103 protein-coding genes and 1 pseudogene (1 of these 104 only partly in view) are annotated in these 112,701 nt (G+C 70.5%); 50 read left to right on the plus strand and 54 right to left on the minus strand.

Annotated elements, in window-relative coordinates; all coding sequences use genetic code 11:
• Window positions 1-81: 81 nt before the first annotated feature.
• Window positions 82-1,197 carry a S1 family peptidase gene (locus FXO23_RS19565; protein WP_158886808.1) on the minus strand — a complete coding sequence of 372 codons (1,116 nt, stop codon included), beginning with the start codon at window positions 1,195-1,197 and terminating at the stop codon, window positions 82-84.
• Between the two features lie 96 nt (window positions 1,198-1,293).
• Window positions 1,294-1,950 carry a DUF998 domain-containing protein gene (locus FXO23_RS19570; RefSeq protein ID WP_158886809.1) on the minus strand — a complete coding sequence of 219 codons (657 nt, stop codon included), beginning with the start codon at window positions 1,948-1,950 and terminating at the stop codon, window positions 1,294-1,296.
• Between the two features lie 157 nt (window positions 1,951-2,107).
• Between FXO23_RS19570 and FXO23_RS19575 the strand changes: the two genes are divergently transcribed.
• Complete coding sequence (locus tag FXO23_RS19575) at window positions 2,108-3,337, plus strand: sensor histidine kinase (RefSeq protein ID WP_158886810.1); 1,230 nt, start codon at window positions 2,108-2,110, stop codon at window positions 3,335-3,337.
• Complete coding sequence (locus FXO23_RS19580) at window positions 3,334-4,017, plus strand: response regulator (protein WP_158886811.1); 684 nt, start codon at window positions 3,334-3,336, stop codon at window positions 4,015-4,017. The genes FXO23_RS19575 and FXO23_RS19580 overlap by 4 nt, the downstream gene beginning before the upstream one ends.
• On the opposite strand, the gene FXO23_RS19585 is transcribed toward FXO23_RS19580, so the two are convergent.
• The gene (locus FXO23_RS19585; protein ID WP_158886812.1) at window positions 3,984-4,985 is read right to left on the minus strand and encodes a helix-turn-helix transcriptional regulator; all 1,002 of its coding nucleotides are present in this window, start codon (window positions 4,983-4,985) and stop codon (window positions 3,984-3,986) included. The two genes, FXO23_RS19580 and FXO23_RS19585, sit on opposite strands and share 34 nt — an antisense overlap.
• A 259-nt stretch (window positions 4,986-5,244) precedes the next feature.
• Window positions 5,245-6,156: a M28 family peptidase gene (locus tag FXO23_RS19590; protein WP_158886813.1), complete on the minus strand. Its 912-nt coding sequence runs from the start codon at window positions 6,154-6,156 to the stop codon at window positions 5,245-5,247.
• A 226-nt stretch (window positions 6,157-6,382) separates the two neighbouring features.
• Between FXO23_RS19590 and FXO23_RS19595 the strand changes: the two genes are divergently transcribed.
• Window positions 6,383-7,300 (plus strand): proteasome assembly chaperone family protein, encoded by a 918-nt coding sequence (locus tag FXO23_RS19595; RefSeq protein WP_246257567.1) that lies wholly within the window; start codon window positions 6,383-6,385, stop codon window positions 7,298-7,300.
• Between the two features lie 13 nt (window positions 7,301-7,313).
• Window positions 7,314-8,015: a dienelactone hydrolase family protein gene (locus FXO23_RS19600; RefSeq protein WP_246257568.1), complete on the plus strand. Its 702-nt coding sequence runs from the start codon at window positions 7,314-7,316 to the stop codon at window positions 8,013-8,015.
• A 9-nt stretch (window positions 8,016-8,024) separates the two neighbouring features.
• On the opposite strand, the gene FXO23_RS19605 is transcribed toward FXO23_RS19600, so the two are convergent.
• Window positions 8,025-8,675 carry a TetR/AcrR family transcriptional regulator gene (locus FXO23_RS19605; protein WP_158886815.1) on the minus strand — a complete coding sequence of 217 codons (651 nt, stop codon included), beginning with the start codon at window positions 8,673-8,675 and terminating at the stop codon, window positions 8,025-8,027.
• Between the two features lie 105 nt (window positions 8,676-8,780).
• Here FXO23_RS19605 and FXO23_RS19610 point away from each other — a divergent pair, with 105 nt between their 5' ends.
• The 3 genes from FXO23_RS19610 to FXO23_RS19620 are packed head-to-tail and all read left to right on the plus strand — an operon-like array spanning window position 8,781 to window position 11,764.
• On the plus strand, window positions 8,781-10,274 hold the full coding sequence (locus FXO23_RS19610) for an MFS transporter (protein WP_158886816.1): 1,494 nt from the start codon (window positions 8,781-8,783) through the stop codon (window positions 10,272-10,274).
• A complete protein-coding gene (locus tag FXO23_RS19615; RefSeq protein ID WP_158886817.1) occupies window positions 10,271-11,305 on the plus strand; it encodes a methyltransferase in 1,035 nt (344 codons plus the stop codon). The genes FXO23_RS19610 and FXO23_RS19615 overlap by 4 nt, the downstream gene beginning before the upstream one ends.
• A 30-nt stretch (window positions 11,306-11,335) precedes the next feature.
• Window positions 11,336-11,764: a MerR family transcriptional regulator gene (locus FXO23_RS19620; protein ID WP_158886818.1), complete on the plus strand. Its 429-nt coding sequence runs from the start codon at window positions 11,336-11,338 to the stop codon at window positions 11,762-11,764.
• On the opposite strand, the gene FXO23_RS19625 is transcribed toward FXO23_RS19620, so the two are convergent.
• Window positions 11,748-12,350, minus strand: coding sequence for a TetR/AcrR family transcriptional regulator (locus FXO23_RS19625; RefSeq protein ID WP_158886819.1), 603 nt, complete (start codon window positions 12,348-12,350; stop codon window positions 11,748-11,750). The two genes, FXO23_RS19620 and FXO23_RS19625, sit on opposite strands and share 17 nt — an antisense overlap.
• 111 nt (window positions 12,351-12,461) lie before the next feature.
• On the opposite strand from FXO23_RS19625, the gene FXO23_RS19630 reads away from it, so the two are divergent.
• Both FXO23_RS19630 and FXO23_RS19635 read left to right on the plus strand, forming a co-directional pair.
• Window positions 12,462-13,196 (plus strand): class I SAM-dependent methyltransferase, encoded by a 735-nt coding sequence (locus FXO23_RS19630; RefSeq protein WP_158886820.1) that lies wholly within the window; start codon window positions 12,462-12,464, stop codon window positions 13,194-13,196.
• A gap of 1,064 nt (window positions 13,197-14,260) precedes the next feature.
• Entirely contained in the window at window positions 14,261-15,559 is a 1,299-nt protein-coding gene (locus FXO23_RS19635) for a M14 family zinc carboxypeptidase (RefSeq protein ID WP_158886821.1), read from the plus strand.
• 5 nt (window positions 15,560-15,564) lie between these two features.
• Here FXO23_RS19635 and FXO23_RS19640 read toward each other — a convergent pair whose 3' ends face one another.
• Together FXO23_RS19640 and FXO23_RS19645 are read right to left on the minus strand one after the other, a co-directional pair.
• Window positions 15,565-17,094, minus strand: coding sequence for an MDR family MFS transporter (locus FXO23_RS19640; protein WP_158886978.1), 1,530 nt, complete (start codon window positions 17,092-17,094; stop codon window positions 15,565-15,567).
• Between the two features lie 98 nt (window positions 17,095-17,192).
• Entirely contained in the window at window positions 17,193-17,819 is a 627-nt protein-coding gene (locus FXO23_RS19645) for a TetR/AcrR family transcriptional regulator (protein ID WP_246257569.1), read from the minus strand.
• Between the two features lie 351 nt (window positions 17,820-18,170).
• Between FXO23_RS19645 and FXO23_RS19650 the strand changes: the two genes are divergently transcribed.
• A complete protein-coding gene (locus tag FXO23_RS19650; protein WP_158886822.1) occupies window positions 18,171-18,818 on the plus strand; it encodes a hypothetical protein in 648 nt (215 codons plus the stop codon).
• On the opposite strand, the gene FXO23_RS19655 is transcribed toward FXO23_RS19650, so the two are convergent.
• The 3 genes from FXO23_RS19655 to FXO23_RS19665 form a co-directional block, all read right to left on the minus strand.
• Window positions 18,815-20,851 (minus strand): serine protease, encoded by a 2,037-nt coding sequence (locus FXO23_RS19655; RefSeq protein ID WP_158886823.1) that lies wholly within the window; start codon window positions 20,849-20,851, stop codon window positions 18,815-18,817. The two genes, FXO23_RS19650 and FXO23_RS19655, sit on opposite strands and share 4 nt — an antisense overlap.
• 225 nt (window positions 20,852-21,076) lie before the next feature.
• Window positions 21,077-21,769: an RNA polymerase sigma factor gene (locus FXO23_RS19660; protein WP_158886824.1), complete on the minus strand. Its 693-nt coding sequence runs from the start codon at window positions 21,767-21,769 to the stop codon at window positions 21,077-21,079.
• Between the two features lie 108 nt (window positions 21,770-21,877).
• Window positions 21,878-22,474, minus strand: coding sequence for a TetR/AcrR family transcriptional regulator (locus FXO23_RS19665; RefSeq protein WP_158886825.1), 597 nt, complete (start codon window positions 22,472-22,474; stop codon window positions 21,878-21,880).
• A gap of 92 nt (window positions 22,475-22,566) precedes the next feature.
• Here FXO23_RS19665 and FXO23_RS19670 point away from each other — a divergent pair, with 92 nt between their 5' ends.
• The 6 genes from FXO23_RS19670 (at window position 22,567) to FXO23_RS19695 (ending at window position 27,498) form a co-directional block, all read left to right on the plus strand.
• Entirely contained in the window at window positions 22,567-23,430 is an 864-nt protein-coding gene (locus tag FXO23_RS19670) for an alpha/beta fold hydrolase (protein WP_158886826.1), read from the plus strand.
• Window positions 23,431-23,472: 42 nt separating this feature from the next.
• Window positions 23,473-23,820, plus strand: coding sequence for an ArsR/SmtB family transcription factor (locus FXO23_RS19675; protein WP_158886827.1), 348 nt, complete (start codon window positions 23,473-23,475; stop codon window positions 23,818-23,820).
• A 12-nt stretch (window positions 23,821-23,832) separates the two neighbouring features.
• On the plus strand, window positions 23,833-25,299 hold the full coding sequence (locus FXO23_RS19680; protein ID WP_246257583.1) for a substrate-binding protein: 1,467 nt from the start codon (window positions 23,833-23,835) through the stop codon (window positions 25,297-25,299).
• A 74-nt stretch (window positions 25,300-25,373) separates the two neighbouring features.
• Complete coding sequence (locus FXO23_RS19685; protein WP_158886829.1) at window positions 25,374-26,921, plus strand: amidase; 1,548 nt, start codon at window positions 25,374-25,376, stop codon at window positions 26,919-26,921.
• Window positions 26,918-27,262 (plus strand): hypothetical protein, encoded by a 345-nt coding sequence (locus tag FXO23_RS19690; protein ID WP_158886830.1) that lies wholly within the window; start codon window positions 26,918-26,920, stop codon window positions 27,260-27,262. Before FXO23_RS19685 ends, FXO23_RS19690 begins: the two co-directional genes overlap by 4 nt.
• Window positions 27,259-27,498: a hypothetical protein gene (locus FXO23_RS19695; protein ID WP_158886831.1), complete on the plus strand. Its 240-nt coding sequence runs from the start codon at window positions 27,259-27,261 to the stop codon at window positions 27,496-27,498. Before FXO23_RS19690 ends, FXO23_RS19695 begins: the two co-directional genes overlap by 4 nt.
• Here FXO23_RS19695 and FXO23_RS19700 read toward each other — a convergent pair.
• Both FXO23_RS19700 and FXO23_RS19705 read right to left on the minus strand, forming a co-directional pair.
• The gene (locus FXO23_RS19700) at window positions 27,495-27,977 is read right to left on the minus strand and encodes an Lrp/AsnC family transcriptional regulator (protein WP_158886832.1); all 483 of its coding nucleotides are present in this window, start codon (window positions 27,975-27,977) and stop codon (window positions 27,495-27,497) included. The genes FXO23_RS19695 and FXO23_RS19700 overlap by 4 nt on opposite strands.
• Before the next feature lie 50 nt (window positions 27,978-28,027).
• Window positions 28,028-28,789, minus strand: a complete 762-nt coding sequence (locus FXO23_RS19705) for an IclR family transcriptional regulator (protein ID WP_158886833.1) — start codon at window positions 28,787-28,789, stop codon at window positions 28,028-28,030.
• A 142-nt stretch (window positions 28,790-28,931) separates the two neighbouring features.
• Here FXO23_RS19705 and FXO23_RS19710 point away from each other — a divergent pair, with 142 nt between their 5' ends.
• Entirely contained in the window at window positions 28,932-29,873 is a 942-nt protein-coding gene (locus FXO23_RS19710; RefSeq protein WP_218952095.1) for an alpha/beta hydrolase, read from the plus strand.
• On the opposite strand, the gene FXO23_RS19715 is transcribed toward FXO23_RS19710, so the two are convergent.
• Window positions 29,805-30,428 carry a TetR/AcrR family transcriptional regulator gene (locus FXO23_RS19715; RefSeq protein WP_158886835.1) on the minus strand — a complete coding sequence of 208 codons (624 nt, stop codon included), beginning with the start codon at window positions 30,426-30,428 and terminating at the stop codon, window positions 29,805-29,807. The two genes, FXO23_RS19710 and FXO23_RS19715, sit on opposite strands and share 69 nt — an antisense overlap.
• 67 nt (window positions 30,429-30,495) lie before the next feature.
• Entirely contained in the window at window positions 30,496-31,611 is a 1,116-nt protein-coding gene (locus tag FXO23_RS19720; protein WP_158886836.1) for an alpha/beta hydrolase family protein, read from the minus strand.
• Window positions 31,612-32,143: 532 nt separating this feature from the next.
• Here FXO23_RS19720 and FXO23_RS19725 point away from each other — a divergent pair.
• On the plus strand, window positions 32,144-32,380 hold the full coding sequence (locus FXO23_RS19725; protein ID WP_158886837.1) for a hypothetical protein: 237 nt from the start codon (window positions 32,144-32,146) through the stop codon (window positions 32,378-32,380).
• A 27-nt stretch (window positions 32,381-32,407) separates the two neighbouring features.
• Here FXO23_RS19725 and FXO23_RS19730 read toward each other — a convergent pair whose 3' ends face one another.
• Window positions 32,408-33,838: a gamma-aminobutyraldehyde dehydrogenase gene (locus tag FXO23_RS19730; protein WP_158886980.1), complete on the minus strand. Its 1,431-nt coding sequence runs from the start codon at window positions 33,836-33,838 to the stop codon at window positions 32,408-32,410.
• Between the two features lie 229 nt (window positions 33,839-34,067).
• Here FXO23_RS19730 and FXO23_RS19735 point away from each other — a divergent pair, with 229 nt between their 5' ends.
• A complete protein-coding gene (locus FXO23_RS19735; protein WP_158886838.1) occupies window positions 34,068-34,613 on the plus strand; it encodes a DUF4760 domain-containing protein in 546 nt (181 codons plus the stop codon).
• On the opposite strand, the gene FXO23_RS19740 is transcribed toward FXO23_RS19735, so the two are convergent.
• Window positions 34,614-35,486, minus strand: coding sequence for a helix-turn-helix domain-containing protein (locus tag FXO23_RS19740; protein ID WP_158886839.1), 873 nt, complete (start codon window positions 35,484-35,486; stop codon window positions 34,614-34,616).
• A gap of 388 nt (window positions 35,487-35,874) precedes the next feature.
• Here FXO23_RS19740 and FXO23_RS19745 point away from each other — a divergent pair, with 388 nt between their 5' ends.
• On the plus strand, window positions 35,875-36,300 hold the full coding sequence (locus tag FXO23_RS19745; RefSeq protein WP_158886840.1) for a hypothetical protein: 426 nt from the start codon (window positions 35,875-35,877) through the stop codon (window positions 36,298-36,300).
• Here the strand turns inward: FXO23_RS19745 and FXO23_RS19750 are convergent.
• From FXO23_RS19750 to FXO23_RS19780, 7 genes are all read right to left on the minus strand, one after another.
• The gene (locus tag FXO23_RS19750; protein ID WP_158886841.1) at window positions 36,297-36,872 is read right to left on the minus strand and encodes a TetR/AcrR family transcriptional regulator; all 576 of its coding nucleotides are present in this window, start codon (window positions 36,870-36,872) and stop codon (window positions 36,297-36,299) included. The two genes, FXO23_RS19745 and FXO23_RS19750, sit on opposite strands and share 4 nt — an antisense overlap.
• A gap of 149 nt (window positions 36,873-37,021) precedes the next feature.
• Window positions 37,022-37,822, minus strand: coding sequence for a crotonase/enoyl-CoA hydratase family protein (locus tag FXO23_RS19755; protein ID WP_158886842.1), 801 nt, complete (start codon window positions 37,820-37,822; stop codon window positions 37,022-37,024).
• 46 nt (window positions 37,823-37,868) lie between these two features.
• Window positions 37,869-38,087 carry a DUF5988 family protein gene (locus FXO23_RS19760; RefSeq protein WP_158886843.1) on the minus strand — a complete coding sequence of 73 codons (219 nt, stop codon included), beginning with the start codon at window positions 38,085-38,087 and terminating at the stop codon, window positions 37,869-37,871.
• A gap of 116 nt (window positions 38,088-38,203) precedes the next feature.
• Window positions 38,204-40,219 carry a beta-galactosidase gene (locus FXO23_RS19765; RefSeq protein WP_158886844.1) on the minus strand — a complete coding sequence of 672 codons (2,016 nt, stop codon included), beginning with the start codon at window positions 40,217-40,219 and terminating at the stop codon, window positions 38,204-38,206.
• The gene (locus tag FXO23_RS19770; protein ID WP_158886845.1) at window positions 40,216-41,061 is read right to left on the minus strand and encodes a carbohydrate ABC transporter permease; all 846 of its coding nucleotides are present in this window, start codon (window positions 41,059-41,061) and stop codon (window positions 40,216-40,218) included. Before FXO23_RS19770 ends, FXO23_RS19765 begins: the two co-directional genes overlap by 4 nt.
• On the minus strand, window positions 41,058-41,954 hold the full coding sequence (locus FXO23_RS19775) for a carbohydrate ABC transporter permease (protein WP_158886846.1): 897 nt from the start codon (window positions 41,952-41,954) through the stop codon (window positions 41,058-41,060). Before FXO23_RS19775 ends, FXO23_RS19770 begins: the two co-directional genes overlap by 4 nt.
• 2 nt (window positions 41,955-41,956) lie before the next feature.
• The gene (locus tag FXO23_RS19780; protein ID WP_179956814.1) at window positions 41,957-43,294 is read right to left on the minus strand and encodes an ABC transporter substrate-binding protein; all 1,338 of its coding nucleotides are present in this window, start codon (window positions 43,292-43,294) and stop codon (window positions 41,957-41,959) included.
• A gap of 99 nt (window positions 43,295-43,393) precedes the next feature.
• Here FXO23_RS19780 and FXO23_RS19785 point away from each other — a divergent pair, with 99 nt between their 5' ends.
• The 6 genes from FXO23_RS19785 to FXO23_RS19810 all read left to right on the plus strand — a co-directional run bounded on the left by FXO23_RS19785 (window position 43,394) and on the right by FXO23_RS19810 (window position 50,615).
• Window positions 43,394-44,119, plus strand: coding sequence for an SDR family NAD(P)-dependent oxidoreductase (locus FXO23_RS19785; RefSeq protein WP_158886847.1), 726 nt, complete (start codon window positions 43,394-43,396; stop codon window positions 44,117-44,119).
• Window positions 44,116-45,261, plus strand: a complete 1,146-nt coding sequence (dgoD, locus tag FXO23_RS19790) for a galactonate dehydratase (RefSeq protein WP_158886848.1) — start codon at window positions 44,116-44,118, stop codon at window positions 45,259-45,261. Before FXO23_RS19785 ends, dgoD begins: the two co-directional genes overlap by 4 nt.
• 82 nt (window positions 45,262-45,343) lie before the next feature.
• Window positions 45,344-46,081 (plus strand): FadR/GntR family transcriptional regulator, encoded by a 738-nt coding sequence (locus FXO23_RS19795; RefSeq protein WP_218952096.1) that lies wholly within the window; start codon window positions 45,344-45,346, stop codon window positions 46,079-46,081.
• A gap of 109 nt (window positions 46,082-46,190) precedes the next feature.
• The gene (locus FXO23_RS19800) at window positions 46,191-47,033 is read left to right on the plus strand and encodes a zinc-binding dehydrogenase (RefSeq protein WP_246257571.1); all 843 of its coding nucleotides are present in this window, start codon (window positions 46,191-46,193) and stop codon (window positions 47,031-47,033) included.
• A 79-nt stretch (window positions 47,034-47,112) separates the two neighbouring features.
• A complete protein-coding gene (locus tag FXO23_RS19805; RefSeq protein WP_246257587.1) occupies window positions 47,113-49,080 on the plus strand; it encodes a hypothetical protein in 1,968 nt (655 codons plus the stop codon).
• Entirely contained in the window at window positions 49,077-50,615 is a 1,539-nt protein-coding gene (locus FXO23_RS19810) for a hypothetical protein (protein WP_158886851.1), read from the plus strand. The genes FXO23_RS19805 and FXO23_RS19810 overlap by 4 nt, the downstream gene beginning before the upstream one ends.
• 480 nt (window positions 50,616-51,095) lie before the next feature.
• On the opposite strand, the gene FXO23_RS19815 is transcribed toward FXO23_RS19810, so the two are convergent.
• Window positions 51,096-52,481, minus strand: a complete 1,386-nt coding sequence (locus FXO23_RS19815) for a hypothetical protein (protein ID WP_158886852.1) — start codon at window positions 52,479-52,481, stop codon at window positions 51,096-51,098.
• 151 nt (window positions 52,482-52,632) lie between these two features.
• Between FXO23_RS19815 and FXO23_RS19820 the strand changes: the two genes are divergently transcribed.
• From FXO23_RS19820 to FXO23_RS19850, 7 genes are all read left to right on the plus strand, one after another.
• The gene (locus FXO23_RS19820; protein WP_158886853.1) at window positions 52,633-53,625 is read left to right on the plus strand and encodes an ArsR/SmtB family transcription factor; all 993 of its coding nucleotides are present in this window, start codon (window positions 52,633-52,635) and stop codon (window positions 53,623-53,625) included.
• Window positions 53,626-53,679: 54 nt separating this feature from the next.
• Window positions 53,680-54,168 carry a hypothetical protein gene (locus tag FXO23_RS19825; RefSeq protein WP_158886854.1) on the plus strand — a complete coding sequence of 163 codons (489 nt, stop codon included), beginning with the start codon at window positions 53,680-53,682 and terminating at the stop codon, window positions 54,166-54,168.
• A complete protein-coding gene (locus FXO23_RS19830) occupies window positions 54,159-54,548 on the plus strand; it encodes a PLL family lectin (protein WP_158886855.1) in 390 nt (129 codons plus the stop codon). Before FXO23_RS19825 ends, FXO23_RS19830 begins: the two co-directional genes overlap by 10 nt.
• 149 nt (window positions 54,549-54,697) lie before the next feature.
• Entirely contained in the window at window positions 54,698-55,705 is a 1,008-nt protein-coding gene (locus tag FXO23_RS19835) for a LysR family transcriptional regulator (RefSeq protein ID WP_158886856.1), read from the plus strand.
• A gap of 73 nt (window positions 55,706-55,778) precedes the next feature.
• Window positions 55,779-58,556 carry an AAA family ATPase gene (locus FXO23_RS19840; RefSeq protein ID WP_158886857.1) on the plus strand — a complete coding sequence of 926 codons (2,778 nt, stop codon included), beginning with the start codon at window positions 55,779-55,781 and terminating at the stop codon, window positions 58,554-58,556.
• A 123-nt stretch (window positions 58,557-58,679) separates the two neighbouring features.
• Window positions 58,680-61,058, plus strand: coding sequence for a chitinase C-terminal domain-containing protein (locus tag FXO23_RS19845; protein ID WP_158886858.1), 2,379 nt, complete (start codon window positions 58,680-58,682; stop codon window positions 61,056-61,058).
• 342 nt (window positions 61,059-61,400) lie between these two features.
• Window positions 61,401-62,411: a 1-aminocyclopropane-1-carboxylate deaminase gene (locus tag FXO23_RS19850; RefSeq protein ID WP_158886859.1), complete on the plus strand. Its 1,011-nt coding sequence runs from the start codon at window positions 61,401-61,403 to the stop codon at window positions 62,409-62,411.
• On the opposite strand, the gene FXO23_RS19855 is transcribed toward FXO23_RS19850, so the two are convergent.
• Genes FXO23_RS19855 through FXO23_RS19865 form a run of 3 tightly spaced genes read right to left on the minus strand, consistent with a single transcriptional unit; the run spans window position 62,393 to window position 65,548 of the window.
• The gene (locus tag FXO23_RS19855) at window positions 62,393-63,604 is read right to left on the minus strand and encodes a DUF418 domain-containing protein (protein ID WP_158886860.1); all 1,212 of its coding nucleotides are present in this window, start codon (window positions 63,602-63,604) and stop codon (window positions 62,393-62,395) included. The two genes, FXO23_RS19850 and FXO23_RS19855, sit on opposite strands and share 19 nt — an antisense overlap.
• A complete protein-coding gene (locus FXO23_RS19860) occupies window positions 63,594-64,772 on the minus strand; it encodes an LCP family protein (protein WP_158886861.1) in 1,179 nt (392 codons plus the stop codon). Before FXO23_RS19860 ends, FXO23_RS19855 begins: the two co-directional genes overlap by 11 nt.
• Before the next feature lie 14 nt (window positions 64,773-64,786).
• Window positions 64,787-65,548, minus strand: a complete 762-nt coding sequence (locus tag FXO23_RS19865; protein WP_158886862.1) for a polysaccharide deacetylase family protein — start codon at window positions 65,546-65,548, stop codon at window positions 64,787-64,789.
• 182 nt (window positions 65,549-65,730) lie between these two features.
• On the opposite strand from FXO23_RS19865, the gene FXO23_RS19870 reads away from it, so the two are divergent.
• Genes FXO23_RS19870 through FXO23_RS19885 form a run of 4 tightly spaced genes read left to right on the plus strand, consistent with a single transcriptional unit; the run spans window position 65,731 to window position 68,744 of the window.
• A complete protein-coding gene (locus tag FXO23_RS19870) occupies window positions 65,731-66,327 on the plus strand; it encodes a hypothetical protein (RefSeq protein WP_158886863.1) in 597 nt (198 codons plus the stop codon).
• Window positions 66,324-67,013 carry a two-component system response regulator CseB gene (gene cseB / locus FXO23_RS19875; RefSeq protein WP_158886864.1) on the plus strand — a complete coding sequence of 230 codons (690 nt, stop codon included), beginning with the start codon at window positions 66,324-66,326 and terminating at the stop codon, window positions 67,011-67,013. Before FXO23_RS19870 ends, cseB begins: the two co-directional genes overlap by 4 nt.
• Complete coding sequence (locus tag FXO23_RS19880; protein WP_158886865.1) at window positions 67,010-68,230, plus strand: sensor histidine kinase; 1,221 nt, start codon at window positions 67,010-67,012, stop codon at window positions 68,228-68,230. The genes cseB and FXO23_RS19880 overlap by 4 nt, the downstream gene beginning before the upstream one ends.
• A gap of 46 nt (window positions 68,231-68,276) precedes the next feature.
• Window positions 68,277-68,744: a CYTH domain-containing protein gene (locus FXO23_RS19885; protein ID WP_246257573.1), complete on the plus strand. Its 468-nt coding sequence runs from the start codon at window positions 68,277-68,279 to the stop codon at window positions 68,742-68,744.
• Between the two features lie 48 nt (window positions 68,745-68,792).
• Here the strand turns inward: FXO23_RS19885 and FXO23_RS19890 are convergent, their stop codons facing one another.
• The 11 genes from FXO23_RS19890 to FXO23_RS19940 all read right to left on the minus strand — a co-directional run bounded on the left by FXO23_RS19890 (window position 68,793) and on the right by FXO23_RS19940 (window position 82,441).
• Complete coding sequence (locus FXO23_RS19890; RefSeq protein WP_158886866.1) at window positions 68,793-69,956, minus strand: methyltransferase domain-containing protein; 1,164 nt, start codon at window positions 69,954-69,956, stop codon at window positions 68,793-68,795.
• A 171-nt stretch (window positions 69,957-70,127) separates the two neighbouring features.
• A complete protein-coding gene (locus FXO23_RS19895) occupies window positions 70,128-70,829 on the minus strand; it encodes an ankyrin repeat domain-containing protein (RefSeq protein WP_158886867.1) in 702 nt (233 codons plus the stop codon).
• Window positions 70,830-71,063: 234 nt separating this feature from the next.
• Complete coding sequence (locus FXO23_RS19900; protein WP_158886868.1) at window positions 71,064-71,858, minus strand: bestrophin-like domain; 795 nt, start codon at window positions 71,856-71,858, stop codon at window positions 71,064-71,066.
• 18 nt (window positions 71,859-71,876) lie between these two features.
• Complete coding sequence (locus tag FXO23_RS19905) at window positions 71,877-72,425, minus strand: EF-hand domain-containing protein (RefSeq protein WP_158886869.1); 549 nt, start codon at window positions 72,423-72,425, stop codon at window positions 71,877-71,879.
• Entirely contained in the window at window positions 72,419-73,516 is a 1,098-nt protein-coding gene (ispG, locus tag FXO23_RS19910; protein ID WP_158886870.1) for a flavodoxin-dependent (E)-4-hydroxy-3-methylbut-2-enyl-diphosphate synthase, read from the minus strand. The genes FXO23_RS19905 and ispG overlap by 7 nt, the downstream gene beginning before the upstream one ends.
• Window positions 73,513-75,264, minus strand: a complete 1,752-nt coding sequence (locus tag FXO23_RS19915; protein ID WP_158886984.1) for a 1-deoxy-D-xylulose-5-phosphate synthase — start codon at window positions 75,262-75,264, stop codon at window positions 73,513-73,515. Before FXO23_RS19915 ends, ispG begins: the two co-directional genes overlap by 4 nt.
• Before the next feature lie 2 nt (window positions 75,265-75,266).
• Window positions 75,267-76,238 carry a 4-hydroxy-3-methylbut-2-enyl diphosphate reductase gene (locus tag FXO23_RS19920; RefSeq protein ID WP_218952097.1) on the minus strand — a complete coding sequence of 324 codons (972 nt, stop codon included), beginning with the start codon at window positions 76,236-76,238 and terminating at the stop codon, window positions 75,267-75,269.
• Between the two features lie 176 nt (window positions 76,239-76,414).
• The gene (locus FXO23_RS19925; protein ID WP_158886871.1) at window positions 76,415-77,458 is read right to left on the minus strand and encodes a family 2 encapsulin nanocompartment cargo protein polyprenyl transferase; all 1,044 of its coding nucleotides are present in this window, start codon (window positions 77,456-77,458) and stop codon (window positions 76,415-76,417) included.
• 12 nt (window positions 77,459-77,470) lie between these two features.
• Window positions 77,471-78,874 carry a family 2B encapsulin nanocompartment shell protein gene (locus FXO23_RS19930; RefSeq protein WP_218952098.1) on the minus strand — a complete coding sequence of 468 codons (1,404 nt, stop codon included), beginning with the start codon at window positions 78,872-78,874 and terminating at the stop codon, window positions 77,471-77,473.
• Window positions 78,871-81,021 (minus strand): terpene synthase family protein, encoded by a 2,151-nt coding sequence (locus FXO23_RS19935; RefSeq protein WP_158886872.1) that lies wholly within the window; start codon window positions 81,019-81,021, stop codon window positions 78,871-78,873. The genes FXO23_RS19930 and FXO23_RS19935 overlap by 4 nt, the downstream gene beginning before the upstream one ends.
• Window positions 81,022-81,028: 7 nt before the next feature.
• The gene (locus FXO23_RS19940) at window positions 81,029-82,441 is read right to left on the minus strand and encodes a family 2B encapsulin nanocompartment shell protein (protein WP_158886873.1); all 1,413 of its coding nucleotides are present in this window, start codon (window positions 82,439-82,441) and stop codon (window positions 81,029-81,031) included.
• Between the two features lie 932 nt (window positions 82,442-83,373).
• On the opposite strand from FXO23_RS19940, the gene FXO23_RS19945 reads away from it, so the two are divergent.
• The 3 genes from FXO23_RS19945 to FXO23_RS19955 are packed head-to-tail and all read left to right on the plus strand — an operon-like array spanning window position 83,374 to window position 86,470.
• Complete coding sequence (locus FXO23_RS19945; RefSeq protein ID WP_158886874.1) at window positions 83,374-84,144, plus strand: bestrophin-like domain; 771 nt, start codon at window positions 83,374-83,376, stop codon at window positions 84,142-84,144.
• A gap of 5 nt (window positions 84,145-84,149) precedes the next feature.
• The gene (locus FXO23_RS19950; protein ID WP_158886875.1) at window positions 84,150-85,319 is read left to right on the plus strand and encodes a DUF6923 family protein; all 1,170 of its coding nucleotides are present in this window, start codon (window positions 84,150-84,152) and stop codon (window positions 85,317-85,319) included.
• 23 nt (window positions 85,320-85,342) lie between these two features.
• On the plus strand, window positions 85,343-86,470 hold the full coding sequence (locus FXO23_RS19955; protein WP_158886876.1) for a methyltransferase: 1,128 nt from the start codon (window positions 85,343-85,345) through the stop codon (window positions 86,468-86,470).
• On the opposite strand, the gene FXO23_RS19960 is transcribed toward FXO23_RS19955, so the two are convergent.
• Together FXO23_RS19960 and FXO23_RS19965 are read right to left on the minus strand one after the other, a co-directional pair.
• Window positions 86,448-87,602, minus strand: a complete 1,155-nt coding sequence (locus tag FXO23_RS19960) for an acyl-CoA dehydrogenase family protein (RefSeq protein WP_158886877.1) — start codon at window positions 87,600-87,602, stop codon at window positions 86,448-86,450. The genes FXO23_RS19955 and FXO23_RS19960 overlap by 23 nt on opposite strands.
• A 14-nt stretch (window positions 87,603-87,616) precedes the next feature.
• A complete protein-coding gene (locus FXO23_RS19965) occupies window positions 87,617-88,801 on the minus strand; it encodes a CaiB/BaiF CoA transferase family protein (protein ID WP_158886878.1) in 1,185 nt (394 codons plus the stop codon).
• Window positions 88,802-88,987: 186 nt separating this feature from the next.
• Between FXO23_RS19965 and FXO23_RS19970 the strand changes: the two genes are divergently transcribed.
• Entirely contained in the window at window positions 88,988-89,755 is a 768-nt protein-coding gene (locus FXO23_RS19970; protein WP_246257574.1) for a nuclease, read from the plus strand.
• On the opposite strand, the gene FXO23_RS19975 is transcribed toward FXO23_RS19970, so the two are convergent.
• The 3 genes from FXO23_RS19975 to FXO23_RS19985 form a co-directional block, all read right to left on the minus strand.
• A complete protein-coding gene (locus FXO23_RS19975; RefSeq protein ID WP_158886880.1) occupies window positions 89,752-91,032 on the minus strand; it encodes a dynamin family protein in 1,281 nt (426 codons plus the stop codon). The two genes, FXO23_RS19970 and FXO23_RS19975, sit on opposite strands and share 4 nt — an antisense overlap.
• Window positions 91,029-92,861: a dynamin family protein gene (locus FXO23_RS19980; RefSeq protein WP_158886881.1), complete on the minus strand. Its 1,833-nt coding sequence runs from the start codon at window positions 92,859-92,861 to the stop codon at window positions 91,029-91,031. The genes FXO23_RS19975 and FXO23_RS19980 overlap by 4 nt, the downstream gene beginning before the upstream one ends.
• Before the next feature lie 120 nt (window positions 92,862-92,981).
• Entirely contained in the window at window positions 92,982-94,724 is a 1,743-nt protein-coding gene (locus FXO23_RS19985) for an IniB N-terminal domain-containing protein (protein ID WP_158886882.1), read from the minus strand.
• A gap of 355 nt (window positions 94,725-95,079) precedes the next feature.
• Here FXO23_RS19985 and FXO23_RS19990 point away from each other — a divergent pair, with 355 nt between their 5' ends.
• Window positions 95,080-96,261, plus strand: coding sequence for an Hsp70 family protein (locus tag FXO23_RS19990; protein WP_343034497.1), 1,182 nt, complete (start codon window positions 95,080-95,082; stop codon window positions 96,259-96,261).
• On the plus strand, window positions 96,258-98,720 hold the full coding sequence (locus FXO23_RS19995; RefSeq protein WP_158886884.1) for a helix-turn-helix domain-containing protein: 2,463 nt from the start codon (window positions 96,258-96,260) through the stop codon (window positions 98,718-98,720). Before FXO23_RS19990 ends, FXO23_RS19995 begins: the two co-directional genes overlap by 4 nt.
• On the opposite strand, the gene FXO23_RS20000 is transcribed toward FXO23_RS19995, so the two are convergent.
• Entirely contained in the window at window positions 98,694-99,731 is a 1,038-nt protein-coding gene (locus FXO23_RS20000) for a fatty acid desaturase family protein (RefSeq protein ID WP_158886885.1), read from the minus strand. The two genes, FXO23_RS19995 and FXO23_RS20000, sit on opposite strands and share 27 nt — an antisense overlap.
• Before the next feature lie 87 nt (window positions 99,732-99,818).
• On the opposite strand from FXO23_RS20000, the gene dprE2 reads away from it, so the two are divergent.
• The 4 genes from dprE2 to FXO23_RS20020 are packed head-to-tail and all read left to right on the plus strand — an operon-like array spanning window position 99,819 to window position 102,642.
• Window positions 99,819-100,562 carry a decaprenylphospho-beta-D-erythro-pentofuranosid-2-ulose 2-reductase gene (gene dprE2, locus FXO23_RS20005; RefSeq protein ID WP_158886886.1) on the plus strand — a complete coding sequence of 248 codons (744 nt, stop codon included), beginning with the start codon at window positions 99,819-99,821 and terminating at the stop codon, window positions 100,560-100,562.
• 51 nt (window positions 100,563-100,613) lie between these two features.
• Entirely contained in the window at window positions 100,614-100,787 is a 174-nt protein-coding gene (locus FXO23_RS20010; protein WP_158886887.1) for a hypothetical protein, read from the plus strand.
• Window positions 100,788-100,834: 47 nt separating this feature from the next.
• A complete protein-coding gene (locus FXO23_RS20015; RefSeq protein ID WP_158886888.1) occupies window positions 100,835-102,241 on the plus strand; it encodes an MFS transporter in 1,407 nt (468 codons plus the stop codon).
• Window positions 102,238-102,642: a MarR family winged helix-turn-helix transcriptional regulator gene (locus FXO23_RS20020; RefSeq protein WP_158886889.1), complete on the plus strand. Its 405-nt coding sequence runs from the start codon at window positions 102,238-102,240 to the stop codon at window positions 102,640-102,642. Before FXO23_RS20015 ends, FXO23_RS20020 begins: the two co-directional genes overlap by 4 nt.
• Here FXO23_RS20020 and FXO23_RS20025 read toward each other — a convergent pair.
• Window positions 102,639-103,481 (minus strand): hypothetical protein, encoded by an 843-nt coding sequence (locus tag FXO23_RS20025; protein WP_158886890.1) that lies wholly within the window; start codon window positions 103,479-103,481, stop codon window positions 102,639-102,641. The genes FXO23_RS20020 and FXO23_RS20025 overlap by 4 nt on opposite strands.
• Before the next feature lie 168 nt (window positions 103,482-103,649).
• Between FXO23_RS20025 and FXO23_RS51070 the strand changes: the two genes are divergently transcribed.
• Window positions 103,650-104,987 carry a serine/threonine-protein kinase gene (locus FXO23_RS51070; protein ID WP_218952099.1) on the plus strand — a complete coding sequence of 446 codons (1,338 nt, stop codon included), beginning with the start codon at window positions 103,650-103,652 and terminating at the stop codon, window positions 104,985-104,987.
• Between the two features lie 12 nt (window positions 104,988-104,999).
• Here FXO23_RS51070 and FXO23_RS20035 read toward each other — a convergent pair whose 3' ends face one another.
• Window positions 105,000-105,707 carry a peptidylprolyl isomerase gene (locus tag FXO23_RS20035; RefSeq protein ID WP_158886891.1) on the minus strand — a complete coding sequence of 236 codons (708 nt, stop codon included), beginning with the start codon at window positions 105,705-105,707 and terminating at the stop codon, window positions 105,000-105,002.
• Between the two features lie 136 nt (window positions 105,708-105,843).
• Here FXO23_RS20035 and FXO23_RS20040 point away from each other — a divergent pair, with 136 nt between their 5' ends.
• A complete protein-coding gene (locus FXO23_RS20040; protein ID WP_158886892.1) occupies window positions 105,844-106,620 on the plus strand; it encodes a hypothetical protein in 777 nt (258 codons plus the stop codon).
• A 204-nt stretch (window positions 106,621-106,824) separates the two neighbouring features.
• On the opposite strand, the gene FXO23_RS20045 is transcribed toward FXO23_RS20040, so the two are convergent.
• Complete coding sequence (locus FXO23_RS20045; RefSeq protein ID WP_158886893.1) at window positions 106,825-107,280, minus strand: RsbRD N-terminal domain-containing protein; 456 nt, start codon at window positions 107,278-107,280, stop codon at window positions 106,825-106,827.
• 15 nt (window positions 107,281-107,295) lie between these two features.
• Window positions 107,296-107,877, minus strand: a complete 582-nt coding sequence (locus FXO23_RS20050) for a GrpB family protein (protein WP_218952100.1) — start codon at window positions 107,875-107,877, stop codon at window positions 107,296-107,298.
• 590 nt (window positions 107,878-108,467) lie between these two features.
• On the opposite strand from FXO23_RS20050, the gene FXO23_RS20055 reads away from it, so the two are divergent.
• Window positions 108,468-108,677: a hypothetical protein gene (locus FXO23_RS20055; protein WP_158886895.1), complete on the plus strand. Its 210-nt coding sequence runs from the start codon at window positions 108,468-108,470 to the stop codon at window positions 108,675-108,677.
• A gap of 161 nt (window positions 108,678-108,838) precedes the next feature.
• Here FXO23_RS20055 and FXO23_RS52275 read toward each other — a convergent pair whose 3' ends face one another.
• From FXO23_RS52275 to FXO23_RS20075, 5 genes and pseudogenes are all read right to left on the minus strand, one after another.
• Complete coding sequence (locus FXO23_RS52275; protein ID WP_281356558.1) at window positions 108,839-108,973, minus strand: hypothetical protein; 135 nt, start codon at window positions 108,971-108,973, stop codon at window positions 108,839-108,841.
• 266 nt (window positions 108,974-109,239) lie between these two features.
• Entirely contained in the window at window positions 109,240-109,656 is a 417-nt protein-coding gene (locus FXO23_RS20060; protein ID WP_158886896.1) for a pyridoxamine 5'-phosphate oxidase family protein, read from the minus strand.
• A gap of 110 nt (window positions 109,657-109,766) precedes the next feature.
• Window positions 109,767-110,759 carry a TolB family protein gene (locus FXO23_RS20065; protein ID WP_158886897.1) on the minus strand — a complete coding sequence of 331 codons (993 nt, stop codon included), beginning with the start codon at window positions 110,757-110,759 and terminating at the stop codon, window positions 109,767-109,769.
• Window positions 110,756-112,003: an MFS transporter gene (locus FXO23_RS20070; protein WP_158886898.1), complete on the minus strand. Its 1,248-nt coding sequence runs from the start codon at window positions 112,001-112,003 to the stop codon at window positions 110,756-110,758. Before FXO23_RS20070 ends, FXO23_RS20065 begins: the two co-directional genes overlap by 4 nt.
• Window positions 112,003-112,701, minus strand: a pseudogene (locus FXO23_RS20075) (metallophosphoesterase family protein); its annotated part runs 159 nt beyond the window's last position; the annotation flags it as partial. The pseudogene FXO23_RS20075 and the gene FXO23_RS20070, both read right to left, overlap by 1 nt.

The raw sequence follows: 112,701 nt of genomic DNA on the forward strand, positions 1-112,701 counted from the left end.
GCTACCACCAAACCCAGCACCCACCTGAACAGTTACCCGGCCGGAACACTCACGACCCCCGGTGCAGGGGTGGGACGTCGATCAGCCGGTGACCAGTTTCAGCGAGTAGGCGGACAAGATCTCGTTCACCGGCTGGAAGAAGGTCTCCCCGCCGGAGCTGCAGTCACCGGAACCGCCCGAGGTGACGCCCTGGGCCTGGCTGCCGCTGACCCAGGAACCGCCCGAGTCGCCGGGCTCGGCGCAGGCGTTGGTCTGCGTCAGCCCGGTGACCGTGCCCTCCGGGTAGTTCACCGTCTGGTCGGTCGCCTGGATGGTGCCGCAGTGCCAGCCGGAGGTGGAGCCGGAGCGGCACACCGACGCGCCGACGCCCGCCTCGTCCGAACCGGCGACGGTCACGTCCGGGTTGCCGTAGCCGTTGACCTTCGGCGTCGGGTTCCCGTCGGCCTTCACGTACGAGTAGTCACCGCCGCCGGGGAACTCGGAGCCCTCGAACTGGCCCGAGTAGCCGTCGCCCTCCACCGAGTCGCCGGGCTGGCCGCAGTGGCCCGCGGAGACGAAACCGTCGGCGACCGAGAAACCGACCGAGCAGCGCGAGGTACCGCCGATGTGGTACGCGTCGCCGCCGACGATGTCGCCCGCGAGCACGCGCGGCGCGTTCGCGGCGGTCTCGACCCGCACCGGGCCGGCCGAGCGGGCGAAGGCGAGGAACGAGTCGAGGTCGGCGCCCTGGGCGGCACGCTGGACCTTGACCACGACCGAACTGGACTTCACGTCGACGTACCAGCCGGTGACCGCCTTCGGCGCGGCATGCGCGTCCAGTGCCGACTTCGCGGCGGTCAACGCGGCCTCGGTGTGCCCGACCGTGGTGACCGCCGCACCGGTCGCGCGCACCGCGTCCGCCCGGGCGGCGTCGGTCACGCCGACCACCAGCTTGCCCAGGGCCGGATCGAACCAGGCGCCGCCGAACGCGTCCCCGGCCGCGGCCTGTGCCGCGCCGCGCACCGTCCGGGCCGCGGCCTCCTGGGCCAGGCGGGTCTGCACCTGGTCCGCGGACAGGCCGAGGTCGCGTTGCAAGGCGCTGAGGACGTGGGGCGAAACCGCGGCCGTGGGCGCCGCCGTCGCCGGTGCGACCGCGAGCGCCGCCGCCACGCAACCGATCGTGATTCCCGCTGCTCTTACCAGGTTTCTACGCTTCATAAGCGCTCCTTGAGCCGTCTGGCAGGGTTTGACTGGCAAGTAAGTCTGTGCGGGACGGGCGTGAATTCGCTGCCTACGAAAGTCGGGTTCGGTTGGTTAATAACCGTTCCTAATAGAGATCATTTGCGGCTTTTGCCGAGCCTTGTCCGGTTCGGCGTCCCGGCGGCGCAGGGCCGTGAGCAGGACTCCGAGCACGGCCAGATGACTGCCGAGCAGGAGGCGTTCCACCAGCCCGCTGTAGTCCCGGAGCGGTTCGGCGCCCGGCAGGAAGGTCAGCACGAACAGGCCGAGCAGGGCCAGCGCCGCGACGGCCAGCCAGCGCAGCGCGGGCGCCAGGTGCCGCAGGCGCCACGCGGCGATCGGCAGCGTGACGAACCCGGCCAGCGCCGCGTGCCGGTGGATCGCGCCGTGCCAGGTCAGCGGGACGTCCGCGGGTTCCTGGGGGAACAGCGCCAACACCACCAGCCCCGCGCTCCACACCACGATCAGCCAGCACGCGGTCCGGGCGCCGGGGACCCGTGCGGCGCGCAGTGCGCCCGCCGCCGACAACCACGCGAAACCCAGCGCCAGCATCGCCACCCCGGCCAGCCGCGCGCCCTGCTCGGTGTACACGTACTCGCTGAACGTCTGGCGGAACTGGTCGACCGCGTCCGCGTAGCAGATCTCCAGGTAGAGCGCGACTCCCAAACCCAGCGCACTCCAGATCAGCGCGGACAGCGCGAGCGGCCGCGACGCGGCGGACGGGTTCTCCATGCGCTTCACAATGGCCGGGCGTCCCGGCGGTGCGCGTCCCGCCGCGGCGGCATCTTCGGGTACCCCCGCGGGGGTACCGCGGCGAGCCGCGTACTCCACCGGGCTACGGGAATTTCCCGGATGGGCTCGCGCGGCGCGCGGGCTAGGTTCGGGAAGCGTGAGCGAAACGCCTTCGCTGGTGCGCGATCTGGGCCGATCGGTCCGCTGGGCCCTGGTCACCGGCCGGGACGCCGACCTCGGGCCGCCGTTGGGCCTGTGGCGGGGTCCGGCGTGGCTGGGCTGGTCGTTCGCGGTAGGACTGCTCGGGTTCTGGGTGGCGATCCTCTGGTCCGCCGCCGTCAAGGCGCCGGACGACGGCGGCTTGACGGCCGCGGTGATGATCGCGCTGCTGGTCGGGTCGGTACTGCTGTGCCGCGACCGCCCGCTGACCGCGATGCGGCTCGTCTGGGTCGGCACGCTCGTCGGCGCCTACGCCGAGATCGCCGCCGACCGGCCGCTGGACCAGTACTTCTACGGCTACCTGCCGGTGGTCGCGCTGGTGATCGGGCGGGCGCGGGCCCGTTCGGACGGCCTCGCGCTGGTGACCGTCGCGCTGATCCTGGGGAAGACGGTCGTCACGGCCGCGTCGCTCTCCCTCGACGCGGTGGGCGGCCCGGTGCTCGTCGCGCTGATCACGGTGACCATCGGGTACACCCTCAGCCGCCAGCGCCGCGCCGAGCAGGTCGCCACCGACGAACGCGAGAAGCGGGCGGTGCTCGAGGAACGCGCCCGCATCGCCCGGGAACTGCACGACGTCGTCGGGCACCACCTGTCGATCATCGCGGTGCGCACGGACAGCGCGCCGCACCGGCTCGCCGGGCTCGACGAGGCCGCCCGGGAGGAGTTCGCGAAGCTCGGCGTGGTCGCCCGGGAGGCGCTCGACGAGACGCGGCGGCTGCTCGGCCTGTTGCGCGAGGAGTCGCGCGAAGCCGACCGCGCCCCGCAACCCGCGCTCGCCGACATCCCGGACCTGGTGCGGCAGTCCCGGGATTCCGGGCTGGCGGTCGAACTGGACGCCGACCGCGCGTTGCCGGAGGTGCCCGCGGTGGTCGGCCTCACCGCTTACCGCACGGTCCAGGAATCGCTGAACAACATCCGGCGGCACAGCCCGGGCGCTTCGGCGAGCGTCTCGATCCGGTGCGCATCCGGCGAACTCCGGGTGACCGTCGAGAATTCGAAGGGCGCCGCGCCGCCGAAGGAAAGTCGCGGGGAGGGCAGCGGGCTGTCCGGGTTGCGGGAGCGGGCCGCGCTGGCGGGCGGCTACTGTCGTGCGGGTGCGCGCCCGGACGGCGGGTTCCGGGTGTCTTTGGTGTTGCCGTTGCCCGGCGGGGAGGAGGCCGCGGAGTGATCCGCGTGTTCGTCGTCGACGACCAGGCCATGATCCGCGAGAGTTTCGTGAGCCTGCTCGACGCGCAGCCGGGGATCGGCGTGGTCGGCTCGGCCGCGGACGGCGCCGCGGCACTGGCCGGGATCGCCGAGCTGACCGGGGCGGGATCCCGGCCGGACATCGTGCTGATGGACGTGCGGATGCCGGTGCTGGACGGCCTGGAGGCGACCCGGCGCCTGCTGGGTGGGTCCGAAGTGGACGGTGAGCCGCCGAAGGTGATCGTGCTGACCACGTTCCACCAGGACGACTACGTGTACGCGGCGCTGCGGCACGGCGCGAGCGGCTTCCTGCTCAAGGACGCGCCCGCCGCCGAACTCGTGCACGCCATTCGCGTGGTGGCGGCCGGGGACGCGTTGCTCTCGCCCGCGGTGACCAAGGGCCTCATCGCGAACTTCGTCCGCACCGAACCGCGGTTCTCGGTGCCGCCCGAACGGCTGGCCGCGCTGACCGCCCGCGAACTGGAGGTGCTGCGGCTGGTGGCCCGGGGCCTGTCGAACACCGAGATCGCGGACGAACTCGTGCTCTCCGAGCAGACGGTGAAGACGCACGTGGGCCGCATCCTGGCCAAGCTCGCGCTGCGGGACCGCGCGCAGGCGATCGTGCTCGCCTACGAAACGGGCCTGGTGCGGGCGGCGACCTGAACGTCGTCGCCGCCGTCGAGCATGCCGAGCTGGGTCGCCCGCACTCCCGCCTGGAACCGGCTCTGCGCGCCGAGCAGGTCCATCAGCGCGCGCACGTGCCGTTGCGCCGTGCGCAGGCTGATGCCCAGGTGGTGCGCGATGTTCTTGTCGGTCAGCCCCGCGGCCAGGAGCTTGAGGACCCGGCCGTCCAGGTCGGCCGCGCCCTGCTGCCCCTGGCTGTTGCGGGTGGACAGCGGGACCGCGCGCTGCCAGGACGCCTCGAACAGCGAGATCAGCCCGAGCAGCAGCGCCGACGAACTGACCAGCAGCGCGCTGTCGGTCTCCTTGCCGACCGACACCGGCAGCAGGGCCCACCGGCGGTCGACCAGGCCGATCTTGGTGGGCAGGCTGGGCAGCACCCGGACCCGTTCGCCCTGCGCGCCGCGGGCCCGCAGGTCGTCGATGATGAAGTCGTTGTCCAGGTAGAACTCGTCGTACACCGTGCGGTACACGACCCCGGAACGCATGACCGACTTCGCCACGTCGTTGGCCTCACCGGCCACGTAGGGCGGCTTCTCGAACTGGCAGACCTCCAGCCGGGCCGCGCGCTGCAGGCGGTCCCAGCATTCGCAGATCGCCGCGCGGCCGCTCAGCATCTGGGTCGGCCCGTGCGCGTCCGGATCGCCGTTCGCCTGGTTGTAGATCGTCATCAGGGTCGGGATCAGGGCACGCACCCGGCGGAGCCGTTGGTGGTGCTGGGTGATGTAGGACTCGATGGCCGCGTCCGGCGGCACCCGTTTCCAGCGCGTCGGGCAGCCGGCCACGTTCGTCACCAGGCCGCGCCGATCGAGGACCCGCAGCACCTGTTCCGCCTGCGGCAGTTCGCACTGGGCGGCGGTGGCCAGCTCGGGGAGGGTCCAGGAAGGGCGGGCCAGCACGAGTTCGTAGATCCGTTGCTGGTCGCCGGACAGTCCCAATGCCTCCAACATCTCCACCCGCTCCCTCGTTGTCGGTCGATGAGCGAGGTTGCGCATCCTGACTTAGCCTTGGTCAGCTACGAGCAAGAGGAATAAACGATGTGTACCGGGTCGGTGGCCTTTTGTCACCAGTTGCCGTAAGAGCACCGGCGAGCCGTCGTAATTCCGCCAGTCCCCCTTGCGTCCCCCGGCGCAGCAACGTACTCCGTGCGGCGGCGGGGCCCGGCGCGGCCGAGGGACGGTGACCGCGCCGGGCAACTCGGAAGGAGCGTCACGCCGCGGCGGCCAACGCCGTCGCGCCGGCCAGCGTCCACGCCGCGTGCGCGGCCGCGTTCGCCGCGATGCCGAGTTCCTTCGAGCCGACGTTGCTGATGTTGTCGCACCGCTGGTGGTAGCACGGATCGCTACCGCTGCCGATGCCGCTCACCTGCACGCCGATGTTCTTGAAGCTCGCGTGGTCGCTCCGCCCGCCGATGTTCATCGTGCGGGAGGGGATTCCCTTGCCGCGGAAGTAGTCCTGGAACATCTGCTGCAGGCTCGGGGTGTCGTTGTACACGCCCCACGTGGTGGTGTTGCGCGCCCCGACCATGTCGAAGTTCAGGTATGTCTTGATTTTGCTCCGCTCGGCGCTCGGCAGCGAGTTCACGTACTGCCGGGAGCCGATCAGCCCGAGTTCCTCGGCGCCCCACCAGCCGAAGCGCACGTGCTTCTGCAGCGTCGGCTTGGCGCGCGCGAGGGTGAGTGCCGTTTCCAGGGCGGCCGCCGAACCCGAGGCGTTGTCGTTGATGCCGGGGCCCGCGGTGACGCTGTCCAGGTGCGCGCCGAGGAAGACGATCTCGTTCGGGTTGCCGCCCGGCCAGTCCGCGATGACGTTCCAGCCGGTGGCGCCGTTGTGGGTGAACGACTGCAGGGTCGTGGTGAACCCGGCGGCGTCCAAACGCGACTTCACGAAGTCGGCCGAGGCCCGGTACCCGGGTCGCCCGTGTGCGCGGGTGCCGCCGTTCCGATCGGCGATATCCTGGAACTGCTGCGCGTGGGCGAGGACCGCGGCGGCCGGTATCTCCGGTGGGGCGGACAGGGCCGGCGACGGGCCTTCCCCGGCCGTCGCCTGGCCCGAGAACACCACCGTCGTCGCCGTGAACAACGCGACCAGGAAGGGACTGTAGGACTTTCCGAGTTTCATGCGCTTCCTCCAGCAGGGTTCGAGGAATGATCAGATCGAATCGGCAGAGGTCGCGACCCGACCGGCTGACACGGTATTCCGGCAGGTCAGAGCGGGAATGATGCTGGCGGAAATGCGCCGCGCGCGGCTGCGTAAAGACGCCGGTGGCCCTGGGCGGTATGGATCCCGGGCGGTCCCGCGTTGGTACAAACTAGGGCAAGTGGCGGACGGTTAGGAGGCAGTTGCGGTGTTGGATCCGGAGGAGTTGTACGAGGTGGACTCCGATGTCCCGGACCTGGACGGGGCCGTTCTCCTGCACCAGCTCGAAGGCTTCATGGACGCGGGGTCGGCGGGCCGGCTGGTCACCGAGCACCTGCTGGAGACCTTCGAGCACCGCGTGGTGGCCCGGTTCGACGTGGACCGGCTGATCGACTACCGCTCGCGGCGGCCGATGATGACCTTCCGGAGCGACCACTGGGCGGAGTACGAGGAGCCCGAACTGGTCGTCCGGCTGCTGCACGACGCCAACGGGACCCCGTTCCTGCTGCTCACCGGGCTGGAGCCGGACCGGGAGTGGAAGTTGTTCACCGACGCCGTGCTCAGTCTGGCCGAACGCTGGAAGATCCGGCTGGCGGTGGGGTTCCACGGCATTCCGATGGGGGCGCCGCACACCCGGCCGCTGGGGGTGACCGCGCACGGCACCCGGACCGAACTCGTCGGCGGGTACACCCCGATGGGCAACACGCTCGAGGTGCCCGGCAGCGCCGACGCGTTGCTGGAACTCCGGCTGGGCAAGCTGGGGGTGGACGCGGTCGGTTTCGCCGCGCACGTGCCGCACTACCTTTCGCAGGCGTCCTATCCGGCGGCGGCGCTGACCCTGCTGAGCTCCGTCACCCGCAGCGCCGGGCTCGAGGTTCCGGACAGCACCTTGCGCGAAGCGGGGCGCCGCGCCGACGCTGAGATCGAACGGCAGGTCGAGGAGTCCACCGAGGTCGCCGAGGTGGTGCAGGCCCTGGAACGGCAGTACGACGCGTTCACCGAGGCGACCAGGCGGCGGAGCCTGCTCGCCGATTCGGTAGAAAACATGCCGACGGCCGAGGAACTGGGCGCGGAGTTCGAACGTTTTCTCGCCGAGCAGGGCCGAGGCGATGCACAGGACCACTGATGAGGGGGAGCGCGTGACCGTTCGTACGGACCGGGTCGAGGTGGCGGACGGCACGTTCGACCTTCCGGTGTGGCTGCCCGCGGACGGGCACGGGCCGGGGCTGGTGCTGATCCAGGAGATCTTCGGGCTGGACGGCTACCTGCGCTCGGTCGCCGCCGATCTCGCGGAACTCGGGTACGTGGTCGTGGTGCCCGATCTGTTCTGGCGGATCCAGCGGAACTGGTCGTCCGGCCACGACGAGGCCGGGCTGAACGCGTCGCTCGAGGTCTCCGGGAAGTTCGATCCGGCCCTCGGCGAGGCCGACGTGCTCGCCGCGCTGCGGCACCTGCGCGGCCTGCCCGAGGTGCGCGGCGGCGCCGGGGTGTTCGGGTTCTGCCTGGGCGGTTCGCTGGCCTTCGCCGCGGCCGCGCACGGCGATCCGGACGTGGCCGTGTCGTTCTACGGATCCACCGTGCCGGAGCAGATCGCGCTCCTGGACGAGATCACCTGCCCGATCCAGTTCCACTTCGGCGGCCAGGATCCCTACATCCCCGCCGATTCCGTGCGGCGGGTCGAGGCCGCGGTGGCCGGGCATCCCGGCGCCGAGATCCACGTCCAGGAGGAGGCGGGCCACGCGTTCCACAACCACGTGGCCCCGATGTTCCACCACCCGGAGGCCGCCGCCACCGCTTGGCGGCTGACCACCGCGTTCCTCCGGCGGCAGCTGCCCGCCTGAGCACCGGCGTCAGTGCTGGCGTCCGGGTTTCCAGTGGTTCATCGCGTCGGCGAGCGCGTCGTGGCCGAGCGCGGGCTCGGGTAGCTCGGTCGGTTCGTCGCGCCGGACGCGCAGGCCGTCCAGGACGATCGTGAGGAAGCGGCGCCAGAGCTGGGGCCGCAGACCCCCGGTGTAGTCGGCGGTCGAGCCGATCATGAACTCGATCAGCGGTATGTCGGTGGGGTCGAGGTCGGCGCGGAGGCTGCCGTCCGCCTGGGCGCGGGCGACCATCCGGTGGGCCGCGGGGATGAGCCGTTCCCGGGCCCGGGCGACCCGGTCGTGCCCGTAGGCCGAGCTGAGCATGACCTGGCGCAGCCCGGCGTTGGCGGTCTGCAGTTCGGCGGTGCGGAACATGAACTCGGTCAGCGCGGTCCACGGATCCGGTTCGCGCAGGGACGCCTCGGCGAGGTCGGCGATCTCGTCGATGGTGTGCTCGAAAAGGGCTTCGACGAGATGTTCCCGGCTCGGAAAGCGCCGGTAGACCGTGCCCACCCCGAGGCCCGCGTGTTTGGCGATGTCGTCGAGCGTGACCTCCAGGCCGCGCGCGGCGAAGACCTCGGCGGCTGCCTCGAGGATCCGCTGGCGGTTGCGTTCGGCGTCGCGGCGCAGGGGGCGGCTCATGCGAAGGACTCTAAACAAGCGAAGTAGAGGTGGCATCTCCACTTCTGCTAGCGTGTGCGGCACAAGTGGAGAAAGCATCTCCATATTCATCGCGGAGGGCTCCCGGTGCCGACCATCGACACGCACGCACCGCCCGGCGAGAACGCGGCCGGGCCGGCAGAAAACCCGCATCACGCACGGCGCTGGCTGATCCTCGCGGTGCTCGGGCTGGCCCAGTTGCTCGTGGTGCTCGACGCCTCGATCGTGAACGTGGCGCTGCCCTCGGCACAGGCGGATCTGGGCTTCTCCACCGACGCGCGGCAGTGGATCGTCACGTCCTACGCGCTGGCGTTCGGCAGCCTGCTGCCGCTGGGCGGGCGCATCGCCGATCTGTTCGGCCGCAAGACGACCTTCCTGATCGGGCTGGCGGGGTTCGCCGCGGCTTCCGCGGTCGGGGGTGCGGCACCCGGCATCGGCGTGCTGATCGCCGCGCGCACCACGCAGGGCGTGTTCGGCGCGTTGCTCGCGCCCGCCGCGTTGTCCTTGCTCACCACGACGTTCACCGATCCGAAGGAACGCGGCAAGGCGTTCGGGATCTACGGCGCGATCGCCGGCACCGGGGGTGCGATCGGGTTGCTGCTCGGCGGGACGCTGACCGAGTACCTGGGCTGGCGCTGGTGCCTCTACGTCTGCATCGTCTTCGCCGCCCTCGCCTGCGCCGGCGGTGCGTTCCTGTTGCGCGAGCGCCGTTCCGGCCAGCGGCCCAAACTGGACCTGCCCGGCACGATCGCCGTCTCCGCGGGGTTGTTCTGCCTGGTCTACGGATTCTCGAACGCCCAGACCGACGACTGGAGCGCGGCTTCGGTCTGGGGGTTCCTGGTCGCCGGCGCGGTGCTGCTGGCCGTGTTCGTGGTCCTGCAGACCCGGGTGGCGCATCCGCTGCTGCCGATGCGCGTGCTGCTCGACCGCGATCGCGGCGGGGCCTACATCGCGGTTTTCCTGACCGGTGCGGGGATGTTCGGCATCCTGCTGTTCCTGGCCTACTACCTGCAGCAGAACCTCGGCTTCTCGCCGATCAGGAGCGGGGTCGCCTTCCTGCCGATGGTCGGCGCCCTGATGCTCACCGCCAGCCTCGCCACCAACGTGCTGCTGCCCCGGTTCGGGCCGCGTTACCTGGTGGCCGCCGGAATGCTGATCGCCGCCGGTGGCCTGTGCTGGCTGAGCGCGCTGGAGGCGGACAGCGGGTACGCGGCGGGCGTGCTGCCCGGGCTCACCGTGTCCGGGCTCGGGATCGGCCTGGCGATGGCGCCGTCGATGAGCGTGGCCACCCAGGGCGTCGATCCCGGCGACGCGGGGGTGGCCTCGGCGGCGGTCAACACCGCCCAGCAGGTCGGCGGCTCGATCGGGACGGCGGTGCTCAGCACGGTGGCCGCGAGCGCGGTCACCGCCCAGCTGACCGGCAAGGTTCCGGCCCCGGACGTGCTCGCGGAAGCCTCCGTGCACGGATACACCACGGCGTTCGGCTGGGCGGCGGCGATTTTCGCGGCCGGGGCCGTCGCCTGCGGCCTGGTGCTGCGTTCTTCCGGTGCCCACTACGAGGAAAGGGAAGGCGACCGATGACGAAGACGACCGACTTGGAGACCGCGCTGGGTTCGGATCTGGGCTTCGGCCCGGCCGGTCCGGTATACGCCCAGATCATCTGCGGCCACCTGCTGCGGGTCGCCCTGGAACTCGGCCTGCCCGACGCGATCGGCGACGAGGAGGTGCCGATCGATCGGCTCGCGGCGAAGGTCGGCGCGCAGCCCGGCCCGCTGCACCAGGTGCTTCGCGCCCTGACGAGCGTGGACTACTTCCGGGCCGTCGGTGACGACCGGTACGCGAACAACGAGGTGTCCTCCGCGCTGCGTTCCACAGTGGACGGTGCGCCGTCGCTGAGCGGGTTCGCGAACGCGGAGTGGATGTGGCGCCTGTGGGACGGGCTCGCCGAGGGGGTGCGCACCGGGGTCAGCCCGTTCCAGGCGCAGCACGGCAAGAACTTCTTCGACTACATCAGCCAGGACGCGCCACAGGTGGCCGAATCGTTCAACTTCGCGATGACGCACGGGCTGGGCTCGACCAACGCCGGTGTCGTGTCGGCGCTCGACCTCGCGGCCACCGGCAAACTCGTGGATGTCGGCGGCGGTCAGGGCAGCCTGCTGCGGGACCTGCTGCGGCACAATCCCGCACTGCGCGGCGTGCTCTTCGACATCGAATCCGCGCTGGACGACGTAGATCCGGAACTGCGGTCCGGCACGCTCGCCGAGCGGTGCGAGATCGTGGCCGGGGACGCGCGGCGATCGGTGCCCGGCGCCGACGCGTATGTGTTCCGCACGGTCCTGCACAACTGGGACGACGAGAGCTGCGTGCGCATGTTGTCCTCGTGCGCGCGGGCGGGCACCCCGGGTGCGCGGATCTTCGTCGTCGAACTGGACATCGATTCCGGGGCGCCGGTCGCCGGGTTCATGGACCTGCAGATGTTCGTGCTGTTCGGCAGCCGCGAACGCAGCTCCGCCGAACTCGCGGACCTGTTCGAGCGGGCGGGGATCGGCTATGTGGGCATGAGCACGACGTCGACGTTGTTCAGCGTCTTCGAAGGCCGCCTGCCCGGGTGACCGCGAGGGCCTTGGGATCCAATAGGTGCCATGGATTCCGAGGTTTACTCGATCAGCCAGGTGGCCGCGCGGTTCGGCCTGCGAGTGTCGGCCCTGCGGTACTACGACGAGATCGGTCTGCTGCGCCCCGCCGAACGGCGGGGCACGGTCCGCTACTACGGGCGCGCCGAACTGCACCGGCTGGCCCTCATCCAGCGCCTGCACCACCGCGGGCTGGTCAGCCTGGCCGACACCACGATCCTGCTCACCGAGAACCCCGCCGAACGGGACGGCAACGCGCGGGACGTGCTGACCCGGTCCATCCAGGGGCTCAAGGACGAGATCGAGAACCTGCAGGCCGCGCAACGCCTGCTCGAGCACCTGCTGAGCTGCCCGGCCGAGAACCCCGTCCGGGAATGCACGTTCCTCCACGACGAACTGGATCGTGCCGTCGAAACGGCACTCAACTCCGGGGCGTGATCAGCGGCAGCAGGACCTCGTCGACGACGGCGGTGAGCGTCTCGTCGGGAACCGGCCGACCGCGCAGGATGAACTCGTGCGCGATCAGCGCCGGAGCCACATCGGCGATTCGCGGCGTCACCGCCTCGGGCCGGACCTGGCCGCGTGCCACGCCGTTGCGGAGGATCGCGAGCAGCAAGTCCTGGCGCGTATCGATCAGGCGCGCGCGGGCCCGCCCGGTGGCTTCCGGCGACCGCAGCGACTCGGCGAGCAGCCCGCGGACCCCCTCGGCGACCGGCCCGTTCAGGACGCCCAGCATCCGGCGCAGGACCTCGAGCACGTCCTCCCGGACATCGCCGCTGTCCGGGACTTCGTCGTGATCGGGCACCGCGTACAGCAGCGCGTCGACCACGAGCTCGGCCCGGTGACGCCAGCGCCGGTACAGCGAGGCGTTGCCGGTGCGCGCGCGGGTCGCCACCCGTTCCAGGCTCAGCTCGGCATAACCGTGATCGGCCAGTTCTGCCAGTGTCGCCTCGAAGATCGCCCGTTCCAGCGCCGGTCCGCGCCGCCGCGGACCCTTCCGGTGATCGGTCTCCTTCTTCGCCAAGCACTCTCCTTCCGATGCCGTACTTAAAGAAGCTTGCCTTCTCTAAGGTCTGACCCTACCGTGGAACGAGGTAGAGAAGCAGAGTTTCTCTAACATCCCTGGGAGGATCTCGTGACCGAACTCGCGCCCCGACTTTCCGCGGCTCACCGCAAGGCGTTGCCGCTGCTGGCTTCCGGCGTGCCCGAGCCGTCCGTGGTGGGTTATCTCGACCTCCTCGACCCCGCTCCCGTTCCGGCGCCGAACCGCGCGCAGGCGCTGTGGTCCCGCCGCTGGGGTGCGGCGTTCTACGCGAACCTGCAGTCGATGCGGCGACGGCTGATGGACGTGAACGGCTCGCCGCGGGACCGGTTGCGCCCCGCGCCCGGCGAGACGGTGCTGGATCTCGGCTGCGGCCCCGGCGACATCACCCGGCAACTCGCCGACGCGGTCACGAGTAGCGGGCTCGTGGTCGGGGTCGACCTGTCGGCGGAGATGCTCACCCGAGCCGTCCGCGACGCCTCGGCCGGAAACATCGCCTTCTTCCGCGGCGACGCGACACGGTTGCCATTCTCCGACGGAATGTTCGACGCGGTCTGCTGTTCGGCCATGTTCCAGTTGCTTCCGGATCCTTTCGCCGCACTGGATGCGATGACCCGCGTGCTCGCACCGGGCGGCCGCGTGTTCATCCTCACCACGCATCGCGGCCGTGGACTCGCCGAGCGCCTGTCCTGTGCGCTCGTCGGCCGGTTGAGCGGCGCCCGCATGTTCGCGCCGTCGGCGATCCCGGACGCGCTCGCCGAACGGGGTTACCGCGATATCGACCAGCGTTTCACCGGAATGCTGCAGACCGTGGTCGCGGTTCGCTGAGCCGGTGGTGCTCAGGGTGGTCCGTGGTTCATGGCTACCTCCGGTCGTCGTCGGTTGGGTGTAGGTGGTGGAGCCGCCATGGCCGACTCTACCACGATTTCGAACGCATGTTCGACCCAAAATGGTGAATCGAATATCGCCGCCGCGAGTCGCGCACTCAGGCACGCGAGTTGCACGTTCGGGCACGCGGGTTGTCCGCGTGGGACCCGTTGGGCGCATTCGGGCTGCTGGATGCGCGGTGTCGCGGGGTGGTCCCGAGTGTGTATTTCGGTTGCCTGAGTGTGTGTTTCGGTTGCCTGAGTGTGTGTTTCGCTTGCCTGAGTGTGGAATTCACTTGCCTGAGTGTGGAGTTCGGGGACTCGCGGCGGGCAGGAGGCGAGTCCTCGCACGTGACTACACGATCTTCGGCGAACTCGCCGAGCGCCTGGTCGGCCTCGGGCGACAGATCCCCGAGTTCGAGGAGTTCTGGGCGAGCTGGCGGATCGAGATCTTCGCCGAGACCATCGACGGCGTCCGGTCTGGCTGGAGCCCGAGGAATGGGCGGCCCCGCCGCGGAACGGCATCCGTTGCACCTGGTGGCCAACCCGCCCCATGCGCGGCTGCACAGCCAGCGTGATGTCGGCGCGCGGGCTGGACGCGGGCGAAGGGGTGCGGGGGTTCAACGATCGCGGCAGCCGCCTGGCCGGGCTGAGCGTGGATCCGGCCGTGCGCAGGGGAGTGGTGCGACTGTCCACGGGCGCTTGGTGTGACCCGGGACCCGGGAATCCCCGGTTCTGCCACAGGGAAATCCCGACGTTCGCACGGCGGATCGTCCGACGTCCGCGCTCGCGCGAGCGTGCGGCGGGCAGCACGCATTGGTGGAAGTAGAAGACTTCCGGGACCCGTACCGCCGTTGGAGGTCACCCAGTCACCCGGCTGGTGAGAATCTCGCTCATGCCCCAATCGAGGATCGGTTCGGTTCCCCGGCGCCGGTATCATCGCCGGGACCGGAGGGCCGCGTGGACGAAGCGAAACAGATCTTCACATCCGTAGAGCCGATCGACGTTTTCCCCACTGTTGATGAAATGCACGCCTTCACCCAGTCGCTCGCCGCGGAGTACGCGGGACTGGTCCGCGCGGAACGGGTCGGGCGTTCGTCGCGGGGTGAGCCGATCTGGGAGCTGCGGATCGGTTCGGGGCCGAAACCCGTGCTGGTGGTGGGAAATCCGCATCCCAACGAGCCGATCGGGCTGGCCACGATCCAGCATCTCGCCCGGCGGTTGTGCGCGGATCCCGGGCTGTGCGAACGACTCGGGGTGACCTGGCATTTCGTGCCGTGCGTTGACCCGGACGGCACCCGCCTCAACGAGGGCTGGTTCGCCGGGCCGTTCACCCGGGAGCACGTGGCCCGGAACTTCTACCGGCCGCCGGTCGACGCGCAGCCGGAGTGGACGTTTCCCGCGGTGTGGCAAGGAAAGACCGCGGGGTCGCCGATTCCGGAAACGCGTACGCTGATGCGCCTGATCGACCGGATCCGGCCCGCACTGATCGCCTCGCTGCACAACGGGGACTTCGGCGGCGCCTTCTACTACCTGTCCGACGGTGACCGGGAGTACTGGACCGCGCTGACGGATCTCCTTACCGAGGCCGGAATTCCGCTCGACGTGGGCCAGCCGGACGCGCCCGGCGCCCGGGTGTTCGCGCCCGGGGTCTTCGAGCTGCCGTCCTTCGGGGTCATCTGCGACACGCTCGCCGCGGCCGGGGCGGATCCGGCCGATCTGGTCCCCGGCGGCAGCACCCGCGACTACTCCGGCCGCTACGGCAGCGCCATCCTGATCAGCGAGCTGCCGCTCTGGGTCGATCACCGGGTGGCCGATCCGTCGCCGATTTCCCGTACCTTTCAGGAGGTTCTGCACGCGTCCGCAGCCCGCTACCGCGCGGACAAGCTGCTCTTCGACGGCGTGCTCGCCCGGCTCGGGAACCTGCTGAGCGGTACGAGCCCGTTTCAGCGCGCGATCCTCAGTTCGGCCCGGATCACCGGTGCGGTCGCCCGGGCCAAGGCCGTGCTGGCGGACGCGCCGGACAGCGCCCGCCCCGCCACCGCCGCCGAGGTGTTCATGGAAGAGGAGGTGTGGCCCAGCGTCTTCCGGCTGCGCGCCGGAGGCATGCTGTTGCGCCTGTTCGACGACGAGAAGCGGGCCGGGAACGACGCCCCCGTCCTGGAAGCCGAGCGGGCGCGCTTCGCCCCGATCTTCGACGACTGGTGCGCCGAGGTCGCGGTCCGGGCGCCGGGGCAACCGGTTCCGCTGCACCGGCTGGTCGGCGTGCAGGCCGCCGCGATCGCGATCGCGGTGACCCGCGTCCGCGACGGCCTGCCCCGGTAGGGCGCTCAGTGCGCCAGGGTCACGCCCTCCTCGGCGAGCCGCTCGGTGCCGCTCTGCGTCTTCAACGGGATCTGCTTGACGAACGCGATCACCACCACGACGAGCACCGCGATCGGGGCACTGATCAGGAAGAGATCGCTCGTCGCCGTGCCGTAGGCCTCGCGGATCACGTTCACCACCGGCTCCGGGAGCGCCGCGAGGTTGGGCACCTCCTGCGCCGAACCGCCGGAACCGGCGGCGGCCGCCGGTCCGAGCCCGGCCACCGTCAACTCGGTGACCCGGTTGGCCAGCACCGCCCCGAGCGCGCTCACCCCGATCGAAGCGCCGAGGCTGCGGAAGAACGACAGCACCGAGGTCGCCGCGCCGAGGTCGCGCGCCGGCACGTCGTTCTGCGCCACCAGCACCAGGTTCTGCATCAGCAAGCCGATGCCGATCCCGAGCACCACCATGTACCCGCTCAGCAGCAGCACGTTCGTGTGCGCGTCGATCGTGCCGAGCAGGCCGAGCCCGACCACCATCAGCACCCCGCCGAGCAGCAGGTGCGCCCGCCAGACCCCGGTCCGGCTGATCAGCTGACCGGAAATGGTCGACGAGGCCAGCAGCCCGAGGATCATCGGCAGGCTCATCAGCCCGGCGACCGTGGGCGTCTTGCCCAGGGACAGCTGGAAGTACTGGGAAAGGAAGACGGTGCCGCCGAACATCGCGGTACCGACCAGGAAGCTGGCGATCGTGGTCAGGGTGATCGTCCGATTGCGGAAGATGCCGAGCGGCAGCACCGGTTCCCGCACCCGCGATTCGACGAAGATCGCGAGCGCGAGGACGATCAGCCCGGTGGAGACCAGCCCGGCCGTCCACCACGAGCCCCAGGCGAACTGGTGACCGGCCAGCGAGGACCACACCAGCAGCGTCGACACCCCGGCCATGATCAGGAACGCGCCGAGGTAGTCGACGTGGACGTCGCGGCGCACGGTGGGCAGGTTCAGGGTGCGCTGCAGCAGGACGATCGCGGCGATCGCCAGCGGCACCCCGAGGAAGAAGCACCACCGCCAGCCCAGCCACGACGTGTCCACCAGCAGCCCGCCGATCAGCGGCCCGGCCACCGTGCCGACCGCGAAGATGCCGCCGAACAGGCCGGAGTACTTGCCCAGTTCGCGCGGTGACACGATCGCCGCCATGATCACCTGGGCGAGCGCGGTGAGGCCGCCCGCGCCGACGCCCTGGGCGACCCGGCTCGCGATCAGCACCCCGATGTCGCCCGCGAATCCGGCGACCAGGGAACCGACCACGAACAAGCCGAGCGAGAGCTGGATGAGCAGCTTCTTGTTGTAGAGGTCGGAAAGCTTGCCCCACAGCGGAACCGTCGCGGTCATCGCGAGGAGTTCGGTGGTGACCACCCAGGTGTAGGAGGCCTGCGAGCCGCCGAGTTCGGAAATGATCCGCGGCAACGCGTTGGCGACCACGGTCGAGGCGAGAATGGCGACGAACATCCCCATCATCAGGCCGGACAGCGCCTCGAGCACCTGCCGCCGGCCCATCGCCGCCGGTGCGCCCCCGGAGTCCGGGCTACTCGCCGTTTCGGATGAAACAGACACGGATTCCCCTTCGTTCGATTTTCGCCTGTGGACGCGAAACTTCAGTGCTGGTGCGGTTCGGGCAGGCCGTGTGCCACGGCGTCGACCGCCGATTCCACGAGCGCGGCCAGCGGCTGGCGCCCTTCGCGCAGGTACCAGCGCCGGATCGCCGCTTGCAGGGCCCCGCCGACCACGGAATACAGCAGCGCCGGGTAGAAGTCGTCCACGGGATCGAGTCCCACCCGGCGGGCGATCGCCGCGATGATCGTGCGCTCGGCGTCGGCTTGGGCGACGATGATGCGCGAGATCAGGCCGGGGTGCTTCTCCAGCACCGACATGCGCATCAGCCACTCTTCGCGGTCGTTCTCGATGACCTCGATGTCCTCGCGCAGCGCCGACATGAACGCCCGCAACGCCGTCAGTTCCGCGGGCGCGTCGATGACCCGGCCGGCGGTCCGCTCGGCGCGTTCGGCGTGATCCGGGTACGGGATCAGCACCGCGTCTTCCTTGCTCGCGAAGTAGTTGAAGAAGGTCCGGGCGGAAACCCCGACCTCGGCGCTGATGTCCTCGACGGTCACGTGATCCAGACCGCGTGCGGCGACCAGGCGCACGGCGGTGGACGAGAGCGCGCGGTGCGTCTCGAACCGCTTGCGTTCGCGCAGGCCCATGGGCTGACCGGTCTGGGTCATGAGGCCACTGTAGCCAGGTGCTTTCACAGACTGCAAAATTGCAGTGTGTGAAATCGGTTACCGGGAGCCGGTGGTGAACAGCGCGCGCAACCGACCCCGGGCGGACCCGCCGAGCTTGGGAAACACCTTGTACAGGTGGCGTTCCCGCTCGGTCAGCACGTCGCCGACGAGCCACCGGCCGCGCGGAGTTCGCCGCGCTCCAGTTCCTCCCGCCGTCCGATGAACATGGCGTCACGCTAAGAACCCCAGCGCGGAGAGGGAACTCAGGCGAGCGCGCCCCCAACCATTCGCGATCTTCACCAGTCAGTAGAGGTGCGCGATACGAACAGCGGTTCGCGTGAGGAGGGAACAGTGCAGATGGTCAGTGCCGACGAGGTGCGGGAACTCTTCGATCAGCACATCGCGTTCGGCGACGAGGCCGTGCGCCGGGCGGTCCAAACCCCCGGCGGCGAGGAACTCACCGTCGAGACGAACCAGGCGGAGTACGTGGTCCGGGTGCGGCCGAAGTTCCTGCGCCTGGGCAGCGAGCCCTGGATCCGCACCCTGGTCGTCGCGGAACGGACCGACCGGCCGCCGGCCGGCGCGCCGGAGACCTTCGTCGTGGCCGTGCAACGGGACGGCCAGGCCCTGCCACTGTACAAGAAGCCGGTCGTGGCCACCCTCGGCAAGCGATTGCACGACGGCCTCGATCCGGTCGCCTACGGCGAGGTGCTCGCGCGCTACCACCCGTGGACCTCGGCCTGGGTCGACGTGATCACCGTGCCGCGGCAGCTGACCCGGGAGTTCGGCGGCACCGATCTGCCGGCCCCGCCCCTGCCGCTGCTGACCGCGAGCGGCGAGGCGCTGCGGCTCACCTTCCACTCCCGGGAGATCCACCGGACCGGCTCGGGGGGATCGCGGGTGCTGAGCATCCGTTCGTGGGAGGTCCGCTCGTGGCGTGACCGGCCGGCCTCGTGGAGTTCGGAACTCGTCGTCCGGGACGCGCTGCTCGACCCCTAACGCGAGGACTGGACCAGCAGGACGGTGATCAGCGAGGTCGCCACGATCCCCAGCACGATCAGCACGACCGCGAGCGCGCGTCTTCGGTTCCGGGCGGCGCGGCCCCGGCCGACGAACTCGTGCTGGAGCGCGGAATGGTCCGCGCCGCGGAGCGCGAGCCAGCGCCGGGCGTCGGCCAGCACCGTCCCGTGGGGCAGCAGGTCCCGGTGCCGCCCCGACGCTTCCCACCGGACGATCTGCTGGTCCAGGTATTCGCGCCAGCGCAGGAATTCCAGGTCCGACTCGAGCAGGGTGCGCAGCCGCGGCCAGTGGTCGATCAGGGCCTGGTGGGCGAGTTCGACGATCGGGCGCCCGTCGACGCCTTGCCCGAGGACCAGCAAGCGGCCGCGGGCCAGCCGGTCGACCAGCACGCGGATGTCCGGGGGCAGCTCGTCGAGGGCCACCGCGCGGCGGGCGAAACTGGTTCCGGCGGGCCGCGCGAGCATGGTGAACAGCCGCCGCAGCCGCTCGCCGTCCGCCAAGCCGGGGAAACCGGCGAGGATCCGTTCCGCCGCCTGGGTCACCGCGCCGGTCACCCCGCCGAGCCGGGCATAGGCCTCGGTGGTCAGGTAACCACCCGCGCGCTGTTCCCACAGTTCGGTGAGCAGCGATTCGACCAGGGGGAGCTGGCCGGGTTCGGTGCCCGCGTCGTCCAGGATCCGTTCCACGAGCCCGGGTTCGAAGTACAGGCCGGGGGCGTGCGCGGTCGGGCCGACGATCGCGTCGCGCAGCTGGGTCCGGTTCATCGGGGCGACCGAGACGATCGCCGCGTCGGTCGACCCGGCGGTCTCCGGCGTGAGCAGATCGCCGAGCGCCTGCCAGCGCAGGGTGAAGATCACCCGCAGCGGCCGGAACTCGCTTTCCGCCTCGATCAGCGCGATCAGCAGGCGCATCAGTTCCCGGGCCGCGGTCCGGTCGTTGGCGGCGAACTCCTCGAACTGGTCGAGGAACAGCACGGGGCTGGTGTCACCGGCCCGCTCGGCGAGTTCGGCGGCCAGCGACCGGATCGTCAGGGAACCCGTGCGCCGCAACGCATCGAGCGCATCCGCCTGCTGGAGCTGTTCGGCGGGCTCGAGTTCGGGATAGAGCAGCAGCGCGAGCGCGACGGCGAACGAGACCCTCCCCGCGGCGTTCGGGGCGGGGCGGAACTCGGCGATCCGCGCGCCGCTCGCGCGCAGGCGGGGCAGCAGGCCCGCGCGCACCAGCGAGGATTTGCCGGTACCGGAATCGCCGAGCACGGCGACCAGCGGCCGCCGCTCGACGGCGTCGACGAGCCGCACGATGTCGTCTTCGCGGCCGTAGAAGAACGCGGCATGCCGTTCGTCGAAGTACTTCAGCCCGCGGTACGGATTCGGCAGCAACTCGGGATCGATCCCGAGCACGTCCTCGATCGGGATGAGGTAGGCGGTCGCCGCGAGCAGGCCGCGGTCGGCGGCGACGGTCATGCCGACCACGGCGTTGACGTCCGCGTCCCACACCGGGGAACCGCTGAATCCCTCGACGATCGCCTGCCCGTTCGGCGCGCCGTGCAACTGGATCCAGCGGGTGCCCTGCTTGTCGCGGAACTCGCCGCACGCCCACACCCCGTCCCGCATGCCGTCGGGGAAACCGAGGACCCGGAACTCGTGGCCCCACGGCCGTTCCGCCCGCCGCAGCGGCGGCACGCGCGCCGGAACCGGGGGCGGCTCGACGAGTTCGAGCACCGCGACGTCACCGGTGCCGTTGGGCCGGATGGGCGACCATTCCCGCACCCGCGCGGAAATCCGGGCGGGTTCGAGCTCGCCGGCGAGCGGGAAGTCGACCGACAGCAGGCCGGTCGGCGCGCGGCGCTGCTCGGGGTCCCCGCCCAGCGCCGCGGTCACCACGTGCGCGCAGGTCGCCACCCGGGTGGGGCCGATGAGGAATCCCGCACCGGCCACGCGCGCCGAAGCGTCCACAATCCGGGCGATCGACTGGCCCATCGGGCCGTGGTCGTACTGCGACCGGTCTCGCATAACGGCAATCCCTCTCCCCTGGGAGTGTCCGTCGGGCAGATTACCGGTCCGCGGTCACGCGGTGTTGACTGTGCGCGCGTCCGGATTCGCGTAGCCAGGCCGTGACTTGCGCAGGCCCCGCACCTGGAGCAGGTCAGCGGCCCGCCTCCGCAAATCCGGGGCCTTCGGCCCAAGCGCGCGCCGGGTCACCTCGAGCGGACACCCACGTCTCTCGCCACACGCGCGTCAGGCAACTGGACGCAATTGCCGGATCGCCTCGTTCCTGCGGAGTTTGCGATGCGCGTTCCAGCGGCAGCGTTTCGCGGTGCCGACCGCGATGCCCAGGTGACCGGCGGCGTCGGAGAGGGTGTAGCCGTCGCGGTCGACCAGCAGCATCACGTCCCGTTCCCGCGGGGACAGCTGGGCCAGCGCCCGCGCCATCACGAGGTTCTGGACCACGCGGTCCTCCAGGGACGGGCGGTCGTCGGGGATCAGCGTGTCGAGTTCGGTCTCCGGGGAAGCCGCGACAAAACGCATTTCCCGGTGCCGGATCTCCTGGCCGACCCGCGTTCGGGACTCATTTCGGACCGCGGTGCGCAAATATGCGCCGAGCGCCTCGGGATCGCGCAATTCCGGAAGCCTGGTCAGCACTTTGCGCATCACTTCCTGGACGACCTCGCTGACGTCCTCGGGGGAGTGCAGGTACCGGCGCGCCTCCTTCACCAAGGTGGCGCGGTTTTCCGTGTAGTACTGCTGGACACGCAGGTACAGCTCGGTGCCGGGATCCCGGGCGATCCGCACGATCCCCGAGCGCGCGGACTGGTCCGCCGCGATCCGCGCGGCGCCCGCCAGCCACCGCGGATCGAAAGCGCGCAACAAACCGACCAGCCAGTCCGGCAATTGTTCTTCCGGTGGCGGCTCGTCATCGAGTTCGTTCAACACAGGCCTCCCCTGACGCGCGGCGGCGTCCCTGAATGTCGCGGTCATATCGAGTCAGACGGGTACGGGTGGTAAATAGTTGGGGAAACACGGGAAGTTCTTCGTGCTTCACGGAAGGTTACCGCCGAGGAGGCGATCGAGGAACTCTTCGACCGCGGCCTCGCTGGTGCGGGCCGCCGTTTCCGGATCATCGGCGCGCGCGATGAGCAGCGCGGCTTCGGTGAGCGAGGCGAGCAGCATGTGCGCGAACGGGACGGCGAACTCGGCGGGGATCCGGCCCGCGCTCGCGACCGCGCGGAGGGCGGCCTTGATCCGGCCCAGGATCTGCTTCTCGTCGAGTGCGCGCCAGCGTTGCCAGCCGAGGACCGAGGGGGCGTCGATCAGCATGACGCGCTGCACGACCGGGTCGCCCGCCAGCCGGAGCCAGGCCAGGCACCCGGCGCGCAGGGACGCCACCGGATCCCGTTCGGCTCGCGCGACCGTCGCCAGTTCCGCGTCGGTCTTCGCGCCGAGATCCTCGAGCACGGCTTCGAAGAGGCCCTCCTTGCCCGCGAAGTGGTGGTAGATGGCGCCCCGGCTCACGCCGGATTCGTGGATGACCGCCTCGATCGACGTGTCCTCGTAGCCGCGTTCGGCGAACAGCCGGGTCCCGATCGCGATCAGTTGTTCACGGGTGGCCCGGCCGCGCTCGACCCGTTTGTTCATGGGCGCCCTTCCGCACGGTTGACATACCGACTGTCGGTCTAGAACTATGAACCGACAGTCGGTATGTAACGTAGTCGTCTGCGAGGAGCATCATGGACCGCGCCGAATTCGCCGCGTGCCGCGGCCGGGTGGAGACGGAACTGGGCGAGATCGGGTACGTCGACACCGGGTCCGGGCCGGTCGCCCTGTTCGTGCACGGCGTCGGCACCGGCGCCTACCTGTGGCGCAACGTCCTCGGCGCGCTGCGCGGCGAGCGGCGCTGCGTCGCGCTGGACCTGCCGCTGCACGGCGCCAGCCCCGCCCGGCCGGGGCAGGACTTCTCGTTGCCCGGCCTGGCCGCGGTGGTCGAAGCCTGCTGCGAAGCGCTCGAGCTGACCGGTTTCGACCTGGTCGCCAACGACACCGGAGGCGCGGTCGCGCAGGTTTTCGCCACTCGTCGCCCTGATCTGCTGCGCACCTTCGCCCTGACCAACTGCGACGCCCACGACAACCTGCCGCCCGAGGCGTTCCGGCCGACCGTCGAACTGGCCGAGCGCGGCCGGATCGCCGCGCTGGCGCCGCGGATCACGGCGAACTTCGAACTGGGCCGGCCGGCCATCGGCGCCGGGTACGAACACCCGGACCGGCTCGACGTGGCGACGATCCGCGAATACCTCGAACCGCTCTACCGCACGCCCGAGCGCGCCCGCGAGTTCGAGCGGTTCCTCACCTCGCTGAAGGGCGAGGACCTCCTGGCCGTCGAGCCCGAGCTGGCGAAACTGGAAGTGCCGACGCTGATCGCCTGGGGCACCGGCGACCAGTTCTTCGAGACGCGCTGGGCGTACTGGCTCCGCGACACGATTCCCGGGGTCACCGAGGTGGCCGAGATCGAGGGCGGGAAGCTGTTCTTCCCCGACGAGCGCGCCAGCGAACTGGTGGCGCTGTTGCGGCGGCACTGGGCCGCCCAAGCGGGATGATCTTGGCTCCACCGGAGGGAGATCGACTGCTATCGTGTCCGGATGGACGCCAACCTGGCCTTCGACGCCCTCGCCGACGAGGTGCGCCGGGAGATCCTGTCGGTGCTTTCCCAGCACGGCGAATGCAGCGCCGGTGAGATCGCGCGCAACATCGACCGGGTTGGCCGCACCACGGTTTCCAGTCACCTGCGGGTCCTGCGCACCTCCGGGGTGGTCGTCGAACGCAAAGAGGGCCGGAACCGTTTCTACGCCCTGAATTCGGCGGGTCCCGCTCGAGACGCGCTGGAATTCCTGCAAGACTTGTTCCAGTCTTCGCTGAAGGATCTGAAATCGACCGCGGAAGCGGGTGTCCGCTCCGAATCGGGGGAGTCTGGCCGAAGGGCGGGGTAGCGCTTGGGATCGGTGGTTCTCGCCGCCGAGGAGTCGATCGGGGCGGCGCCGGAAGAGGTGTTCGACCTCTTCGGAACCGACGCCGGAGCGGGCTGGCTGTTCGACGCCGAATGCGATCTGCTGACCCTGGGGTCGGTAGTGACGATGAACCTCCCCCTCGGGCGCGGTGGCCGCCGGGAGACCGTCCAAGTCCTGGGCCGCATCGCCGGTCTGGTCCCCAACCGCCAGATCGTGGTTTCGCACGACCAGCCGTGGCGGGGCCGGTTGCGGATGGTCTTCGAATCCGCGGGCCCGCGCGCCACCCGGGTCCGGCTGACCGCGCACGTGGAGGACGGGGGCATCGAATGGCTTGCCCGGCGCGCCGGGTGGCCCGCGCCGGAACCGCCGTCCGACGGCACGCACCGGATCGGGTTGATCACCAGCCTGTCCGGGCCGGCGGCCGTGTCCACCATCGCCTGCGACCACCTCGCGGAGATGGCGGTGAACGAGATCAACGCCGACGGCGGCATCCTCGGCCGCCCGGTCCGGCTGTTCGTCGCCGACGACGCGACCGATCCCCAGGTCGGCGCGATGGAGGCGCGGCGCCTGCGCCGCATGGGCTGCCGCGTGCTGATCGCGAGCGCCACCTCGGCCACCTTCACCGGGATCCAGCACGCGGTCGGGAACACCGGGATTCCCTTGGTGCACGCGGTGATCAACGAGGGCGGCGCCGGGCCGGGGCACGTCTTCCGGCTCGGGGAGCGGCCCGGCGACCAGGTGCGCGCGGCGGCCGGTCGCCTGATGAAGGAGACCGGCGGCCGGAACTGGTTCTTCATCGGGGACGACTACTCGTGGTCGCACGGGGCGCACCACGCGGCGCGCGGCGTGCTCGCCGAGTCCGGCAACGACGTCGTGGACGAGCACTATGTTCCTTTGGGGACAAGGGATTTCGCGCCGATCATCGAACGGATCGAGAAGTCCGGGGCCGATCTGGTGCTGTCCACCCTCGCCGGGGCGGACGAGGTCGCCTTCCAGCGGCAGAGCCTGGCGATGGGGTTGCGGGACCGCTGCCGGACGTTGTCCCTGCTGCTCGACGAATCGACCCGGGAACGGATGGGCGACCGCGCGGCGGCGGGCCTGTGGACCTCGCTCGGGTACTTCCAGCAACTGCCCTCCCAGCGCAACAAGGAGTTCCTCGCCGAGTACCGCCGGAGCTTCGGCCGCTGGGCGCCGCCGGTGTCGTCGATGGCCGAATCGACGTACGCGGCGGTCCACCTCTACGCCGCCGCGGTGCGCGCGGTCCGCGGGGACGACTCCGCGCAGGTGGTCCGGGAACTGCACCGGCTGCGCGCCGATCTGCCCCGCGGCGAGGTCGAACTCGCCGGGCCGCACGCGTTCCGGCAACAGCTGCACCTCGCCGAGGCGAGCCCGGGCGGCTTCAAGGTGCTCGACCCCGCACGCTCATCGGGTGTAATTCCCCGACACAACCCGTCAATCTGACGACACCCGTTGACGCGTTTTTCCCGCTTCCCTACGATCTGATCTTCATAGAACGACGAGCGTCAGGAGGCCGCGTGCCCGCCGAGCGCCCCACCCGGGAAGAACTCGCCGCCTGCGCCGAACACTTCGGATTCCGGGTGAGCGACGAGGACATGGACTCGTTCGCTCGCCTCGTTGAAAATTCACTCGGCTCGTACGACCTGGTCGAAGAGCTCTACACCGCGCAGGCGCCGACGCCGCCGGCCCGCGAGTACACCTTCGCCGATCCCGCGGCGAACCCGTACGGCGCGTGGTACGTCCACACCGAGATCCACGGCGAGAAAACCGGTCCGCTGGCCGGGAAGCGCGTGGTGATCAAGGACAACATCAACGTCGCCGGGCTCCCGTTGATGAACGGCTCGACCGCGGTCGAGGGCTACGTTCCCCGCGCCGACGCCACGGCCGTCACCTGGCTGCTCGAGGCCGGCGCGACGATCGTGGGCAAGGCGGTGTGCGAGAACCTGTGCCTGTCCGGGGCGAGCCACACCTCCGCCACCGGTCCGGTGCGCAACCCGTGGGACCCGGCGCGCACCTCCGGCGGATCGTCCAGCGGCTGCAGCGCGCTCGTCGCCAACCGCGAGGTGGACCTCGCGCTCGGCGCGGACCAGGGCGGTTCGATCCGGGTGCCCGGGGCGTTCTGCGGGATCGTCGGGCACAAACCGACCCACGGCCTGATTCCCTACACCGGCGCGTTCCCGATCGAATCGACGCTCGATCACCTCGGCCCGATCACCGCCACCGTCCACGACGCGGCGCTCATGCTGTCCGTGCTCGCCGGGCGGGACGGGCGGGATCCGCGCCAGCCGACCGTGCTGGAACCGCAGGACTACCTGGGCGAACTGGACCGGGACGTCGCGGGGCTGCGGGTGGGCGTGGTCGCCGAAGGCTTCGGCCTGCCCGGCCTCTCGGATCCGGACGTGGACAAGATCGTGCGGGCGGCCGCGGCGCGGCTGGGCGCCGCGGGCCTGCTCGTCTCCGAGGTTCAGGTGCCCTGGCACCGGAACGGCCTGCACCTGTGGAACGTCATCGTCACCGACGGCGCCGCGTTCCAGATGCTCGAAGGCAACGGCTACGGCATGAACTACGACGGCGCCTACGACCCGGAGCTGATCGCGCACTACGGCGCGAACCGGGTGACCCGCGCCCAGGAGTTCTCCGACACCGTCAAGAACGTGGCGATGCTGGGGCGGTACAGCCTCACCAGGATGCAGGGCCGCCACTACGCGATGGCCCGGAACCTGGTGGATTCCCTGCGCGCGGCGTACGACGAGGCGCTGGAACGGTTCGACGTGCTCGTCATGCCGACCTCGCCGTATCCGGCCACGCCGCTGGTGCCCCCGGACGCGGATCCGGAGACGTCGGTGGTGCGGGCGCTGGGGATGGCGCCCAACACCGCGCCGTTCAACGTCACCGGCCATCCCGCGACGACGATTCCGGCCGGGCTGACCGAAGGGCTGCCGGTGGGCCTCATGCTGATCGGCAGACGCTTCGACGACGCGACGCCGCTGCGGGTCGCGCACGCCTTCGAGAACCTCGTCGGCGGCTTCCCCGCACCTCCGGATACCGGGTCGGGTGTCGCATGAGGACGGAGGTCGGTTCGACAGTGGAAGCGGGGAAAGCGGTGGTCGGCGGGGAGCGGCTGTACACCACGTGGTTCCGGAGCACGAGTGACGGCAAGGATCACGCCGTCACCGACGAGGACTTCGCGAATCCGCTGCTGCCCGGCCAGTACCGCGCGATCTGCGACCACGTCGTGGACATCGCCCCCGCGACCGCGCCGCCCGGACCGGTTTGCCGGGACTGCCTGTCCGTCCTCCGTGGACACCAGCTGGTGCTCGTGCCCGGATCGGCGCGGCACCGCAAGGCCGGGTTCTTCAGCCGCTTGTTCGGCCTCGCCACCCGGAGTTCGGGAGTCGTGCGGTGAAACCGGCGCAGACCCTGGACGTGTTGTGGTGCCAGTCCGGGTACGACGCGATGCGCCACGCGTTCCCGCCGAAGGGCGCGGAATGGGCGGCCCGCCGCTGGCACGGCCTGCACATGGCGGTCTGCGGTCATATCGTGCCGAGCGCGGCGAAGATGCCGCATCCGCACGGTTCGCTGTGCCAGGACTGCGTCGACCACATCATCGCCGCGATCGGCGCCTCGACGCGTGGCGGCTAGCGCGTCCCCCACTGGTAGGACTGCTTCACCAGTTTGAGGTAGATCAGGGTCTCGGTCGACTCGATCCCGTCGATGGCGCGGATCCGTTTGGACACCACTTCGAGCAGGTGCTCGTCGTCGGCCACGACGACCTCGCAGATGAGGTCGAACGATCCCGCGCAGATCACCGCGTACGCGACCTCGTCGAGCGTGGTGAGCTGGTCGGCGACCTTCTCCACGTCCCCGGTCACCTTCAAGCCGATCATGGCGTGCCGGAACAGGCCGACCTGGGCCGGATCGGTGACCGCCACGATCTGCATCACGCCGGAATCGGTCAGCCGCTGCACCCGCTGCCGGATCGCGGCCTCGGACAGGCCGACCGCCTTGCCGATCGCCGAGTAGGAACGGCGGCCGTCCTGCTGGAGCTGCTCGATGATCTGCTTGGACACGTCATCGAGTGCGACGGCGTTCGCGGAATCGTTCCTGGTCACACCGGGCATGATCCCCCGCCGCCGAGCACCCCGGCAACCGGGGCGGCGTTGGAAGACCGTTAACGTGGCGTGCCGTGCAGCAGTTCTGACAGCTGCCGCGCGGTGGCCGCCACCGCCCGCCCGATCGCCGGGAGGCTGCGCCCGGTCCGGTACTTGGGGGCGGACACGTTGACCGCGGCGACGATCACCCCGGTGAAGTTGCGCACCGGGGCGGCCGCGCCGACCAGCCCGGCTTCGAGTTCCTCGTCGGCGAGCGCGTAGCCGAGCTGACGTGCTTTGCGCAACCGGTTGAGGCAGTCCTGCGCGGTGTGCGGTGCGTTCGGGCCCGCTTCCCGGCTGCGCCGCTCGAACAGCTCGATCACCTCCTCCTCCGGCGCGTCGAACAGCAGCGCGCGGCCGGCGGAGGTGCAGTGCAACGGGGTGGTGCGGCCGATCCACCCGCCCGCCTGCACCGCGCGCAGCGGGTTCTCCGAGGTCACGGTCAACGCCTGGTTCGCGTTGCGGACGCTGAGATGCGCGCGTTCGTGCACCTGCGCGACCAGCTCGCGCAGCGCGCCCGGCGCGGCGGCGAGCAAGCGCCGGTCGCTCGCCCGGTCGGCGAGGGTGAACAGGCGCCAGCCGAGCCGGTATTCCAGGGTTTCCGGGTCGCGTTCGACGAGCCCGTTCTCGTCGAGAACCTTGAGGATGCGCGAGATCTGGCTCTTCTCCTTGTCGAGGTGGCGGGCGATCTGCACCACCCCGGTCCGGTCCAGTGTCTCGTCGCTGAGTGCGGCCAGGATGCTGATGGCCCGCTGCACACTGGAAAGCCCTTCGGTTGCCATCCGCCCACCCTTACCCCGCCCGCGGATCCCGGCAACCGCGATGCTCGTGACGCACCGCGGCGGTGCCCCGCCCGCAACGGCGATTGCCCTGGTTTCCCGGGAGTCGCAGTGTCTGTTGGGTGGCAACGAAAAGGAGGCTTGGGTGACTGTCGAGGCACTGCCGTTCTTCAGCGACGGGTACCGCATCGACGCGGATCTGCACCTGCCGGGATCCGGTTCGGGATACCCGGTCGTGGTGGTCGCGTCCGGATTTCAGGGCCTGAAGGTGATTCACCCGGAACGGTTCGCCCGCGCGCTGACCCCGCGCGGCTACGCGGTGCTGGCGTTCGACTACCGGGGCTTCGGGGCGAGTGAAGGGGAACGGGGGCGGCTCGCCCCGCAGGACTGGGTGGCCGACGTGCGCGCCGCGGTCGACCGGTTGGACGCGACCCCGCTCGTCGGCGAGATCCTGCTGCTCGGCTGGGGCCTGGGCGGGGGAGTGGTGGTCGCCGAGGCGGCCGAGGATCCCCGCGTCGCCGGGATCGCCGCGGTGAACGGCATCGGCGACGGCACGCGGGTGACCCGCGGTATGCACGACGAAGGCTCGTGGCGCCGCCTGCTCCAGCGGATCGAGGGGGACCGCGGCCGCCGCGCGGAGTTCGGCCGTTCGGAAATCACCTCACCGTGGGACATCGTGCGCCTGGACCGGGACGCGCGGACCGACGGCTACGTGAACGCCGAGCTCTACCGGGCGCCCGGCTTCGGCTCGGGGGTGAGCCTGGAATCCGGCGACCTGCTGCTGCGGTTCCGCCCCGAGCGCGTGGCGGCCCAGCTCGCCCCGCGTCCGCTGCTGCTCGTGCACGGCGCCCAGAACCGGTTGCACCCGCCCGAGGAGGCGCTTTCGCTGTACGCGCACGCGAACGAGCCCAAACGGCTGGAACTGCTCGAAGGCGTCGGCCACACCGAGTGGATGCACGACGAGCACCCGACCTTCCGGTACCTGGTCGACCTGCTGGACACGTTCTTCGGCCGGGCGCTATCCGGGATCGGCCGCCCGCAGGGCGGGCGCCACGTGCGCGAGCGCCTCCCGCAGGATGTCGGCTAGCGAGCCCCGGGGAACGACGAGCAGACCGTCCCCCGCGGGGCGCACCCAGCGCTCGAGGGCCACGCGGGCGGCAGCCGAAACCGCGGCCGCGAGCACCGCGGTCGCGAAGTCGTCGTCGCTACCGGTGCGGGCCGCGATCGCCGCCGCGAGCGGCTGATCGATGGCGGCGGCCATGTCGACGAACTCCGCCCGCAGCCCCGGGGACGACGTGATCAGCGTGAGCAGGTCGCCGGGTGGTTCGCCGTCCGCGCCGTACTGTTCGACCAGCGCCTCGATGACGGCCTCGGCCAGCGGCTCGCCGACCGGCCGGGCCCGCAGCGCCGCACCGATCCGCAACGCGCGTTCCGCCAGGACCGCGGCCACGATCGCCTGCTCGCGGCTGGAGAAGTAGTTGTTGTAGGTCCGCGGCGAGACCCCGGCGGCCTCGGCGATGTCGTCGACCCGGACGTTTTCCGGGCCGCGCTCCAGGGCGAGCCGCAACGCCGCCGCGCTGAGCGCCTCGCGGGTGGCGATCTTCTTGCGTTCGCGCAGCCCACCGCTCTCCTTCGCGTTCATGATCCCAGCTTATCGGCGGGGTTGCGTACACGCATATTTGCGTGTGCGCAATCTTGGACCTGGGCGGCTAGGGCGGTGGTCGCCGGTCGTGGTGAAAGACGATCTCCGGGAACTCGGGTGCTGGGCCGGTGAGCAGTCGCTGGGGGATGCCGCGCAGGTGCTGGTCGACGAATGCGGCGACGTAGGTGCGGGCCAGCTGGATGCCGCGGGCCGGATCGAGCGGCATCGGCTGGCCGACACCGGCCTGCTGGACGAGCAGGTTCAGGTCGGTGCAGAAGTTGTGGTCGGCGGCGGGGGCGGTCAGTCGGCGCTTCCAGCCGGACATGCGGGGCCACACGGCATCCCAGGACGGGTCGGAACTGCCGTCCGGATGGTGGTATTCGCCGCTGCCGAACAGGAGGAACGGGCGGTCGAGCGGATCAGGCGGCAGCATCGGCCCGTCGAGGTTGACCCCGGCGTCGACGCGAGGGTCGGCGCGCATCGCGGTGGCCGCGGCGTCCCCGCCCATGGAGTGCCCCACGACGGCCACGTGGTGCTGGTCGACCAGCGGGTGGTGGCGGAGTTCGCCGAGCACGAAGGACAGGTCGAGGCCCCGGTTGAGCGCGATCGGGGCGTGGCCGATCTTGCCGGGTAGCTCGCAGGCCGCGCAGGGCAGCACTCCACCCGGGAACTTCGCGGCGACGGACTCGAAAGCGTGGTCGACGGTGGCGGCAAGGTAGCCGCGGGAGGCGAGATCCTCGGCCAGGGCGGTGAGCGAGTGGCGGGGGAAGGTGAAGCCGGGCGAGAGCAGCACGAGCGGGCGCCGGCCGGGCAGTGGGCGGGCGCCGGTACGCGACCAGGTCCGGGTGTTGACCAGCCGTTCCGCGGTGAACCGTGGGCCGAGCTGGGCGAAGTCCACGAATGCGGTGGCCTCGGCCGGGTCCAGGTAGGGAGCGCGGCTGCCGGTGCCCCGCACCGCCGGGTAGTACACGGTGACCATGAGTCGTCGCGGCCCGGCCTCGGGCACCCACGGGTCGGCACGATCGCGGTCGGTGAGGGCGAACGTGGTCCGCCCGACCGCGTCCCGCCCGGTCGGCGCGGGCAGTGACAGACCCGCCGTCGCCGCGGCGGCGGTGGGCGTGGACAAGGCAAGCAGGCAGAGCGCGGTGACCGCGACGGCCGACTTGGCACGAAGCTTTCGCATGCCTCGACTGTGCCCGGGGCAGCGGAGGCGGAACATCGGGAAACACCCGGAGACAGGCCCTGAGATCCGCGCACGATCTCGGCGGAATTCGGCCACGGTAGGGGAATTCGCCAACCGCGCGGCGGGGAAGGCCACCCGGATGGCGGGTAACGTGCGGTGGCGACCGGGCGACTTGGGGGCGTAGCGGTATTTTCGCCCGCACCCCAAGGAGATTCGGGATGGTCACGCTCGCGGTCGTGCTGGGGCTGGCCGGGGTCGTCCTGATTCTGGTCGCGTTGATCGGTGGTGGGTTCACGTTTTCCGGTTCGGTGATGCCGGTTGTCGGCAAGGCGATCCGGGTTCCCTGTTTCCTGGTCGGTGCGGTGCTGGTTTTCGTCGCGATCGGGCTCGCGGTGCTGGAGAGACGAGCAAACCTTCGGGCGAGCGCTTCAATCCGCTGCCGCCCTCGCCCAGCAGCCCGATCGCCCCGGGCGCCACGCCCCAGCCGATCGCCTCGCCGCACCGGGGTTCGGAACCGGGTTCGGTCGGTGTGGTGCAGGCGCCACCGGGCCTGACCGCGCGGGTCTTCCAGTACCCCTCGCTGAGCGCGCCGATTCTCGGCGAGCTAGCGAACGGGACCTCGGTGTGGATCCGGTGCACCGCGCAGGGCGACGTGGTGCAGCGGCCGGACGGCTTCACCAGCAGCCTCTGGAACCGGATCGACCAGGGCTTCGTACCGGATGTGGCCGTCGATACCGGAACCAACCAGGCCACCATGCCGAACTGCTGAAGCCCCGCGCGGGCGGGACCGGAATGGCTACCAGGCGCTCATCACGTGCTTGATGCGGGTGTAGTCCTCCAGCCCGTACATCGACAGGTCCTTGCCGTGGCCGGAGTGCTTGAACCCGCCGTGCGGCATCTCCGCGACCATTGGGATGTGCGTGTTGAGCCAGACGCAGCCGAAGTCCAGTTCGGCCGACATCCGCATCGCGGTCGCGTGGTCGCTGGTCCAGACCGAGGACGCGAGCCCGTACTCGACGCCGTTGGCCAGCGCGATCGCCTCGGCTTCGCCGGTGAACTCCTGCACCGTGATCACCGGCCCGAAGATCTCCTGCTGGATCACCTCGTCGTCCTGCCGGACGCCGGAAACCACCGTGGGCGCGTAGAAGTAACCGCGCTCGCCGACGCGTGATCCTCCCGTGTGGACGGTCGCGTGCTCCGGCAGCCGCTCGATGAACCCGCTGACCCGGGCGAACTGGTTCGCGTTGTTCAGCGGGCCGTAGTCGGCGTCCGGCAGTTCGGGGCCGCCGGTCTTCGTCGCCCGGGCGCGGGCCGTTAGGGCCGCGACGAACTCGTCGTGCGCGTCCGCGGCGACCAGCACCCGGGTCGCCGCGGTGCAGTCCTGGCCCGCGTTGAAATAGCCCGCCGCGGCGATGCCTTCGGCCGCCGCGTCGAGGTCCGCGTCGGCGAACACCACGACCGGCGCTTTGCCGCCCAGTTCCAGGTGGGTGCGCTTGAGACCCGCGGCGGCCGAACCGGCCACCTCCCGGCCGGCGCGGACCGAACCGGTGATCGCCACCAGGTCCGGGCGCGGATGTTCGACGAGCGCGCGGCCGGTGTCCCGGTCGCCGCAGAGCACGTTGAGCACGCCCGGCGGCAGGTGTTCCGCGCAGATCTCGGCGAGCAGCACGGTGGAGGACGGCGTGGTGTCCGAGGGTTTGAGGACAACCGTGTTCCCGGCCGCGAGCGCGGGTGCGATCTTCCAGACCGCCATCATCAGCGGGTAGTTCCAGGGCGTGACCTGGGCGCAGACTCCGACCGGTTCGCGCCGCACGAACGACGTGTGGCCCGCCAGGTACTCGCCCGCGGACCTGCCCTCCAGCACCCGCGCCGCCCCGGCGAAGAACCGGAGCTGGTCGACGCAGGGCGGCAGTTCCTCGGTTTCGGTCAGCGCCCGCGGCTTGCCGGTGTCCGCGCATTCGGCGTCGACGAGTTCCGCGGCGCGCGCCTCGACGGCGTCGGCGATGCGCAGCAACGCGAGCTGCCGTTCGGCGGGCGTGGTCCGGCGCCAGGCCGGGAAGGCGCGGGAGGCCGCGTCGAGCGCGGCGTCCACGTCGGCCTGGCCGGACAGCGGGGCGGTCGCGGTGACCTCCTCGGTCACCGGATCGACCACCTCGAGCTCCCGGCCGTCCCGCGCCGGCGTCGGCTGCCCGTCGACGAGGTTGTACAGCTTGCGCTTTGCCGCCATCATGCACCCTTCACGCAACGAAAACCGTCGTGTGAATAGTGCAAGACAACTAGATCAATGGCAAGAGCTGCGCCTGACGGTGCTTTTCGCGAAGCATGCGACGGGGGTGAGTGTGTACGTTGGCGAACGAGTTGGTCACGCAGGGTGTCGACCCCGTCGGGTGCGGCGGTAATGTCGCCTGTTCGCCATTCGGTCGCCCTGTGTGCTCGCTGACAGCTCGGGAGGTCTGGTGGAAGCCCCTCTTGTCTTGAGTCTCGTGTCCACACTTCTTTCCCTGGTTGCCCTGATAGCCAGCAGCGTGCTGGCCTATCGGCAGGCGATGGCGGCCAGGTCCCAGGCGATGATCAATTTTTCGATGGTGCTGGCCAGGGTCAACAGCGCCGAATTTCTGAAGAACATCGACTATATTCGCGGTGACTTTCCCGGTCGTTTCGACTCGAACGTTCCGGTCAGTGAGCTGCCCCTGGAGGCCCGGGACAAGATCGTCGCCGTGGTCAACTATTTCGACCAGCTCGGTGTCCTGGTCGCGTTTCGGGCGCTTGATCAGGAGATCGTGATCGGGTACATGGGGAACTGGCTGGATCAGGTGTGGGAAATCCTGGAATGCCACATCCTCGGTGAGCGGAACAAGCGGTTCATCTCCAAGCGGAGAAATGAATCGATCAGCAGCGGGTACCTCAAGTACTTCGACCACTTGGTCTGGCTTGCTCGTGCGGACCCGCCGGAGAAGATTCAGCGACGGCAGAAACTTCGCAGTGTGGTGGAGCTGGGGTGATCAGGAGAACCGCTCGGCCTGCACGGTCCGGATCAGGGCTCGGGTCTCGTCCGGGCCGAGCGAGTTCTGGTAGAGCGTCTCGTAATGGCCCCGGTACTTTTCGACGGTCTTCCCGGTTTCGATGTGCCGGAATCCGCCGTGTGTCTCGATGTGCACGACGTCGCGATCGAGTTCGTCACTGTACTCGAAATAATCGTATGTGCAGCTGATCGAGAACAGCGGGGGAGTCGAGAACGGGAAGACGCGGAGTTCGACGTTCGGCGCGGTCGAGCGTTCGATGAGGTGGTCGAGCTGGGCCCGCATGATCTCGGGGGATCCGACGAGCTGCCGGATGCTGGCTTCGTGGGTGATCGCGATCAGGCTGAGCGGCTGCTGGTCCTCGCGCTGTTCGAGCGCGTTCTGGCGGCGGAGGCGGAGTTCGACGAGCCGTTCGATCTCGTGCGGAGTCCACCAGGGTTCGCTGCTCCGGTAGACCGCGCGGGCGTAGTCGGCGGTCTGCAGGAGAACCGGCAGGATCGGAATCGTGTACACCCGCGCCACGGTCGCCTCGGATTCGTAGGCGACGTGGGCGTCGAGCCCGCCGGAGATGGTCTGCGAGTAGTCGGTCCACCAGCCCTGCCGGCCGGAGGCCTTGACCCAGCGCATCAGTTTGTCCGCGACCTGGGTGCCCTCGATGCCGTAGAGCCGGATCAGGTCGCGGACGTCGCGGGACTGCGGGCTGCCCTGGGCGTTCTCCAGCCGGGAGAGCTTCGAGGTGGAGATCAGCAACTCGGCCGCGACCTCTTCGAGCGTGCGGCCGGACTCCTCGCGAAGCCGGCGCAACTCGTCCGCGATTCGCCGCCGCGGAATGATCGGACCTTGCATCGCCGCCATGGGACCTCGTCCTGGTAGTGCGCTACGGGTCTTTCAGTCTGGGAAGGCTCCTTGTGGGATTCCCACGAGCGAGAACTCTACTCCGCCTGCGGGTGCGAACGCTGCCCCCTGGGGGCAAAGTTCCGAAGATCGCTGCCCCATTCGAGTGGTTTTCCCAGGAGAAAGGCACGAGTGGAGGGCTGTCGCACGCGATGGGATAGGCCGAGTGGGTTGTCGTCATGGGAACTCATACATGGGAATTGCATGGCGGGCGTGCAGTGCGGGAGACTGCAAGTGGAATCCCCCAGAAGATCCACCGGTAGGGCAGAGGAAGGAGCGGCTCGGGCACGAACGTCGGCGCAGTGGGTCAGCAGGGGTCAGCGGAAACCCGCGGAGGAAGGGGCCTGCCATGCTTGTGTTGCTGCGACTGGGTTTGTTGGTCCGAGTGGTGGCCGTGATCGGGGCGGTGATCGCGGTGCTGGCCGTTCTGCTCACGGGACGCGAATCGACCGGGGTGGCGCTGCCGCTGCCGGGCGGGGCGCAGGTCAACGTGGCGGCCACCGGCCAGGGAGCGGTCTCCTACCGCGTGACGGGCACCGGGAAGGACGGGTTGAACGTCCGCAGTTGCCCGGACGTGGTCTGCGCGAAGGTCGGACTGCTGCGCGAAGGCGACTCGTTCGGCGCGACCTGCTGGCAGCGGGGCGCCGCGGTTTCCGGTGATCCGAAGTGGCTGAGCGGCACGGTGAACGGCCGCACCGGGTTCGCCGCCGCGCGTTTCCTGCGCGCCGAGGCGGCGGTCCCGGCGTGCGACCCGCCACCGGTGGTGCGGAGCTAGCGGACGAGCAACCTGGCGAGGGAGGAGGTGAAGCGCCCGGCGGCCACGTCGCCGGGCGCTTCGCCGAAGTACTCGGTGTTGAGGAAGTAGCCGACCATGGCGCACATCATCACGGTGGCCGCGGCGGCGGGATCCTCCTCGGCCGGTGCGACGGGCGTGGTCAGCAGGAGATCGGCGACGCCGAGTTCGACCCCGCGCTGCACCATCACCTCGCGGACCTGCCGGCCCACCTCCGGAGCGCGGCCGCGTTCCCACATCAGGATCGCGATCAGCGGTTTGAGCTCGCGCAGGAAGTCCAGATCGGCCAGCAGTTGCGTGGCCAGCGCCTCGGCGGGCGTGCCGTGGGTCCGCGAGATCTGGGCCGCGGGATTCTTCCGCACGCGTTCCATCTCGCGTTCGACGACCGCGGCCAACAGGGCCTTCTTGTCCTTGAAGTGCCGGTAGAAGCTGCCGCTGCCCGCGGACAGGCCGGCGGCCGACTCGATCGCCGTGACCGGAGTGGCGGCGACGCCCTGCTCGCCGAACAGCCGCAGCGCGACGTCCATGATCCGCTCGCGGGTGCCGGATGCCATGGTGCCAGCCTACTGTTGCGAGCGTAAGAACCCTCTTGCAAACTGGTCCGGTCCGGGTGCTCGTGGTGCTACCGGCTCTCGCTCGGTGCGGCGCAGGGGGCCGCGCCGAGCGAGAGCCACCGGGGCGTGCCCCTTGTCGAGGGCCGGGACTACTCGCCGCTCCACTCGGGTTTCCGCTTCTCGGCGAACGCGCGCGGGCCTTCCTTGGCGTCCTTGCTGGTGAGCACCGGAACGACCTCGGTGAGGTTCATCGACCAGATCTCCTCGTCCCAGTCGGAACCGTAGGCGGCCGCGCGGTGCACGATCCGCTTGCTGGCGCGGACCGAGAGCGGGGCGTTCGCGGCGATCGTCCGGGCCAGTTCCAGCGCGGTGCCGAGGACCTGCTCCGGCGCGACCACCCGGTTCACCAGACCCCAGCGGGCCGCGGTTTCGGCGCTGATCGGTTCACCGGTCAGCGCGACCTCGAGGGCGAGTTTGAGCGGGATCTGGCGCGGCAGCCGGAACAGGCCGCCGGCGGCCGCGGCCAGGCCGCGTTTGACCTCCGGCAGGCCGAACTGCGCGGTTTCGCTGACCACCGCGAGATCACAGGCCAGCATGATCTCGGTGCCGCCGCCGAGCGCGAACCCGTTGACCGCGGCGATCAGCGGTTTGTCGATGAAGTGCTGGACGAGCCCGGCGAACCCCCATTCGGGGTGCTCGGGCGCGAAGATCGACCGGCCCGCCGCCAGTTCCTTCAGGTCCGCGCCCGCGGAGAACGCCTTGCCCGCGCCGGTGAGGACGCCGACGCGCAATCCCGGATCGTCCTTCAGCGTTTCCAGGGCCGCGCCGACGTCGGCGGCGAGCGCGGAGTTCACCGCGTTCATCGCCCGGGGCCGGTTCAGCGTGATGAGCGCGATGTCGTCGATGCGTTCGAGGGTGGCCGCCGGGGCCGGTTCGTCGGGAGTCGCCACTCGCGGAACATATCCCGGCGATCACGCCGATGACCAGTTACCCGGGTTACTCCGCGACGTAGGTGCGGTGCGTCCAGGAGAACACCCGCAGCTCGGTTCCGTCCCGCTCCACCCGTTCGGCGGTCGGCTGGTAGTGCTCGTAACAGCGGCCGTGCGGGATCTTCACCTGCTGCTCGAAATCGTCCACGTGCCGGATCCGCTCCAGGTCGTCGAGGATTTCCTCGGGCCCGCCCCGCAGGATCGCGTTCGGCTGGTTCGCCGCCATCCGGAATCACCCCTCCTCTGCTGCCCGCCGCGTGGCGGGTGCGTCTGTGACCTAGGTAACACTATCTCCGATCGCCGCTCGGGAAACCCCTAGACGACCCCTGAATGACCGCGCGGTTACCCGGGCAGGCGCGCGATGAGCACACCGCGACGGGACAATTCCGAGGTCGTTCCCAGCGGGTGACCGGTCAGCGCGTCGACCGCGCCTTCCGGAAGCGGAACGGTCAGCTCGAAGGCGTTGTGGTTCAGCAGGAACAGCCACCGCGTCCCGTCGGCCGACCGGCGCACGGTGGCCTCCACCCCGGCGGGCAGGTCCGGCGCCACCGGCCGCACCCCGGCCGCCGCGGTCACCCGGCGCAGCACCGAGCCCATCGTCTCCGGATCCGGCCGGGTGCCCAGGTAGTACGCGACGCCGTCGCCGAACGCGTGCCGGGTGATCGCCGGGCGGCCCGCGAGGTCGCCGTCGGCGAAGGTCGCCAGGACTTCCGCCCCGGCCGGGGTGATCCACTCCGACCACGTGTTCCCGGTGCCCCGCGTGCCGTCGGCGAAGGCGAGCGGCGCCGACCAGTCCGCCAGCAGCGGCCAGAACTCCTCGATCCGCAGCCCGAGCAGGTCCCGGAACGGGCCCGGATAGCCGCCGAGGTGCACCCGGTCGCAGGCGTCCACGATCCCGGAGAAGAACGACAGCACCAGGTGCCCGCCCCCGCGCACGTACTCGATCAGGTTCTCCGCCGCCTCCGGCTCGGTGAGGTACAGGTTGGGCACCACGACCAGCCGGTACCCGGACAGATCGGCCTTGGGGGACACGACGTCGGTGCCGATCCCGGCTTCCCACAGCGGCCGGTAGTGCGCGAGGCTGGTCTCCTCCTGGGTGAGATCGCCGACCGGATGCGCCTCGTTCTCCAGCGCCCAGCCGCTGGACCAGTCCATCACCAGTGCCGTCTCCGCCTCGACGCGGGAACCGAGCAGCTCGGTGAGCCCGCCCAGTTCCGCGCCGAGCCCGGCGGCCTCGCGGTAGGTGCGGGTGCCCGGGCCGCCGTGCGGCACCATCGCCGAGTGGAACCGTTCCGCGCCGCCCCGGGACTGCCGCCACTGGAAGAACATGATCGCGTCGGCGCCGCGCGCCACCGCCTGGTAGCTCCACAACCGCAGGAGATCCGGCGCCTTGGCCGCGTTGCGGTCGCGCCAGTTCACCGCGCTCGGCGCCTGCTCCAGCAACAGCCAGGGTTTCCCGCCGCCGAGCGAGCGCATCAGGTCGTAGCGGTACGCGGCCTCGGGCACGGTGCCCGGATCGTGCGGATCCGGGTAGCTGTCGAACGAGATCACGTCCTGGTGCGGGGCCCAGGCGGAATTGTCGATCTGGAACCAGCCGCCGACGAAATTGGTGGTCACCGGGACCTCGGGAGTATGCCGCCGGACGATCTCGGCTTCCATCAGGAAGCACTCGAGCAGCGCGTCCGAGGAGAACCGGCGGAAGTCCAGCAGCTGCGCCGGATTCTGGAAGGTCGGCGCGGTCCGGGGCGGGAACACCTCGGCGAATTCGCCGTAGCGCTGCGACCAGAACGTGGTCGACCACGCCTCGTTGAGCGCGTCCACGCTGCCGTACCGGGTGGCCAGCCAGTCCCGGAACGCCTGCGCGGAGACGTCGCAGTAGCAGCGGGCGTTGCGGTGGCCGTATTCGTTGTTGATGTGCCACAGCGCGAGCGCGGGATGCCCGGCGTAGCGTTCGGCGAGCCGTTCCACCAGGCGCGCCGCATGCGCCCGGTAGGTCGGGCTGGACGGGCAGTAGTGCTGGCGCGAACCCGGCCACAGCGTGGTGCCGTCCGCCCGCCGCGGCAGCGAATCCGGGTGCAGCCGGGCGAGCCAGGGCGGCGGGGACGCGGTCATGGTCGCCAGGCAGACGGCGATTCCGTTGCCGGACAACCGATCCAGCACGCGGTCGCACCAGCCGAAGTCGTACTCGCCCGGCGCCGGTTCGACCCGTGCCCAGGAGAAGATCCCGACCGACACCAGGTTCACCCCGGCGCGTTTCATCAGGGCCATGTCCTCGTCCTGCACCGATTCCGGCCACTGCTCCGGGTTGTAGTCGGCGCCGTACGCGAACCGCCCGATCCGCTGCCGCACCAAGCTCATCCCTTGACACTCCCTTGGGTCAGTCCGGCCCGCCAGAACCGTTGCAGCGAGCCGATCGCGATCATCAGCGGGAGCACCGCGACGAACGTCCCGCCGACGGTGAGCTGGTACAGCTCCGGTTGCCGGTCCGCCGCGGAGTACCAGGACGTGAGGCCGAGCGTGATCGGGTAGAGCTTGGGATCGGACAGCATGATCAGCGGCAGGAAGTAGTTGTGCCAGATCGCGACGAACTGGAACAGGAAGACGGTCACCAGCGCCGGGGTGAGGATGCGCAGCACGATCCCCGCGAAGATCCGCGACTCGCCCGCGCCGTCGACCCGCGCGGCCTCCAGCAGTTCGTCCGGCACCGAGGCTTCGGCGTAGATCCGGGTGAGGTAGACGCCGAACGGGCTGACCAGGCTGGGCAGCAGCACCGACCAGTAGGTGTTGTCCAGGCTCACCTTGCTCAGCATGAGGTACAGCGGCAGGGCGAGCGCGGTGGCCGGGACCAGCACGCCGCCGAGCACCACGTTGAACACCGCTTCCTTGCCGCGGAAGGAGAACTTCGCCAGCGCGTACCCGGCCGCGGCGGCGAACAGGGTGGCCACCGTCGCCCCGGCGCCCGCGTACAGCACGGTGTTGAGCACCCAGCGCAGGTAGATCCCGTTGTCGTAGCTGAACACCGCGTGCAGGTTCGCCAGCAGGCGGGGGTTGGCGAACCACAGCCCGGACGTGCCGAACATGTCCGAAGTGGACTTCGTCGCGGAGACCACCAGCCAGTAGACCGGCAGCAGGAAGTACAGCGCGAACAGCGCGCACACGCCGGTGATGAGCACCCGGGAAGCCAGCTGCGGGCGGTTCATCGCCGACCACCCCGGCCGACCAGGTGCAGGAACCCGAACGAGAGCACGAACGCGCCCAGCGCCAGCAACACGGCTTCGGCGGCGGCCAGGCCGTAGTTGTTGTTGGCGAACGCTTCGGTGTAGGCGGACAGGTTGGGCGTGTAGCTCACCCCGATCGCCGCGGTGATCGGGCGCAGCACCTGCGGTTCGGCGAACAGTTGCAGGGTGCCGATGATGGTGAACACCGTGGTGAGCACGATCGCCGGGCGCACCAGCGGCAGTTTGACGTGCCACACCACCTGCCACGGCCGGGCACCGTCCACTGTGGCCGCTTCGTACAGCTCACCGGGAATCGACTTGAGCTGCGCGATGATCACCAGCATGTTGTAACCGGCGAACGCCCAGGTGACGATGTTCGCGATGGACCACAGCACGGTCGAGGAGCCGAGCGGGTCCACGTGCAGCCCGGCCGCCGCGGCCAGGTCGATGATCGGGCTGATGCCCGGCACGTAGAGGAAACCCCAGAGGATCGTGGCGATGACCCCGGGCACGCCGTAGGGCAGGAAGTACGCCGCGCGGAAGAACGACGGCCACTTCGCCGAAGCCGCGTCCAGCAGCAGCGCCAGCGTGGTCGCGAGCAGGATCATCACCGGCACCTGGACCACGGCGAACAGCAGCACCCGGCCGAGGCTTTCGAGGAACGCCGTGGAGTCGAGCGCGCTCGCGTAGTTGGCCAGCCCGGCGAACACCGTGCGCGAACCGCCCAGCCCGAGCGCGCCGGAGCGTTTCGTGGTCAGCAGGCTCTGGTAGATCGCGTACCCGATCGGCGCGACGAAGAAGACCACGAACAGCACGCCGAACGGGGCCAGGAACGCCCAGGGCACCAGCGCCTTCCGGCGCCGCCTCGTCACCATCGTCAGCCCTGACCGCCCACCTTGACCTGCAGCCCCTTGGCCCGCAGATCGGCCACGGTCTGCTCCTGCACCTTCCGGATGGCGTCCGCGAGCGTGCCGTTGCCGGAAACCGCCGCCTGCATCCCGGATTTGAGGTGGTCGAAGGTGGCCGTGCTGGTGGGGATCCAGCGCCAGTCCTTGTTCACGTTCCGATCGGACTCGGCGAACACCTCGTTGATCTTCTGCCCGCCGAAGAATTCGTACGCCTTCGCCCGCGCGGGCCCGTCGGCCGCCTGCTTCGACGCGGGCCAGCCGTAGCCGCCGTCCATCAGCAGCTTGACGCTTTCCGGATCGGAGTTCAGCCACATCGCGAAGTCGAACGCGTCCTTCGGGTACTTGCCGCCCTTGAGCAGCGCCGAGGACGAACCGCCCCAGTTCGAGGACGCCTGCTGACCCGGTTGCCACTGCGGCAGCGGCGCGGCCCGCCACTTGCCCGCGGTGCCCGGCGCGTTGCCGGACAGGATCGCGTCGCCCCACTGCGGCCCGACCCAGGCGACCACCCGGCTGCTCTGGATGTCGGCGTACCAGGCGGCCTGCTGGGTGGGCTCCACCTTCACCAGGTCCTGGGTGCGCAGCCGGTCCCAGAAGTCGGCGACCCGCCGGGTGGGCTCGCTGTCCATGTGCACGGTCCAGGTGTCGCCCTCGGTGCCGAACCACTTCGCACCGGCCTGCCAGGCCAGCGAGGTGATCCAACCGGCGTCGGTGGGCGGGAACGCGCTGAGGTAGGCGGCCGGATCGGCGGCCCGGACCTTGCGCGCGGCCTGTTCGAAATCGGCCCAGGTCGCCGGGGGTGCGATGCCCCACTTCTCGAACAGATCGGCGCGGTAGAACAACCCCATCGGGCCGGACGCCTGCGGGACGGCGTAGATCCCGTCGCCGAACACGCCCTGCTCGTACTGCCACTCCGTGAACGCGCCGCGGCGCCGCTCGATGCCCAGCGGTTTGAGGTCGGTCAGCCCGCCGGAGAGCACGAAATCGGGGATCGCCTGGTACTCGACCTGCGCGATGTCCGGCGGGTTTCCGGCCTGGATGGCGGAGAACATCTTGGCGTAGCCGCCCTGGCCGCCGGCCGGGATCTTCTCCAGCTTCACCTGCACCTCGGGATTGCGCTGGTTCCACAGGTCCACCGCCTTGTTCACGCCGGGCACCCAGGACCAGAACGTGAGGGTGATCTTCTCGCCCGGTTGGCGGCCCTGCACCGCGGCCGGTTCGTCCCCGCCGGAGCAGGCGGTGGCCACGAGTGCGAGGGCGGCGAGCAGACCGGGCAGCAGTCTGCGGTGGCGGCGGCGGTCACGGAACATTGCTTCGGGCCTGCCTTTCCGGCGAGCAACATTGGACGTCGGACGTAGGATGTCCACGGAAGGTACGCGTGCCCCGTCCACGACGCAAGGGAGAACCCGGTGCCACCGACTTCGCGATTCTCGGCGCGCTGCGCCATCGTCTCCGGCAGCGCTTCCGGGATCGGCGCCGCCGTCGCCCGGCGGCTGATCGCGGAGGGGGCGTCCGTGGTGGGCATCGACCTTTCGCCCGCCGGTCCGGCGACCGACCTGGTCCGCGGGGACGTCGCCGATCCGGACACCTGGCGGGCCGCGGTCGAACTGGCCAACGATCGCCACGGCGGCGTGGACGTGCTGGTCGGCAACGCCTACGCGAAGGTGGTGAAACCCTTGCACGAGACCGGATCCGCGGAGTGGGCGCGGCAGCTCGACGTGAACCTCACCGCGGCCTACCACGGCGTCCGGGCCTGCCTGCCGGGGTTGCGCGCCGCCGGGGGAGCGATCGTGCTGGTGTCCTCGGTGCACGCGCTCGCCGGAATTCCCGGGCATCCCGCCTACGCCGCGGCCAAGGGCGCGCTGGTCTCGCTGGCCGGGCAGCTCGCGGTCGAGTACGGCCCCGAGATCCGGGTCAACTGCGTGCTGCCGGGGCCGATCCGCACCGCCGCCTGGGACGAGGTGAGCGAGGAGGACCGCGCGCGCAGCGTCGCCGGAACGGCACTCGGCCGATTCGGTTCCCCCGATGAGGTGGCCGCCGCGGTGGCTTTTCTCGCCTCCGCTGACGCTTCCTACGTGACCGGTGCCAGCCTGGTGGTGGACGGTGGCTGGACGGTCAGGAAGGACTCCGCATGAAGATCACCGGAATCGAGACTTTCCCGGTGCCCCCGAGGTGGCTGTTTCTCAAGGTGAGCACGGATTCCGGGATCAGCGGCTGGGGCGAGCCGGTGGTCGAGGGCCGCGCGGAGACCGTGCGGGCGGCCGTGCGCGAACTGTCCGAGGTCCTGATCGGGGCCGATCCGCTGCGCATCGAGGACCACTGGCAGGTGCTCTTCCGCGGCGGCTTCTACCGCGGCGGCCCTGTGCTCTCCAGCGCCCTGGCCGGATTCGACCAGGCGCTGTGGGACATCGCGGGCAAGGTGCGCGGCGCGCCGGTGCACGAACTGCTCGGCGGCCCGGTCCGGGAGCGGGTCCGGATGTACCAGTGGGTGGGCGGCGACGAGCCCGCGGAGGTGGCGGACGCGGTGGCCGAACAGGTCGAGGCCGGGTTCACCGCGGTGAAGATGAACGCCTGCGGCCGGTTGCGGGCGATCGACACCCTCGCCGAAGCCCGCCAGGTGGTGCGCCGCGCCGAACAGGCCCGCGAAGTGCTCGGCGAGCACCGCGATCTGGCGATCGACTTCCACGGCCGGGTCTCCCCGGCGATGGCGAAACGGCTGCTGCCGATGCTGACCGAGGTCGCGCCGCTGTTCGTCGAGGAACCGGTGCCCCCGGAGCTTTCGCACCTGCTGGGCGAGCTGGTGGCGAGCAGCCCGATCCCGCTGGCCACCGGCGAACGGCTGTATTCGCGCTGGGATTTCCGGGCGCCGCTGGCCGCCGGAATCGCGGTGGCGCAACCGGATCCGTCACATGCGGGCGGGATTTCCGAGATCCGCCGGATCGCCGCGCTCGCCGAGATCTACGGGGCATCGCTGGCGCCGCACTGTCCACTCGGGCCGATCGCGCTGGCCGCCGCGCTGCAACTCGGCTTCGCCGTGCCGAATTTCCTCCTCCAGGAACAGAGCCTGCGCATGCAATACCACAATCGGGTCGAATTGCTGGACTACGTGGTCGACACCGGGGTTTTCGATTTCACCGGCGGGTACGCGCGGCGGCCGGCCGGCCCCGGGCTGGGCATCGAGGTCGACGAGGCCGTGGTGCGGAAGATGGCCGAAACCGGGCACTCCTGGCGGAATCCGATCTGGCGGCACGCCGACGGAAGCCTGGCCGAATGGTGAGGAATGGGCGGGGTAGGGTAATCCCGGGGAACATCGGATGTGGGATGAATGCGATTCGATTCGGGAGTGACGGAGTGTCGGAGTGACCGAGGAACGTCCACCGGCGCGCCTGGCGACCCGCATGAGCCGCGCCATCCGGGACGAGATCACCGGCCTGATCCTGGAGCGCGGGCTGCGCTCCGGTGATCCGCTGCCCACCGAGACCGAACTGGTCGAGGCGCTGGGCGTCAGCCGGAATTCCATCCGGGAAGCGCTCAAAGCCCTGCAGGCGCTGGACATCGTCGAGATCCGGCACGGGCACGGCACCTACGTCGGCCGGTTGTCCCTGGACCCGCTCGCCGACGGCCTGACCTTCCGCGTGCTGCACGGCCTGGGCAGCGACCTCCGCGCGCTCGACGAGATGCTCGAGGTCCGCGAGGCCCTGGAGGGCGCGTTGATCCGGCGGGTCGCGGCGTCCGTGCCGGAGGCCGATCTGGACGCGCTCGACCAGGTGACCAAGCGGATGAGCGCCCGCGCGAAGGCGGGGGAGACCTTCGCCGACGAGGACCGCGAGTTCCACGAGCTGCTGTACCGGTCGCTGGAGAACGCCCTGGTGACCCAGTTGCTGCGGGCGTTCTGGGACGTCTACCACCGGGTGAACCACCGGCTGGGCGTCACCGATCCGAACCCGGTCGAAACGGCCAAACGGCATCGAGCGATCGTCACCGCGCTCCGGAAACGGGACGTGGCGCGGGCGGAGAAGGCGATGGCCGAGCACTTCCGCAACCTCGACGTCCGGATGGCGGAGCTGACCCGGCACCGGAAACCGGCCGCGGAATAACGCGCACCGCACACCGGTTGGCTCAGGTTTGTAACGACCAACTGGAGGTTCTTTCGTGCGTGCGCTGGTAACCACTCCGGGTTCGCGGTTCGGTGTCACTGTCCAAGAGGTGCCCGATCCGGTTCCGGCCCCCGATCAGGTGCTCGTCGAGGTCGCCCATTCCTCGCTGAACTTCGGCGAGGTGTTCCGGGCCAAGTCCGCGGAAGCGGCGGGCGAAGTGTTCGGCTGGGACGCCTCGGGCGTCGTGGTCGCCGCCGCGGCCGACGGTTCCGGGCCCGCGGTCGGCAGCCGGGTGCTGACCTTCGACTACGGCGGCGGATGGGCGCGGCGCCGCGCGGTCGCGGCGAACGAGGTGGCCGTCGTCCCCGAGGGCGTCGACCTGGCGGTCGCCTCGACCCTGCCGGTCGCCGGGGTCACCGCCCTGCGCGCCCTGCGGAACTCCGGATCTCTGCTCGGCAAGCGGGTGCTGATCACCGGCGCGTCCGGCGGGGTGGGCCGGTTCGCGGTGCAACTGGCCGCGCGGGCCGGGGCGCACGTGATCGCCAACGCCGCCCGCGGCGCCGGGCTCGCCGAACTCGGCGCGCACGAGGTGGTCGCCTCCCTCGACGATCTGGAACCGGTCGACGTCGTCCTGGACAACGTCGGCGGCAGTCACCTCGTCCGGGTCCACGAACTCCTGACCACGGACGGGGTCATCCAGAGCATCGGCTGGACCTCGGGTGAACCGGCCGTGTTCCCGCCGTACAGCACGGTGGCCCTGGGCAAGCGGCTGGTCGGTTTCCAGGCGGGCACCGGTTTCGCGCCGGACCTGGCGTACCTGCTCGATCTGCTCGGCCGGGGCGCGCTGTCGGTCGAGGTCGGCTGGCGCGGTTCGTGGGAGAAGTTCGACGAGGCCGCCGAAGCGCTCCTCGGCCGCAAGGTTTCCGGGAAAGCCGTGATCGATCTGGACTGATCGGGCGTCCCACCCCGCGAATTCGGCGAAAGCGGTCGACAGCGTCAGCGCGTGACTGCAGTCTGTCGTGGTGGACGGGATGGAGAGCCTGCGGCACGCGGTGGCCACGGTGCCGATTCCCGGCGCGCCGCCCCGGCTTTCACACAACGGGGCGGCGGTCGGGCTGGCGCTGCTGGACGCCTCCCTCCGGCTCAACCACGTGCGCCGCCTGACCGAGCGGCTGACCATGGCCGAGCACGGGGCCGCCCGGCGGACCACCGAGGTCGACGTCAGTTTGCGGCTGCTGGACGAGGGGCAGCGCGAGGCCACCACCGACCTCCAGGAGCTGATCGGGAAGGAGCACGGCGAACGGGGCGCCGGTGGCACCACGCTCTGGGTGCCCATCGCGCGGCTGCCGCGCCGCGGGGTGTCCGCGGTCGACGTCTACGACGGCACGGGCCAGAAACTGCCCCGGCTCACCCAGCACGAGACCTCCCGGCTGATCGCGTCCGGGCTCTACCGGCTGCTGCGCGGCATCCTGGCCAGCGACGAGCACGCCCATTCGGCCCGGCAGGATCTGAGCGGATTCCTCTTCCGCCTGCACGAACCGCGCTGGCTGGTGCAGCGGGCCCTGCTCACCCTGCTGACCGAACGGGACCACCCGGCGAACGAGTTCTCGCTGCCGCCCGCGGAAGGAACCGTTTCCGGGCACGGGCGGCAGTGCCGGGAGATCGCCCTGCAGGTGCTCGACGACTACCGGCACCTGCTGGTCGACTACGCCCAGCTGCTGGACATCGCGGTCCGGGACTACCTGCTGGTGGTGGCGCTGGACGACGCCGTCGACGAGTACCGGCTGAGCTACGAGACCCCGCTGCACGTGGGCGAGGGCGCCCCGGCGACGCTCCTGCCCCGGCTGGCCGAGGAGTGGCGGCGGGTGCGCGCGAGCCACGGCGGTTACTTCGTGCGGTACGAGACGACGATCCCGGCGACGCTCAAGTCCTACCACCTGGTGGTCAAGGCGACGCCGGAGACCGAGATGGCCCGGATGTACCTGTCCACCGACGCCGACCGGCACCAGGCCGAAAACCTCGCGCGGGATCTGCGGTCGCTCGCCCAGCGCCAGGAGGCCGCCGAGCGGGACGGCGCCGGACCCGCCGTGCGCAAGATCCTGGAACTGCAGGCGCAGACCGCGTTGCGCACGCTCGCCGACCTGCTGCGCCGCCGGAAGTGGGAGGCGGGCCGATCCGGGGTCGAGCTCACCGCGCACGCGTTGCCGGCCTGCCACCGGCTGGCCGCGGCCGCCACCATCGGCGACGCGGTGCGGACCGCGACCAACGAGGTGGACAACGCCGTGCTGCGGCATCCGAACGTGGACGCGGCGACCCTGCGGGCGGCCGCGGACGAACTCACCGACCGGGAACTCGGCCGCGATCTCGTGCTGGTCGACCAGGTCACCGACAACCAGGCGCAGGCGTACTGGCGGCGGTCCGGCGACGGCATCGCGTGCGGTGACCAGGTGCGGATCAACGCCGGCCTGCTGCTCAAGGACTCCACCGAATCGGGCCCGCGCAACGTCATGCTCTACGCGCTCGCGGTGGCGGCCACCTGTTACCTGCTCGGCTGGCTGCTGGTGCGCAGCCCGTGGCCGTTCGGGCGCCGCGCCACCGAGGCGCTCGGGCACGTGGAGGACGGCCAGTCGGTCATCACCATGCTCCTGCTGGTGCCGGGCTTCCTCTACACCCGGCTGGCGCTGCCGCCCCGCCGTTCGGTCGCCGCGTACCTGCGCACCCTGCCGCGGGTGCTCGGGCAGCTGTGCATCGTGTCGTCGGCCGGGTTCGCCGCGGCCATCGCCGCCAAGAGCCCGGGCGAGGTCGTGCAGGTGTTCCTGATCATCGCCGTGGTCCTGCCGGTGCTCACCGCGCTCCTGCTGATCGGCCTGCGTTCGTGGCGGGAGTCGACCTCGCCGCTGAGCCGGATCGGGGTGCCGCGCTGGGTGGGCAACGGCGCCCGGCGCCGCGGCCCGCGCGCGCCGAACGTGCGGTTCGATTCCTTCGGGGGAGACGGATGACCCAGGTGTCGCTGCGCAACCTGGCCGATCTGGCCCGGGCCGGGTTCGAGATCGCCCGGCAGCCGCTGACCAAAGTGGACTTCGAGATCCACCACGTGGCCGCGCGTCCCGGTTTTCTGCGGGAGCTCGTCGCGGACGGCTTCCTGGAGACGGTGTGCTCGGCGGCGAACGGCGCCGCGGTGGCCATCGGCACGCACACCCGCAACCGGCTGGACAGCATCGTCGACGAGGACCAGCACGACGGCCCGACCGGAACCGCGCTGCCCCAGCGGTCCGCCGACGGCTGGGTGTTCCACCAGAGCGCGTGGCCGAACCCGACCTTCATCTACGAATCCGCGCGCACCTTCGAGGGTTTGGTCTCGATCGACCCGGACGCCAAGGAGCTGTCCGACTGGCACGGGCTGGCGGTCCGGAACCTGATGCAGGAGATCTCCGAGGCGGCGACCAAACTGGCCGGGGCGCCGCTGCTCACCCTGCAGTGCCCGGCGCAACTCCCGCCGATCGTGAAGACCCGCAACCACGATCTGCGCACCCGCAAGGAACTGCCCTCGGTGTGTTCGGCGTTCGCCATCCGGTTCTCGGTCGCGTTGCAGGACGCGTCCGCCGAGCAGCAGATCGTGCTGAGCAACCGGATTCGCGAACTGTGCGAGGAGAACGGTTTCGGGTTCTGGATCGCGGACACCCGGCCCGGCCACCGCCCGGGGAACTGGTTCGAGGTGTGCCGCACGCCCGCCCGGGACGACGACCGGCCGGAGAAACCGGTGACCACGTGCCTCCCGGTGACCTGCGCCGGCCCGGCCCGGGTCGGTTCCACCCACGCGATCATGTCGTTCCTGCGGCGCTACCCCCGGGTGGGCGTGGTCGGCTGTTCGGGAACCTCGTTGGCGGATCTGGCGTTCGTGCACCTGCAGCTGTCGGTCGAGGGGGTCAGTTCCGAGCGGCTGAACAAGATCCTGGAGAAACTCTACGGCGAGGAGACCGTGCCGGTCCGGCCGCGCGAACTCCTGCGGAAGCTCTTCGGACGGCTCGGCCTGCGCGCCGAGAACTCGGCGGACAAACGAGCCGACGCGACCGGCCCGGCCAGCGACTACCAGACCTTCGTCGGGCCCGCGTTCGACTACCGGCCGTCGGCCACCACGCACGCGCTGCCGGTCTGGGTGTCCTGGCAGATCGCCCGCAAGGACGACGGCCTGGCCGCACCGGTGGAATGCCTGTACCGCGCGCTGCGCCAGGTGGTGCCCGAACTGGCCCTGCCCGGCGAACCGGTGGCCCCGCTCAGCGAAGTGGCCGCGGTGGAGTACCTCATCTGCCGGGCGACCGAGCAGTCGGTGGTGCGGGGCAAGGGAAAGCTCGCGGTGCCCAAACCGGTGCTCGAGCAGTTCGGCGGGGTGCCCGCCGAGGACCCGGCGTCGAAGCTCTGCGCCTCCCTGGAGGAAGCCTGGAAGGCGCAGATCGATCTGGCCGAGGTGCGCGGGGTCAGCGAACTGACCGTCGCCTGGCGCGAGGCGTGGCTCGGCCACTGGACGTACTACTAGGTCGTGAGTGTTCCGACCGGTTCTAACCGGCCTGACCACTCACGACCCCCAGACTTGGTTCCCTTACAAGAGACGGTGACCGGTCTGGGCGTGCGGGCGCCGCCTGGCTGCCACCCCGATGCTCGTCGCACGTTGTCGGCCAAGAGGGACCGCAACGAGGCCGTGCTCGTCGGGGTGCCCGGGGGGCGAGCCGACGTCGATGCGGCCTTCGGTGCGCGAGATGCTCGTGGGGCACACGGTGCGGCTGTGCCGGTACCCGGAGGACACCAATGTGGCTTTCGGGGCGTTGAAGGTACCGAACGCCGCATTGGGTACCTCCGAGCACCACCACCCGCGCGGTGTCGCACTTTGTCGGCCAAGTGCGGCTCGTCGAACGGAAACGCCAGGTCACCAGTAGGCGACCCAATGAGAGCCCGCTCTAACCGGCCGGAACACTCACGACCCCCGGCACTTGGTTCCCCCGCGGGTGCAGGTGGCCACCTAACCGGCGAACGCCTCGGCCACCGCGGCGTGGATGCGCTGCGGGCGGTCCGGGGGAGCGAGGTCGATGCCCGCGTGCATCCCGCCGTGGTCGCTGCCGAACGTCCAGCCCTCCAGCGTTTCGAAATCCGGGTTCGCCACGGTGAAACCGATCGTTTCGAAGTGGTCGAACCCGGCGTCGATGCCGAAGTCGGTGACCTCGCGCTGTTCGACGAGCCGGACGGTGAGCGTCGCTTCGGGTCGCCCGCCGCGCAGGTGTTCGGTGACGTCGATCGGGCCCTGCCAGTCGTGCCCGTTGAGCCACATCCCGGGGGACGGCCCGGCCACGTCCGAACTCCACACCACTTGCCCGTTGAGGAGCACCTGCTTGACGTGGTACCCGGTGGGGGAGGTGCTCGTGCACTTGTCGCTGCGGTGCCAGAAGGACAGTTCGTGGCGCGGCGCGTCCGGGTCGACGCGGACCCGCTGCTCGGCCCACGCCGAGTTCCCGGCCGCGGTCCGGGTGCGCGCCGGAACCGTGAACGAAAGCCGCCCGAAGCCGTACATCGCGCGGTTCTCGCTGGCGGGCAACGGGGTGCCGTCCACCGGGAGCCCGTAGGCGAGCACGCCCTGGATCCGCCCGTCCGCGGCGTAGGCCAGGCCGGTGCGCAGGCAGTCCCGCACATAAGCCTCGGTGGGGTCGCGCATGGTGTCCAGGAAACGTCCACAGTAGACAAGCGCGACCAGCCCGAGCCCGCGCGGCGCGGTGATCGCGCGGATGTCGTCCAGCCGGGCGGCCATCGAGGCCGCGTTCTCGGTGTTGTGGAACGGATCGTCGAGGTAGGGGTAGATCAGCCCGTCGATGTAGGGCCGGTAGGTGTCCACGAAGGCCACGTCGGTCGCGGCGTCGTGGTAGGCGCACAGCCAGAACTGGAGACCGGGGTTGATGCCGGTGTGGATCTCGCGCATCTTCCGCACGTATTCGGGAGTGAACGTCTCGCGGTTCTGCCCGATGTGGAAATCGTCGATGCCCCAGCCGGTGAGGTTGGGGTACTGGGTGGACAGTGTCGCGATCTCCCGCGCCCAGGCCAGGTAGTCCTGCCCGAAGGGACGCGAGGACCGCCCGCCCTCGAACGATTCCGACGGCGGCACCAGGTACACCCAGACCGCGAGGCCCGCCTGTTCGGCCGCGGGCAGGAACTCCAGGCGCAGATCGTCCCAGTCCGTCGGCGAATCCCAGATCCCGTAGGTGTAGGTGTTGACGTTCGCCGCGCGGAGCCGTTCGACCAGCCGGGGTGAGTCGATGTGCCGGTACCCGTCGGCACGCGGAACCGCCTCCCGCAACGCGGCGCCGATGGTGTTGCCACCGGTCATCGCGGACTTGACGCCACCGGGTGGAACGGGCATCGATCACCTCCGTGGGACGAGTTTTCCACACCATGCCATGGTTGGCCACTTTCCCGCAGCCTGGCCACAATCGACGGTCGCGCGAGGACGTCAAGGTTCTTGCAAGGCGCTTCCCCGGACAATTGCCGAAACCTGGCGAGGGGGGAGGGCCATGGTGCTGCGCATTCTTTTCACCGCGGAGGATCTGTGCCGGGTTCGGGTGGCGGCCGGGCCGCATCCGACCTGGGAGGTGATCCTGAGCATCAACAGCCTGCAGTCGCCCGAGCTGCCCGCACGGCACTGGGCCTGGCGGAACTCGGTCACCGGCACCGTCAAGCGGGAGCCCGAGCGGCGCAGGTGGCTGGGCGCCGCGGCCGCGCTGGTCCCCGCGAACGGGAACTTCCCGGATTTCCTCACGCCCGCCATCGGTGACGCCGACGTGGACGCCCACTTCGACGCCATCCTCGCGCTGCCCCGGGAGACCGTGCGGGCGGACCTGGAGCGCACCTACCTCCGGGACAAGGCGCCGCCGCCGTGGGCGCGGTCGCTGCACCGCGACGGCCGCACCGGCGGCCTGGTCGAGGTCCTGCGCCGGTACCACCGGATCGCGGTCGAACCGGTGCGCGAGGCGGTGCACCGGCGCGTCGAGATCGACCGCGCCCAGTACGCGCGGCGACTGCTCGACGGCGGGGTGGAGGCGCTGCTGAGCGGCCTGCACCCGTCGATCCGCTGGCGCCACCCCGTGCTGGAGGCCGACTATCCGGTGGATCGCACGGTTTCCCTGGGTGGACGGGGATTGGTGGTGGTTCCGGCGCACTTCTGCTGGGGCGCCCCGGTCACGTTCATCGACGCCGACCTGGAGCCGGTGCTGGTCTGCCCGGGCGGCGACGACCTTCCCGAGCCCGCCCCCGGTCCCGGTGCGGGAGTGGAACGGCTGAGCGGGTTGCTCGGGCACACCCGCGCCCGGCTGGTCGCCCAGCTCGCCGTCGCCGGGTCCACCACGCAACTGGCCACCCGGCTCGCGGTCACCCGGGCCGCGATCAGCCAGCACACCAGGGTTCTGCGTGCAGCCGGGCTGGTCACCACCACCCGTTTCGGCCCGTCGGTCCAGCACGCGCTCACGCCACTCGGACGCCACCTCCTGAATGGCGAGCCCGGTGTTTAGCCCTCGCTTAACAGCTCTTCGCCGGCGTTCGAACTTTCGGCATGCTGTGTGGCTATGAAGATTTCCAGAGCAAGACGCATGGTTTCCGTTGTCCTTTCCGCTTCCGCCGCCTTGTTGGCAAGCTTCACCGTTTCCGCGGTGGCGCTTCCGGGAACCGCGAACGCGATGCCGATCAACTGCGGCAACGATGTTCCGGTGAGCAAGGGCGGCTACGACGGTTGTGCGAAACGCGGCTACAACATAGTGGACGCGTACTGGCAGGTGGGTGGTGAGTATTTCAACGAAATGATCGTCGTCGGCACCGATTACTACGTTTACCACATCTGGGAAGAAGGAAATGGCTACTGGAGTGGCTGGCACCGGTTGGCGGGTGGCAAAGCCGGTGTCGAGGGAATTTCCCGTGGTCCCCGGCTGAACGGCCATTCCGGGGTTGTTTACGCGACTCCTCCGGGACAACTCGACATGATCGGCACCGATGGTTCGCGGTTCTGCATCCGGGGCTGGGCGGCCGCGTGGGGTAACTGGAGCCACCAATGCGCCTGATCGGGGCGGTGGTGGCCGCGGTGATCCTCGCCTTCGCCACCGTCGGCACCGCCGGTTCGACCGGGTCGGTCGAACCGGCGGCGCCCTCGGTCGAAAACGTCGCGGTCGCGCCGTACCCGTGCGGCACGGTGCACTGGCCGGACGGTCGCGAGACGCAGTTCTGCGTCGGTGAGGATCACCGGATCTACTGGCGCGAGCGACGCGACTCCGGGGAACCGTGGGGGCCCTGGCACGACATGGGCGGCTATGCGACGAGCGGTGTGACCGTCAACGGTGATCGCACCTGGCACCCGCAGATCGTGGTGCGCGGCGCCGACTACGTCACCTACTGGGAGCGGCACTGGGACGGCGCCCGGTGGACCGAATGGGCCAGGTACTGACCCACCGTCATCCCCCAACCACCATCTCCTCTCACACGGCAAGGGTTTTCCCTCATTCCGTGGTGCTATGTCACGGGTTAATCTCAAACCCTGATCGCTGACAGTGAGGTCGGGAGAACACCGTGCAACTGGGCCCACATCACCTTCGCATGATCGACGCAGTGGCGGAAACCCGGAGCATCAGCAAGGCCGCCGTCCGGCTGGGGCTCACCCAGCCGGCGGTGAGCACGATGCTCCGCCGGGTAGAAGGCCATTTGGGGGTACGGCTGTTCATCCGGTCGCCGGAAGGGGTAGCGCCGACCCCCATCGGCAGAGATGTCGCGACCCGGGCGCGGGCCGTGCTTTCCGGGATCGACGACCTGAACGCGACGCTGGCCAGGGAACCCGGTGGCTCGTCCCCGGTGCCCAGCCTGCGGCTCGGCGCGCAGGCGTGCCCGGCGCTCACCAAGCTGAGCGGGCGCCTCGGGATGCTCTTCTCCTCGATCCGCGTCCAGCTCCGGGTCGACCAGGGCGGCGGCCGGGTGGTGCCGCTCCTCGACTCCGGGGCGCTCGACGTGGGTCTGGTGCAGGAGCCGGTGGGGCGCGCGACGGTCCTCCCGGTGGGCGTCGAACGGTTCGTTCTGGTGGAGCGCGAACCTACTTTCGTCGGTTTATCGGCGGATTCGCCGCTCGCCGCCCGGGACGTCGTGGAACTCGGCGAACTGGCCGGGCACGAATGGGTCGATGATCCGGTCGACGACGGCCCGTGGCCCGCCTACTTCCGCGCGGCGTGCGCCGCGGCGGGGTTCGCCCCGCAGGTGAGCTTCTGGTCCACCGACTGGCAGCTCGCCGCGGAGGTGGTCCGGTCGGGTCGCGGGATTGGTCTCTACCACCCGACGGCCCCGCCGCGCGAGGGCATCGTTTTCCGGCGGTTACGTGGGGATCCGCTCGCGCACCGGGTGGTGCTGTTGTGGCGCAGGGAGGCCAATTCCGCGGCGCGGAGGCTGCGCACCGCGCTCAGTCAGATCTACCTGGAATTGGTTCAGGCCAATCCGGTGTACGCGCGCTGGTGGGCCGAACACCCCGACGCGCACCCCGCGCTGCCCGGTACCGCCCCGGCGAATCCGTTGACCGGCGAGGGCGTTCCGTTCCTGGAAAGAGCGGTCAACTCGGCGTAAAAGGTGGCAATTTACGCACCACTGCTCAAAGTGGTCCGTTGGAGGACAAGCCGCCGGCGGGCACACTGGGCCGATGACCACGTGCTCGCCGGTGCGCGGGAACGATCTCGTCGGACGAAACCGCTTGCTCGCGAGGATTTCCTCGTCGTTGCTCGGTCATGGCCAGGCCACGATCTTCGGCCCGGCCGGGATCGGCAAGAGCGCGTTGCTGGCACACCTGGCCGCCACCGCGGCCGCCGACGACGGGGCCCGCGTGCTCTGGTCGCGCCCGGAGCCCGGCGACCAGAAGCTGCCGCACGCCGGCCTCGCCGAACTGCTGGACACCGTGGAAACCGCCGCACTGCGAGCGATTCCCGGTCCGCAGCGGGAAGCGCTCACCGCGATCCTCCGGCGCGGCCCGGTGCCGCCCGGCGGTCCGGATCCGTTGACCGTGCGCCTGGCGCTGGGCCGGTTGCTCGACCGGCTGGCCCGGGACGTGCCGGTGCTGGTGGCGGTGGACAACGCGCAATGGCTTGATCCGGAAAGCCTGGACGCGCTGGCCGGCGCCGTCCGCACGGCCCGGTCCGGGCGCCTGCGCCTGCTGGTCGCCGAGCGCGCGGGGATCACCGCGCGCGCCGGTGCGGCGATCAGCAGCCAGGCCGTGCCGATGCGGGTGCCACCGCTGAACCTGGAGGAGATCGCTCAGCTCACGAGCCGGCTCGGGCTGCCGTTCCGCCGGGTCGGCCAGCTGCACGCGATCAGCGGTGGCAATCCCGCGGTCGCCCTGGAACTCGGCCTTTCCCTGGCCGGAACCGGATTGGACGGGCAGCCGCCGGAATCGGTCCCGCTGCCGCCCGCGGCCCGCGCGGTGGTGCGCGAATGGCTCGCGGAGATCCCGGAATCGGCCGCGCACACATTGCTGACCGCGAGCCTTTCCCGCCGCCCGACGGTCGGCCAGCTCAACCGGGTCCGGCCCGGCCGGGTCGAGGAGGACCTCGCCCGGGCCGCCGCGGCCCAGCTGGTGACGGTCGACCGGGAGCGGGTGCGGTTCACCGCCGGTGCGACCGCGATCGTGCTGGCCGAGGAGTCCTCGCACGCCGAACGCACGACCGCGCACCGGCTGCTCGCGCACGCGGTGGAGGATCCGATCGAGGCCGCCTGGCACCAGGCGTGCGCGAGCACCGGGGTGAGCCAGGAAACCGCCGACTGCCTCGCGGTCGCCGCGAAATCCGCGCGCCGCCGGGGAGATCACGCGTTCGCCGCCGAACTGGGCCTGCTCGCGGCCGACCGGATGCCGCCGGTCGACGCGGAAAAGGCGTTGGCGTGCCTGGTGGAGGCGGCCGAGGACGCCGGTCTCGCCGGTCGTGCCGACCTCGCCGGCCGCGCCGCCGAGCTGATCTTCCTGCGCTCGGACGCGCCCGCCGATCGCGTGCGGGCCCGGCTCGCGCTGGTGGACAGCGCGGGCCAGTCGCTCGCCGACACCGACGAGGTGCTCGCCCGCGCGCTCACCGAGGCCGGCGCGGATCCCGTGCTGCTCGCCGCGGTGCACCTGCGGCTCGCGACCAAGGCCCAGCTGTGCGACGGCGATCCGGCGCGCGCCGCCGCCGAGGCGGACAAGGCCGCCGTGCTCGCGCAGCAGGGCAACCAGGCCGGGGTGCGCGCGATCGCGTTGACCATGCAGGCCCGCATGCAGCGCGTGCTCGGCGATCCGGTGGCCGAGCAGACGCTGGCCCGCGCGATGGCCGTGCCCGGGGTGCACGCCGAGGTCGATTCGCTGAACTTCGCGCGCTTCCTCGCCGCCCGGCACGCGTTGTTCGACGACCGGCTCGGGCACGCCCGCGAGGAACTGCTCGCGCTGCTGCCCGCCGCGGAGAACACCGGCGGCGCCGACGACGTGGTGGAGGTGCTGCGCAGCCTGGTCGAGGTGGAGGCGCGGGGCGGGCACTGCGCGGCCTGCCTCGAGCACGCGCGGCGGGTGGTCCGGCTGCGCTTCGACGCCGGGCTCTCCCCGGGGCCCGCGTGGTACGCCGGGGCCGTCGCCGAGATGGCGGGCGGCGCCTTCGACCGCGCGGAGTCGCTCGCCGAACTCGGCGTCCGCGCCTCGGAGGAGGATCACGATCTCGTGTTCCTGTCCCGCAATCTGTACGTCCGAGGGGTCCTCAAACTGGTCACCGGCGAGGCCGCGCACGCGGTCCGGCTGCTCAGCCGGGTCCGGCGGCTGGAGGCCGAGCAGCAGATCGGCGACCCGTCGGTGCTGCGCTGGCACGGGGAACTGGCCGAGGCGCTGGTCGCGGCGGGCGAACCCGGCGAGGCCGGGGAACTGATCGAGCAGACCCGCCGCGTCGCCCGGATCCTCGACCGCCAGGGCGTCCTGGCCGCCCTGGACCGGGCCGACGGCGTCCTGCGCGCCGCGCGCGGGGACGTCGAACACGCGGAAACCCTGATCACCGCGGCCGCCGGCCGGTTCGCCGAACTCGGCCTGCGCGTGGAGCACGGGCGGACGTTGCTGGCGCAGGGCCGGCTCGAGCGCAGCCGCCGCCGGGGAGCCGCGGCGCGCGAGGCGGTGCGCGCGGCCGCCGCGGAATTCACCGCGATCGGCGCGAAACCGTGGGCCCGGCTGGCGAACGAGGAACTGGACCGGCTGGGCGCGCGCCCGCAGCCCGCACCGCGGGTGGGCGCGCTCAGCGACGCCGAGGCGGAACTCGCCGCCCTGGTGGCCCAGGGCGTGAGCAACCGCGAGGCCGCGGCCCGGCTGTTCGTCAGCGTGAAGACCGTCGAAGCCCGCCTCACCCGGATCTACCGGAAACTCGGGGTTCTCTCCCGATCACAGCTGGTGGTGCTGCTGCGCCAGCATCCGTCGCGGCGGCCATAGCACCCGGTGATGCCCGTTGGGTATAGGTGTGCCCGGTTTCCATGGTTCATCGTGAAGGTGAACTGCTGTGGTCCAGACCATTCCACCCCGAGGAACTGGTCGGTCGCACGTTGGGAGCCCTGCATGAGACAGCTGATCCTGCAACGACCCGGTGGCCGGAGACCGGCCACCATCGCCGCCGCGGCGCTCGCCGTGGTCACCGTCGTGGTGGCCGCGCTGCTGCTCGCCGCCACCAACCCGCCCCGTTCGCTGGCGGCGGGCAACGAGGACTGCAGGCCGGACGGCTTGTACGGGACGGCGGGTGTGGCCGTCCCGTACTGCCAGGTCTACGACACCGACGGCCGGGAGAAGATGGGTGCGGACCATTCCCGCCGGGTGATCGGGTACTTCACCAGCTGGCGGACCGGGAAGAACGGCGCGCCTTCGTACCTGGCGCACAACATCCCGTGGAACAAGGTCACGCACCTGAACTACGCCTTCGCGCACATCGACGCGCAGAACAAGGTCTCGGTGGGCCCGGACGGGCCGGACAACCCCTCGATCGGGATGGAATGGCCGGGCGTGCCCGGTGCGGAGATGGATCCCTCGGTGCCCTACAAGGGGCACTTCAACCAGCTGACCAAGCTGAAGAAGCAGCACCCGGACGTGAAGACGCTGATCTCCATCGGCGGCTGGGCGGAAACCGGTGGCTTCCTCAATCCCGACGGCACCCGGAACGCCTCGGGCGGGTTCTACAAGATGGCCCAGAGCCAGGCGAGCATCAACACGTTCGCCGACTCGGTCGTGGAGTTCCTGCGCAAGTACGGCTTCAACGGCGCGGACATCGACTACGAGTACGCGACCTCGGCGCCGTACGCGGGCAACCCGGACGACTACTGGATCGCGCAGCCGAACCGCGGCAACCTGATGAAGGGTTACGTGGCGCTGATGAAGACGCTGCGGGAGAAGCTGGACGCGGCGAGCGCGGCGGACGGCAAGTACTACCTGCTGACCGCGGCGGTGTCCGCCTCGGGCTGGATCCTGCGGGGTTCGGAAACCTACCAGGTGACCGAGTACCTCGACTACGCCAACATGATGACCTACGACCTGCACGGGGCGTGGAACCAGTTCGTCGGCCCGAACGCCGCCCTGTACGACGACGGCAAGGACGCCGAGCAGGCGTTCTGGGAGATGTACACGACGCCGCAGTACGAGGGGATCGGTTATCTCAACGGCGACTGGGCGTACCACTACTTCCGGGGCGCCATGCAGGCCGGCCGGATCAACCTCGGGGTGCCGTTCTACACCCGGGGCTGGCAGGGCGTGTCCGGCGGCACGAACGGGTTGTGGGGCAAGGCGCCGCTGCCGGACCAGACGAAGTGCCCGCCCGGCACCGGTTCGCACGTGAACTCGAAGGTGCCCTGCGGTAACGGCGCGGTCGGGATCGACAACCTGTGGCACGACAGCACCGCCGCGGGCGACGAGGTGCCCTCGGGCGTGAACCCCATGTGGCACGCGAAAAACCTGGAACGAGGTGTCACTCCGGACTATCTGGAAGCCTACGGCCTGGACCCGAAGGACCCGAAGAACCAGATCACCGGCACCTACGCCCGCAACTACAACACCACGCTGACCGCGCCGTGGCTGTGGAACGAGCAGAAGAAGGTCTACCTCACCACCGAGGACGAGGAGTCGCTCGCGGCCAAGGCGAGGTACGTCGCGGACAAGGGTCTCGGCGGCGTGATGATCTGGGAACTGGCCGGGGACTACACCTGGGACGCGAACGCCAACGGCGGCAAGGGCCAGTACTTCATGGGTGACACCCTGCTCACCAAGCTCAACGACGGCCTGCGCGGCGCCAAGCCGTACGGCAACACGAAGGCCAACTCGGCGATGCCGGCCGACGTGCTCAAGGTGTCGGTCACCCTGGGCGGTTTCGCGCTCGGGGACAACAACTACCCGATCAACCCCAAGATGAAGATCACCAACAACTCGGGTCAGACCATCCCGGGCGGCGCGAAGTTCGAGTTCGACTACGGAACCACCGCGCCGGGCAGCATGACCGACCAGTCCGGATTCGGCCTGACGGTCACCAGCAAGGGCCACACCGGCCCGAATGCCGGCGGCGGGCTCAAGGGCGACTTCCAGCACGTCACCGTCACGCTGCCCGGTCACCAGTCCATTCCCGCCGGCGGCAGCGTCGAGATCCAGATCCGGTACTACCTGCCCATCGCCACCCCGAGCAACTTCAAGGTGACGTTCGGCGGCAAGTCCTACGCGCTGTCCACCGATCACCCGCGGGGATCGGGTGGCAGCCAGCCACCCACCTCCACCACCGGGCCGACGACCACCCCCAGCGCACCGGCCTGTGATGCCGTGGCCTGGGACAGCGCCAAGGTCTACAACGGCGGCGAAACGGTCGGCCACAACGGCCACAAGTGGCAGGCCAAGTGGTGGACGCAGGGCGAAGAGCCCGGCAGCACCGGCGAGTGGGGAGTCTGGCGCGACCTCGGCGCCTGCTAGCCGAGGGGTACATATGTGGCTTGCGCCACATCGGCACCGGTCGCGGTATCTGCCGCGGCCGGTGCCGCTCTTCTACACGTGAGAGCCCCCGGCGCCCAAAGGGGGAGGTGGCGCCGGGGGCTGTCGGTCGGCCCTGGGGGAGGGGAGCCGACCGGCCTCTACGTTACGCCGTGCCGGGCCGACGCGTGAATTGTTCGTCGCAATTCGCGGCAAAAACACCTGCGTCGGCCGGTGCGGCGTAGCGAAGTACCGGGAGTACTCAGCCGACCCTTCCTGTCCGAAAAGGACGCATTCCCGAAATACGGCCCGCGGCGGGTTGACCTGGTAGCTAACATGTTAGATATGAGCTTGGACGACTTCGCGCGCTACCCGCTGCTGTTCGGCCCGTCGCCCGTGCATCCCCTCGACCGGCTGACCGCGCATCTCGGCGGGGCCCGGCTCTGGGCCAAGCGGGAGGACTGCAACTCGCCGATCGCCTTCGGCGGCAACAAGACCCGCAAACTCGAATACCTGGTCGCCGACGCGCTCGCGCAGGGCTGCGACACCCTGGTGTCGATCGGCGGCGTTCAGTCCAACCACACCCGCCAGGTGGCGGCCGTCGCCGCCCGGGCCGGGCTGAAGTGCGTGCTGCTGCAGGAAAGCTGGGTCGACTGGCCGGATCCGCTGTACGACCGGGTCGGCAACATCCTGCTTTCCCGGTTGACCGGCGCCGATGTGCGGATGGTCGACGCGGACTTCGGCATCGGCTTCAAACGGAGCTGGTCCCGCGCGGTCGCCGAGATCGAGGCGGCCGGTGGCAAGCCGTACGCCATCCCGGCCGGGGCGTCCGACCACCGGCTCGGCGGGCTCGGCTTCGCGAACTGGGCTTTCGAGGTCGCCGAACAGGAACGCCGGCTCGGCGTCTTCTTCGACACGATCGTCGTCTGCTCGGTCACCGGCAGCACCCAGGCCGGCATGATCGCCGGATTCGCGCTCCTCGGCGGGCCGCCCCGGCGGATCCTCGGCATCGACGCCTCGGCCGATCCGGCGGCGACCCGCGCGCAGATCGCCCGGATCGCCCGGGACACCGCCGCCCTGATCGGACTGGACCGCGACCTCACCGAGGACGAGATCGTGCTCGACGAGCGCTACCACGCCGGTACCTACGGCATCCCGGACGAGTCCACTGTGGACGCGATGCGGCTGGCCGCCGAACGGGAGGGCATGATCACCGATCCGGTGTACGAGGGGAAGTCGATGGCCGGACTCGTCGATCTGGTTGCCCGCGGGGAGATTCGGCGGGATTCCACGGTGCTCTACGCCCACCTCGGCGGCCAGCCCGCGCTGAACGGGTATCACTCGCTCTTCGCGTGAACCGGTTCCCGGCGGGGCACGGCCAGCAGGATCACCCGGTGCACCAGCCATTCCAGCGGGCCGCGGCGCAGCCAGTGCCGCCACACCACCGAGGACGCCAGCGCGAACACCGCGAAACACAGGTAGAAGGCGAAGGCGTACGACTCGCTGCCGATCAGCCCGAGGACCAGGATGTGGCCGACGTACCAGGTCAGCGACAGCCCGCCCAGCGCGGCCAGCGGCCACAGCGTGCGCTGCCAGCCGGGGTGGTCCAGCACCAGCAGGAAACCGCCGAGCAGGGCCAGCGCCAGGCCGATCACCAGGGTGATCCCGGGAATGCTGACCGCGTAGATGGTGTCGGTCGGCATGCCGAGCAGCGCCTGCCACGGCAGCTTCGGCGGTTCGGCGGCGGCCAGCGCTTCCCCGGTGCCCAGCGCGTACCGCGCGCACAGGTAGCCGGCGTACGTGCCGAGCGCGAGGGCGAGCCCGCTCACCAGCATCCGCACGCGCACCGCGTAGTCCCGCAGATCCAGCCGCCCCATCGCGAGCCCGGCCAGGACCAGCGGGATCCCGTACACGGTCTGGAAACCGCCGCCGACGACCAGCAGGTCCATCGCCGCGTTGCCCCATTCGCCGGGATGGGTCAGCACGGCGAGACCGCGCGGCGCGCCCATGGTCCGCCAGTCGAGGTGGTCGTTGGTGACCCACCACGCGAACACCGTCGCGGCGAGCACCGCGACCCCGGACGCGGCGAACAGCGTCCGCGGGCGCAGGCGGGTGAGCGGCAGCAGCAGGAGCAGCAGCACCGCGTAGTACTGCAGCACCGAACCCGCGGTCCGCATGTTCTCGGTGACGGTGTCCAGGGTCGCCCCGATCAGGAACAGGGCCGCGGCCCGGACGGCGACCCGCCGCACCGCGATCGACCACGGCCGCCCGGTGAGCGGCGAGTGACCGCCGGTCATCAGCGCCACCGAAATCCCGGCGAGGAGGATGAACAGGGACATCGACCGGGAGGAGATCTGCTCGTCCAGCCAGTGCAGCACCGCCGGGGAATCCCGGTGCGATCCGGGATTCAGCCAGCCGGTCGGGGAGACGTGTTCGTAGAGCATCGCCAGGATCGCGAGCGCCCGCACCGCGTCGACGCCGAGCAGGCGGCCCTTCGGGATCCGGTGGACGGCTACTTCGTTCGCACCGGGGAGAACGTCAGTTGACACACGTGACTCCGTTCGCGCTGATCGGCGGGGCGGGCGGCGGGGCCGGGGTGCTGGACGCGGAACCGCGGGAGGCGATCTGGGCGCCGCCGCCCCCGGTGCCGCCGGTCACCGGGGTCCCGTCGGTCAGGTCCCGCATGAACTGCTTGACCCGCACCGGGTCGACCTCCACCGCCGAACCGTCCGAAGTGGACAGATTGGTGCGGCCGGTGGGGATGGTGTGGAACTCCACGTTGCCCCCGGCGAGCCCGCGCAGCTGCTGGGCGAAGTCGATCAGGTTCCAGCCCTGGTCGATCAGCACCGATTTGGTCACCGCGTTGATCAGATCCGTCACCGCGCCCGGATCGGTCAGCGTGCCCGCGGACAGCACCCGGTTCGCGAGCCCGGCCATGAACGCCTGCTGCCGCCGGACCCGGTCCAGGTCGCCACCCGGCAGGCCGTGCCGCTGGCGCACGAACTTGAGCGCGTCCACCCCGGTCAGCGTCTGCGGCCCGGCGGGGAAGTTCGCGCCCGAGTAGCTGTCGTTCACCGCGTTGTTCAGGCACACCGGCACCCCGCCGACGGCCTTGGTGATCTCGCTGAACCCGTACAGGTTGACCTCCGCGTAGTGGTCGATGTGCACGCCGGTGAGCTGGGTGACCGTGGCGATCAGGTTCTTCCGGCCCGCGGTGGCCGACTCCTTGTCGAGCTGGGCCGGATCGGTGACCCCGGCGGCGCGCAGCTCGTTCGCCTTGGCCGCCTTGGCCCGCGCGTAGGCGGAGTTGAGCTTGTGCTTGCCGAAACCACCCGCGGTGTCCACATAGGAGTCCCGGGGGAAGGACACCGCCCACGCCTTCTTGGTCTTGTCCGCCGGGATGTGCATGAGGATGGTGGTGTCCGCGAGTTCGTGGCCGTCGGCCTCCCCGGCCTGCAGCGCGTCGAGGACCTCGCGGGGGAGCGGGTGACCCTGGGGGTCGGTGCGGCTGTCCATGCCGACCAGCAGGATGTTGACGTCCCCGCCGGGCGTGCTCGATCCGGAACCCGGGATCGACGTGATCACGTCGTCGGACGCCACCTGCGTGGTGAGCTGCCGGTAGGTCGCCCAGCCCCAGCCGGCGGCGACGAGCGCGGCCGCCGAGATCACCAGGGCCGTCGATTTGACGAATATCCGCACAGCTCGCCGTCGCGCCATGGCCCGCCGCTTCCTTATTTCAGGTAGTCGGCCAGCAGTGCGGGCGTCAGCCCGTCCCGTTTGGCCTGGTCGAGGAAGGCGGCGAGATCTTCGCCGAACTGCTTGCGGAAGTGCATCAGCACGATGTCGCCCGGGACGAGGTTCTGCTTGCCCTGGAAGGCGATCTTCCCCTTGTTCACCTCGGCGGTCCAGTTGACCACGTATTTGATCCCGCATTCACCGGCCGCCTTCAAAGTGTTGTCGTCGTAATGCCCGTAGGGCGGGCGCAGCAGTTCCGGCCGTTTCCCGAAATCCTTCTCGAAACTGTCCGAGGTGCCGCAGATCTGCTGGCGCTGGAATTCGATCGGTTTGTGCCGCAGATCGGGATGGTCGAGCGTGTGGTTGCCGATCGCGGAGTTCGTGTCCCGCCGCAGCCCGCGGAAGTATTCGGCGTCCTTCGTCACGTAGGAATTGGTGAGGAAGAACTGCGCGCGCACGCCGTGGTCGCGCAGCAGCCCGGTGAACGCCGGGTCGCGGACCATCCCGTCGTCGATGGTCAGGAAGACCACCTTGTCGTTGGTCTGGACCTTGGACACCAGTTTCGCCGGTTCCGGAGCGGGCGGGGCCGCGCCGCCGCCGTTGTCGGTGTCCCGGGCGACCTCGTCGACCGGCACCGGCGCCGGGGCGGGGGAGCGGCTCAGGAACAGCCCGCCCACGATCAGCGCGACCAGGGCGGCCGCGAGGTACTGGAACGGCGCGAACCGCTTCCACGCGGCCCGGAAAGTCTGTCTCGTCACTTCGTCCTCACCTTGCGTTCGTGGGTACGAATCCGAAGGTAGGGACGCTTTCTCACCGGTCCGCTCCGGTCTTGTAACAGCGGTCCGGTGAGTATCCGTCGGTTGTGTAACAGCGCGACGCGCGGGAGGCGGCCGTTCCGGGCACTGTGCACAATGGAGGAGAAAGGGAGGCCGAAACTTCGATGTTCCGCTTTGCCGCGGCAGCACGATTCGCCGGATTCGCGGCGCTGGTGCTGCTGACCTCGACCGCCTGCGCGGCCACCGGCGGCGTCCGGGTCGAGGGCCGGGCCGCCGACGTGGCGCCGACCACGTCGGCCAACTCCTCGGGTGGCACCCCGGCGGTCAGCATGGACGCGGTCAAGGTGCTCCGCGACGACGCCGGGGTGAACCAGGACATCAAGGACCAGCTCACCCCGTGCTTCGACGGCCGGTACGGCGTCGACATCCAGTACGGCGATCTGACCGGGGACGACGTGCCGGAGGCCCTGGTCAACGTGACGAGTTGCGTCGCCGCGGAGCGCACGAGCAAACCGGGGGCGAGCATCGATCTGGAGAGCCGCCTCGGCGGTTTCGTCTACCAGTGGCGCGACAACAACCGATGGGAGCGGATCTTCGCCGTGCAGGAACGCGGAAGTTCGGTCCAGGCCTACGACCTGCCCGCCCTGCTCGTGCTGCGGATGGTCTACCGGCCGGGGGACCGCTCGTGCTGCCCCACCGGGGACGAGGTCGACACCTACAAGTGGAACGGAACCGCCCTGGTGGGGAGCGGTACCCGATGAGCGAAACGCATGTGCTGTTCGTCGAGGACGACGACGTGATCCGGGAGGCGACCCAGCTCAGCCTGGAAAGGGTCGGCTTCCGGGTCACGGTCGCCGCGGACGGCCTGGCCGGGCTGGAGGCGTTCCAGGCCGAGCGGCCCGACGTGGCGCTGCTGGACGTCATGCTGCCGGGGATGAACGGGGTGAGCCTGTGCCGCCGGATCCGCGAGGAGAGCCTGACCCCGGTGATCATGCTCTCCGCCCGCGCCGATTCGGTGGACGTCGTGCTGGGCCTGGAGGCCGGGGCCGACGACTACGTCACCAAACCGTTCGACAGCGCGGTGCTGGTCGCCCGGATCCGGACCGTGCTGCGCCGGGCCGGTCAGGTCGTGGCCGACACCCCGCCCCCGGCCGAGCCGCCGCTGCGCTTCGGCGACGTGGAGATCGACCGGGAGGGACTCGTGGTGCGGCGGGCCGGTGAGGTCGTCGAGCTCACGCCGACCGAGATGCGGTTGATGCTGCAGTTCGCCGAGTCGCCGGGCACCGTGCTCAGCCGCGACACCCTGCTCGCGAAGGTCTGGGACTACCAGTGGGGCGGGGACACCCGCGTGGTCGACGTGCACGTCCAGCGGTTGCGGGCGAAGATCGGCCACGAGCGCATCGACACCGTGCGCGGATTCGGCTACAAGCTCAAGGGCGGTTCGTGAAGCTCTTCCCGGCCACGCTGCGCTGGCGGTTCAGCGCGGTGGTCACCCTCGTCACGCTGGCCGCGGCGGTCGCGCTCAGCCTGGTGGTGCACAGCGCGTTCGCCAGCACGCAGCTCGATCAGGCCCGCCGGCTGCAGGACGACCGGATCCAGGTGATCATGAGCGCGCCCGGGGAGAGCGGGCAGGCGCTGTTCGGCAGCCACCTCGACGATCCGGATCTGCCGCCCCCGCTGGCCGAGGCGGTCAAGGGCGGCAACCGGGCCACCTATCTCGACGACAGCGGGCCGACGCACGAGATCTGGGCGGCGGTGGAGACCAAGGGACACGTGCTGTCGCTGCGCAGTTCGTACGAAGACCAGCGGCAGGCGCTGGCCAGCCTGGACCGGGTGCTGTTCATCGGCTCGGCGGTGGTGGTGGCCTGCGGGGCGCTGCTCGGCATCTTCCTCGGCGCCCGGCTCGCGCGCCGCCTGCGCAAGGCCGCCGCCGCGGCGAGCCGGGTGGCCGCCGGGGACCCGGCGCGGGTGCGCGACGCGATCGGCGAGCGCCCGCGGGACGAGGCCGCCGATCTCGCGCAGGCGGTCGACGCGATGGCCGACGCGCTGCAGGACCGGCTGGTGGCCGAGCGCCGGGTCACCGGCGACATCGCGCACGAACTGCGCACCCCGGTCACCGGCCTGGTGACCGCCGCCGAACTGCTGCCGCCCGGCCGCCCGGCGGAGCTGGTCCGCGACCGGGTCGGCGCGCTGCGCACCCTGGTCGAGGACATCCTTGAGGTGGCCCGCCTGGACACGGCCACCGAACAGGCCGAGCCGTCCGAGGTCGAACTCGGCGAGTTCGTCCGCCGCGCGGCCGGCGCCGTTTCGTCCGAAGTGGACGTCGTGGTCACCGCGGACACCGTGGTGCACACCGATCCGCGCCGGTTGGACCGGGTCCTGGCCAACCTCCTGCTGAACGCCCGCCGCCACGGCGCCCCACCGGTGACCGTCGAGGTCGACGGGCCGCGGATCCGGGTGTCCGATCACGGACCGGGTTTCCCCGAAGAGATCCTGCGCGAGGGACCGAGCCGGTTCCGCACCGGCAGCAGCGACCGCGGCGGCGGCCACGGCCTGGGCCTGACCATCGCGGTGGCCCAGGCTCGGGTGCTCGGCGCGACCATCGACTTCGCCAACGCCGATTCCGGCGGCGCCGTGGTCACCGTGCACCTGCCCCGGGAGTGACCCCTGCCGGGGACGGGCTCGACCCTGGTCGCCGAGTCTTGGGGTCGTGAGCAGAGGAGGTCAGGTGCTGGTCGAGGCGGAGTTGACGGCGGTTGTCCGGGATCCTGAGCACGTGCGCGCCGAACTGCGGAAGCGGTCGATGGCGGAGGTGACCTACAAGGAGCCACCGGTGCCCGGTGGGGCGGGTTCGAAACCGGAGCACGAGACGACCGCCGAGGACGCCGACGTGCTCCATACGATTCTCGTCGGTATCGGCCTGGTCGAGTTGATCGCATTCGAGAAGCGGTGTGAGAACTACCGGTTCACCGAACGCGGCCGCGACCTGCTCGCCAGCGTGGTCGAGATCCCGGAACTGCCCGGCTTGACGTTTCTCGAGTTGGAGACACTCGCCGAAGCGGATGACGTTCCGGACGCTCTCGGTCTGATCCGGGCTGTGCTCGGAAAGCTGGGAATCGGGGAGCGGGACCTGTCCACGGAGTCGTATACCGATCGAGTGGCCGCGAGCCGGAAGTGACGGTCGGCCGCGCGGCTGGCGCGGTTTCGTCCGAAGTGGACGTCATGGTCACCGCGGGCCTGCCCCGGTGACGAACACTGTGCCGGGTTCGTCCAGCCAGACCTCTTGCCGATCCGGTGTGACGGTGAGGCCGAAGCGGCGGTAAGCGGGTTTGCCGAATTCTTTCCAGCGCCGGAACGCGCGCTCGACTTCGGCCCACAGATCGCGCGGCCCGGCCTGTCGCACGGGTCGTGGACCGGATGAGCCGGAGTACCACACCCTGGCCCAGGACTTGGATTCACCGTCGACCAGCCAGAGCACGTGTTGCCCGTCCGGCTCGGAACGTTCGTGATGCCAGGCGCAACCGGGCACTTGGAGGCCGACGGCCCAGCGCGCATCCCAGGTCTCCGCGACCTTCCAGGGGCGGAGCCGGGTGACCGATTCCCGGACTTCGGTGGCCTCGGCCGCCAGTTCGTCCGTATTGGCCCGGCTGGTGCGGTGTTGGCGTAGCGGCATGAAGGCGACCACCCCGACCGGCTTGCCGATCGCGGTGTCGTTCGCCTCGACGGTGAACCGCATCAGTACGGAGCCCGCCGCGAACTCGGTCGTCAGCGGAGCGACGATCACCCCGCCGATTCGGGTCTGCGACACCCAGGCATTCGGCAGCAGGCCCAGTCGTACCGAGGCGGTCGCGATGATCCGGTCGAAAGGCGCGGCTGGCGGGTACCCAGCCTCGCCGTCCGCATGGAGCACGGCCACGGGAATGTCGTGCTCGGTCAGCCGACGGTCCGCCGCGGCCGCCAGGGCCGGGTCGACCTCGACGGTGACCACCCGGTCCGGCCCGAGCCTGGCCGCGAGCAGCGCCGCGTTGTAGCCGGTGCCCGTGCCGACTTCCAGCACGCGGTTGCCCTCTTGCACGTCCAAGGCGTCGAGCATGTTCAGGACAAGACTCGGTTTCGATGCGGAACTGGTGCAATGCGTGCCGCCGGTATCAGGCCATTGCGTGCGGCCGTCGTCGAACTGGGTGAGAATCGGCTGGTTCGCGTAAACGGCGGCCCGCCACCGTTCGCCGTCGCTTCCGCGGTCGATCGCGACCGGTTGGCTGTCGTCATCGTCAACCCAGATTCGCGCCGGAATGAACCATTCGCGGGGAACGGCCGAGAAGGCGGCCCGCCACGTTTCCGGAAGCTGACCGGAGGCGGTCAGCTGGTCGGCCAGCTCAGTCGTCGTCATCGTCCTCCGCTTGACCGGACTTCTCGAATTCCTTCGGGTCCAAGTCCTTCGCGGTATCGGGGTGGACGTCTCCGTCCCGGTCCGAAACGTGCTTACCCATGGTAGCCTCCTTCGCTTCCGACAGTAACGAAGTGCTGCGCCCAATCAATCGGCCGTACGGGGTGGCGGAACCTAGAACCGTCCCCAGGACACCGAGGTGTGGCCGCTCAGGTGGTGGATGCGGTAGTTGTTCCGCCTCGCCCACTTTTCGGCCGCTTCGCGCAGGGCGGCGGATCCGGCGTTCAGGTAGTCCACGGCCATGTCCTTCGTGCCGTAGCCGTGGAGCACCTCCGCGAGTTTCTCCTCGGAGCCCCGGATGCCGAGCTTGATCGCCAGGTGCAGCAGGGTCCTGCGGTTCGGGTTCGCCAGGACGCAGCGCACCAGGGCGGGGTTGTAGACGCGCGGTTTGCGCTGTCTGAGCTGGGTGTAGATGGCGCGCCCGCGTTCCGCGTCCTGCCAGTGACCACCGGCGCCCAGGCACCGGGCGCCCTCGCTGAGCTGGTCTTCGATCGCGGCGACCTGGCCCATCTCCACCGGTGACAGACCTTCGTGGTTGCGGAGGTTGTCGTCGGCGCCGAAGGCGACCAGGGCGTCGATCGCGTCCTGCCGTCCGCGGTAGTGGGCGAAATGGAGCGCGGTGTTGCCCTGCCGGTCCTGCAGGTCGAACGAGAGGCCCTGGTTCATCCACCGCAGCAGCTGGTCCCGGTCGCCCGCCACCGCGGCCTGGTAGATCGCGTTGACGCGGCGGGCGGTGACCTTCCGGCGGTGGGCTTTGACCGCGACGGCGATCAACACGAGAACACCGGCGCACACGACGACGATCCCGATGACCACGACACCACCTCCCCTGCCTTCCGGGGCGCCGACCATAGTGGCGCCGGAGCGGGAGGGGTCCCGCCCGCGGTCCGGTTTCCGGCACGCGAGTTCCACACTCGGGCAAGCGAGTTGCACGTTCAGGCACGCGAGTTCCACGTTCGGGGCTGCCGGGGTGGTTCCGAGTGTGGAGTTCGCTTGCCCGAGTGTGCAGTTCGGTTACCGGAACGTGGGACTCGCGCGACCCTTGTCGCGTCATTTGCCCAGCAGGTTCTCCTGAAGCAGGACGAGCGGGGTCGGTTCGACGCTGAATTCGCCGAGGAACGGATTGTCCAGGGCGGCGATCAGGAAGATCATCATCCCGACGAAGAAGGCGAACATCCCGGAGACGACCAGGTGCGCGGCAAGCCGTTCGACGGCGAGCATCGCCATCAGCGCGAGGTTGACCACCGCGCCGAGGACGAGCACCACCCAGAGGGCCGTGGGCAGGCTGGCCGTCACCGCGTTGAGGCGTTCCCGGCGTTTCTCGATGAAGTTGTTGAACTGCTTGAACGTCTCCGCGTGCACGATCTCCTTGCCGCTGGTCGGAGGTTCGAAGGCGGTGAGCCGATCCAGCATTCTGGAGGACAGCACGACCCCCTCGGTCGGTATCTCGCCGCGCCGCTGGGCGGGCCAGGCGTCGTTGATCACGTAGTGGACGTAGTGCTCGAGGTCGCCCCGCAGCTGGCCGCGGATCGGTTCGGGATAGCCGCTCACGTCGCGGTACAGCGCGGCGATGCTGGTCGCTTCGGAGGCGACCGTGTCGGCCGCGTCGGAATAGGTGGAATAGGTCGCGGCGGCGATGAGGCCGAGCAGCAGGCCGTAGAACAGCCCGGTTCCGGTGAGCACCAGATCGAGCAGCGAGTTGCGGCTCTCGCCGTCCTCACCGCGGAACAGCTCGGCGGTCCGGGACCGGAACAGGAACACCGAGCCCCAGGCCAGCGCCAGGGCGACCACGATGAACAGGACGAACAACAGCCAGTTCGGCAGGTCGTAGATCCAGGTGAACATGGTCGCCCTTCCGTCGCGTCAGCCGGGCGCGTTGCCGAGCATGTTCGAGCCGATCGTCTCGGCGCCGGTGCTGGTGAACGCGCCGTGCACGGCCTGGCGCCACTCGTCGAGGCTGATCCGGCCGTCCCCGTCCGTGTCGATCTGCTCGAAGGCCCCGACCGCGATCGGATCGGCGAGCCCGGCGCCGCGGTAGAGCCGGACGACCTTGTCCCGGGACAAGGTGCCGTCGCCGTCCCCCGCGGCGGCGAACAGGGCGTCCGCCACGGCCGTGACCGCGCCCAGGTAGGCGGGATCGGACAGCAGGCCGATGTCCACCGCGGCGAGGTACTCGGCCCGGTTCACCCGGCCGTCCTGATCGCCGTCTGCGCCCAGCCGGACCTGTTCCCACCACGCGAGCAGGCGTTCGGTGATGGCCTGCTGGTGTTCGGAATCCGGCACGAGCCCGATGCTGCCGCTCAGGTCCGCCGCGATCGCCTTGAAGTCCTCCTGTTCGATCACCCCGTCGTGGTCGTGGTCGAGGGTGTCGAAGACGTCCCCGATGTTCTTCCGTTGCAGCTCACTCAGCACAGCTTCATCGCCTCCTCCAGCAGGGTTTCCACGATCTGGCTCTCCGGGACGGTTTTGATCACCTCCCCGCGCACGAAGATCTGGCCCTTGCCGTTGCCGGACGACACACCCAGATCGGCCTCGCGCGCCTCGCCGGGACCGTTGACCACGCAGCCCATCACCGCGACGCGCAACGGCACCGGGAAACCCTCGAAGGCCGCGGTGACCTTCTCGGTGAGCGTGTAGACGTCGACCTGGGCGCGCCCGCAGGAGGGGCAGGAGACGATTTCCAGCCGCCGCGGGCGCAGGCCCAGGGATTCCAGGATCTGCGCGCCGACCTTCACCTCCTCGACCGGTGGCGCGGACAGCGAAACGCGGATGGTGTCGCCGATGCCCTCGCCGAGCAGGATGCCGAACGCGACCGCGGATTTGACCGTGCCCTGGAACGCCGGCCCGGCCTCGGTGACCCCGAGGTGCAGCGGGTAGTCGCAGCGGCGGGCCAGCAACCGGTACGCGGACACCATCACCAGCGGATCGTGGTGCTTGACCGAGATCTTCAGATCGGTGAACCCGTGCTCCTCGAACAGCGAGCACTCCCACAGCGCCGATTCCACGAGCGCCTCGGGGGTGGCGCGCCCGTGCTTGGCCAGCAGCCGCTTGTCCAGCGAACCCGCGTTGACGCCGATGCGGATCGGGGTCCCGGCCGCCGCGGCGGCCGCCGCGATCTCGGCGACCTTGTCGTCGAATTTCTTGATATTCCCCGGATTCACCCGGACCGCGGCGCATCCGGCGTCGATCGCGGCGAACACGTACCGGGGCTGGAAGTGGATGTCGGCGATGACCGGGATCGAGGATTTCGCCGCGATCTCCGGCAACGCGTCGGCGTCGTCCTGGGACGGCACGGCGACCCGGACGATCTCGCAACCGGCCGCGGTCAGCTCGGCGATCTGCCGGAGCGTCGCGTCCACATCGGACGTGACGGTGGTGGTCATGGACTGCACCGAAACCGGCGCGCCCCCGCCGACCAGCACCGCGCCGACCTTGACCTGGCGGGACACCCGGCGCGGTGCGAGCGCCGGTGCGGTCGGCATCCCGAGCGACACCGTGCTCATAACTGCCTCCTGTCCACTAGTTCGTGCACGGTCTCCGCGATCCCGGCCGCGTCGAGCCGGTGTGCCCGCAGCAACTCGCCGCGCGCGTTGTGCGCCAGGAACCCGCCGGGCAGGCCGAGCGCGTGCACCGGCATGGTGATGCCCGCGTCGCCGATGGCCTGGGCGAGGCCCGATCCGATGCCGCCGATCCGGGTGTTGTCCTCGACGCAGACCACCAGCCGGTGCTCGGCGGCCAGGGTGATCAGTGCGGCGGGGACCGGGCTGACCCAGCGCGGATCGACCACCGTGGCCCCGATTCCCCGTTCCCCGAGCAGGGTCGCCGCGTGCACCCCCGCCCGCGCGCACGCGCCGACGGTGACCAGCAGCACGTCCCGCCGCGCGGGCCGGTGCAGGATGTCCACTCCGCCGAAGCCGCGCACGGTGGGCACGTCCTCGGCGACCGCGCCCTTGGGGAACCGCACCACGGTCGGAGAGTCCTCTGTGGACACCGCCTCGCCGAGCAGGGCGCGCAACCGGGCGCCGTCCCGGGGCGCGGCGACGCGCAGCCCCGGGACGACCCGCAGCAGGGCCAAGTCCCACATCCCGTGGTGGCTCGGCCCGTCGTCACCGGTCACGCCCGCGCGGTCGAGCACGAACGTGACCGGCAGCCGGTGCAGTGCGACGTCCAGCAGCACCTGGTCGAAGGCCCGGTTCAGGAACGTCGAATAGATGGCGACCACCGGGTGCAGCCCGCCGATCGCCAGCCCGGCCGCGGAGGTGACCGCGTGCTGCTCGGCGATCCCGACGTCGAACATCCGGGTGGGGTACGCCTCGGCGAACCGGCGCAACCCGGTCGGTCCGGGCATCGCCGCGGTCAGGCACACCACATCCGGCCGCTCGGCGCCGATCGTGAGCAACTCGTCGGCGAACACCGAGGTCCAGCTGGTGGCTTTCGCCCGCCCCGCTGGGCCCACCGCGTGCAGGCAGTCCGCCGGATCCTCCTCGGCGGGCGGATGTCCCTTGCCCTTGCGGGTCACCACGTGCACCACGACCGGGCGGTGCAGGCGTTCCGCCGTGCGCAGGGCGCGGTCGAGATCGGCGAGGTCGTGCCCGTCGACCGGGCCGAGATAGGCGAAACCCAGTTCTTCGAACAGGTTCTCCCGCGGGCACCGGCGCAGTTCGGCGAGGTGCCGCGCGAACCCGCCGATCGTGGGGGAGTAGGAGCGGCCGTTGTCGTTGAGCACGACGATCACCGGCCGGTCCGGGGCCGAGCCGAGGTTGTTCAGCGCCTCCCAGCTCATCCCGCCGGTCAGCGCGCCGTCGCCGACGACCGCGACCACCCGGCGGTCGCGCTCGCCGCGCAGGGCGAACGCCTTCGCCAGACCGTCCGCATAGGACAGCGCGGTGGAGGCGTGCGAGTTCTCCATGACGTCGTGCGGGGATTCGCTCCGGGACGGGTACCCGGACAGCCCGCCGCCCTGGCGCAGCGAGTCGAATTCGGCGGACCGCCCGGTGAGGATCTTGTGCACGTAGGCCTGGTGCCCGGTGTCGAAGACGATCGGATCGCGCGGCGAGTCGAACACCCGGTGCAGCGCGATGGTCAGCTCGACCACGCCCAGGTTCGGCCCGAGGTGCCCGCCGAGCCGGGACACCGAATCGATGAGCAGGTCCCGGATCTCCTGGGCCAGCGCGGACAGGGCGGGCTCGCCGAGCCCGCGCAGGTCCGCCGGGCCGCCGAGCTGGCGGAGCAACGGGGTGGCCGGCGCCATGGTCACGACGGCCTCACCGCCGAGGGCAGGGTGAAATGGATGGTTTCCCGGGTGGTCTCGCGTTCGGACACGGTGACCTCGCCCAACCGGGAGAACGCCTCGACGACCGAGTCCACCAGCCGGGGCGGCGCCGAGGCGCCCGCGGTGATGCCGATGGTTCGCTTGCCGCGCAACCATTCCGGTCGCAGATCGTCCGCGTCGTCGATCAGCCTGGCCGGGGTGCCGTGCCGGTGCGCGAGCTCCACCAGCCGCACCGAATTGGAGGAGTTCGCCGAGCCGACCACGAGGACGAGATCGGCTTCTTCGGCGATCGCCGCGAGCGCGTCCTGGCGATTCGTGGTGGCGTAACAGATGTCGTCCGAGCCCGGCCCGCGCAGCTGCGGAAACCGCGCCCGCAGGGCCCGCACGACGTCGGTCGTCTCGTCGACGGCCAGCGTGGTCTGGGTCAGGTAGGACACCCGCGCCGGATCGGGCACCTCCAGGGTTTCCACGTCCGCCGCGCTCTGCACCAGCACGGTCTGCTCCGGCGCCTCGCCGAGGGTGCCCTCCACCTCCTCGTGCCCGGCGTGCCCGATGAGGACGACCGTGTCCCCGCGGGCGGCGAACCGGCGCGCCTCGGCGTGCACCTTGGTGACCAGCGGGCAGGTCGCGTCGATGACCTCCAGTTCGCGGCGGGTGGCTTCGGCGCGCACGGCGGGGGAGACGCCGTGCGCGGAGAACACCACGGTGGCCCGGTCCGGCACCTCGTCGAGCTCGTCGACGAACACCGCGCCCCGGGTTTCCAGCTCGCGCACCACATGCCGGTTGTGCACGATCTGCTTGCGGACGTAGACGGGCGGTTCCCGGTCCTCGAGCAGCCGCTCCACGATCTCGATGGCACGCTCGACACCCGCGCAGAACGAACGCGGCGCGGCGAGCAGGATCGTGCGCGGTCCGGCGACTTCCGCCCAGGCGGGATCGCTGCGATCTATCAAAACGGCTCCTTGTCCTTTTGAGAACGCGCGACCGCGATCGCGTTGACAGGGCGCTCCTCGCGAGGTCGTCTGACGTATCGTTGAAGGGCGCCCTGCCCCCGCGATAGCGGGGCCTTCGGCCGAGCGCGTTCCCTGGGTTGGCTTGGCCAGTACGCCGACTCATTGCTGTGGAGCTCCTAGTGGTCGCGCCGCGCGATCAGCCGGGCCAGGGAGCCCAGCTCGCTCGCGGCTTTCGCGTGCACGCCCGCCGCGGCAAGGTTGCGCAGGGCCTGCGCCAGCAGTGCGTCGGCCTGCGCCTGGCTCCAGGACCGCCCGCCCGCGAGTTCGACCAGTTCGGCGGCGCGGGCCAGCTCGGGGCCGGAGAGCTGCCGGTCGTGGTCGTACAACGCGGCCAGCTCGTGCCCGGCCGGAGTGCCCGAGGTCAGCGCGGCCACCACCGGCAGGGATTTCTTGTGGCTGGCCAGATCCGAATGCACCGACTTGCCGGTGATCGCGGGATCGCCCCAGATTCCCAGCAGATCGTCCACGTGCTGGAAGGCCAGGCCGAGCCGTTGCCCGAAGCGCCGCAGGCGGCCGACCTGATCGGTGGTGCCGTCGCCGAACAGCGCGCCGAGTTCGCAGGTGCAGCCGATCAGGGCGGCGGTCTTCTCCTCGGCCATGTGCTGCGCCTCGGCCAGCGCCACATCCACCCGGCGCTCGAAGGCCACATCCGCGCACTGCCCGTCGACCAGGTCCTGCACCGCCTGGCTGAGCGCCCGCGCCGCCTCGGTCGACGCCGCGTGCCCGCTGGCCGCGAGCACGTCGAACGCCAGCGTCAGCAGCGCGTCCCCGGCGAGGATCGCCGGGCCGACGCCGAACACGTTCCACGCCGTGGGCCGGTGGCGGCGGGTGGCATCCCCGTCCATCACGTCGTCGTGCAGCAGGGAGAAGTTGTGCACCAGCTCCACGGCGACCGCCGCCGGGAGCGCGTCCGCGCAAGCGCCCCCGGTGGCCTCGGCCGAGAGCAGCACCAGCGTCGGCCTGATCGCCTTGCCGCCCCCGGCCTTGACCACCCGGCCGTCCTCGTCCCACCAGCCGAAGTGATACCCGGCGATGCGCCGCATCGGGCCGGGCAAGGTATCGACCGCCGCGCGCAGTGCCGGGACGACCGTGGCCCTGCCGCAGGCCAGCAGCTCACGCGCTGGTCTGCCCTCCGCCCGCACCACCTCAACGTCCGTCATCGGCCCGGGTCCTCAGCGGTCGATTTCGACGTTTTCGAGCATGCCCAGTGCGTCCGGCACCAGGATCGCCGCCGAGAAGTACGTGCTGACCAGGTAGGAGATGATCGCCTTCTCGTTGACGCCCATGAACCGGACGTTCAGGCCGGGCTGGTATTCGTCCGGGATCCCGGTCTGGTGCAGGCCGATCACGCCCTGGTCCTCGAGCCCGGTGCGCATCGCGAGGATCGAGCTGGTGCCGGTCTTCGAGATCGGGATCTTGTTGCTGGGAAAGATCGGCACCCCGCGCCAGGTGACGATCTTGTGCCCGTCGATGTCCGTGGTGTCCGGGTAGAGGCCCCGGCTGCTGCACTCCCGGCCGATCGCCGCGATCGTGCGGGGGTGGGCCAGGAAGAACCGGGTCTTGCGCCGCCGGCACAGCAGTTCGTCGAGATCGTCCGGGGTGGGCGGCCCGGTGCGGGTGTAGATCCGCTGCCGCAGATCGGCGTTGTGCAGCAGGCCGAAATCGGGATTGTTGAGCAGCTCGTGCTCCTGGCGCTCGCGCAGCGCCTCGATGGTCAGCCGCAACTGCTGGTCGACCTGGTCCATCGGGTTGTTGTAGAGATCGGCGACCCGGCTGTGCACGCGCAGCACGGTCTGCGCCAGGCTCAGCGAGTACTCCCGGGGCGAGACCTCGTAGTCGACGTAGGTTCCCGGCAGTTCGGCCTCGCCCTCATGGCCCGCGGACAGGGCGATCTCGGCCTCACCGTGCTTGTTCTGCGCCGGATCCCGCCGGCTCATGGCCTGTTCCAGATGCGTCCGCAACGACTCGGACCGCTCGCTCACCTCCTCGACCGCCTGCCGCGGCAGGGACAGGATGGTCACCGGGGTGACCGCCTTGACGGTGAATTCGGCGATGCCGCCCGATTCGCCGAGCACCCGCTGGCCGAAGAACCGCCCGTCGGCGAGCACGTCCAGCACGACCTGATCGCCGTACTCACCGGTGCCGATCTTGTTCACCTTGCCGTGCGCGATCAGGAACACCCGGTCGGCGGGGTTGCCGAACTCGAGGATCACGTCACCCGGGGCGTATTCGGCCTGTTCGAACCGTTCGGCCAGCGCGGCGAGCGCCGCCTCGTCCTCGAATTCGCGCAGCAGCGGCAGTTCGCGCAGTTCCTGGGGGATGACCTGGATGTCCTCGCCGACGTTGGTGAAGGTCACCCGGCCGTCGCCGACGGTGTAGCTCATCCGGCGGTTCACCCGGTAGGTGCCGCCCGGCGCGTTCTCCCACGGCAGCATGCGCACCAGCCACCGCGAGGTGATGGCCTGCATCTGCGGTTCGGACTTGGTCGTGGTCGCCAGGTTGCGGGCGGCGGCGGTGTTCAGGCTCTGCTGCGAGGGTCCGCCGTTGACGCGTACGTCCGGCTCGGTCACAGTCACAATGCGTCCACCAATCGAGTCGTGTGGCTAATTTGCGGGACTTCGATGCGCCGCGGGGCCTGGTAGCGGCCGGTCACCTGCGACCAGTGCAGGTCACCGGCGAGCCGCTGACGCAGCCCCGTGACGTAACGGTCCAGCGCGTTCCGCGCCTTCGCGTCCACTTCGTGCGGTGCGGGCAGCCCCTGGGCGGCGTCCTCGAACTGGCGCAGCCGGGACTCGGTGAGGTCGGCGAGGACCCCCGCGGCGTGTCGCGGGTCGCTGCCGAAGAACCGCTGCACGATCAGGACGCCGTTGTTGATCTCGCCTTCGTCCTCGATCTCCTTTCGGTAGGAGAAAATGTCGTTTCGCAACGAGCTGATGTCGGCGTGGTTCTCGGCCAGCGAGCGCACCACCCGGCTGCCGAGCACCTCCGGCGGCAGCTCGATGCCGAGCGCGAACCGGACCAGGGCCGTGGCGAATTCCGCGCCGGCGGTCTTCCGCCGCATTTCCAGGTAGTCCACCGGATCGGGGACCCGGTTCTGGATCAGATTGGCCAGCTCCCACAGCCAGCTGCCGACGAATTCCTCGAGGTGCCCGGCGAATTCGCGCCGCCGTTCGGCGGGCAGGGCGGACGCGGTGCGCGTCCACAGATCGGCGAGGCCGCGTTCCACCGGCGTGGCCGGGACCGGATTCGGCGCGGCATCCTCCGGCAGGAACCTCCGCAGCCGTTCGACGAAAGCCTTCGCCCCGGCCAGGTTCCGGGAGCGTTTGAAGGCCGCCACGAAGAAGTCGTCGGCGAACCGCGCCCAGATGTGCCAGTCGTTGACCAGTTCGAGGTTCTCCGGCGACGCCTCGGGATGGGTGGCCGCCGCGAACAGGCCGTGGTCGGCGGCGGCGAACTCCCGCCCGGTCCAGATCCCGGAACCGTCGAGCATGCCCATTCCCCGCGCCCAGTCCGTGGCGTGCCGCCGGACCGCCGCCAGCCCCGGGTGGACGCGCACCGGGTACGGCATGCCGAACCGCGGCAGTTCGATCGCGCCCGCCGGTCGCGGTCCCACCCAGGTGTTCTCCAGCCGATGCCGCATGCCCACGGCGATCGAGCGGACGCGTGCGGCCGAGGTGCCCAGGCCGATCGGCCCGCCGAGCAGCGGATGCCGGTCCGGTGCGCCACCGCCGTTCATGTACCGGCTGGACCGCAGGTGCCATTCGTGCCCGCCGGACTGCCAGTCCTGCAGGCCCTTGGCGTACGCCAGCACGGCGGCCTGGTCCGCCGGGCCCGTGCCGTGTTCGGCGAACAGCGGCGCCAGTTCGGTGAGGACGGTGTTCTCGAACTGGTGCAGCCGGGAGGTCAGCAGGTCGTTGACCACCTCGGCGGCCTCCTGCGTGGGCAGGTCGAAGAACTTCTCCACGACCAGCACCCCGTTGTTGATCTCCCCTTCGCTTTCGGTCTCCCGCTGGTAGGAGAACAGGTCGTTGCGGAGGTGGACCGCGTCGGAGAAGGTGTCCCGGAGCACGCGCAGCGGCCGCGTCCGCGCCAGCACCGCCGGCACCTCCGCGTCCACGGCGTGTTCGACCAGGTTCGCCGACCAGGGCGCGCCGCCGACCCGCCGCCGCATCTGGATGTAGTCGATCGGATTGGGCACCCGGTCGGAGCTGATGTTCTCCAGTTCCCACAACGATTCGTTGAGCAGGTGCCGGGTGCTCTCCGCGAACCGGCGGCGCCAGTCCGCGGACCGCGCGGGGACCGTGCGGGCCCACAGATCGGCCAGGCCGCGTTCGACCGGATTGGTCGGTTCCGGGATGGCGCTGTCGTCGACCGGCATGAACGCGGCCAGCCGGTCGAGATACTCCCGGGCCCCGGCGAGATCGCCGGTGCGCTTGTACACCTGGAGAAAGTGGTCGTCGAAGAAGAACACCCAGACGTACCAGTCGGTGATCAGATCGAGGTCCGCGGCCGACGTGTCCGGGTGGGTGTACCCGCACAGCAGCGCGTAGTCGTGGGATTCCAGGTCGGCCGGATCCCAGATCAGCTCGCCGTGCGGGTCCTCCGCGTCGAGCATGCCCATCTCGCGCGCCCACACCCGGGTGTGCGCGCGAGCACCGTCCACATGCGGACTCAGCCGCGCCGGGTACGGCAGGTAGAACTCGGGCAGTTCGAACGGCTGCATACCGCGGTCAGCCTTCCCGGCCGAGCTCGACGTTCTCCAGGACGGCGAGGGCGTCGGGCACCAGGATGGCGGCGGAGTAGTAGGCGCTGACCAGGTAGGAGATGAGCGCCTTCTCGTTGATGCCCATGAAGCGGACGTTCAGGCCGGGCTGGTATTCGTCCGGGAGCCCGGTCTGGTGCAGGCCGATCACCCCCTGGTTCTCCAGCCCCGTCCGCATCAGCAGGATCGAGCTCGTGCGCTTGTCGCTGACGCCGATCTTGTTGCACGGGAAGATCGGCACGCCCCGCCAGGCGGGCACCTTGTTGCCGTTGACGTCCGTGCTGTGCGGGTAGAGGCCGCGGCGGTTGCATTCCCGGCCGAACGCCGCGATCGTGCGGGGATGCGCGAGGAAGAACGCGGGCTGCTTCCACACCAGGGTGAGCAGTTCGTCCAGGTCGTCCGGGGTCGGCGGGCCGGTCCGGGTGTGGATGCGCTGGGACAGATCGGCGTTGTGCAGCAGGCCGAACTGCCGGTTGTTGACCAGCTCGTTCTCCTGGCGTTCGCGCAGGGCCTCGATGGTCAGCCGCAGCTGTTGCTGGATCTGGTCCATCGGGTTGTTGTAGAGATCGGCGACCCGGCTGTGCACGCGTAGGACGGTCTGCGCGACGCTCAGCTCGTACTCGCGCGGTTTCAGCTCGTAGTCGACGAACGTGCCGGGCAGTTCGGGCTCGCCCTCGTGCCCGGAAGTCAGTTCGATTTCGGCCTCGCCGAACGCGTTCTGCTTGGCCGGGGGCTGGGACGTGAACCGTTCGAGGTGTTCGCGCAGGCTGTCGGACTGACCGACCAGTTGCTCGAACTGCTCCTGCGAAAGCCTCAGCAGCGTGCACGGTGTGACGGCCTTGACGGTGTATTCCCAGTAGTCGTCCGATTCGAGCACCGCGCGGTAGCTGAAGTGGTCGCCGTTGGCCAGCACGTTCAGGATGGTCTGATCGCCGTATTCCCCGGTGCCGATCCGGTTCAGTTTGCCGTGCGCGACCAGGAAGATCTGGTCGGCCGGCTGTCCTTCCGCGACGACCACGTCGCCCGGTTCGAACTCCTCCTGGACGAACCGTTCGGCCAGTGCGGCCAGCACCTCCTCGTCCTCGAAGTCCCGCAGCATGGGAAGCTCGCGCAGCTCCTGGGGGACCACCTGTACCTCGGCGCCGGTACTGGTGAAGGTCACGCGGCCGTCACCCACGGTGTAACTGAGCCGGCGGTTCACCCGGAAGGTGCCACCGGAAGCCTGTACCCACGGCAGCAGGCGCAGCAGCCATCGTGAGGAGATGCCCTGCATCTGCGGTTCGGACTTGGTCGTCGTCGCCAGGTTGCGTGCGGCGGCTGTGTTCAAACTTTGCTGCGGCTGACCATTTTCAACATCAAGTTCTGGCTCGGTCACAGTCACGCCAAAAACCACCAATCCGTAGTCGCCCCGTCGGGCGCTCAAACTCAGGAGGAGGGTGTTCGATTGAAGAGGTGTCGATTCAAGAACGTGAGCCGCTTGCCGGTGCTCGACCTTATTCCCGCCTGATCAATTTCCGGCGTCGGCGGAAGTTGACGCTAGCACCGCCGTCGTAGTCCCGTACAGTCACCCGAAAGGGCGACCTAATGGGAATAGATTAATCTCAGCCACGATTTGATTTACTCACTCGATCCGGTGCGGGTAATCGAACCCAAAGTAGAACTTCGCCCGAGTTATTTCACTCGGCCCTACCAGTGCGCCGCGAGGTCGGTTGTCGGGCGCGGCGGGGGCGGCTCACCTAGTGCAGCCCGACTGCTCCGTTCGAGACCCTGATCATCGAGGTTGCGCCACGTGCGAAGCACTGCTAGTTCCCTTGTCGTACAACAAGATCAGCTAGCGCTCGACCGAACAGCCGGGGCCGGTCACCTCCCGTAGTGGGCCTCGCCACGGTTGGCCTAGCGGAGCGTCTGCCGGGGTGTTTCCGCGGGGTGCTCCGCTGTCCCACCGTGCGGGCCGGTCGCGGGCTACTGGCGAAACAGTGAAGCCCAGGTGATCGGAAAAGCCACTCGGATGAAATGCGGGGGCCACTCTTGTGGGGTCCGGGCGTGGTGGCTAGCTTGGGCCGTGGCGCTGGACGCCGGATTAACACGACAATTATCCACCTATTTCGGTGTCAACTTGTTTATGGGTCGCGGGGGAGGTTTAACACCCTTTTTCGAACTTCACGGTGGTGGGCATCCCGGCAGTGTCTGTGGTTCGCGGCTGGCCGGCACATATACCGCCAGCCGGAGTCGACAACCGCGCCGCCGACTCCGGCTGGCGGCCCTCGTCGTAGTCATGAGCCGTCAAAGCCTGGGCAGGTCGGAGAGGAATTGATGAGTATCTTTCTGAGTGGCCTGTTGTGGGTCTTCGGCGCGGTCGTCGTCGGTGCGGTGGTCGGTTACCTCGTCCGCCGGTTCGGCCTGGACGAGGGCAGGCCCGGCAACAACGACGCCGCCGGCCAGGTGTTCACCATCGTCGGCGGGCTGAACGCGGTGGTGATCGCCTTCGTGCTGGTTTCCCTGTACGACGGGGTGAGTGCCGCCCAGGACGGTTCGTACAAGGAGGCCAACAGCCTGGTCGCGGCGACCTGGGCCGCCGATTCGCTGCCGGAGCCCACCCGGGCCCAGGCGCGGGAGATCAGCCGGGCCTATGCGACCACCGTGGCGGAACAGGAATGGCCCCAGCTGCGTTCGGGCGAGCAGGTGGCCGGGCCGGGCTGGCAGCACCTGGACCAGCTGCGTGACGTGGTCGAGCAGGCGCAGTTGTCCGATGACGCCCAGGGCTGGATGGCCGACCAGAAGAAAGAGGCCATGACGCAGCTCGCCGAGCTCTACCAGGCCCGTCAGGCGCGGCTGACCGAGGCGAACGACCCCGGTATCGGCACGGTCGTCTGGTGCGTCCTCGTGCTCGGCAGCGTCATCACGGTGTTGCTGCCGAACCTGTTCGGCGGCACGAAAATGGTGACGCACGTGATCATCGTGTCCACTTTGGCCGGAACGCTCGCCCTACTGCTCTTCGGGATCTACCAGCTGCAGAATCCGTACACCGGCGGGGCGAAGGTGGAACCCGACGCCTTCAAATGGGCACTGGAACGGCTGCGCTGATCGCCATGCCGACGAAGTGGCCGCGGTCGGCCGGACTCGTCCCGGTCGCCGTCCTGCTGGCCTTCTCGGTGCCGGTGGCTCCCGCGGCGGTGGCCGATCCGCCCGGTTGCCCGATCTTCCGGGTCCAGAGCCCGGGCGCCGCCGGACAGTCCACTGTGGTCCGTATCGAACTGCCCGGTGGCGCCACCACGACGGTGGCCCGGCTCGATCGCCAGGTGAACGCGATCGGTTACGCGCGTGCCCAGGACCGGGCGTACGGGGTGGACCGCCGCGGGCACGCGGTCACCCTCGACCGGCGCGGCGTGCTGACCGATCTCGGCCGGATGCGGGGCGTCTTCGTCAACGCGACGGCCGGTGCGGTCGACGGGAACCGCTGGTACGTCAAGCGGGCGAGCACTCTGTACACAGTGGACATAGACCCGGCGAGCCCGGGTTTCCGCACCGTGCTGAAGCGGACGTTGCTGCGCCCGGTGGCGCTGGCCGCCGGTGTGGACGATTTCGACTTCGATCCCGCGGACGGCCTGCTGCACGGCGTTTCGTCGCTGCCCCACGGTCCCGGTGCGGTGGTGACCGTCAATCCGGTCACCGGCGAGGTGCGGAAGGAAGGCCGCACGCGGTTGCCGGAGAGCACGGCGTTCGGCGCGGTGTCCCTCGGACCGGACCGGGCGCTGTACGTCACCGCGAACGACACCGGGCACCGCAGCCGGTTGCTCCGGATCACCCGCGACGGCGCGGTGACCGAACTCGCGACCGGCCCCGCCTTCCACAGCACCGACGCGACCGGCTGCTTGTCCGTGCCCCCGCCGACGTCACCGACCCCGACGCCCACACCGACCCCGACACCCACACCGGCGCCCACACCCACGCCCACACCGAGCCCGCCACCGACGCCCGTACCGCCGCCTCCGCCCCCGCCTCCCGCGGTCTTGCCGGTGCGGCCGCCCCTGCCCGCGCTCCCCGCGCCGCCCCCACCCGCGGCTCCGGCCCCCGCACCGCCCGCCAAACCACCGGCCCCGCCTCCCAAGCCCGCGAAGACCACCGCCAGTCCGGCGAAGACCCGGGCGGCGAGCCCCGAGCGGGAGTCGAACGCGAAGAAGCTGCGCCGGTGGAGCCTCGCCGTGGTGGTGCTCATCCTCGGCGCCGGGGCGGCCATGCGTGCGGCTGCCCGCCGCTGACCCGGTCTGTCAGACTCATCGTGATGAGTGACCGGCAGTGGATCAGCTGGGCCGAGGGGGACGAGACCCGCTCGGCCCGCTGGCGTTCGGAAAGCGGCCCGCCACCGGAGCGGGTGGTGGTCGCCGACGACGGCCTCAAGGCCGATGCCGCCGTCCGGCTGGCCCGCGGGGGCACGGCGATCCTGTGGCGCGGGGACTTCCAGAACGCGCGCCAGCTGCTGACCGCGATGGGGCGGCGGGTCGACCGCGAACGCCGCCGCCCGGCGCCCACTCCGCTGGAGGCGTTCCGGCGGCAGCGGCAGGCGCAGGCCCGGCGCGCCCGGACGCTCGGCGCGCTGCTGGTGCCGTTCGATCCCGGCCACGTCGTTCCGCTGCGCCGGGCGCCGGACGTGCGGCAGGCCTGTGCGGAGGCGTACGGCCCCGCGGACGAACCGGTGGTGGGCTCGCTGCGCGAACTGCTCGGGGTGATCGGCGCGCACGAGTGGCGGAAGAAGGGCGTCGACGTCCCGGCGCTCGGTGCGCGCGTGCACCCGCATTACGGCGTTTTCTCCCCGGTGCGCGGGGAGTACGTGGACCTTGTCGCCGAGGCGCCGCTGCCCGCGCGGGACCTGGCGTTCGACATCGGCACCGGGACCGGGGTGCTGACCGCGGTCCTGGCCCACCGGGGGGTCGAACGGATCGTGGCGACCGACCAGGATCCGCGCGCGCTCGCCTGCGCCCGGGCGAACCTCGCCCGGCTGGGGTTCGCGGAACGGGCCGAGGTCGTCCGGGCGGACCTGTTCCCGCCCGGACGCGCGCCGCTGATCGTCTGCAACCCGCCCTGGGTCCCCGCCCGCCCCGGTTCGGCGCTGGAAGCCGCGGTCTACGACCCCGACAGCCGGATGCTGCGCGGTTTCCTGGACGGGCTGGCCGCGCATCTGGCGCCCGGTGGCGAGGGGTGGCTGATCCTGTCCGATCTCGCCGAACACCTCGGGCTGCGGCCCCGCGCGGATTTGCTGGCCTGGATCGAGGCGGCGGGGCTGGCCGTGGTGGCTCGCCTCGACACCCGCCCGCGCCACCGCCGCGCGAGCGACGAGAGCGATCCGCTGCACGCGGCCCGGGCCGCCGAGGTCACCTCGCTGTGGCGGCTTACGGCAGCTCACCCCGGCTGACCAGCTGCTGGGCGATCACGTTGCGCTGGATCTCGTTGGTGCCCTCGCCGACGATCATCAGCGGGGCGTCCCGGAAGTACCGCTCCACGTCGAATTCGGTGGAATAGCCGTAGCCGCCGTGGATGCGGACGGCGTTCAGCGCGATCTCCATCGCCGTCTCGGAGGCGAACAGCTTGGCCATCCCGGCCTCCAGATCGCAGCGCTGCCCGGCGTCGTGGCGTTCCGCGGCGAGCAGCACGAGCTGGCGCGCGGCGGTGAGTTTGGTGGCCATGTCGGCGAGGTAGTTGCCGATCGACTGGTGCCGCCAGATCGGCTTGCCGAACGTCTCCCGTTCCTGCGCGTAGCGGAGGGCGTCCTCCAGCGCGGCGCGGCCGACGCCGAGGGCCCGCGCGGCGACCTGGATCCGCCCGGTCTCCAGCCCCTTCATCATCTGCGCGAAACCGTGCCCCTCGACGCCGCCGAGCAGGGCGTCCCGCGGGACGCGGAAGTCCGCGAAGGACAGTTCGCAGCTCTCCACGCCCTTGTAGCCGAGTTTGGGCAGATCCCGGGAAATCGTGAGGCCCTCGCCCGGTTCGACGAGCAGGATGCTGATGCCGCGGTGCCGGGGCTCGGCGGCGGGGTCGGTCTTGCACAGCAGCGCGATCAGCTGGGAGCGCCGGGAATTGGTGATCCAGGTCTTCGTGCCGTTCACCGTGTACCCCGTGCCTTCGCGGCGGGCGGTGGTGGTCAGCGCCTGGAGGTCGGAACCGCCGTCCGGTTCGGTGAGCGCCATGGTCGCGCGGACCGCACCGGTGGCCATCCGGGGCAGGTAGCGCTGTTTCTGTTCCTCGGTGCCGAAGGTCAGGATCAGCTTGGCCACCACGGTGTGCCCGCCCATCGCGCCGGCGAGGCTCATCCAGCCCCGGGCGAGCTGCTCGGTGACGTGGACGTAGCACGGCGTGGAGACGGCGGCCTCGCCGTAGGGTTCGGGAATGGCGAGGCCGAAGACGCCGAGCCGTTTCATGCCCTCGATGAGGTCGCCGGGGTATTCGTTGGCGTGTTCGAGGTCGCGGGCGACCGGGCGGACCTCCCGGTCGACGAATTCGCGGACGGTGCTGACGATTTCGCGTTCCTCGGTGCTGAGCTCGCTCATGGGGAGAGTCCCTTTCAGACGATGCCGCGGTCGCGGAGTGCTTCGATCTCGTCGTCGCCGTGGCCGAGGCCGCGCAGGATCGCCGCGGTGTGCTCGCCCAGCGCGGGAACGGCGTTCATGACCGGTTCGACGCCGCTGAGGTTGACCGGCGGGAGCAGCGCCTCGAACTCGGCGCCACCGGGCAGGCCGACCGGCCGCCAGCGATCTCGTTCGGCGAGCACGGGGTGTTCCAGGAACTGGTCGACCTGGTTGAGCCGCGCGTTCGCCACCCCCGCGGTGTCGAGCAGTTCGAGGGCGCGCGAGGTCGGCAGGTCCCCGAACCGCGCGCCGATGATCTCCTCCAGTTCGGTGCGGTGCGCGACCCGGGCGGAACCGGTGGCGAACCGCTCGTCGGTGGCCAGCGCCGGATCGCCGAGGACGGTCGCGCAGAACGACCGCCATTCCCGTTCGTTCTGGATGCCGAGCAGGACGGTGTCGCCTTCGGCCGTGTCGAACGGGCCGTACGGGGCGATCGTGGCGTGCCGCGCGCCGGTGCGCGGCGGCTGGGCGCCGGTGTACTTCGTGTAGTACGCGGGGGAGCCCATCCACTCGGCCAGCGCGTCGAAGAGGGAGACCTCCAGGGCCGAGGATTCGCCGGTGGTGGCGCGGCGGTACAGCGCGCTGAGAATGCCGGAATAGGCGTACATCCCGGCCGCGATGTCGGCGACCGAGACACCGGTCCGGACGCCTTCGCCGGGCGTGCCGGTGATCGAGACGAGACCGGTTTCGCACTGGACGAGCAGATCGTAGGCCTTGCGGCCGGACCACGGGCCGTCGGTGCCGTAACCGGAGATCGTGCAGGTGATCAGCTTCGGGTGACGGGCGCGGAGGGCGGCGGGGTCGAAGCCGAGGCGGGCCGCGGCGCCCGGTGCGAGATTCTGCACGAAGACGTCGGCCCTGGCGAGCAGGGTTTGGAGTATTTGTGCGCCTTCGCCGGTTTTGGCGTCCAGGGTGAGGGATTCCTTGGACCGGTTGAGCCAGACGAAGTAGCTCGATTCGCCGTGCACGGATTCGTCGTAGTGGCGCGCGAAGTCGCCGGTTTCCGGGCGTTCGACCTTGATCACCCGGGCGCCGAGGTCGGCGAGCTGGCGTGTGGCGAAGGGCGCGGCCACGGCCTGTTCGAGGGAGACGACGGTGATGTCGTGGAGCGGTTGCGGCATAACGCGAATGTACCAACCCGGCTGGGCTGAACGGTTGAATTCGATTTCGAGGCCGGTGCGCGCGGTTACCGTATTTCTATGTCACTTACCCTCATCAAAGGCACATTCCAGATTGTTGGCGCGTCTCCGGACGGCGATTCAGTTCGATTTTACCCAACCGACACTAATGCGTTCCGGAAAGCGGGGTTGAAGGTCCGGGTCAATGCGCGCGGCGGCGCGCAGCTGCGGCTCGAGGGGATCGACGCCCTGGAGACGCACTACCGGGCGCAGGGGCACGGCGGGCAGATGTGGCGGCAGCCGGTCGATCTGGCGAACGCGGCGGCCGACGGGTTGCTCAAGCACCTCGGGTTCAAGTCGGTGGAACGGGATGAGGACGGGACGGTCACCAAGGCCACCCCGCCCAAGGTGCCCGGGCACATCCTGACCCGGTTCGCGGACAAGTACGGGCGGCCGGTGGCGTTCGCCTTCGCCGGGCAGCGGCCGGGCCGGTCCGCGGACGGGAGCCGGATCCGGCTGGACGTCAAGGGGATGCAGGCTTCGGCGAACTACGTCCTGCTGCGGGACGGCCTGGTTTACCCGACCTTCTATTCCCTGCTCTACGTGGACCTTCGGCAGTCGATGGCCGAGGCCGCCACCGCGGCGCGGGAGGCGGGCAAGGGCGTCTGGGAACACGACGCCACGCTCCCCGGGTTCCGGCTCTCGTCCCGGAAGCAGTTGCAGGACGAGGTGGTCCTCCTGCCGAAACTGTTCCGGCGGCTGGTGGACTACCTGAGCATCGACGAAAGCGGCGGGGTGTCGCTGGGCGGGTTCGCCGATTACCTGGACACGCGCAACGACCGGTTGTTCACCACGCCCGACGGGCACGCCACCGAACTGGAAACCCTGGTCGAGGTGCGCCGCCAGACCCTGAAACTCACGGTCGAACCGGAACGGATCGTGTTCATCGAGGCCTAATTGGCGACCGGAGCGGCCATCGCCTCACAACTGCGCAGCACGACCGCGGCGGCCTGACGTCCCTCCGCGCTCAGGACCGGGTTCCCGGTCAGCTCGCGCCAGCGCCGCACCGCGTCCCGCGCGGCGCGGTGGTAGTCGAGTTCGGACTCGATGCCGAGCCGGGCCAGTGCCGCGGTGCCGTGCCCGCCGAGCAACCGGCTCGCGTCCTCGCGCAACGGTTCGGGCAGGGCGGAACCGTCGGTGCGGAGCGCCGCGAGCAGCCGCAGCTCGCGGAATTCGTGCGCCCCGGCCAGGACGCGGTCGAGTTCCAGGAACAACGCCTCGCCGCCGGGATGCGGCTCCCTGCGCAGCAGCACCTCGAGGCCGATCAACGCCGAACGCGCCTTGAGCACCTCCGCGCGTTCGGTGAAGTGCTGGCCGATCGCGTCCCGCAGTTCGGCGAGCCCGCTGCGCTGCACGAGCTGCGCCGCGAGCGCGGCGACCGTGCCCGATTCGCGCCGGAGCAGCGTGGTGGCCAGCCGCAGCCCGAACAAGCCGAACCGGCGCAGCAGTCCCGCGCGCGCGGACGCCTCGACCGGACCGGATTCCGCGCGGACGAACCGGTCCGCGGACAGTAGCAGGGCCTCGCTTTCCGGCCGGGGGAGCCCGGCGAGCGCGCTCAGCGCCGCGAACTCGGGTTCGGTGAGCGTGCGCCCCGCGCTCGCGACCTGCCCGGCCACCGCGACCACGTCCTGGCACACGTCCCGCACCTCGGGATCGCGCCGGTACCGCCGGGCGAGCTGGCGCGCGGAGATCAGCGCGTCGACCCGGCCCGCGCCGAGTTCGTCGGCCCGCGACAGCACCACGAGCGAGTTGACCGGATGGACCATGGCGATCGGGTGCCCGTGCACGAACCGCAGCTCCCGCAGGTTCGCGTTGCGCGGCTGGCGCGCGAGGAACAGCACGGCATCCGCGTCGGTGACGGCCGCCTGGACCGCCTGCGGCGACGCGTTCTCCTCCAGGCCGGGCGTGTCGATCAGGGTCACCTCGCCCTGGGAACGGCTCAGGCGGGCGCGGTACCAGGACGGCCCCTCGGCGCCGTCGGGCGCGATCTGCTCGCCGACGAGCGCGTTCACCAGGGTCGATTTGCCGCTGCTGGCCGGGCCCACCACGGCCAGCCGCAACGGTTCGTCGAACCGGACCAGGTGCCGGTGCAACCAGTTGGCCGCGCGCGGGGTGTCCCGGTAGGCCTCGAGCGCCTGTTCGAGGATCGACCGTGCTTGTTCGGCCAGGGTCACGCCGTCAGCCCGCGGGGTGCGCTCAGCTCGCCCCGGACCGTGCCCAGCGCGCGCACCCGCTGGCGCAGCAGGGAAAGCTCGTCCATCCCGGCCTTGATCTCGTACGCGCGCCGCGTGCGCCGCGCGGTGTCCTCGTCGATGACCTGTTTGATGGCCTTCGCCGATTCGGCGATCTCGCGATGCCGTTCCTGGGCGAAACCGGAGAACCGGTCGCGCAGCGTGCGGTGCATCAGCCGCGCGGCGTCCTTGCTTTCCTTGCCGTAGGCCAGGAAGAAGTCGTCGACATGGCGCTGCGCGGCGGTTTTCGCCTGCGCCTGGCGGCGTTTGAGCCGCGCCCCGCGCTCCTCGAACACGCTCTTCGCGCCGAACGCCGCGCCCGCGCCGAGCGAGATCGGGTTGATCAGGGGGAAACCGGCGAGCGTGGTGGCCAGGCCGAACATCAGCAGGCCGCTGTAGGAACCCCGCATGCCGACGAACAGCTTCTGGCCGACGCCGAAGCGTTCCACGCTCGGCATGCGCAGGCTCTCCACCGGCTCGGCCGGGGTCTGCGCGAGCAACGCGTTCCGGATCAGCTCCGGCTGGTCCGGGGCGACCTGCCGGGCGATCTTGCGCGCGACCCAGTCGAACCGTTCGATCAGCCAGCCGAAGTTCGTCTCGGCCACGGTGGTGAGGTTCTCCCGGAGCCACTCCTCGAACTGCGGCCAGGTGCGCGACGGATCGGCGGCGTCGAAGAACTCGTCGACCTCGCGCAGGATCCGGCGAGTCCGGTCGCGCAGGTCGAATTCGAGGTCGGACAGCAGATCCGCGACCTCGTCGGAGAGCAACGTCTGCCAGCGGGCCGATTCCCGCTGGAGCTCCTCGAGCTTGCGGCCCGCCGCGTGCCAGCGGGCGACCGCGTCCCCGGTGTCCGCCTGCTGGGTCGCGGCATACTCCTCATGCAGGGGGGCGGCGAGCTGCTCGAGGGTCATCCCGGCCACCGCGGCGGCCGAGCGGCGGCTGAGCAGTTCGGCGCGTTCCAGCCAGTCGCGCCGCATCCGTTCGACGAGTTCGCCGAAGCCGGACTCGGAGTTGAGCTCGTGGTCGCCCGCCTTCGCCGCGGCCAGCCGGAGGGTGGCCGACACCGGGACGAGGGTCGCCGTCAGCCCGGCCCGGGCCAGCCGCGCGCGGTTGCGGTCGGCCACCTCGCGCCACGCGGGCACGAGATCGATCTTGGTGAGCGCGATCATGACCGTCGGGCAGACCTGGATGACCTGGCCGAGCAGGTCGAGTTCGCTGGCGGACAGTTCACCGGTCGCGTCCGAGGTCATCAGCACCGCGTCGGCGCGCAGGATCTCCGCGAGCGGGTAGGCGGTCTGGGTCTCCCCGGCGGCGGGGGTGTCGACCAGCACCACCCCGGCGGCGAGCAGCGGGCGGGGCAGGCCGATCCGCACGCGCACGATGTCGCCGCGGGCCGCCTCCCGGTTCGCCCGCACGGAGACCTCCTCGACCGGTGCGGGCCGGGTCTCGGTCGCCGAGCCGCTCTCGATCGCGCGCCGCCCGTCCCGGGACAGGTCCACGACCATCGCGGCGGTGGGGGATTCGGCGTGCTCGACGACCGCGGGGACGAGTGTGGTGACCCCGTCGCCGACCGCGCAGACGGGCGCGTTGACCAGGGCGTTGACCAGCTGGCTCTTGCCCTGCCCGGCCTCGCCGATCACCAGGATCCGCAGCTTGTCCTCGAGCAGGTGGGCCCGGCGATCACGCAGGCGTCGCACCAGGTCCGGGCGGCCGTGCGTGGCGCAGGCCCGGATGGTGTCGTCCAGCAGATCTAGCCAGGGCGGTGCCATCATCGGTGTGCAGTGTGCCGTTTCATCCGGTCCAAGTGAAGGCGACCCGGTCCGTCTCACAGGACGGACCGGGTCGCTTCGACCTGACTCCAGGGGATGGGTCAGTGCTTCATCGGCGCGTTGTCAGTGACCCAGGTGCAGGTCGTCGGCCACGTTGCCGACCTCCGGCAGCGCCGGGTGGTCCGGCACGACCTGGCCGAGCGGGCTGTGCGAAACGGCGTCGGTGACCTGGTGCACGGCCTGGTCGACCTGGGGCAGCGGGTTGGCCACCGGCAGGTGCGGCAGTTCGGCCGGCAGCCCGGCGGGCAGGTGGGTCGGCAGGTCGGCGGCCGGGAGGTGGGTCGGCAGCTCCGACGGGATCTCCACCGGCACGCTGGGCGCGGGCAGCGAGCCGAGATCCGGGGCCGGGGCGTTGGCCACCTGGTTCGCGACCTCCTCGGCGCCGCGCGAAACCTGCGCGCCGACCTCGTGGCCACCGGCGGTGACGGCGTCCGCGGCCGGGGCGGCGCCCGTCCCGGTCAGGTAGCCGCCCAGGGTTTCGGAGCCGGTGGCGATCCCGCCGCCGAGCACCTCGCCGCCGTGGGACACGTAGCTGGCCACGGTGCCCGCGGAGGTCTCGGCGGGGGTGCCGCCGAACTGGAAGTCGTAGTCGCCGAGCGGCGAGGAGGAGCTGCCCTCGGAGGAGAAGCCGTCCAGACCGCCCGCCGCGACGCCCTCGGCGGAGAACCCGGCGCCGGCGATCTCCAGCGAGCCGCTGAAGCCGTCGGCCGAGACCGAAGCCTCGCCCGCGGCGCTGCCCAGCGGGCTGTCCGCGGCGAACGAACCGGACGCGCCCTCGGTGCTGACCTCGTAGAAGGCCTGGCCGCTGCCGTACTCGCTGTCGAACACGAACCCGCCGTGCGAACCCTCGGGGGTCGCTTCGAAGGAGCCCTGGCCGCTGCCGAGCTGGCTGTCGACCGCGCCCGCGCCGTAGGCGCCCTCGAGGGAGCCGCCGCCGGTGGCGGAGAAGGTGCCGAGCGCGGAGTCGCTACCAGCCGTGCCGGAGACACCGTCGAGACCGGCCTCGTAGAAGCCCGCGGCGTTGCCGTGCTCGCTGGTGAACTCGAAGCCGCCGTGCGAACCCTCGGCGGTCGCTTCGAAGGAGCCCTGGCCGCTGCCGAGCTGGCTGTCGACCGCGCCCGCGCCGTAGGCGCCTTCGGCGGAGCCGCCGCCGGTGGCGGAGAAGGTGCCGAGCGCGGAGTCGCCACCGGCGGTGCCGGAGACACCGTCGAGGCCCGCCTGGTAGAAGCCCGCGGCGTTGCCGTGCTCGCTGGTGAACTCGAAGCCGCCGTGCGAACCCTCGGCGGTGGTGTCGGTGCTGGCGGCGGCGTTGCCCAGCGCGGACTCGCTGGTGAAGTGGCCGCTCGCGCCGGAGGTGCTCGCGTCGAACCCGCCCTCGGCGTTCGCGTGCTCGCTGGTGAAGGTGCCGTAGCCGCTGGCGCCCTCGGCCGAGCCCGCACCGCCGACGGTGAATTCGCCACCCGGGAACGTGCCGGCGAGGCCACCCGCGATCGAGCCCGGGGTGGAGGTGTCCAGGCCCGGGGTCACGTGCGTGCCCGCGGCGTCGGCCACGGCCTGGAGCTGCTGGATGGCGGTCTCGGCGGAGCCGGCGTTCGGCAGCTGGGCGAGGCCGTTCTCCAGCGTCTCCACGCCGGGGGCGTAGTCGACGACGAGCGGGATCACTTCCTGCACGTCCTGGGCGCTGATGTCGTGCAGGCCCGCACCGGCGAGGGCGGCGGCCGGGTCGGCGGCGAACGCGGACCGGGCGGCCTCGTCGGTCAGCAGGTTGAGCACGAAGTCGTGCAGAGTCTGCTCAGAGTAGGTCAAGGGAATGTCTCCTAGGGCTTCAAGAGTGCGGCGACGCCGTGACGGGCGCCCGCCACGGCGTCGGCTTCACAAGCTAGGGAGCCGGGACCCCCACCGGCATCGGGGATCACACCGGGTTGCCTTGAGGTCCACGATGGGGTGAATGTGACCTCTCGATTAGGGGATTAGGGGCTCGGGTGCGCGTTGACACGGGGTATCCCTTTGTCGCTCCGACTTTGGTAGGAAGAGCCCCACCCGCCGAGCAGACCGCGAAGGAACCGCCCGCATGCCCTATGTCCTGGGGATTCATCTCGGTCACACGCGGACGACCGTCGCCGTGTGTCGCCGCATGGGTGGCACCTGGGGTGACGCGGAAGTGGTCCCCCTTGCGGGTGGCGCCCGGTGGATCGACACGGTGCTGCACGTGGCCCCGGACGGCGCCGTGCTCGCCGGGCAGGCGGTCCGGCGGTACCTGAACTCCGAACCCGAACGACTCGCGAGCGGTTTCCTCGCCCAGGTCGGCGACCCGGTGCCGCTGGTGCTCGGCGAGGACCGGTACCTCGCCGAGGCGCTCGCCGCGACCTTCGCCGGCTGGGTCGCCGATCTGGTCACCGAGGCCGAGGGCGGCCCCGCCGAACGGATCGTGCTGACCCATCCGGCGGCGTGGGGTCCCCACCGGCGGGGCGCGCTGTACGCCGCGCTGGACGAGGCGGGGCTGCCCGGGGTGTTGCTGCTGCCCAGCCCGGTCGCCGCCGCCGAGCTGGGGATTCCCGGTGAGCGGCTGGACCCGGGGGCGGTGCTCGCGGTCTGCCGGATCGGCGGTGAGCACGTCGAGTCCGCGGTCCTGCGGCGGGCCCCGGCCGGGTTCGAACTGCTCGCGCGCGCCGAGAACGCGGTGCCCCGCGCCGGTAACCGGATCGACGACCTGCTCGTCGAATACGTCCTGGCCGAGGCAGGGGTGGCCGCGCCGGAGCACACGGATCCGGACGCGCGGACCGCGATGGGCCGGGTGCGCGCGGCCTGCGTCGAGGCCAAGGAACGGCTCTCCCTCGCCCCGGAGGCGATCGTGCCGGTCCCGTTCCCCGGCGGGCGCGGCGAGGTCCGCCTGACCCGCCCGGAGTTCGAGCACCTCGCCCGGCCGGTGCTGACCGCCGCGGTCGCGCAGTTGCGGCGCCTGGCCGCCCCCGTTCCGGCGGACCGGTTCGCGGGTGCCGTGCTGGTCGGCGGCAGCGCGCGGATTCCGCTGGTCGCCGAGCTCGCCGAAGAGGCGTTGAACTGCCGCGTGCTGGTCGACCACGATCCGGGCACCGCGGTCGCCCGGGGAGCCGCGCTCGCCGGGCTGCCCCGGATGGCTCCCGAAACCGACCGCGACTCGGCGGTCTCCACCGCGCTCGCGACCCGGGATTCCGGGGAACTCGCCCGCGTCGAGGAGGACGAGCTCGGACCGCCACCGCCGCGGCCACCGGTCGAGGTCACCCCGCTCGACCCGCCGAAGAGATTCGCGCTGTCGCGCAAGGGCGGAAACCGGACCGAGGAACGAGACGAGGACAGCCGTTGAGCCAGCGTGTGGCCGCTTCACCCGAGTTGATCCTGGACGAGCCGACCGCGCGGCTGTGCGACGACGTCGCGCGCGGCCGGCTCACCCCGGTGCGCCTCGCGGTCGTCGCTCCCGGCGAATACGGCAAGACCGCGCTGCTCGACCACCTCGAGCGCGGCTGCGCCGCGAACGGCGTGCCGGTCGTCCGGTTCGGCGCCGGCCGGGATGCCGGGGAGCCCGCCCTGGTCCTGGTCGACGACGCCCACGCGCTCGACGACGGCGCGCTCGGCGACCTGCTGCGGCTGGCCGCCGACGACCGGACCGGCCTGGTGGTCGCGGCCCGCCCGCGGCCCCGGCCCGCCCTGCTCGGTGAGTTGCTCAGCCGCCTGCGCGCGCAGGTCGTGCTGCGCCGCTTCGACCGGGCCCAGCTCGACGCCTACCTGGCCGGGACGCCCGGGCTGCCGCCGGGGACGGCGGAATTCGTGTCCGCGCAGACCGGTGGCGTCCCCGGGCTGGTGCACCGCGTGGTGAGCGCGCTCGGCGACCGGCTGGAGCTCCCGGGCGCCGCGCTGGCAGGGCTCGGACACGAACTCGATCGCGTCGAACCGGACACGTTGCGCTTCCTGCTGGCCGCGGAGGCGGGGGCCGGACTGGATCTGGACGCGGTGAGCGTGCTGCTCGACCGCAAACCCGACGACGTGGGCGAGGTGCTCGACGCGGCGCGCGCGACCGGCCTGTTCGGGCCGGACGGCACGTTGCTGCCGATCGGCGCGGCCGCGCTGCGGGCGCTCGTCCCCGCCGAGCGGCGCACGGCGATACGGCACCGGCTGACCGAGCTCCAGCTCGACCGCGGCGGCCCGGTGCTGGCGATGGTCCGGCCGTGGCTGGAAACCGGATTCTCCGGGCCGAGTGCGGGCCGCGCGTTCCAGGCCGCGGCCGGTGAGGCCCTGGCGGAGGATCCCGCGCTGGCCGCGCGGCTGTTCGAGGCCGCGGTGTCGGCGGGGGTGCCGGTCACCGCGGTCGGCGCGCGCTGGGCCGAGGCGGCCGCGCTGTCCGGTGACCTGGACACCGCGCTGCGCCTCGCGGATCAGGTGATCGCGACCGCCGAGGCCGCCGATCGGGCGGACGCGGCCCGGGTCGCCGCGACCGCGCTCGCCCATCGCGGCCAGCTGGCCCGCAGCGCGGAACTGCAGCAGTGGGCCGGGGGTGGCCAGTCGCGGGCGTTCGCCGCGATCGGGCTGATCGGCACCGGCCGCCTCGCCGAGGCCCGGGCCGCCCTGGAAACGTCTACTGTGGACGAACCACCGACACTGCTGGCCGGTGCGCTGTCGGCCACCGCGCAGGGCGTGCTGGATTCGGTCACCGGCACACCCACCGAGGCGCTGTCCACATTGGTCAGTTCGGCGGAGATGCTGGAACCGGTCGGCCGGTCGTTGCTGCTGCCGGACAGCCCCGCCGCGCTGGCCGCGCTGGTCGCCCTGCACTGCGGCGAACTCGCCATCGCCGAACCGGTGCTGGAACGCGCGGTCGCCGCGGGCACCGGCGCCGGAGCGCTGACCGCCCGCCATCGCCTGCTGCTGGCCTGGATCGCCCTGATCCGGGGCGACGCGTCCCTCGCGGGTGGGCGGCTCGCGGCCGCCGGGCCGGACCTGACGCCGCGGGACTGGCTGTTCGCGGTCGCGTGCGAGGTGGGGCTGGCCCGCCGGACCAGCGATCTCGGCGCGCTGCGCCAGATCTGGGGCCAGGCGTGCGAGGCGGTGATCCGGCACCGGGTCGATCTGTTCACCATCGTGGCGTTCGGGGAATTCGCCGTCGCGGCGGCCCGGCTCGAGGACAGCGATCGCCTCGCGCCGCATCTGAAGCAGGCGCACGATCTGGTGCGCGCCCTGGGCGATCCGCCGCTGTGGTCGACCCCGCTGCACTGGAGCGGCCTGCACGCGGCGATCATCGCCGAACGGCCGGGCGAGGCCGAAGAACATGTGAAAGCGTTGGCGGGCAACGCTTCGGCCGGACCGTACTTCGCGGCGACGGCCACCGCGGCGGGCTGCTGGCTCAAGGTGCTCGCGGGCGACGTCGATCCGGACGAGGTCGAGGCGGCCGCGCGCGGGCTGCGCGGCGCCGGGCTGTGGTGGGACGGCGCGCGGCTGGCCGGGCAGGCGGCGATCCGGACCTCCGACCGCAAGGCGATGCTGGCCCTGCTGGACTGCGCCCGGATGCTGCAGGGGCCCTCGGCGCCGGCCGCGGAGCCCGGGGGAGTGGACGACGTTTCGGGCATGGCGCGGCTCAGCGAACGCGAACTCCAGGTCGCGCGGCTGGTGGTCGACGGCCTCACCTACAAGCAGGTCGGCGCCCGGCTGTTCATCTCCGCCAAGACCGTGGAACACCACATGGCCCGGATGCGGCAACGGCTCGGCGCCACCAGCCGCGGTGAGCTCCTCGCCCAGCTGCGCTCCCTACTCGGCGAGCGCCCGGGAGCGTGAACGCAGGGGCGCGCCCATCTCGTGCAGGTGGCGCAGCACTTCGCCGTAGGAAGTGAGCAGACCGCACTGGCTGTAGGAGATGCCCCGCTGGGCGCAGAACTGGCTGACGATCACCTGCGCGTGCCGCAGGTTCGGGCGCGGCATGTTCGGGAACAGGTGGTGCTCGATCTGGTAGTTCAGCCCGCCCAGCGCGAAGTCGACCCACCGCCCGCCGCGCACGTTGCGCGAGGTGAGGACCTGCTTGCGCAGGAAGTCCAGGGTGTGGCCGGTGGGCAGGGTGGGCATGCCCTTGTGGTTGGGGGCGAACGAACATCCCATGTAGACGCCCCAGATTCCCTGGTGCACCACGATGAACACGACGGCCGTCCCGGGCGAGAGCACGAGGAAGACCGCGGTGAAGTAGATCCCGAAGTGCGCGAGCAGCAGGCCCGTTTCCAGCAGGCGGGATTTGACCTCGCCCCGCCAGATGGACCGCACGCTGGAGACGTGCAGGCTGAGCCCTTCCAGCAGGAGCAGCGGGAAGAACAGGTATGCCTGGTGTTTCGCCATCCACCGGAGGAATCCCCGCTTGGCGTGCGCCTGTTCCCGGGTGAACGCCAGCGCGGGGATGTCCACGTCGGGGTCGGCGTCCTCGTGGTTCGGATTGGCGTGGTGGCGGTTGTGCTGGCCGATCCACCAGCCGTAGCTGAGGCCGACCAGGCTGCCGTGCGCGAAACCGATCAGGTCGTTGGTGCGGCGGGTCCGGAAGATCTGCTTGTGCCCGGCGTCGTGGCCGATGAAGGCGAGCTGGGTGAACAGCAGCGCGAAGAAGGCGGCCATGAACAGCTGCCACCACGAATCGCCGATGTGGACGAACGCGACGGCGGCCCCGGCCAGGGCGAGGAGGTTGAGGCCGATCTTCGTCGCGTAGTAGCCCCAGCGGCGATCGAGCAGCCCGGCGTGCTTGATATGGCGGGACAGCGCCGCGAAGTCGCTGCCCTTTTCCGGTTGGGTGTGCGGAGCAGCGGTCATGGGTCGACGGTAGCCGCGCGGTCGTCGTGACAGGTGTCCGTGACGCAAACGTTTCGTACACGATCGGGCGTGGCAGACTCCCCGGCCATGAGTGGGACGATCCTGGTGCTCGGTGGCCGCAGCGAAATCGGCCTGGCGGTGGCCGCACGTCTGGTCGGCGACGGTTCGCGGACGGTCGTACTGGCCGCCCGGCGCAGCGGCGACCTGGACGCCGAGGAGAAGACCCTGCGCGAGGCGGGCGCGGCGGAGGTCGCCCGCGTCGAGTTCGACGCCGACGACGTGACCGGTCACCGCCCGCTGCTCGACGACGTCGTGGCCCGGTACGGCCCGCTCGACGTCGTGGTCGTCTCCTTCGGCATCCTCGGTGACCAGGAGCGCGCGGAACGCGAAGCCGCGCACGCGCTCGCTGTGGTGCACACCGACTACGTCGCGCACGTCGCCGTCCTGACCGAACTGGCGAACCTGTTGCGGGAACAGGGGAGCGGGCGGCTCGTGGTCTTCTCCTCGGTGGCCGGGGCCCGGGTCCGCCGCGCCAACTACGTCTACGGTTCGGCGAAGGCCGGGCTGGACGGATTCGCGAGCGGCCTGGCCGACGCGTTGCACGGCAGCGGGGTCCGCCTCCTGCTGGTCCGCCCCGGTTTCGTGATCGGGCGGATGACCGAGGGGATGACTCCCGCGCCGTTCTCCAGCACCCCTGACCAGGTCGCCGACGCCACGGTCGCCGCCCTGCGCCGCGGCCGCGACGTGGTGTGGGTGCCGCGCGTGCTGCGCCCGGTGTTCGCCGCGCTGCGCCTGCTGCCCCGTTCGATCTGGCGGCGCATGCCCCGCTGACTCACCGGTGGTGGACGGATTCCACCGTGCACAGGTGCGGGTCGTGCTCGCGTGGATGTTGGCCGGGGTGAACCCGGGCACGTGCCGCGGCACGGATTCGGTCGCGTGCTCCAGCAGGGCGACGAGTTCGCCCGCTTTCCCCGGCGCGGGCTGGCCGGAATCTCGGCCGCCGACCGGGCGAAGCTGGAGATCCTGCTCACCCGCCGCGCCGAGAACCTCAAATAGTTGTACAGTGCTAACTGTTATAGACGTACAACTAATGGGGGTGGCGGGTGGCCGAACTCAGCCGTGGCCGCAGGATGCTGGTCCTCGCGATCTGCTGCATGAGCCTGTTCATCGTCGGACTGGACAACACGATCGTGAACCTGGCCCTGCCCGCGATCCAGCGTGAACTGCACGCTTCGGTGTCGAGTCTGCAGTGGACGATCGACGCCTACACGCTGGTGGTGGCGAGCCTGCTGATGGTGTCCGGGGCGACCGCGGACCGGGTCGGGCGGCGGCGGATCTTCCAGATCGGGCTGGGCCTGTTCACCCTGGGCTCGCTGCTGTGCAGCCTGGCGCCGAACATCGGGCTGCTGATCGTGTTCCGGATGGTGCAGGCGGTCGGCGGCTCGATGCTCAACCCGGTGGCGATGTCGATCATCGTGAACACGTTCACCGAACCGAAGGAACGGGCCCGCGCGATCGGCATCTGGGGCGGTGTGGTCGGCCTGAGCATGGCGCTCGGCCCGGTCGTCGGCGGCACCCTGGTCGACGCGATCGGCTGGCGGTCGATCTTCTGGATCAACGTGCCGATCGGGGTCGCCGCGGCGGCGCTCACCGCGGCGTTCGTGCCGGAATCGCGGGCCGCCCGCGCACGCCGGATGGACCCGGTCGGCCAGGTGCTGGTCATGGTGCTGCTGGCCGGGGTGACCTACGGGATCATCGAAGGCCCGAAGCTGGGCTGGGGTTCGGCGCCGATCCTCGGCTGCTTCGCGCTCGCCGTCCTCGCCCTGGCCGGGATCGTGCGGCAGGGAAGGCGGCATCCGGAGCCGATGCTGGACCTGCGGTTCTTCGGCAGCGTCCCGTTCTCCGGGGCGACGCTCCTGGCGATCTGCGGATTCGCCGCGCTCGCCGGGTTCCTCTTCCTCAACACGCTGTACCTGCAGAACGTCCGCGACCTGTCCGCATTGGAAGCCGGGTTGTTCACCCTGCCGATGGCGGCGATGACCGCGGTGTTCGCCCCGCTGTCCGGGCGGATCGTCGGCGCACGCGGGCCGCGGCTGCCGCTGCTGATCGCCGGGACGGGCATCGCGGTCAGCGGCGCCCTGCTCGCGACGACCGGACCGGACACGCCGACCGCGCTGCTCCTGACCGCCTACCTGGTGTTCGGCATAGGGTTCGGCATGCTCAACGCACCGATCACCAACGCCGCGGTATCCGGTATGCCCCGTTCCCAGGCCGGGGTGGCCGCGGGGCTGGCATCCACGAGCCGTCAGGTGGGGACCGGGCTCGGGGTGGCCGTGGTCGGACTGGTGGTCGCCACGAGCGAGGTCGGCTGGCTGATCGTGACCGGCTGCGGGGTGGCCGTACTGGGGCTCGGGCTCCTCACCACCGGCCGGTGGGCGAAGGGAACCGCCGAGCGGGCGGCGCGGCATTTCGTCTGCGAGCCGCCGAAGGTCACGGTGGGCGCGGCGTGAGCGAGGAACTCGCCGCCCGGGTCTGGCTGCGCATGCGCGAGGTGGTCCTGGAGCAGCACGACCGCCGCAAGGAGGTCGCCGACACGCTCGGCATGAGCTTCATCCGGACCAAGGCGCTGCGCCGGATCGCCCGCGGCCCGCTCACCATGCGCGAACTGACCGATGAGCTCGTCACCGATCGCCCGTACACCACGGTGATCGTGGACGATCTGGAGCGGCGCGGGCTGGTCACCCGGACCGAGCACCCGGAGGACCGGCGCCGCAAGATCGTCGCGGTCACCCCGGCCGGCGCGGCGGCGGCCGAGCGGGCGAACCGTGTCCTCGCCCAACCGCCGGATCCACTGCGGACCCTGGACCCCGCGGATCTCGCCGCGCTGCACGAGATCCTGGGGAAGCTCTAACCGCGGCGCAACCGCCAGGTCTTGCTGTCGAAGGCCACGCAGACTCCCGGCGACAGCACGACGACCCGCAGCGTGCCGTCGCGTTCGTCGTAGTCGATGCCCTCGGCCTCGAAGTTCCCGCCGCAGGCGCTCTTGAGCGGTAGCTGGCCGAGCGCGGTGACGTGCGCGGACACGTCCGCGTTGCCGAGCGGTCCGGCGAGATCCACCTGCAGCAAGGGTTTCGTGATGCCGAACAGCTTCCCGTCCGGATCGTCCGAAGAGCACAGCAACCGGGTCGCGGTCAGGAAATCGCACCCCTGGATGTCCCGGACCTGGTGGTCCAGCCGGATCGCGGACGCGTACGGGAGATTGGCGTCCGGATTGGTGAACGCGATACCGGGTGCGGGATGCACCAGCAGGCGATCCATGGTGCCCCATTCGCCCGCCACCAGCCAGCGCCCGTCCGGCGACACCGCGGCGAAGGAGTTGTTGCCGGCCTCCCACGGTTCCAGCGCATGGGTGTATTCGGCCCAGGAACCGTCCGGCGCCTGCACGCGGAACAGCTTGGGGCCGCGGTCGTCCCGCTGGTACGGCTCGATGTAGTAACCCAGCGCCGAACCGGGGTCGCCGACGTGGTTCCAGCCGCGCGCGGAGATTCCGGCGGGAATGGTGCCGATTCCGGTGTAGCGGACGGACGTGCCGTCCGGCCGGACCACCGTGGCCAGTCCCTGGCTCTCGTCCAGCGGGCGTGCCCGGTCCGAACCGACCGGCGTCCAGGCGTCCGCCGCGTGCGCGGCGACCGGTGAGAGCAGCACCGACGCGACCACCGCCAGCGTGGCCAGGAATCCCTTGGCGCGCATCCCGCTCCTCCACCCGCGCGGTGTCGTATGTGAGCGGTCTTCACGTTATGTGGTCTAGACCATATGGGTCAAGGGTTGAATTCAACCTTGTCCTGCGTTATGTCCGATGAGCGGAGTATCGTCTAGCGGTCTACGACGACGGTGCGACGACCTGTGGGGTTTTCTGCGATGGAGGACGAGACCAGTCCGGCTTTCGATCTCCGCGACTGGCTTGAGCCTGCTCAGCGACCGGTCGAGGAGGCTTCGCCGTCCGCGCCGGTCCTCGCGGATCGTTACCGGCTCGGGGCGGTCATCGGCACCGGGGCCACCGCCACCGTGCACCGGGCGTTCGACCGGGTGCTGCGCCGCGAGGTCGCGATCAAACTGTTCGACCGGGGCCAGGGAGTCGACGAGCGGCGGCAGGCGCAGGAAATCCGGATCCTGAGCCAGTTGCAGCATCCGGGGCTGGTCGCCCTGTACGACACCGGGACGTATGCGGACAAGACGTTCCTGGCCATGGAACTCGTCGAGGGGCCGACGCTGGCCGCGCGGATCCGGCAGGGCGCCCTGCCCGCGGGCGAGACGGTCGAACTGGGCGCGCAGCTGGCCGACGCGTTGGCCTACGTGCACGCCCGGGGCGTCACCCATCGGGATCTCAAACCGCACAACGTGCTGCTCGGTCCGCACCGGCCGATGTTGAGTGATTTCGGGATCGCGCAGGTGCTGGACGCCACCCGGCTCACCGCGTCCGGGGTGGTGATCGGCACGGCCGCGTACCTCGCCCCCGAGCAGGTGCGCAGCAACGAGGTCGCCGCGCCGGCGGACATCTTCGCGCTCGGCTTGGTGCTGCTGGAATGCGTCACCGGCCGCCGGGAGTATCCGGGGCCGATGGCCGAGGCCGCGGTGGCCCGGCTGCAGCGGCTGCCCGCGGTGCCGCGCGACCTGCCGCACGGGCTGAGCCGCCTGCTGGAGTGGATGACGGTCAACGATCCGGCGGAGCGGCCGACGGCCGCGGAGGTCGCCGAGGCGTTGCGCAGCGGTGGCGCGGGGGTGCCGACCATCCCGTTCGCGGATCGGAAGAAGCCCGAACGGACGAAGACACCGGCGATCAGCGGTCGCCGCAAGCTGATCGCACTCGCCGGAGCGCCGCTGGCCGCGGTCGTGATCGTCGGCGCCCTGATGGCCAACGCGAACGCCCCGACCGCGCCGAGTTCGGGGACGGTGACCGGCCCGTCGCCGGCGCCCGGCGCCCCGCCGGAACAGGAGCCGGTGACGATCACCGCGGCGAACGCCGGGAAGGCCGTTTCGGAGCCCGCGGCGCCGGGTGCGCCGGCGAAGAACCAGGAATCGGCGGCGACCGGCGCGGCGCCCACCCAGGCCGACGCGAAGGGGCGGGAGAAGGGCGGGCCCCCGGTCAGCGCGGAGCCGGAAGCCAAGAAGAAGGGCAAGAAGGAAGGCAAGGGTCGCGGGACGACGGCCACCACCTCGGTTTCGAACCCCGGCGGCGACAGCGCCGCCGCCGGGTGACCCGGCCAGGCGTCAACAGCCGCGCCGGGCGCGGATGATGTCGGTGGTCAGCGCGGGCTTGCCGTCCTGCGGATCGGGACCGGCCACGCCACCGGCGGCGATCCGGTCCAGGGTGGCCAGGCCCTCGGCGCCGACCGTGCCGAACACGGTGTAGTTGGGCCGGAGCACGGAGTCCGCGGAGACGAGGAAGAACTGGCTCCCGTTGGTGTCCGGGCCCGCGTTCGCCATGGCCAGCGTTTCGCGCGGGTAGATCCTGCGTTGTCCGGTCGGATCGTTCGGGGCGGGTGGCAGATCGGTGGGCAGTTCGTCCTTGTACCGGTAGCCGGGACCGCCCTCGCCGGTTCCGCCGGGGTCGCCGCACTGCAGCACCTTGAGCGTGGGATACGCGGTGAGCCGGTGACAGGTGGTGCGGTCGTAGAACCGGTGCCGCGCGAGGTGCAGGAAGCTCTGGACCGTGCACGGCGCTTTCGACCGGGCGAGGGTGAGCGGGATGTCGCCCTGGTTCGTTTTCAGCCGGACGGTGACGGTGCCGTGGCTCGGGGTGCGGCGCGGGTCGGGTGGCAGCGAGACCGGTCTGGCCGGGGGCTCGTCCGGTGTCTCGGTGTATTGGCAGGGGCCGTGCGTGGTCTTCGGTGGTTCGGCCTGATCGGCCAACGCGGTACCGGTGGTTCCGGCGAACAACAAGCCACCGGTCAGTACGGCGATCGCGGTTTTGCGCACGCGTGTTCTCCCTCGCTCGTGGCGAATGGAAACGAGGCAGTATAAGGCCGGATTCCGTTAGGTTGTGACTTTTGTGCGTCACCCCGAGCAGGTGGCACCCGCGTCTCGGGAACACGACCTGAGCCACAATGGTTGGATGAGCGGTCCGAGTCTGTTCGACGACTGGCTGCCGTGGCGGCTGCTGCCCACGGTGCCGGTCACCCCGGCCGCGATGCTGCAAACGGCGGTGCGGACCGCGGGCGATCGGATGCTGGGCCGACGGCTCACCGTCCGCGCGGGCGAGGCCGATGTGGAGATGACCCTGGCCGAACTGGATTTCCGGGTCAGTTCGGTCGGCCTCGGGCAGGCCCAGATGGGGGATGTGCGCCTGGTCTTCGAGGACATCGCGGTACCGGACACCCCGCTGGACCGGCTGGTCCTGGTGTGCCGGGATGTCGAGGTGCGCTCCCTGCCGTCACCCGTCCTGGTGGCCGCCTCGGTGGAGGTGGCCGTCACCGTGTCGGCCGAGGTGCTGGCCGATCGGATCGCCGAGGTACGCCCGGACGTGCTGGTGGAGGTGGGCACGGACCGGATCGTCCGGGTGCGTTCGGCTCGCCGTCCCCACTGGGGCGCGCTGCACGTCGAGCCCGACGTCGGCGCGGACGGCGTGTCCCTGCGCCCGGTGGCGGTGCAGTTCGGCGGGGTGCGGATCCGCCTGCCGCGCCGGTTGCGGCCGATCTCGGTGACCGTGCCGGACCTCCCCCGCGGCCTGCGCCTGACCGGTGTCGAACCGGGCGAGGGCGAGCTGGTGGTGTACGGCCTGGCGGACCGCTGGCGCGAGCGGTTGTCCTCGATTCCGCTGGGCACCCTGGTGGGTTGGCTGACCACCGCGGCGACCACGCTCACCGTGCCCAGGCTCGGCGGCCCGCGCTGACTCAGGGAACGTGCTCCGCGATCACGTCGACGGGGCACCCTCGACAAGCCACGCTCGCTGCACGCTGATGGCTGCCCTGACCACCGCGACTGTGCTGGGCGGCGCCTCGCCGGGAGGAGGTACCTCGGCGCTGGGATCGCCGGGCTGCGAGTTCCGTCGCGCGCTTGCTCCGGAGTTCACCCCAGCTCTCGGATACTTACTTCCTCAGCCGGTGACGCGGGCCTTGTCGTATCCGGCCGCGACCGCGGGCACCACGGCCTGCAGATAACTGATCACGTGGTCGTGCGCCGCGGTCACCCAGGCGAGGTTTTCCGGCCCGATGTCCGCTACCACGGCATCCCAGGCCACCCGGGCTCCGAGGTGGTACGCGGCGATCACCGCCTCGAGCGGGACACCTTCCGCCGCCCGCACGGCCGCCGAATCGCGTATTGCCGCCAGCTCCTCGGTTCCCGGCGCTCGCCCCTCGCGGAACGTCCGGGCGAACACCCGAAGGTTCCGCTCGATCACCCGGCTGATGTCGTTGGACAGTTCCTCGGGAGGCATCCGCCCGTACAGCGGCAACTCGGCGACCAGCCGGTCGACGACCTCGCCGGTCATCTCCGGCAGGCGCCGCAGCAGCCTGCCGTACAGTTCCGCTTCGTTGCGACTCCGACCGTCCATACCAGCGCCATCGTTTCATGCGCGTTGTCCATTCGCACCAGCATCGAGCCCGGTAGTGACCGGACGAACACCGCCGGCGCGTTCGGCCCGCGCGGTGACCTCCGCGATGAACGGGCCCTTCGCCTCGGCGTACTCGTTCATGTCCGCCCAGTCGCGCGCAGAGAGCTCCTGTTTGAGCCGTCCATACGCCTCGCGGTCCTTCGGATGCTCGCGCAGCCAGTCCCGGAAGAGCAGGTGCCGCCGCTCCCATTCGCTTCCCGCGGCGCAGACATGCACATGTACATCCCGGGCAACGGTTCGCACCATGCGATGCCCCGGTTCCCGGACGCGGAGGACGTACCCGGCGCCGAGCAACGCGTCGAGGTAGCCGCGCTCGTCCTCGACATCGGCCACGCTGACGTCGATGTCGATGATCGGTTTTGCCACCAGTCCCGGCACCGACGTCGACCCGACATGGTCGATCCGCAACGCGCGATCTCCCAGCGCCCCGGCGATCCGCTCCCGCTCCCGCCGAAACCGCTCCGGCCACCCCGGGTCGTACTCGACGATCCGGATCGCGCGTTTTTCCTTGCCACCAATCAGTTCGAAGTCGCCCACCGGCCCAGTCTGACGGAACACCCGCGAAACTCAGGCGGCATGGCGGTGCCCTGGGTGTGCGGTGTTGCGGAGGCGTCTTCGGTCTGGGGCGAGCCAGGCGGACGGGATGAATCCGGGCATGCCGTGGTCCCTGCGCGTTTCCCATTCGCTGTGCCGTTGTGCTCATTTGAAACCGTGCTCCTTCGTTGCGAGGTGAAAGACGTGACTGGTTTGACATCTGGACCGCACTGCGGATTCGGGGATACTTGTGGCTATGGCGATGTCCGACGAGCGAGGGGTGCGGGACTGGGGAGGGTGGAGCAACGCTGCCGGTGTGCGGGCACGGCGGTTGTCGCGGGACTCGGCGAATGCGCGAGCCAGGGCGGCGGCCTGCCGCCTCTGGGCGGACGATGCCCGGGAGCGTGCCCGGAGGGCGCTGGAGAACCAACGATCGATCTTTCGACGGGTACAAGAGCGTCGCGAGCAATCCGGAAACGCTGCCGGTAATCGGTCCGCAGCCACGGGTTTGTCGATGTCCAGATGACGGGTGTCGGCCCGCCAGCCGGGGAACCCGAGTCGGCGGGTGAGTGCTCGGCGGCGGCCACCGAGCGGTGCCGACCGCCCGCGCGGCCGAACTGGACGACCTGCCGATCCGGGGCGCGCCACCGGAGCAGGCTGGCGGTGAGCGTGAGCACGTCGCCCAGCAGCGGGTGCGCGCCAGGGCGGACGAGCACACGCTGGGCGATTTGTGCGTCCAGACCGGTCAGCTCGCGCAAGGGGCGGTGACACCGCCGGGGCTGGGAAGTAGTGGCGCAGGTTGATCGTGCGGTCCCGTCGGCTCGGCCAGTGTCGCTTGCGCCAACTCGGATACGTTCCGGCCCGCTGCGGCCGGGACCGCGAGCATCACGGCCGGGTCGTTGGTCAGCCACACCGCCGGCACGGTCGAGCCCTGCACGGGCGCGAGGGCGGAGAAGGTCATGCCTCAGCGCGCTTCCTGCCTGCGGGAGAACTGCGCCCGAGCGGTCTCGGAGGCTTCGGCGCGGGGGATGTAGCGGCGGTGGCTGTAGATCCCGGTATCGGAGACGTAGTCGGTCCGGTCGATGCGCAGCGCCCGCACACCCCCCTTGGGAATGCTGGAGATCTCGGCGTGGTACTTCTTGCCGCCGGTCGCGGTTCCGGCGAACTTCAGCCGGGTTTTTGGCTTCGCGGCGGGAAATGTGGAGTGCTTCGAGCAGGAAGGCGGCGGTGTCGCGGTAGTCGTCGCACTCCAGCGGTCGTGCGGTGAATGCGGTGTTGGAGAGGGTCCAGGTGGTGTTCATGAGAGCGACACTACCCTGATTCGAACATAAGTTCGATAACACCGACGGGTGAATTGGGGCGGGATCAGCCGGCTTGGTCGATCGGGGTCAGCAAGGTGAGGCGATATCCCGTGATCTGATCGATCTGCACGCGCAGGCACCGGTCGCCGGTTCCTCGCCATGCGGCCGATTCGCCCAGCAGTACCAGTTCCCGGAGATCGGTCACCAGTTCCGCCCGCCCCAGAACCACCACACTCCACCCGATCTGGGTGACACGGTCGATTTCGTCCGCCTCGAAGGCCACAATTGTTCCGTCGAGCCGCTGAAGTTCCGAATTCTCGGTGAGTCGGATGAGCACGCTTCCGTGATATATGGTAAAATTCACCGGCCGGATCGCGGGAAGCGCGCGTTCGGTGAACACCAGCCGCCCCACTGGCGCGGACCGCAGGAGGGCCCGGCTATTCGCCGGATCCAAGCTCTCCAGCTCGACAGACGGCGTCATATCCGCCCCCAGGTAAACGCTTCCACCACGGACATGAACGGAACTGTCGCCTATCGCGGGTAACCTGCGGTAGGGCACAAAGTCCCCTCGGCACGGGGACCGAAGCGGCCTCACCCGCCCACCGCCACGGGGGAGGATCCGCCGGTCACCAGCAGTTTCGGCGAGCCCGATCCGTCCGCCGGAACCGCCCACACATCGCTGCCGCCACCCGCCCCGGGCAGCGCGTAGGACACCGTCCGCCCGTCCAGCCAGGCGGCCTGGTCGTCCACGCCGCGCGTCTCGGCGAGCAGGGTTTCCCGCCCGCCGGCCAGGTCCAGCACGGCCAGCCGCCACCCGGAGCCCTCCCGCTTCTTGAACGCCACCCGCCCGCCATCCGGGGACAGCGAGGGACATTCCACGTTCTCGCGCACGACCCGGCCCCGGAAACGCTCGTAGTCGCCCTCCACGAGATACGTCCGGCCCTTGCTGCCCAGCGTCGCGTAGAACCGGTTGCCGTCCGCGGCGAAGGTGATGCCCCAGAAATTGACGTCCGCGGCGAAGTACCGTTCGCCGTTCAGCCGCACCGGCAACTCTTCGATGCTCTTCACCAGTTCCCCGGAGTCCAGGTCCAACACCCCGGCTCGCGTGGAGAATCCGCTGGCGGCGTAGGAATCCCCGGTGACGAACAGCGTCCACGCGGCCCGGCGGCCGTCCGGCGAGAGCCGGGCCCGGCTCGGCGTGCCCGGCAGTTCGAACCGGCGCAGGACGCGAAGTCCGGAATCCAGCACCGAAATATCGGTCATCGGGGGCAGCGCGCCGGGCCGGGCGGCGAGGCACAGCGCCGTGCCGGCCGCCGCCGCGAACCGGTCGCACTTCAGATCCGTGGTCTGCCTGGGCGCGTCCGGCCGATCCAGCGGCACGCTGGCGATCCGGCCGAAATCGGGCCCGGCCGCCGTGTTCCGGAACAGCAATTGCCCGGGTGCCAGGGTCGAGATCGCCTGCCCGGACACCACCGGGACCACGTTCTCCCCGCCGGTCCGCTGCCGCGCGTGCACCGCGTAGCCGACGGCCGCTCCGCCCAGGACGAGCACGGCCGCGATCAGCATGAGCACCCGGCGCCTCATGCGCCCGCTCCGGACCGCAGTGGCCGGGCGACGGCCGCCGCGAGCACCACCGCCGCCAGCGCGCCCGCGGTGACCAGCACGGCCGCGTGCAGGTCCCACGCCGTCCACGCCGCGCCGAACAGCACCGACGACAGCATGCGCGTGCTCGCCTGCCCGGTCTGCACCAGCGCCATCCCGCTCGCTCGCAGCTCGGCCGGGAGCAGCGGCCCCGCCGCGGCCATCAGCACGCCGTCGGTGGCCGCGTAGAACACGCCGTGCAGCGCGAGTGCGAGCACCGCGAGCAGCAGGCCGTCGACCGGGCCGAGCAGCAGGAGCAACGTGCCGACGAGGGCGACGTGCCCGCCGAGGAACACCGTCCAGCGGCCGATCCGGTCCGCGAGCTGCCCGAGCGGCACCGCCAGCAGCAGGTAGACCCCCGCGGTGCCCAGCGGCAGCAGCGGGAAGTACACCGCGCCGAGGTCCCATCGCTTCTGCAGCAACAGATAGACGAACGAATCGCTGATCGTCACCAGCCCGAGCAGCGCCGCCCAGCAGCACACCCGCCGGAACGGCGCGAGGCGCAGCAGCCCGACGGCCGCCCGTACCGAACTCCGCCCGCCGCCGGAAGGCCGCCGGTCCCGCACGAGCAGGACGAGCAGCAGCACCCCGAGCGTCGCAACGCAGAAACTGGTGAAGAACACCGAGTCGTAGCTGCCGAGGCTCACCCACAGCACGCCCATCGCCGCGAGCGGGCCGAGGAACGCGCCGACGGTGTCCATCGCGCGGTGCACGCCGAACGACCGCCCGAGCGTTTCCGGGGTGCTGCTCAACGAGATCAGCGCGTCCCGCGGCGCCGTGCGCAGGCCCTTGCCGGTGCGGTCGGCCGCCAGCACCGCACCGATCGCCGCGGTCGCCGAACCCGCGGCCAGCAGGCCCAGTTTGCACACCGCGGACAGCGCGTAACCGAAGCCCGCCACCGCCTTGAGCCGCCGCCACCGGTCCCCGAGGTGCCCGCCGAGCAGGCGCACGAACGCGGTGACCCCGGAATACAACCCGTCCAGCACGCCGAACTGGAACGGGCTCAGGCCGAGGCCGAGCACCAGGTACATCGGCAGCACCGCGGTCACCATCTCCGAGGAGATGTCGGTGACCAGGCTGACCAGGCCCAGTGCGAGGACGTTGCCGCCGACCGTGCGGCGCAGGGAACCCCGGCGGTCGGCGACCCCGGTCGCGGCGTCCGACGCGCGGCTCGTCGCGATGTACATCAGTGGCAGGTGTAGGTCGGGCTGCTGTCCAGGACCTTCCCGTCGAGCCCGACGAGCCTGGAGGTGAACGTGGTGTCGGTCAGTTCGAGCCGGAGGACGCCGAAGGTGCCGGACAGGAGTTTCGCGGTGGCCGGATGTTCGGCGTGCACCGGGTAGAGCGTCATCCCGCCCATCCCGCCGATGATCTGCACCGGGCCGTATGCGTTCGGTTTGCCCTTGACGTCCTGCGGCACGAACCGCTCGTAGTGGTGATCGTGCCCGTTGAGCACGAGATCGGCCTTGGCGTTGACCAAAGCGGACCAGATCGGCGCGGCGCCCTTGTTGTCCCCGTGGTCGCCGGAGCTGAACCGCGGATGGTGGTAGTACGCCGCCACGCAGCCCTTGGTGTTGCGGGCGAGGTCCTGTTTGAGCCAGGTCAGCTGCGCGGGTTCGGCGGCGGTGAGGCTGTCGGCGACGAAGTCGTTGGAATCCAGCGCGATGAAGTGCCAGTTGCCCAGATCCCAGCTGTAGTAGGTCTTCCCCTGCGGGGTGGCGATCTTGCCGAAGTACTTCTTGTACCCCTCCAACGGGGTGTTGTCGTACATCTCGTGGTTGCCGGGGACCGGATGCATGATCGGTTTGAACCTGCCCCAGGTCTTGTCGAAGTACTTCTGGAAGTCGGCGAGGTGGGCGTCGTCGTACTGGTTGTCGCCCATGGT

The sequence above is a fragment of the Amycolatopsis anabasis genome, assembly GCF_009765355.1.
Taxonomy (GTDB): domain Bacteria; phylum Actinomycetota; class Actinomycetes; order Mycobacteriales; family Pseudonocardiaceae; genus Amycolatopsis; species Amycolatopsis anabasis.

Excerpts from the sequence above, each read along its gene's own strand:
- FXO23_RS19890 (WP_158886866.1), bottom strand. The coding sequence starts at position 69,956 with ATGACGACGACTGAGCTGGCCGACCAGCTGACCGCCTCCGGTCAGCTT.
- FXO23_RS19835 (WP_158886856.1), top strand. The coding sequence starts at position 54,698 with ATGATCGACGCAGTGGCGGAAACCCGGAGCATCAGCAAGGCCGCCGTC.
- FXO23_RS19640 (WP_158886978.1), bottom strand. The coding sequence starts at position 17,094 with ATGGGCCGGCGGCAGGTGCTCGAGGCGCTGTCCGGCCTGATGATGGGG.
- FXO23_RS19635 (WP_158886821.1), top strand. The coding sequence starts at position 14,261 with ATGCACGCCTTCACCCAGTCGCTCGCCGCGGAGTACGCGGGACTGGTC.
- FXO23_RS20045 (WP_158886893.1), bottom strand. The coding sequence starts at position 107,280 with ATGGACGGTCGGAGTCGCAACGAAGCGGAACTGTACGGCAGGCTGCTG.
- FXO23_RS19675 (WP_158886827.1), top strand. The coding sequence starts at position 23,473 with ATGGACGCCAACCTGGCCTTCGACGCCCTCGCCGACGAGGTGCGCCGG.
- FXO23_RS20040 (WP_158886892.1), top strand. The coding sequence starts at position 105,844 with ATGAGCGGTCCGAGTCTGTTCGACGACTGGCTGCCGTGGCGGCTGCTG.
- FXO23_RS19705 (WP_158886833.1), bottom strand. The coding sequence starts at position 28,789 with ATGGCAACCGAAGGGCTTTCCAGTGTGCAGCGGGCCATCAGCATCCTG.
- FXO23_RS19765 (WP_158886844.1), bottom strand. The coding sequence starts at position 40,219 with ATGAGCTTGGTGCGGCAGCGGATCGGGCGGTTCGCGTACGGCGCCGAC.
- FXO23_RS19585 (WP_158886812.1), bottom strand. The coding sequence starts at position 4,985 with ATGTTGGAGGCATTGGGACTGTCCGGCGACCAGCAACGGATCTACGAA.
- FXO23_RS19700 (WP_158886832.1), bottom strand. The coding sequence starts at position 27,977 with ATGCCCGGTGTGACCAGGAACGATTCCGCGAACGCCGTCGCACTCGAT.
- FXO23_RS19690 (WP_158886830.1), top strand. The coding sequence starts at position 26,918 with ATGAGGACGGAGGTCGGTTCGACAGTGGAAGCGGGGAAAGCGGTGGTC.
- FXO23_RS19770 (WP_158886845.1), bottom strand. The coding sequence starts at position 41,061 with ATGAACCGCCCGCAGCTGGCTTCCCGGGTGCTCATCACCGGCGTGTGC.
- FXO23_RS19945 (WP_158886874.1), top strand. The coding sequence starts at position 83,374 with ATGAGTATCTTTCTGAGTGGCCTGTTGTGGGTCTTCGGCGCGGTCGTC.
- FXO23_RS19845 (WP_158886858.1), top strand. The coding sequence starts at position 58,680 with ATGAGACAGCTGATCCTGCAACGACCCGGTGGCCGGAGACCGGCCACC.
- FXO23_RS19980 (WP_158886881.1), bottom strand. The coding sequence starts at position 92,861 with ATGATGGCACCGCCCTGGCTAGATCTGCTGGACGACACCATCCGGGCC.
- FXO23_RS20060 (WP_158886896.1), bottom strand. The coding sequence starts at position 109,656 with ATGACGCCGTCTGTCGAGCTGGAGAGCTTGGATCCGGCGAATAGCCGG.
- FXO23_RS19810 (WP_158886851.1), top strand. The coding sequence starts at position 49,077 with ATGACCCAGGTGTCGCTGCGCAACCTGGCCGATCTGGCCCGGGCCGGG.
- FXO23_RS19915 (WP_158886984.1), bottom strand. The coding sequence starts at position 75,264 with ATGGCGCCGGCCACCCCGTTGCTCCGCCAGCTCGGCGGCCCGGCGGAC.
- FXO23_RS19805 (WP_246257587.1), top strand. The coding sequence starts at position 47,113 with ATGGAGAGCCTGCGGCACGCGGTGGCCACGGTGCCGATTCCCGGCGCG.
- FXO23_RS51070 (WP_218952099.1), top strand. The coding sequence starts at position 103,650 with ATGGAGGACGAGACCAGTCCGGCTTTCGATCTCCGCGACTGGCTTGAG.
- FXO23_RS19870 (WP_158886863.1), top strand. The coding sequence starts at position 65,731 with ATGTTCCGCTTTGCCGCGGCAGCACGATTCGCCGGATTCGCGGCGCTG.
- FXO23_RS19950 (WP_158886875.1), top strand. The coding sequence starts at position 84,150 with ATGCCGACGAAGTGGCCGCGGTCGGCCGGACTCGTCCCGGTCGCCGTC.
- FXO23_RS19615 (WP_158886817.1), top strand. The coding sequence starts at position 10,271 with ATGACGAAGACGACCGACTTGGAGACCGCGCTGGGTTCGGATCTGGGC.
- FXO23_RS20065 (WP_158886897.1), bottom strand. The coding sequence starts at position 110,759 with ATGAGGCGCCGGGTGCTCATGCTGATCGCGGCCGTGCTCGTCCTGGGC.
- FXO23_RS19715 (WP_158886835.1), bottom strand. The coding sequence starts at position 30,428 with ATGAACGCGAAGGAGAGCGGTGGGCTGCGCGAACGCAAGAAGATCGCC.
- FXO23_RS19750 (WP_158886841.1), bottom strand. The coding sequence starts at position 36,872 with ATGGCATCCGGCACCCGCGAGCGGATCATGGACGTCGCGCTGCGGCTG.
- cseB (WP_158886864.1), top strand. The coding sequence starts at position 66,324 with ATGAGCGAAACGCATGTGCTGTTCGTCGAGGACGACGACGTGATCCGG.
- FXO23_RS19815 (WP_158886852.1), bottom strand. The coding sequence starts at position 52,481 with ATGCCCGTTCCACCCGGTGGCGTCAAGTCCGCGATGACCGGTGGCAAC.
- FXO23_RS19820 (WP_158886853.1), top strand. The coding sequence starts at position 52,633 with ATGGTGCTGCGCATTCTTTTCACCGCGGAGGATCTGTGCCGGGTTCGG.
- FXO23_RS19655 (WP_158886823.1), bottom strand. The coding sequence starts at position 20,851 with ATGCGAGACCGGTCGCAGTACGACCACGGCCCGATGGGCCAGTCGATC.
- FXO23_RS19830 (WP_158886855.1), top strand. The coding sequence starts at position 54,159 with ATGCGCCTGATCGGGGCGGTGGTGGCCGCGGTGATCCTCGCCTTCGCC.
- FXO23_RS19605 (WP_158886815.1), bottom strand. The coding sequence starts at position 8,675 with ATGAGCCGCCCCCTGCGCCGCGACGCCGAACGCAACCGCCAGCGGATC.
- FXO23_RS19665 (WP_158886825.1), bottom strand. The coding sequence starts at position 22,474 with ATGAACAAACGGGTCGAGCGCGGCCGGGCCACCCGTGAACAACTGATC.
- FXO23_RS19775 (WP_158886846.1), bottom strand. The coding sequence starts at position 41,954 with ATGGTGACGAGGCGGCGCCGGAAGGCGCTGGTGCCCTGGGCGTTCCTG.
- FXO23_RS19570 (WP_158886809.1), bottom strand. The coding sequence starts at position 1,950 with ATGGAGAACCCGTCCGCCGCGTCGCGGCCGCTCGCGCTGTCCGCGCTG.
- FXO23_RS19730 (WP_158886980.1), bottom strand. The coding sequence starts at position 33,838 with ATGGCGGCAAAGCGCAAGCTGTACAACCTCGTCGACGGGCAGCCGACG.
- FXO23_RS19620 (WP_158886818.1), top strand. The coding sequence starts at position 11,336 with ATGGATTCCGAGGTTTACTCGATCAGCCAGGTGGCCGCGCGGTTCGGC.
- FXO23_RS19760 (WP_158886843.1), bottom strand. The coding sequence starts at position 38,087 with ATGGCGGCGAACCAGCCGAACGCGATCCTGCGGGGCGGGCCCGAGGAA.
- FXO23_RS19955 (WP_158886876.1), top strand. The coding sequence starts at position 85,343 with ATGAGTGACCGGCAGTGGATCAGCTGGGCCGAGGGGGACGAGACCCGC.
- FXO23_RS19860 (WP_158886861.1), bottom strand. The coding sequence starts at position 64,772 with ATGGCGCGACGGCGAGCTGTGCGGATATTCGTCAAATCGACGGCCCTG.
- FXO23_RS19745 (WP_158886840.1), top strand. The coding sequence starts at position 35,875 with ATGCTTGTGTTGCTGCGACTGGGTTTGTTGGTCCGAGTGGTGGCCGTG.
- FXO23_RS19565 (WP_158886808.1), bottom strand. The coding sequence starts at position 1,197 with ATGAAGCGTAGAAACCTGGTAAGAGCAGCGGGAATCACGATCGGTTGC.
- dprE2 (WP_158886886.1), top strand. The coding sequence starts at position 99,819 with ATGAGTGGGACGATCCTGGTGCTCGGTGGCCGCAGCGAAATCGGCCTG.
- FXO23_RS19840 (WP_158886857.1), top strand. The coding sequence starts at position 55,779 with ATGACCACGTGCTCGCCGGTGCGCGGGAACGATCTCGTCGGACGAAAC.
- FXO23_RS19960 (WP_158886877.1), bottom strand. The coding sequence starts at position 87,602 with ATGAGCGAGCTCAGCACCGAGGAACGCGAAATCGTCAGCACCGTCCGC.
- ispG (WP_158886870.1), bottom strand. The coding sequence starts at position 73,516 with ATGAGCACGGTGTCGCTCGGGATGCCGACCGCACCGGCGCTCGCACCG.
- FXO23_RS19825 (WP_158886854.1), top strand. The coding sequence starts at position 53,680 with ATGAAGATTTCCAGAGCAAGACGCATGGTTTCCGTTGTCCTTTCCGCT.
- FXO23_RS19590 (WP_158886813.1), bottom strand. The coding sequence starts at position 6,156 with ATGAAACTCGGAAAGTCCTACAGTCCCTTCCTGGTCGCGTTGTTCACG.
- FXO23_RS19900 (WP_158886868.1), bottom strand. The coding sequence starts at position 71,858 with ATGTTCACCTGGATCTACGACCTGCCGAACTGGCTGTTGTTCGTCCTG.
- FXO23_RS19645 (WP_246257569.1), bottom strand. The coding sequence starts at position 17,819 with ATGACCCAGACCGGTCAGCCCATGGGCCTGCGCGAACGCAAGCGGTTC.
- dgoD (WP_158886848.1), top strand. The coding sequence starts at position 44,116 with ATGAAGATCACCGGAATCGAGACTTTCCCGGTGCCCCCGAGGTGGCTG.
- FXO23_RS20000 (WP_158886885.1), bottom strand. The coding sequence starts at position 99,731 with ATGACCGCTGCTCCGCACACCCAACCGGAAAAGGGCAGCGACTTCGCG.
- FXO23_RS20025 (WP_158886890.1), bottom strand. The coding sequence starts at position 103,481 with ATGCGCGCCAAGGGATTCCTGGCCACGCTGGCGGTGGTCGCGTCGGTG.
- FXO23_RS19740 (WP_158886839.1), bottom strand. The coding sequence starts at position 35,486 with ATGGCGGCGATGCAAGGTCCGATCATTCCGCGGCGGCGAATCGCGGAC.
- FXO23_RS19780 (WP_179956814.1), bottom strand. The coding sequence starts at position 43,294 with ATGTTCCGTGACCGCCGCCGCCACCGCAGACTGCTGCCCGGTCTGCTC.
- FXO23_RS19965 (WP_158886878.1), bottom strand. The coding sequence starts at position 88,801 with ATGCCGCAACCGCTCCACGACATCACCGTCGTCTCCCTCGAACAGGCC.
- FXO23_RS19850 (WP_158886859.1), top strand. The coding sequence starts at position 61,401 with ATGAGCTTGGACGACTTCGCGCGCTACCCGCTGCTGTTCGGCCCGTCG.
- FXO23_RS19670 (WP_158886826.1), top strand. The coding sequence starts at position 22,567 with ATGGACCGCGCCGAATTCGCCGCGTGCCGCGGCCGGGTGGAGACGGAA.
- FXO23_RS19935 (WP_158886872.1), bottom strand. The coding sequence starts at position 81,021 with ATGCAGCCGTTCGAACTGCCCGAGTTCTACCTGCCGTACCCGGCGCGG.
- FXO23_RS19925 (WP_158886871.1), bottom strand. The coding sequence starts at position 77,458 with ATGACGGACGTTGAGGTGGTGCGGGCGGAGGGCAGACCAGCGCGTGAG.
- FXO23_RS20070 (WP_158886898.1), bottom strand. The coding sequence starts at position 112,003 with ATGTACATCGCGACGAGCCGCGCGTCGGACGCCGCGACCGGGGTCGCC.
- FXO23_RS19720 (WP_158886836.1), bottom strand. The coding sequence starts at position 31,611 with ATGCGAAAGCTTCGTGCCAAGTCGGCCGTCGCGGTCACCGCGCTCTGC.